This window comes from Chelatococcus sp. KU-N122 (assembly GCF_055391085.1).
Genome location: NZ_AP043981.1, coordinates 3,419,780 through 3,534,650, shown reverse-complemented (window position 1 = coordinate 3,534,650; position 114,871 = coordinate 3,419,780). Strand labels below are relative to the sequence as shown.

93 protein-coding genes and 2 pseudogenes (2 of these 95 cut by a window edge) are annotated in these 114,871 nt (G+C 68.8%); 49 read left to right on the top strand and 46 right to left on the bottom strand.

Going from position 1 to position 114,871, the window contains the following annotated elements; all coding sequences use genetic code 11:
• The 4 genes from ACZ5PO_RS15770 to ACZ5PO_RS15755 form a co-directional block, all read right to left on the bottom strand.
• Nucleotides 1-148, bottom strand: partial view of a glutathione S-transferase family protein gene (locus ACZ5PO_RS15770; protein ID WP_464195064.1) — the 5' portion only. It extends 833 nt beyond the left edge of the window; 148 of the gene's 981 nt are visible here — the first part of the coding sequence; its start codon is at nucleotides 146-148; its stop codon lies off the left edge, out of view.
• Between the two features lie 71 nt (nucleotides 149-219).
• Nucleotides 220-594, bottom strand: a complete 375-nt coding sequence (locus ACZ5PO_RS15765; protein WP_464195062.1) for a DUF1850 domain-containing protein — start codon at nucleotides 592-594, stop codon at nucleotides 220-222.
• 21 nt (nucleotides 595-615) lie between these two features.
• Entirely contained in the window at nucleotides 616-2,769 is a 2,154-nt protein-coding gene (locus tag ACZ5PO_RS15760; RefSeq protein ID WP_464195060.1) for a TRAP transporter permease, read from the bottom strand.
• 11 nt (nucleotides 2,770-2,780) lie between these two features.
• Nucleotides 2,781-3,734, bottom strand: coding sequence for a TAXI family TRAP transporter solute-binding subunit (locus ACZ5PO_RS15755; RefSeq protein WP_464195058.1), 954 nt, complete (start codon nucleotides 3,732-3,734; stop codon nucleotides 2,781-2,783).
• A gap of 216 nt (nucleotides 3,735-3,950) precedes the next feature.
• On the opposite strand from ACZ5PO_RS15755, the gene ACZ5PO_RS15750 reads away from it, so the two are divergent.
• Together ACZ5PO_RS15750 and ACZ5PO_RS15745 are read left to right on the top strand one after the other, a co-directional pair.
• The gene (locus ACZ5PO_RS15750) at nucleotides 3,951-5,267 is read left to right on the top strand and encodes an FAD/NAD(P)-binding protein (RefSeq protein ID WP_464195056.1); all 1,317 of its coding nucleotides are present in this window, start codon (nucleotides 3,951-3,953) and stop codon (nucleotides 5,265-5,267) included.
• Between the two features lie 241 nt (nucleotides 5,268-5,508).
• A complete protein-coding gene (locus ACZ5PO_RS15745; protein WP_464195054.1) occupies nucleotides 5,509-6,609 on the top strand; it encodes an LLM class flavin-dependent oxidoreductase in 1,101 nt (366 codons plus the stop codon).
• 101 nt (nucleotides 6,610-6,710) lie between these two features.
• Here ACZ5PO_RS15745 and ACZ5PO_RS15740 read toward each other — a convergent pair whose 3' ends face one another.
• Nucleotides 6,711-8,180: a hypothetical protein gene (locus tag ACZ5PO_RS15740; protein WP_464195052.1), complete on the bottom strand. Its 1,470-nt coding sequence runs from the start codon at nucleotides 8,178-8,180 to the stop codon at nucleotides 6,711-6,713.
• Nucleotides 8,181-8,361: 181 nt separating this feature from the next.
• Between ACZ5PO_RS15740 and ACZ5PO_RS15735 the strand changes: the two genes are divergently transcribed.
• The 3 genes and pseudogenes from ACZ5PO_RS15735 (at nucleotide 8,362) to ACZ5PO_RS15725 (ending at nucleotide 14,874) form a co-directional block, all read left to right on the top strand.
• The gene (locus ACZ5PO_RS15735) at nucleotides 8,362-9,114 is read left to right on the top strand and encodes a LuxR family transcriptional regulator (protein ID WP_464195050.1); all 753 of its coding nucleotides are present in this window, start codon (nucleotides 8,362-8,364) and stop codon (nucleotides 9,112-9,114) included.
• An 874-nt stretch (nucleotides 9,115-9,988) separates the two neighbouring features.
• Nucleotides 9,989-13,144 (top strand): annotated as a pseudogene (locus ACZ5PO_RS15730) (beta strand repeat-containing protein); the annotation flags it as partial.
• A gap of 818 nt (nucleotides 13,145-13,962) precedes the next feature.
• Nucleotides 13,963-14,874 carry an autotransporter outer membrane beta-barrel domain-containing protein gene (locus ACZ5PO_RS15725; RefSeq protein ID WP_464196860.1) on the top strand — a complete coding sequence of 304 codons (912 nt, stop codon included), beginning with the start codon at nucleotides 13,963-13,965 and terminating at the stop codon, nucleotides 14,872-14,874.
• Between the two features lie 51 nt (nucleotides 14,875-14,925).
• Here ACZ5PO_RS15725 and ACZ5PO_RS15720 read toward each other — a convergent pair whose 3' ends face one another.
• The gene (locus ACZ5PO_RS15720) at nucleotides 14,926-16,824 is read right to left on the bottom strand and encodes a sigma-54-dependent Fis family transcriptional regulator (RefSeq protein ID WP_464195048.1); all 1,899 of its coding nucleotides are present in this window, start codon (nucleotides 16,822-16,824) and stop codon (nucleotides 14,926-14,928) included.
• Between the two features lie 330 nt (nucleotides 16,825-17,154).
• On the opposite strand from ACZ5PO_RS15720, the gene ACZ5PO_RS15715 reads away from it, so the two are divergent.
• Complete coding sequence (locus tag ACZ5PO_RS15715; RefSeq protein ID WP_464195046.1) at nucleotides 17,155-18,813, top strand: FAD-binding dehydrogenase; 1,659 nt, start codon at nucleotides 17,155-17,157, stop codon at nucleotides 18,811-18,813.
• Between the two features lie 153 nt (nucleotides 18,814-18,966).
• On the opposite strand, the gene ACZ5PO_RS15710 is transcribed toward ACZ5PO_RS15715, so the two are convergent.
• The gene (locus tag ACZ5PO_RS15710) at nucleotides 18,967-19,626 is read right to left on the bottom strand and encodes a hypothetical protein (protein ID WP_464195044.1); all 660 of its coding nucleotides are present in this window, start codon (nucleotides 19,624-19,626) and stop codon (nucleotides 18,967-18,969) included.
• A 224-nt stretch (nucleotides 19,627-19,850) separates the two neighbouring features.
• Here ACZ5PO_RS15710 and ACZ5PO_RS15705 point away from each other — a divergent pair, with 224 nt between their 5' ends.
• The 8 genes and pseudogenes from ACZ5PO_RS15705 (at nucleotide 19,851) to ACZ5PO_RS15670 (ending at nucleotide 28,471) form a co-directional block, all read left to right on the top strand.
• On the top strand, nucleotides 19,851-20,156 hold the full coding sequence (locus ACZ5PO_RS15705) for a helix-turn-helix domain-containing protein (RefSeq protein WP_464195042.1): 306 nt from the start codon (nucleotides 19,851-19,853) through the stop codon (nucleotides 20,154-20,156).
• Nucleotides 20,157-20,160: 4 nt separating this feature from the next.
• Nucleotides 20,161-22,179 carry a hydrogenase 4 subunit B gene (gene hyfB, locus ACZ5PO_RS15700; protein WP_464195040.1) on the top strand — a complete coding sequence of 673 codons (2,019 nt, stop codon included), beginning with the start codon at nucleotides 20,161-20,163 and terminating at the stop codon, nucleotides 22,177-22,179.
• Nucleotides 22,170-23,125: pseudogene (locus ACZ5PO_RS15695) on the top strand (respiratory chain complex I subunit 1 family protein). The gene hyfB and the pseudogene ACZ5PO_RS15695 overlap by 10 nt, the downstream one beginning before the upstream one ends.
• Nucleotides 23,126-23,788, top strand: coding sequence for a hydrogenase-4 component E (locus ACZ5PO_RS15690; protein WP_464195038.1), 663 nt, complete (start codon nucleotides 23,126-23,128; stop codon nucleotides 23,786-23,788). It abuts the pseudogene before it with no gap.
• Complete coding sequence (locus ACZ5PO_RS15685; RefSeq protein ID WP_464195036.1) at nucleotides 23,785-25,233, top strand: hydrogenase 4 subunit F; 1,449 nt, start codon at nucleotides 23,785-23,787, stop codon at nucleotides 25,231-25,233. The genes ACZ5PO_RS15690 and ACZ5PO_RS15685 overlap by 4 nt, the downstream gene beginning before the upstream one ends.
• A gap of 12 nt (nucleotides 25,234-25,245) precedes the next feature.
• Nucleotides 25,246-26,760, top strand: a complete 1,515-nt coding sequence (locus tag ACZ5PO_RS15680; RefSeq protein WP_464195034.1) for a hydrogenase large subunit — start codon at nucleotides 25,246-25,248, stop codon at nucleotides 26,758-26,760.
• A 9-nt stretch (nucleotides 26,761-26,769) separates the two neighbouring features.
• Nucleotides 26,770-27,285, top strand: coding sequence for an NADH-quinone oxidoreductase subunit B family protein (locus ACZ5PO_RS15675; protein ID WP_464195032.1), 516 nt, complete (start codon nucleotides 26,770-26,772; stop codon nucleotides 27,283-27,285).
• A 148-nt stretch (nucleotides 27,286-27,433) separates the two neighbouring features.
• Entirely contained in the window at nucleotides 27,434-28,471 is a 1,038-nt protein-coding gene (locus ACZ5PO_RS15670) for an LLM class flavin-dependent oxidoreductase (RefSeq protein WP_464195030.1), read from the top strand.
• A 91-nt stretch (nucleotides 28,472-28,562) separates the two neighbouring features.
• Here the strand turns inward: ACZ5PO_RS15670 and ACZ5PO_RS15665 are convergent, their stop codons facing one another.
• From ACZ5PO_RS15665 to ACZ5PO_RS15645, 5 genes are all read right to left on the bottom strand, one after another.
• Complete coding sequence (locus ACZ5PO_RS15665) at nucleotides 28,563-30,155, bottom strand: porin (RefSeq protein ID WP_464195028.1); 1,593 nt, start codon at nucleotides 30,153-30,155, stop codon at nucleotides 28,563-28,565.
• Between the two features lie 414 nt (nucleotides 30,156-30,569).
• Entirely contained in the window at nucleotides 30,570-31,649 is a 1,080-nt protein-coding gene (locus ACZ5PO_RS15660) for a threonine aldolase family protein (RefSeq protein ID WP_464195026.1), read from the bottom strand.
• An 84-nt stretch (nucleotides 31,650-31,733) separates the two neighbouring features.
• On the bottom strand, nucleotides 31,734-32,399 hold the full coding sequence (locus ACZ5PO_RS15655) for a sulfite exporter TauE/SafE family protein (RefSeq protein WP_464195024.1): 666 nt from the start codon (nucleotides 32,397-32,399) through the stop codon (nucleotides 31,734-31,736).
• 179 nt (nucleotides 32,400-32,578) lie between these two features.
• Nucleotides 32,579-34,534, bottom strand: a complete 1,956-nt coding sequence (locus ACZ5PO_RS15650) for a primary-amine oxidase (RefSeq protein ID WP_464195022.1) — start codon at nucleotides 34,532-34,534, stop codon at nucleotides 32,579-32,581.
• Nucleotides 34,535-34,630: 96 nt separating this feature from the next.
• On the bottom strand, nucleotides 34,631-36,097 hold the full coding sequence (locus ACZ5PO_RS15645; RefSeq protein ID WP_464195020.1) for an APC family permease: 1,467 nt from the start codon (nucleotides 36,095-36,097) through the stop codon (nucleotides 34,631-34,633).
• A gap of 217 nt (nucleotides 36,098-36,314) precedes the next feature.
• On the opposite strand from ACZ5PO_RS15645, the gene qhpR reads away from it, so the two are divergent.
• The gene (gene qhpR / locus ACZ5PO_RS15640; RefSeq protein WP_464195018.1) at nucleotides 36,315-37,373 is read left to right on the top strand and encodes an AraC-like transcriptional regulator QhpR; all 1,059 of its coding nucleotides are present in this window, start codon (nucleotides 36,315-36,317) and stop codon (nucleotides 37,371-37,373) included.
• A 280-nt stretch (nucleotides 37,374-37,653) separates the two neighbouring features.
• On the top strand, nucleotides 37,654-38,610 hold the full coding sequence (locus ACZ5PO_RS15635; RefSeq protein ID WP_464195016.1) for a LuxR C-terminal-related transcriptional regulator: 957 nt from the start codon (nucleotides 37,654-37,656) through the stop codon (nucleotides 38,608-38,610).
• Between the two features lie 58 nt (nucleotides 38,611-38,668).
• Here the strand turns inward: ACZ5PO_RS15635 and ACZ5PO_RS15630 are convergent, their stop codons facing one another.
• Nucleotides 38,669-39,700, bottom strand: coding sequence for an aldo/keto reductase (locus tag ACZ5PO_RS15630; protein WP_464195014.1), 1,032 nt, complete (start codon nucleotides 39,698-39,700; stop codon nucleotides 38,669-38,671).
• Nucleotides 39,701-39,921: 221 nt separating this feature from the next.
• On the opposite strand from ACZ5PO_RS15630, the gene ACZ5PO_RS15625 reads away from it, so the two are divergent.
• From ACZ5PO_RS15625 to ACZ5PO_RS15580, 10 genes are all read left to right on the top strand, one after another.
• Complete coding sequence (locus tag ACZ5PO_RS15625; RefSeq protein ID WP_464195012.1) at nucleotides 39,922-41,634, top strand: adenylate/guanylate cyclase domain-containing protein; 1,713 nt, start codon at nucleotides 39,922-39,924, stop codon at nucleotides 41,632-41,634.
• A gap of 71 nt (nucleotides 41,635-41,705) precedes the next feature.
• Complete coding sequence (locus ACZ5PO_RS15620; protein WP_464195010.1) at nucleotides 41,706-42,968, top strand: ABC transporter substrate-binding protein; 1,263 nt, start codon at nucleotides 41,706-41,708, stop codon at nucleotides 42,966-42,968.
• A gap of 19 nt (nucleotides 42,969-42,987) precedes the next feature.
• The gene (locus ACZ5PO_RS15615) at nucleotides 42,988-43,713 is read left to right on the top strand and encodes an ABC transporter ATP-binding protein (RefSeq protein ID WP_464195008.1); all 726 of its coding nucleotides are present in this window, start codon (nucleotides 42,988-42,990) and stop codon (nucleotides 43,711-43,713) included.
• Entirely contained in the window at nucleotides 43,710-44,411 is a 702-nt protein-coding gene (locus ACZ5PO_RS15610; RefSeq protein ID WP_464195006.1) for an ABC transporter ATP-binding protein, read from the top strand. Before ACZ5PO_RS15615 ends, ACZ5PO_RS15610 begins: the two co-directional genes overlap by 4 nt.
• Complete coding sequence (locus ACZ5PO_RS15605) at nucleotides 44,411-45,337, top strand: branched-chain amino acid ABC transporter permease (protein ID WP_464195004.1); 927 nt, start codon at nucleotides 44,411-44,413, stop codon at nucleotides 45,335-45,337. The genes ACZ5PO_RS15610 and ACZ5PO_RS15605 overlap by 1 nt, the downstream gene beginning before the upstream one ends.
• A 2-nt stretch (nucleotides 45,338-45,339) precedes the next feature.
• Complete coding sequence (locus tag ACZ5PO_RS15600) at nucleotides 45,340-46,875, top strand: branched-chain amino acid ABC transporter permease (protein WP_464195002.1); 1,536 nt, start codon at nucleotides 45,340-45,342, stop codon at nucleotides 46,873-46,875.
• A gap of 17 nt (nucleotides 46,876-46,892) precedes the next feature.
• Nucleotides 46,893-49,208 carry a N,N-dimethylformamidase beta subunit family domain-containing protein gene (locus ACZ5PO_RS15595; protein ID WP_464195000.1) on the top strand — a complete coding sequence of 772 codons (2,316 nt, stop codon included), beginning with the start codon at nucleotides 46,893-46,895 and terminating at the stop codon, nucleotides 49,206-49,208.
• A 61-nt stretch (nucleotides 49,209-49,269) separates the two neighbouring features.
• Nucleotides 49,270-49,743 carry a Cys-tRNA(Pro) deacylase gene (gene ybaK, locus ACZ5PO_RS15590; RefSeq protein WP_464194998.1) on the top strand — a complete coding sequence of 158 codons (474 nt, stop codon included), beginning with the start codon at nucleotides 49,270-49,272 and terminating at the stop codon, nucleotides 49,741-49,743.
• A 93-nt stretch (nucleotides 49,744-49,836) separates the two neighbouring features.
• Nucleotides 49,837-50,136, top strand: a complete 300-nt coding sequence (locus ACZ5PO_RS15585; RefSeq protein WP_464194996.1) for a type II toxin-antitoxin system TacA family antitoxin — start codon at nucleotides 49,837-49,839, stop codon at nucleotides 50,134-50,136.
• Between the two features lie 3 nt (nucleotides 50,137-50,139).
• Complete coding sequence (locus tag ACZ5PO_RS15580) at nucleotides 50,140-50,649, top strand: GNAT family N-acetyltransferase (RefSeq protein ID WP_464194994.1); 510 nt, start codon at nucleotides 50,140-50,142, stop codon at nucleotides 50,647-50,649.
• Between the two features lie 80 nt (nucleotides 50,650-50,729).
• On the opposite strand, the gene ACZ5PO_RS15575 is transcribed toward ACZ5PO_RS15580, so the two are convergent.
• Together ACZ5PO_RS15575 and ACZ5PO_RS15570 are read right to left on the bottom strand one after the other, a co-directional pair.
• Nucleotides 50,730-51,977 (bottom strand): ABC transporter substrate-binding protein, encoded by a 1,248-nt coding sequence (locus ACZ5PO_RS15575; RefSeq protein ID WP_464194992.1) that lies wholly within the window; start codon nucleotides 51,975-51,977, stop codon nucleotides 50,730-50,732.
• Between the two features lie 129 nt (nucleotides 51,978-52,106).
• Entirely contained in the window at nucleotides 52,107-53,354 is a 1,248-nt protein-coding gene (locus ACZ5PO_RS15570; protein WP_464194990.1) for an ABC transporter substrate-binding protein, read from the bottom strand.
• Between the two features lie 370 nt (nucleotides 53,355-53,724).
• On the opposite strand from ACZ5PO_RS15570, the gene ACZ5PO_RS15565 reads away from it, so the two are divergent.
• The 4 genes from ACZ5PO_RS15565 (at nucleotide 53,725) to ACZ5PO_RS15550 (ending at nucleotide 56,552) form a co-directional block, all read left to right on the top strand.
• The gene (locus tag ACZ5PO_RS15565) at nucleotides 53,725-54,858 is read left to right on the top strand and encodes a nitronate monooxygenase (RefSeq protein ID WP_464194988.1); all 1,134 of its coding nucleotides are present in this window, start codon (nucleotides 53,725-53,727) and stop codon (nucleotides 54,856-54,858) included.
• A 119-nt stretch (nucleotides 54,859-54,977) separates the two neighbouring features.
• The gene (locus ACZ5PO_RS15560; protein WP_464194986.1) at nucleotides 54,978-55,769 is read left to right on the top strand and encodes an enoyl-CoA hydratase-related protein; all 792 of its coding nucleotides are present in this window, start codon (nucleotides 54,978-54,980) and stop codon (nucleotides 55,767-55,769) included.
• 1 nt (nucleotide 55,770) lies between these two features.
• Nucleotides 55,771-56,154 (top strand): hypothetical protein, encoded by a 384-nt coding sequence (locus ACZ5PO_RS15555; protein ID WP_464194984.1) that lies wholly within the window; start codon nucleotides 55,771-55,773, stop codon nucleotides 56,152-56,154.
• Nucleotides 56,154-56,552 (top strand): MaoC family dehydratase, encoded by a 399-nt coding sequence (locus tag ACZ5PO_RS15550; RefSeq protein WP_464194982.1) that lies wholly within the window; start codon nucleotides 56,154-56,156, stop codon nucleotides 56,550-56,552. Before ACZ5PO_RS15555 ends, ACZ5PO_RS15550 begins: the two co-directional genes overlap by 1 nt.
• Before the next feature lie 290 nt (nucleotides 56,553-56,842).
• On the opposite strand, the gene ACZ5PO_RS15545 is transcribed toward ACZ5PO_RS15550, so the two are convergent.
• Entirely contained in the window at nucleotides 56,843-57,532 is a 690-nt protein-coding gene (locus tag ACZ5PO_RS15545) for a TetR/AcrR family transcriptional regulator (RefSeq protein WP_464194980.1), read from the bottom strand.
• A gap of 262 nt (nucleotides 57,533-57,794) precedes the next feature.
• Nucleotides 57,795-58,601, bottom strand: coding sequence for an SDR family NAD(P)-dependent oxidoreductase (locus ACZ5PO_RS15540; protein ID WP_464194978.1), 807 nt, complete (start codon nucleotides 58,599-58,601; stop codon nucleotides 57,795-57,797).
• Nucleotides 58,602-58,715: 114 nt separating this feature from the next.
• Between ACZ5PO_RS15540 and ACZ5PO_RS15535 the strand changes: the two genes are divergently transcribed.
• Nucleotides 58,716-59,651, top strand: a complete 936-nt coding sequence (locus ACZ5PO_RS15535; RefSeq protein WP_464196858.1) for a GlxA family transcriptional regulator — start codon at nucleotides 58,716-58,718, stop codon at nucleotides 59,649-59,651.
• 1 nt (nucleotide 59,652) lies between these two features.
• Here ACZ5PO_RS15535 and ACZ5PO_RS15530 read toward each other — a convergent pair whose 3' ends face one another.
• From ACZ5PO_RS15530 to ACZ5PO_RS15520, 3 genes are all read right to left on the bottom strand, one after another.
• Nucleotides 59,653-60,474 carry an enoyl-CoA hydratase/isomerase family protein gene (locus ACZ5PO_RS15530; protein ID WP_464194976.1) on the bottom strand — a complete coding sequence of 274 codons (822 nt, stop codon included), beginning with the start codon at nucleotides 60,472-60,474 and terminating at the stop codon, nucleotides 59,653-59,655.
• A 133-nt stretch (nucleotides 60,475-60,607) separates the two neighbouring features.
• Nucleotides 60,608-61,117 (bottom strand): aromatic-ring-hydroxylating dioxygenase subunit beta, encoded by a 510-nt coding sequence (locus tag ACZ5PO_RS15525; RefSeq protein ID WP_464194974.1) that lies wholly within the window; start codon nucleotides 61,115-61,117, stop codon nucleotides 60,608-60,610.
• A gap of 10 nt (nucleotides 61,118-61,127) precedes the next feature.
• Nucleotides 61,128-62,384, bottom strand: coding sequence for an aromatic ring-hydroxylating oxygenase subunit alpha (locus ACZ5PO_RS15520; RefSeq protein ID WP_464194972.1), 1,257 nt, complete (start codon nucleotides 62,382-62,384; stop codon nucleotides 61,128-61,130).
• 315 nt (nucleotides 62,385-62,699) lie between these two features.
• Here ACZ5PO_RS15520 and ACZ5PO_RS15515 point away from each other — a divergent pair, with 315 nt between their 5' ends.
• The gene (locus tag ACZ5PO_RS15515) at nucleotides 62,700-64,022 is read left to right on the top strand and encodes a phenylacetate--CoA ligase family protein (RefSeq protein WP_464194970.1); all 1,323 of its coding nucleotides are present in this window, start codon (nucleotides 62,700-62,702) and stop codon (nucleotides 64,020-64,022) included.
• A gap of 262 nt (nucleotides 64,023-64,284) precedes the next feature.
• The gene (locus ACZ5PO_RS15510; protein WP_464194968.1) at nucleotides 64,285-64,920 is read left to right on the top strand and encodes a TetR/AcrR family transcriptional regulator; all 636 of its coding nucleotides are present in this window, start codon (nucleotides 64,285-64,287) and stop codon (nucleotides 64,918-64,920) included.
• Between the two features lie 9 nt (nucleotides 64,921-64,929).
• Here the strand turns inward: ACZ5PO_RS15510 and ACZ5PO_RS15505 are convergent, their stop codons facing one another.
• Nucleotides 64,930-65,313 carry a helix-turn-helix domain-containing protein gene (locus ACZ5PO_RS15505; protein ID WP_464194966.1) on the bottom strand — a complete coding sequence of 128 codons (384 nt, stop codon included), beginning with the start codon at nucleotides 65,311-65,313 and terminating at the stop codon, nucleotides 64,930-64,932.
• Nucleotides 65,314-65,325: 12 nt separating this feature from the next.
• Nucleotides 65,326-65,724, bottom strand: coding sequence for a type II toxin-antitoxin system HigB family toxin (locus ACZ5PO_RS15500; RefSeq protein WP_464194964.1), 399 nt, complete (start codon nucleotides 65,722-65,724; stop codon nucleotides 65,326-65,328).
• 67 nt (nucleotides 65,725-65,791) lie between these two features.
• On the opposite strand from ACZ5PO_RS15500, the gene ACZ5PO_RS15495 reads away from it, so the two are divergent.
• From ACZ5PO_RS15495 to ACZ5PO_RS15455, 9 genes are all read left to right on the top strand, one after another.
• On the top strand, nucleotides 65,792-69,229 hold the full coding sequence (locus ACZ5PO_RS15495; protein WP_464194962.1) for an indolepyruvate ferredoxin oxidoreductase family protein: 3,438 nt from the start codon (nucleotides 65,792-65,794) through the stop codon (nucleotides 69,227-69,229).
• A 206-nt stretch (nucleotides 69,230-69,435) separates the two neighbouring features.
• Nucleotides 69,436-69,759 (top strand): 2Fe-2S iron-sulfur cluster-binding protein, encoded by a 324-nt coding sequence (locus ACZ5PO_RS15490; RefSeq protein WP_464194960.1) that lies wholly within the window; start codon nucleotides 69,436-69,438, stop codon nucleotides 69,757-69,759.
• Nucleotides 69,760-70,060: 301 nt separating this feature from the next.
• The gene (locus ACZ5PO_RS15485) at nucleotides 70,061-71,203 is read left to right on the top strand and encodes an ABC transporter substrate-binding protein (protein ID WP_464194958.1); all 1,143 of its coding nucleotides are present in this window, start codon (nucleotides 70,061-70,063) and stop codon (nucleotides 71,201-71,203) included.
• A gap of 64 nt (nucleotides 71,204-71,267) precedes the next feature.
• On the top strand, nucleotides 71,268-72,308 hold the full coding sequence (locus tag ACZ5PO_RS15480) for a branched-chain amino acid ABC transporter permease (protein ID WP_464194956.1): 1,041 nt from the start codon (nucleotides 71,268-71,270) through the stop codon (nucleotides 72,306-72,308).
• On the top strand, nucleotides 72,308-74,077 hold the full coding sequence (locus ACZ5PO_RS15475; protein ID WP_464194954.1) for a branched-chain amino acid ABC transporter ATP-binding protein/permease: 1,770 nt from the start codon (nucleotides 72,308-72,310) through the stop codon (nucleotides 74,075-74,077). The genes ACZ5PO_RS15480 and ACZ5PO_RS15475 overlap by 1 nt, the downstream gene beginning before the upstream one ends.
• Nucleotides 74,074-74,937, top strand: a complete 864-nt coding sequence (locus ACZ5PO_RS15470) for an ABC transporter ATP-binding protein (RefSeq protein WP_464194952.1) — start codon at nucleotides 74,074-74,076, stop codon at nucleotides 74,935-74,937. Before ACZ5PO_RS15475 ends, ACZ5PO_RS15470 begins: the two co-directional genes overlap by 4 nt.
• A complete protein-coding gene (locus ACZ5PO_RS15465; protein WP_464194950.1) occupies nucleotides 74,934-76,331 on the top strand; it encodes an FAD-binding oxidoreductase in 1,398 nt (465 codons plus the stop codon). The genes ACZ5PO_RS15470 and ACZ5PO_RS15465 overlap by 4 nt, the downstream gene beginning before the upstream one ends.
• Nucleotides 76,332-76,338: 7 nt before the next feature.
• Nucleotides 76,339-77,487, top strand: a complete 1,149-nt coding sequence (locus ACZ5PO_RS15460; RefSeq protein ID WP_464194948.1) for an alpha-hydroxy acid oxidase — start codon at nucleotides 76,339-76,341, stop codon at nucleotides 77,485-77,487.
• Nucleotides 77,488-77,497: 10 nt separating this feature from the next.
• On the top strand, nucleotides 77,498-77,875 hold the full coding sequence (locus ACZ5PO_RS15455; protein ID WP_464194947.1) for a YciI family protein: 378 nt from the start codon (nucleotides 77,498-77,500) through the stop codon (nucleotides 77,873-77,875).
• Here ACZ5PO_RS15455 and ACZ5PO_RS15450 read toward each other — a convergent pair.
• Nucleotides 77,832-79,118, bottom strand: a complete 1,287-nt coding sequence (locus ACZ5PO_RS15450) for an NAD(P)/FAD-dependent oxidoreductase (protein ID WP_464196856.1) — start codon at nucleotides 79,116-79,118, stop codon at nucleotides 77,832-77,834. The genes ACZ5PO_RS15455 and ACZ5PO_RS15450 overlap by 44 nt on opposite strands.
• Nucleotides 79,119-79,369: 251 nt before the next feature.
• Between ACZ5PO_RS15450 and ACZ5PO_RS15445 the strand changes: the two genes are divergently transcribed.
• Entirely contained in the window at nucleotides 79,370-80,551 is a 1,182-nt protein-coding gene (locus ACZ5PO_RS15445; RefSeq protein WP_464194945.1) for an acyl-CoA dehydrogenase family protein, read from the top strand.
• A 57-nt stretch (nucleotides 80,552-80,608) separates the two neighbouring features.
• Here the strand turns inward: ACZ5PO_RS15445 and ACZ5PO_RS15440 are convergent, their stop codons facing one another.
• From ACZ5PO_RS15440 to ACZ5PO_RS15425, 4 genes are all read right to left on the bottom strand, one after another.
• On the bottom strand, nucleotides 80,609-81,034 hold the full coding sequence (locus ACZ5PO_RS15440) for a PIN domain-containing protein (protein WP_464194943.1): 426 nt from the start codon (nucleotides 81,032-81,034) through the stop codon (nucleotides 80,609-80,611).
• On the bottom strand, nucleotides 81,006-81,236 hold the full coding sequence (locus tag ACZ5PO_RS15435) for an AbrB/MazE/SpoVT family DNA-binding domain-containing protein (RefSeq protein WP_464194941.1): 231 nt from the start codon (nucleotides 81,234-81,236) through the stop codon (nucleotides 81,006-81,008). Before ACZ5PO_RS15435 ends, ACZ5PO_RS15440 begins: the two co-directional genes overlap by 29 nt.
• Before the next feature lie 248 nt (nucleotides 81,237-81,484).
• Nucleotides 81,485-82,693 (bottom strand): ABC transporter substrate-binding protein, encoded by a 1,209-nt coding sequence (locus tag ACZ5PO_RS15430; protein WP_464194939.1) that lies wholly within the window; start codon nucleotides 82,691-82,693, stop codon nucleotides 81,485-81,487.
• A gap of 75 nt (nucleotides 82,694-82,768) precedes the next feature.
• Nucleotides 82,769-84,295 (bottom strand): acyl-CoA synthetase, encoded by a 1,527-nt coding sequence (locus ACZ5PO_RS15425; RefSeq protein ID WP_464194937.1) that lies wholly within the window; start codon nucleotides 84,293-84,295, stop codon nucleotides 82,769-82,771.
• Nucleotides 84,296-84,699: 404 nt separating this feature from the next.
• Here ACZ5PO_RS15425 and ACZ5PO_RS15420 point away from each other — a divergent pair, with 404 nt between their 5' ends.
• From ACZ5PO_RS15420 to ACZ5PO_RS15405, 4 genes are all read left to right on the top strand, one after another.
• A complete protein-coding gene (locus ACZ5PO_RS15420) occupies nucleotides 84,700-84,882 on the top strand; it encodes a CsbD family protein (RefSeq protein ID WP_464194935.1) in 183 nt (60 codons plus the stop codon).
• Nucleotides 84,883-84,952: 70 nt separating this feature from the next.
• Nucleotides 84,953-85,351 (top strand): PRC-barrel domain-containing protein, encoded by a 399-nt coding sequence (locus tag ACZ5PO_RS15415; protein WP_464194933.1) that lies wholly within the window; start codon nucleotides 84,953-84,955, stop codon nucleotides 85,349-85,351.
• A gap of 129 nt (nucleotides 85,352-85,480) precedes the next feature.
• Nucleotides 85,481-87,022, top strand: a complete 1,542-nt coding sequence (locus ACZ5PO_RS15410; RefSeq protein ID WP_464194931.1) for a helix-turn-helix transcriptional regulator — start codon at nucleotides 85,481-85,483, stop codon at nucleotides 87,020-87,022.
• Between the two features lie 351 nt (nucleotides 87,023-87,373).
• Nucleotides 87,374-88,111 (top strand): sensor histidine kinase, encoded by a 738-nt coding sequence (locus ACZ5PO_RS15405; protein WP_464194929.1) that lies wholly within the window; start codon nucleotides 87,374-87,376, stop codon nucleotides 88,109-88,111.
• A 54-nt stretch (nucleotides 88,112-88,165) separates the two neighbouring features.
• Here the strand turns inward: ACZ5PO_RS15405 and ACZ5PO_RS15400 are convergent, their stop codons facing one another.
• The 14 genes from ACZ5PO_RS15400 to ACZ5PO_RS15335 form a co-directional block, all read right to left on the bottom strand.
• A complete protein-coding gene (locus ACZ5PO_RS15400; RefSeq protein WP_464194927.1) occupies nucleotides 88,166-89,206 on the bottom strand; it encodes a heme-dependent oxidative N-demethylase family protein in 1,041 nt (346 codons plus the stop codon).
• Nucleotides 89,207-89,221: 15 nt separating this feature from the next.
• Nucleotides 89,222-90,178: a PDR/VanB family oxidoreductase gene (locus tag ACZ5PO_RS15395; protein ID WP_464196854.1), complete on the bottom strand. Its 957-nt coding sequence runs from the start codon at nucleotides 90,176-90,178 to the stop codon at nucleotides 89,222-89,224.
• Nucleotides 90,178-90,780 carry a dimethylamine monooxygenase subunit DmmA family protein gene (locus ACZ5PO_RS15390; RefSeq protein WP_464194925.1) on the bottom strand — a complete coding sequence of 201 codons (603 nt, stop codon included), beginning with the start codon at nucleotides 90,778-90,780 and terminating at the stop codon, nucleotides 90,178-90,180. Before ACZ5PO_RS15390 ends, ACZ5PO_RS15395 begins: the two co-directional genes overlap by 1 nt.
• Before the next feature lie 13 nt (nucleotides 90,781-90,793).
• Nucleotides 90,794-91,936, bottom strand: a complete 1,143-nt coding sequence (locus tag ACZ5PO_RS15385; protein ID WP_464194923.1) for an aminomethyltransferase family protein — start codon at nucleotides 91,934-91,936, stop codon at nucleotides 90,794-90,796.
• A gap of 33 nt (nucleotides 91,937-91,969) precedes the next feature.
• The gene (locus tag ACZ5PO_RS15380) at nucleotides 91,970-92,647 is read right to left on the bottom strand and encodes an ABC transporter ATP-binding protein (protein WP_464194921.1); all 678 of its coding nucleotides are present in this window, start codon (nucleotides 92,645-92,647) and stop codon (nucleotides 91,970-91,972) included.
• Nucleotides 92,644-93,366 (bottom strand): ATP-binding cassette domain-containing protein, encoded by a 723-nt coding sequence (locus ACZ5PO_RS15375; protein ID WP_464194919.1) that lies wholly within the window; start codon nucleotides 93,364-93,366, stop codon nucleotides 92,644-92,646. The genes ACZ5PO_RS15380 and ACZ5PO_RS15375 overlap by 4 nt, the downstream gene beginning before the upstream one ends.
• 3 nt (nucleotides 93,367-93,369) lie before the next feature.
• Nucleotides 93,370-94,431 (bottom strand): branched-chain amino acid ABC transporter permease, encoded by a 1,062-nt coding sequence (locus ACZ5PO_RS15370; protein WP_464194917.1) that lies wholly within the window; start codon nucleotides 94,429-94,431, stop codon nucleotides 93,370-93,372.
• Nucleotides 94,431-95,297 carry a branched-chain amino acid ABC transporter permease gene (locus ACZ5PO_RS15365; protein WP_464194915.1) on the bottom strand — a complete coding sequence of 289 codons (867 nt, stop codon included), beginning with the start codon at nucleotides 95,295-95,297 and terminating at the stop codon, nucleotides 94,431-94,433. Before ACZ5PO_RS15365 ends, ACZ5PO_RS15370 begins: the two co-directional genes overlap by 1 nt.
• A gap of 186 nt (nucleotides 95,298-95,483) precedes the next feature.
• On the bottom strand, nucleotides 95,484-96,653 hold the full coding sequence (locus tag ACZ5PO_RS15360) for an urea ABC transporter substrate-binding protein (RefSeq protein ID WP_464194913.1): 1,170 nt from the start codon (nucleotides 96,651-96,653) through the stop codon (nucleotides 95,484-95,486).
• A gap of 190 nt (nucleotides 96,654-96,843) precedes the next feature.
• A complete protein-coding gene (locus ACZ5PO_RS15355; RefSeq protein WP_464194911.1) occupies nucleotides 96,844-98,856 on the bottom strand; it encodes a hydantoinase B/oxoprolinase family protein in 2,013 nt (670 codons plus the stop codon).
• A gap of 32 nt (nucleotides 98,857-98,888) precedes the next feature.
• The gene (locus ACZ5PO_RS15350) at nucleotides 98,889-100,943 is read right to left on the bottom strand and encodes a hydantoinase/oxoprolinase family protein (RefSeq protein WP_464194909.1); all 2,055 of its coding nucleotides are present in this window, start codon (nucleotides 100,941-100,943) and stop codon (nucleotides 98,889-98,891) included.
• A 370-nt stretch (nucleotides 100,944-101,313) separates the two neighbouring features.
• On the bottom strand, nucleotides 101,314-101,904 hold the full coding sequence (locus ACZ5PO_RS15345; RefSeq protein WP_464194907.1) for an ANTAR domain-containing response regulator: 591 nt from the start codon (nucleotides 101,902-101,904) through the stop codon (nucleotides 101,314-101,316).
• 5 nt (nucleotides 101,905-101,909) lie between these two features.
• Nucleotides 101,910-103,076, bottom strand: coding sequence for a transporter substrate-binding domain-containing protein (locus ACZ5PO_RS15340; RefSeq protein WP_464194905.1), 1,167 nt, complete (start codon nucleotides 103,074-103,076; stop codon nucleotides 101,910-101,912).
• Between the two features lie 418 nt (nucleotides 103,077-103,494).
• Nucleotides 103,495-104,586, bottom strand: a complete 1,092-nt coding sequence (locus ACZ5PO_RS15335) for an AraC family transcriptional regulator (protein ID WP_464194903.1) — start codon at nucleotides 104,584-104,586, stop codon at nucleotides 103,495-103,497.
• A gap of 81 nt (nucleotides 104,587-104,667) precedes the next feature.
• On the opposite strand from ACZ5PO_RS15335, the gene ACZ5PO_RS15330 reads away from it, so the two are divergent.
• Nucleotides 104,668-105,693 (top strand): NADPH:quinone oxidoreductase family protein, encoded by a 1,026-nt coding sequence (locus ACZ5PO_RS15330; RefSeq protein ID WP_464194901.1) that lies wholly within the window; start codon nucleotides 104,668-104,670, stop codon nucleotides 105,691-105,693.
• Here the strand turns inward: ACZ5PO_RS15330 and cofH are convergent.
• Nucleotides 105,673-108,102 (bottom strand): 5-amino-6-(D-ribitylamino)uracil--L-tyrosine 4-hydroxyphenyl transferase CofH, encoded by a 2,430-nt coding sequence (gene cofH / locus ACZ5PO_RS15325; RefSeq protein ID WP_464194899.1) that lies wholly within the window; start codon nucleotides 108,100-108,102, stop codon nucleotides 105,673-105,675. The genes ACZ5PO_RS15330 and cofH overlap by 21 nt on opposite strands.
• 23 nt (nucleotides 108,103-108,125) lie before the next feature.
• A complete protein-coding gene (gene cofC / locus ACZ5PO_RS15320; protein ID WP_464194897.1) occupies nucleotides 108,126-108,767 on the bottom strand; it encodes a 2-phospho-L-lactate guanylyltransferase in 642 nt (213 codons plus the stop codon).
• 522 nt (nucleotides 108,768-109,289) lie between these two features.
• Between cofC and cofE the strand changes: the two genes are divergently transcribed.
• Entirely contained in the window at nucleotides 109,290-110,087 is a 798-nt protein-coding gene (gene cofE / locus ACZ5PO_RS15315; RefSeq protein WP_464194895.1) for a coenzyme F420-0:L-glutamate ligase, read from the top strand.
• Between the two features lie 59 nt (nucleotides 110,088-110,146).
• Here cofE and ACZ5PO_RS15310 read toward each other — a convergent pair whose 3' ends face one another.
• The 3 genes from ACZ5PO_RS15310 to ACZ5PO_RS15300 all read right to left on the bottom strand — a co-directional run.
• Entirely contained in the window at nucleotides 110,147-112,888 is a 2,742-nt protein-coding gene (locus ACZ5PO_RS15310) for a cation-transporting P-type ATPase (protein ID WP_464194893.1), read from the bottom strand.
• 60 nt (nucleotides 112,889-112,948) lie between these two features.
• A complete protein-coding gene (locus ACZ5PO_RS15305) occupies nucleotides 112,949-113,830 on the bottom strand; it encodes a universal stress protein (protein WP_464194891.1) in 882 nt (293 codons plus the stop codon).
• Between the two features lie 240 nt (nucleotides 113,831-114,070).
• A protein-coding gene (locus ACZ5PO_RS15300; protein ID WP_464194889.1) for an NtaA/DmoA family FMN-dependent monooxygenase crosses the window boundary here: on the bottom strand, nucleotides 114,071-114,871 show its 3' portion. The gene runs 534 nt beyond the window's last position; 801 of the gene's 1,335 nt are visible here — the last part of the coding sequence; the start codon falls outside the window, past its right edge — the gene reads right to left on this strand; its stop codon occupies nucleotides 114,071-114,073.

Here is a 114,871-nt window from a genome sequence, read left to right as displayed (position 1 = left end):
CCCGGAAGCCGCCGGCGCCGCTCGGGCCCGGCGCGCCGTCCGCCGTGACCCAGTTGCGGAACTGGGATTCCTTGCGGACGAAGCGCCCGCCGGTTGCACCGGTGTCATACCAGACGTCCTGCCATTGGCCATCGATCAGCAATCCCACGATCGTCTCCCTGCTCCCGACGCCGCGCTTCGGGTGAACGCGCTCGAGCGGCGGCCGCTCCGGCGCGGATACTACTCCTTGCAGGGCTCGAGCAGCACCGGGTCGGCGTCGCCCGGCAGCAGATCGCCCACGGCGCGGCAGGTGCCCTGGGCGCAGATGCGCCAGTCGGCGGTGGCGCCCGAGCGACGCAGGACGACCTGCGGCAGCGGCGCGAGCGCCGGGCGCCACGACCAGACCCCATCGTGCAGATGGGCCTCGGGCGGCGGCTCCATGCCGGCGCCGGTGCCGCGCACCCGCGCCTGATCGAGCACGAGGCCGGCGGGCGTGGCGCGCCAATCCTCTTCCCACAGGGTTTTTTGCACCGAATGGGTCCACGCCAGGGTCGCCGCCCCGACGCCGAGCCTGACGACGGTGGCGCCGGCCAGGAGGCACAGGCTCGCGGCCATGGGCTCAGCCCCGGCCGGCGGTCATGGCGCCTGCCGGGCCGGCTCCGCCCCGGCCGTCGCGTCGGGGCCGTTCGGCCGTCGCCACCACTGCGCGGCGACGATGGCGAGGGCCAGGGCGAGGCCGATCCAGTCGCTTCCCGCAAAGGGTGAGATGAACAGCAGGGCGGCGGCCGCCGCGGCGATCCGCTCCACCAGTGTCGTCCTGACGAAGAGGTAGCCGATGGCGGCGACGCCGGTGACGCCGACGGTGGCGGTCGCCTTGGCGAAGGCGAGCGCCACCTCGACCGGATAGCCGTAAGCGGCGGCAATGGCGCCGCCGTCCTGCAGCATCAGGGCGGGCTCGTAGACGCCCATGAACGGGATCAGGAACCCGGCGATGGCGATGCGCGTCGCCTGCCAGCCGATGGCGTCGGGCGAGGCCTTGGCGATCGGCGCCGCCGCCAGCGCCGCCAGCGCCACCGGCGGCGTCAGGTCGGCGATGATGCCGTAGTAGAACACGAACATGTGGCTGATGATCAGCGGCACGCCGAGCTTGAGCAGCGCCGGCGCCGCGACCGAGGCGGTGATGATGTAGGTCGGGATCGTCGGCAGCCCCGTGCCCAGGATGATCGACGTCACCATCACCAGCACCAGGCACAGGAACAGATTGTCCTGGCCCAGGGTGACGACGAAATTGCCGAAGATGGCGCCCGCGCCGGTGAGCGTCATGGCGCCGATCACCGTGCCGACGATGGCGCAGGCGAGGCCGACGGGCAGCGCCTGGCGCGCGCCGTCGGCGAGCGCGTCGCGGCACATGGCGAGCGTGGCGCGGCCGCCGCGGGTGAGCGCGTTGAGCAGGACCAGCCCGGCAACGACCGCCACCAGCGCCAGCGGGCCGAACCTGACGAAGGTGCCGGCGGCGAGGCCGATGGCGATCCAGAACACGACGCGCCCGGCCGACGAGGGAATGAGCGGCGAGCCGCCGGCGCCGAGGATCATCACCGCGGTCAGCGCGAGCCCCACCGCACCGGCGAACAGCGGCGTATAGCCGGCCGTCAGCAGGTAGACGAGGACGCAGAGCGGGATCAGCAGGTGCCATTTGCTCTTGAGCGCGGCGATGGGGCTCGGCAGCTCGCTCGCCGTGAGCCCGCGCAGGCCGCGCAGCCCCGCCTCCAGGTGAACCATCCAGAAGGCCGACGCAAAGTAGAGGATGGCCGGCAGCACCGCGGCCTTGACGATGTCCGTGTAGGGCACGCCGATGTTCTCGGCCATGATGAAGGCGACCGCCCCCATCACCGGCGGCATGATCTGGCCGCCCATGGACGCCGTCGCCTCCAGCCCCCCGGCGAAGGACGAGGAATAGCCGCTGCGCTTCATCAGCGGGATGGTGAACTGGCCGACGGTGACGACGTTGGCGACGCCGGAGCCGGAGATCATGCCCATCAGTGCCGACGAGAAGACGGACACCTTGGCCGCACCGCCCTTGGCGCTGCCGAACAGCCCCATGGCGATGTCGTTGAAGAGCTGGATCATGCCGGCCTTCTCGAGGAAGACGCCGAACAGCACGAAGAGGTAGATGTAGGTGGCCGACACGAAGGTCGGCGTGCCGTAGATGCCCTCGGTGCCGAAGCTCATCTGCTCCAGCACCTGCTGCCAGTCGAACGGGCGGTGGTCGAACGGCGCCGGCAGATACTGCCCCCACAGGGCATAGGCCACGAAGGCCAGGCAGATGACGGGGAGCGCCGCCCCCATCAGCCGCCAGGCGATGGCGAACAGCGTGATCAGTGCGGCGAGGCCGACGACGATGTCGGCCGTCGTCATGTCGCCGGCTCGGTTCACCAGATCGGCGTAGAACACCCAGTGGTAGAGGCCGGCCGCGAAGGCCGCCTGGCCGACCGCCCAGCAGGCGGCGCGCACCAGGCCGCGGCCGCTGTGGTTGCCGACGAGGGCCCAGCCGACCAGCACGAGGAAACCGACGTGCACGGTGCGCAGCACCTGGCTCGGCAGGAAAGCGTAGAGCGCGGTGACGATCTGGAAGACGGAGAAGGCGATGGCGATCAGGAACAGCAGGCGGCCCGGCAAGCCCGGCCCGAACCCGGGCGGCAGCCCGTGCTCCAGATCATCGATCGGCTGGAGAGGCGCGGGGTTCGGCTCAACCGCGCCGGCCACCGCCGGCCCGTCCCCCGACCGGCCCATCCCCGCCAGGCTCACTGGCTGATGCCCTTCCCGGCGAAGTACTTCGCCGCGCCCGGGTGCACCGGGATCGGCATGCCCTTGAGCGCGCCCTCCAGCGTAATCTCCTTAGCGGCGCTGTGGGCGGCCTGCAGCTCCGGCAGATTGTCGAAGATCGCCTTGGTCATGGCGAAGACGGCATCGTCGGAGAGATCGGCGCGGGTGACCAGGAAGTTGACCACCGCCGCGGTTTCGACCGGCTTGTCCTGCCCCGTGTAGGTGGCGGCGGGGATCACCGCCTTGACGTAGGGCTGGCCTGCCTTGTCGACGATCGCCGCCGGGATCTCGACGACGACGATATCGACGGCGGTGGCGAGATCGCGCAGCGACGAGACACCGAGGCCGGCCGATTGCAGCGTCGCGTCGAGCTGGCGGTTCTTCATCAGCTCGACCGACTCGGCGAAGGGCAGGTATTCCACCTTGCCGAGGTCCGCGTAGCTCAGCCCCGCCCCATGCAGGATGGCGCGCGCATTGAGCTCGGTGCCGGACTTCGGCGCCCCCACCGACAGCCGCTTGCCCTTGAGATCGGCCAGCGTGCGGATGCCGGAGTCCTTGGAGGCCACGATCTGGATGTAGTTCGGATAGATCGCTGCCAGCCCGCGCAGCTTGCCGAGCTTGCTCTTGAAGCCCGCCTCCTCGTTGCCCTGCCAAGCGAAGACGACGCTGTCGCCGAGCGAAAAGGCGATCTCGCCCTTGCCCTGCTGCAAGAGCACGAGGTTCTCCACCGAGGCCTTGGTCGCCTGCACCGACGGGCGCGTGCCCGGCACCTTCTCGCCGATGATCTTCGAGATGGCGACGCCCATGGGATAGTACACGCCGGAGGTGCCGCCGGTCAGGATATTGACGAACTCGTCGGCCCGGGCGGGCAACGCTCCGAGCACCACGAAGGCGAGCACGCCGATCAACCGCCGAACACCCTTGCCGTCCATCGTCGAGACCTCCCCAAGTTGGCCGGAGTGCGCCCGACCTTGCTGCATTGTTCCACGCCGGACGCACCGACCTCAACCTCGCATTTCGGACCGACGCCGCCGCGCGGGCGGCTGGCTATCGCCGTTCCGCCGCCCCGCCCTATGTCTGTTGCGAGCGCGGCTCCTGCGAAGACCAGCGGTGGTCTCGTGCAGCGCCGGTTCCGGCCAGAGGACCCTATGACCGGCACGACGGCGCCCGGGGCGCTCCTGATCATCGGCGGCGGCGCCAGCGGCGTGATCCTCGCCTGCCACTTGCTGCGGCGGCCCGAGGCCGACGTCCGCATCACGCTGATCGAGCGCCGCGAGCAGATCGGCCGCGGCCTCGCCTATTCGACCGATCATCCCGGCCACCTGCTCAACGTGCGGGCGCACAGCATGAGCATGTTCGCCGACGACTCGGAGCATTTCAGCCGCTGGCTGCGGCAGGACTGCTCGCCCGATAGCGACATCGACGGCTTCCATTTCGCCCAGCGCAGCCGCTACGCCCATTATCTGCGCCGGACGTTGGAGCAGCTCGCCGGGGCCGGCGACCGCTTCCGCCGGGTCGAGGCCGAGTGCCTGGCACTGGTCGAGAGCGAAGGGGGCGTGGAAGCCCGCCTGGCCGACGGCGCCCGCCACCTCGGCGAGACGGCGTTCCTTGCGGTGGGCTATGACGCGCCGATCTCCGCCGTCTCGGTCGACGAGGTGGCGCCGGACGATACGGTGCTGATCAAGGGCAGCGGCCTCAGCATGGTCGATCTCTTCATCGCGCTCGCGGCGCGCGGCCACCGCGGGCCGATCATCGCACTGTCGCGCCGGGGGCAGCTGCCGCAGGTGCACCGGCAGAGCGCGCCGCTCCCCATCGCTGCGGCGGACGTGCCGTTCGGCGGGGACATGTCACAGGTTCTGCGCTGGTTCCGCCGCCACCTCCGCCAGGCCGGCGCGCAGGGGCGGGGCTGGCGCGACGTGGTCGACGGGCTCAGGCCGCACAGCCAGCGGCTGTGGCAGAGCTGGTCGGTCGCGCAGCGCCGGCGCTTCCTCACCCACCTGCGGCCATGGTGGGACAGCCACCGCCATCGCATGGCGCCGCAGATCGCGGCGGTGGTGGAGCAGGCGCTCGCCAGCGGCAAGCTCAGCGTCATCGCCGGCCGCATCGCCGGCGAGGAGACGGTGGCCGGCCGCATGCGGCTCGCCGTGCGGCAGCGCGGTTCCGGCACGGTCCGCACCATCGACGTCGACCGTTGCTTCGATTGCACCGGCGTGAGCTGCCATCCGCTCGGCTCCAACCCGGTGCTGCGGGATCTCGTGTCCCGCGGCGCAGCCCGGCCGGATCCGCTCGGGCTGGGGCTCGACGTGACCGACGACGGCGCGGTCGTCGGCCGCGACGGCCGGCCCTCGCGCCGCGTCTTCGGCGTGGGCCCGGTGACGCGCGCGGCGCTGTGGGAGATCACGGCCGTCCCCGACATCCGCGTGCAATGCGCCGCCCTCGTCGAACGGCATCTGGGGCCGACCTAGGACGGAACTCCACGGACCGTGTCTCGCGTCTCAGAACTGAGACGCTTGCTTCGCAGCTTTGAGACTCGCGCACGGTCGTCACGCTCCGTCACCGCTCCGAAGAGCCGGCGAAACCCCGCAGAATAACTTGGGAATGCTGCGATCGGACCGGCCGTCGGGCGCTGGCACGGTGCTTGCGCACGCCCTTCGGAACGCGCCCGAGACGCGTTGCTGAAAATCAACCAATCGAGAGGAAACGATTATGGAGATCGGCTACTTCACCATGCCGTCGCATCCGCCGGAGTGCGGGCTGAAGGAGGGACACGACTGGGACCTTCAGGTGCTGCGCTGGGCCGATGAGCTCGGCTACCAGGAAGGCTGGATCGGCGAGCACCACACCGCGCCGTGGGAGCCGCATCCGGCGCCGGACCTGCTGTTGGCCCAGGCCTTCCTCCAGACCAAGAACATCCGCCTCGGTCCCGGCGGCTTCCTGCTGCCCTACCATCACCCGGCCGAGCTCGCCAACCGCGTGGCGATGCTCGATCATCTCTCGGGCGGTCGGCTCAACTTCGGGGTCGCCGCATCGGGCCTGCCGAGCGACTGGGCGATGTTCCACGTCGACGGCATGTCCGGCCAGAACCGCGACATGACCCGCGAGGCCCTGGAGATCATCCTCAAGCTGTGGAGCGACGAGGCGCCGTGGACCTACACGGGCAAGTACTGGACGGTCTCGAAGCCCGACCTGATGTTCGATTTCCTCAAGCCCCACATCAAGCCGGTCCAGGCGCCCCATCCGCCGATCGCAGTGGCCGGCCTGAGCAAGGGCTCCGATACGCTGAAGCTGGCCGGCGAGCGCGGCTACATTCCGATGAGCCTGAACCTGAATCCGGCCTACGTGGCGAGCCACTGGGACTCCGTGGAGATCGGCGCCGCCAAGACCGGGCGCAAGCCGAACCGGCAGGACTGGCGGATGGTGCGCGAGGTGTTCGTCGCCGACACCGATGAGGAAGCCTGGCGCCTGTCGGTCGGCGACATGATGGGCCGCATGATGGGCGAATACTTCCTAAAGCTGCTCGGCCATTTCGGCTTCAAGGACTATCTCAAGCATCAGCCCGACGTGCCGGACAGCGACGTCACCGTCGAATACTGCGCCAGGCACAACTGGATCGTCGGCTCGCCAGCCACGGTCGCCGAGAAGATCGAGAAGATCTACGACGAGGTCGGCGGCTTCGGCACGTTGCTGGTGTTCGGCTTCGACTACAAGCACAAGCCGGAGGCCTGGCACAACTCGCTGCGGCTCTTGAAGCAGGAGGTGCTGCCGCGTCTCGCCCACCTCAAGCCGGGCATCGACAAGGCCGCCTAGCTAGAGCGAGATGAGACTTGGAGCATGTCCCGATCAGATGAGTCGATCTGGTCGGGACATGCACACGATCGACCGTCGCGGCGCCATGTTCGGCCGTCGGCTCACCCCAAATCGGCGAAGCCGACGCGCTCGGCGAGACGACGAAAATCTCGCCGGTCGTGGAGGGCCTTGAAGGCAGGCTCGATGAGCATGCCCAGCATGTCCTGCTCCCGGCGGTCGATCGATTCTTCCAGATAGCGGATCGCGGCGGCGGCATCGCCGAGCAGCGCTGCCGTGGCGGCGACCTTGTAGGCCGGCTCGCGGCCCTGGGCATACTGGCGCTTCTGCTCCTCCAGCATGCGGGCGAGCATCCCCTGCGCGCCGCCGGAGGCCATGCCCGCGTCCGCCGCTGCGGAGATCGCAAGGCGTGCCGCATTGCCAGTCAGCGCCGCGGCGGCATGGTATTCCCGCAGGAAGTCCTGATAGCGTCCTTCGGACAGATAGATGGTGGCGAGATATTCACGCGGCGCCCGCAGCTTGGGCTCCGCGTCGGCGAGCTGGCGGAGGATCGTTTCCGCCTCCGCCGCGAGGCCGGCGTGAAACATGATCAGCGCCTTGTTGGACAGGATCACCCGTGACTCGGGATTGAGCTCCTGCGCCCGCGCGATCTCCCGCAGCGGCACCTCGAAGCGCCCGGCGTGCATCAGGGTGAGCGCATACCAATGGTGGGTCTGGGCGGACGACGGACCGAGCGCGATCGCCTGCTCGAACAGCTCCTGCGAGCGCGCGAAGTTGCGCTGCCAGTAGAACTCGGTGAAGGCCAGGGCCGCATGGGCGTCCGCCGACGCGGGATCGAGCGCGATCGCCCGCTCCGCCGCCGCTTTGGCACGGGGGTAGGCCTCGTCCGCCGGCACCAGCGTGAACTGGCTGATGGTGTTGTAGGCGTCGGCGAGCTTGACGTAGGCGTCCACGTAGAGCGGATCGCGCACCGTGGCCTCGGTGAAGTACTGGATGGCGCGGGTGAAGCCATCCGCCTGGCGCGTGCCCAGATGGTAGACGCCCGTCAGGTAGAGGTCGCGGGCCGCCTGCGGCGGCACGTGCGCCGTGGAAAGAGCGCCCGACGGGGCCGTCGGCGTGTGCCGCGCGCCCGTGGCCCCGGATAGCATCGCGGCACCTGCTCCCAGGAGGGCGAGGCCCGCGAGCGCAGCCGACGGCCACCGGGCACGACGGGGTGCCGGGCCTGCCGTCGCCTCCGTGATCATCGGCGCGGCGATCGCCGGCGGAGGTTCCGCGGGAAGCGACACGGCCGCTGTCCCGATCGGCTCCGCCGCCGCGCCGGGCATGGCTGCGTCGCCGGCCGGGTCCATCGGCGCAGCTGCGTCCGGCGCTTCAGCAGGCGGAGGAGCGGGCGCTGCTCTCAGCCACAGGTCAAGCTCGTCGTGATACGCATACACGAGATTGCGTTCGCCCCCCGGGATGCGGTGCACCGGCAGCCCGCGCTGACGCTCCCACCGCCGCACGGTGCGCTCGTCGCGTTTGAAGAACGCCGCGATCTCCTTCCAGCTTTCCAGGCGCCTGCGCCGATGCTCCACGACCGCCTCGCTCTCGCCGATGTCCGGTTTTGCCCGCTTCCGCCCGCTCGCGCCCGGATGCAGAGGCGCACGAAAAATCATATTTTTCAAAGACGTAGCTCAGGGGCCGTCCCTAGGGTGCCTTGAGCTGGTCCTTGGGTCAACGGGCCCCGTCCGCCGCCGGCCACCGGAGCCGCACGCATTGGCCGAACGCGCCGGCATATCCCCAGACGTCACATACGCTGCGGACAGCTGGGCCTTCGCCGAGGCGGTGGCGGCCTGCGACGACGTCGACGCTTTGGGGGCCCTGCTGGCCCGGGAAGCGCAGATGCTCGGCTATTCGGCCTGCGCGTTCGTCATCGCGCCTCCCGCGGGCCACGCGCCGGAGCCGATCTTCGTGCTGCGCCAGTGGCCGGCCCGCTGGACCGCCGTGTACCAGCAGCGCCGGCTCGCGCTTGCAGACGTCGCCCTCGCGGATGCGAAGCGGCGCCTCCACCCCTTCACCTGGTCGCAGATACGCTCCGATCGGAGGCTGTCGCCCGAGGAGGACGCCTTCCTCGATGTCGCGGGCCGGTTCGGTTGGCGGGAGGGCTTCTGCATGCCCTTCCACGGCCCCCGTGGATACCTCGCCGTCCTCTCGCTGATGGGCGGGACCGCAGCGCCGCAGCCCGCCGTTCACGCCAGGATCGCGGCCCTGGGCGTCGCGATCCACGCGCGGCTCCACGCCCTGCATGCGGTCACGCCGCCGCTGGCGCTGCACGAGCGCCTCACCGCGCGCGAGCGCGAATGCCTCAAGGGCGTCGGCGAAGGCAACTCGGACCGGCAGATCGCCGAGACGCTCGGCATCTCGCGCACCACGGTGAAATACCACCTCGGTCGCGTCCGCATGAAGCTCGGCGTGCGCACGCGCGCGCAGGCACTCGCACACCTGTCGCTCTGGGGTGACGCCTGGTGACGGCGTGCGCGCTCCTCTCCATCTGGAGAGGACACGGCCGTGACCGCGACGGGTACGACATAGGGCGGTGCAACCTCACAGGGTTGCGCATCTTGGGGCTGGAGTCGGGGCTGTGGGCATCTCTATTCGGCGCGCCGGTGAGCGGCGCTCGTTTCCGTTCGTCATCTCGGCACGCCTGGCGGCGCCGTCCGCATCGGGCCTGGCATTGCTGCTGTCCCTCTCAGGCACGGCCGATGCCGCCTGTTCGAGCGTCGCGCCGGCGAGCGGCCAGAGCGTGACCTGCAGCGGGGCGAGCACCACGGGCGTGGTCGCCGACGGCAGCACCGGCGTGTCCCTGACGCTGCTTCCCGGCGGCAGCATCGTGCCGGCGAGCGGCTATTCCATCGCGCTCGGCAACGGCGCGGCGATCTCCCTCGGTGCAGGCAGCACCGTGGGCGCGCTCGGCCAACCCTCCCCCAACACCCACGCCCTGTACATCGGCGACGGCTCGACCGTCACCCTGGAGGGGGTCTTGCGTGGAGCCGGCGGCATCACCGGGGCTGTGGGCACGACCGGCCTTGCCGGCTTCGCCAACTCTCTCATCACACTGAAGCCCGGCGCCCGCATCGAGGCGGACTCCCCCTTCTCGAACTACTTCGGGCTCAATGGCCGCAACGGCGGCAACACCTACGTCATCGACGGCTCCATCCTCAGCAAGAGCGACGGCATCGGCGTCGGCGCCGGCGACACCGTGACCATCGGCGGCACGGGCAGCATCGAGACGCAGAGCGGCGCCACGTCGAGCGCCATCAGCGGCTTCAGCAGGGATCACGTGACGGTGAAGGTGCTGCCGGGCGCCACCCTCACCACCCACGGCACGGGCGCCGTCATCGACATGCTCAGCGCCGCCCATGCCGACGTGACCGTCGCCGGCACGCTCAAGGCGGTCGGCGACATGGCCTCCCCCAACTCCAGCACCGGCGGCGGCATTGCCGTGGGCGCCAATTCCCAGGTCTGGCTGCAGAGCACGGGCTCGATCCACGGGAATGGAAGCGCGACCTCCGGGACCGGAATCTCGACCGGCGCCGACTCGCGGATCATCGTCGACGGCATCGTCGAAGCGCCGGCCAACGGCCTGACGGCGGCGGTCGGCTCCGACATCAAGGTGAACGCCGGCGGCCGGGTGACCGGGAATCGCTTCGGCATCCTCGTCAACGCGGCCACCTCGCCGACGGACAACCGGCTGGACATTGCGATCGCCGGCACGGTGGAGACGCTCGGATCAGCCTCCAACGCCTACGGCCTGTTCATCAACGCCAGCAACGCCGCCGGCAGCACGGACGTGCCGGTCGTCGCCAACACGACGATCGCCGAGGGCGGCACGCTGCGGGCCGCCAACCGGGAGGCCTACAGCCAGTACGACGGCGCAGGGAGCTATCCGGAGGTGATCGACAACCTCGTCATCGCCGGCACCGTCGCCCGCGACAACGGCGGCCGCGTCATCGACCTCAATGACGGCGCCGATACGCTGACCCTGCTTCCCACGGCCGTCATCAAGGGCTCCATCGACGGCGGCAGGGACGCGGCGGGAGCGCCGGAAATCGACACCTTCGTCTTCGCCGGCGCAGCCGGAACCGCCGGCACCTTTAATTTCGACGTCAACCCGGTCAGCAATTTCGAGGCCGGCCGCAAGACCGGGACCGGCGACTGGACCCTCCTCGGCAACGCTGGCAACGCCATCGCCGGCGCCTTCCAGGTGGAGGAAGGCCGCCTCTTCGTCGACGCGACCATGACCGCCACGGCCTTCAACGTGGGCGCCGGCGCCACGCTCGGCGGCAAGGGCAGCGTGGGCGGCACCACGGTCGCCGCCGGCGGCATCCTCGCCGGGCGTGCGGGCCAGACCTTGACGCTCGCTTCCCTGGCCCTCGACGACGCCGCGCGGGTCTCCGCCACGCTCGGGGCGCCGAGCAGCGCGCCGCTGTTCGGCGTGACGGGAAACCTGACGCTCGGCGGCCGCCTTGCCGTGACGGACGGCGGCGGCTTCGCCAGCGGCGCCTACCGCCTGTTCGACTACGGCGGCGGCCTGACCAACGGCGGCCTCGTGGTGACCAGCGCGCCCACAGGTTTCAATCCGGGCGACTGGAACCTCGACACGTCCGCCGCCGGGCAGGTCAACCTCATCATCGCGACCGGCACCGGCGCGCAGTACTGGGATGGCGCCAGCCAGACCCCCGGCGCGCAGACGGGCGGACGGGGAGGCTCCGGCACCTGGAACGGCACGAGCACCAACTGGACCAACCAGGCAGGCACCATCAACGCCCCGTGGGCCGGGCAGACAGCGGTGTTCGGCGGTGCGGGCGGCACGGTGACGGTCGAGGGCCTCCAGAGCTTCGACGGCATGCGCTTCACCGCGCCCGACGTCTACGCCTTCCAGGCCGGCACCGGCGGCTCGCTGGTCACCAGCACGACCGACACGGTGATCGCGTTCTCTCCGGCCACCGGCCATGCCTTCGCGACCTTCGGCGTCGCCATCGGCGGCACCGGCGGGATTCACCTGAAGGGACAGGGCTCCGCGGCCTTCGGCGCCGCAAATACCTACGGCGGTGGAACGCGGATCGAGAGCGGCACCCTGAGCCTCGTCCAGGACGGAACGCTCGGTTCGGGGCCGGCCACCGTGGACAAGGACGGTACGCTCCAGATCTCCCGCACGGGCGACGCCGGAATCGCCTCCATCGCCAACAGCGGCGTCGTTCGTCTCACCGGCCAGGCAACCCTCGACAGCACGGCGGTCGTCAACGCCGCGACCGGGCAGATCGATGTGAGGGACACCTCGTCCGCAGGCTCCGCGCATATCACCAGCAGCGGACGCGTCGCCTTCAGCGGCGCGGCCCAGGCCGGCGCCGCGACGATCGTCAACCAGGACGGCGGCTCGGTCGATATGACCGGCCTGGGCGGCGGCGGGAGCGAGTTCAACATCGGCTCGCTCTCGGGCGCCGGCCGGGTGATCCTCGGCCAGCAGACGGTCGTTCTCGGCGCCATCGGCCAGACCGATGAGATCGCCGGCGTCATCGAGGACGGCACCGGCGCCGCGGCCAGCGGCAACCGGCTGGTGAAGGCCGGGGGCGGCACACTGACACTGTCGGGGCAGAACACCTACAGCGGCTCCACCACGGTGCGCGAGGGACGCCTGCTGGTGAACGGCGCCGTCGCCGGCGACGTGGGCGTCACCGGCGGGGCGCTCGGCGGAGCGGGCACCATCGGCGGCACCACGACCGTCGCCGGCGGAGCGCGTCTCGAAGGGCGAGCCGGCCAGGTGCTGACCATGGGCGGCCTCACGCTCGACCAAGGGGCGACGGTGAACGTGGCGCTCGGCGCGCCGACCATGACGCGCCTGTTCAATGTCCGCGGCGACCTCACCCTCGACGGCACGATCAACGTGACCAACCTCGGCGGTTTCGGGGTCGGCGTGTACCGCGTCATCGACTACGGCGGCGCCTTGACCGACAAGGGTCTTGATGTCGGCCTCCTGCCGAACGGCACCAGCGCCACGGTGCAAACGGCGGTGGCCCGGCAGGTCAACCTGGTGGTGGACACGGCAACCCCGGTCGCCCCGCCGACCATCCAATTCTGGAACGGGACGACGACGCTGCCCAACGGCAGCGTCAACGGCGGCCGCGGCACCTGGAGCGCCGGGGCCTCGACCAACTGGACCGACGCCAACGGCGCGGAAGCAACGCCGTGGGCCGGCAACTTCGCGGTCTTCCAAGGCGCAGCCGGCACCGTGACGGTGGACAGGCCAGGTGTCGCGACCACCGGCATGCAGTTTGCCGTGGACGGCTACCGCCTGCAGGGAGGGGCGATCACCCTTGCGGGCGCCGGCGGCGCGACCCCGATCCGCGTGGGCGACGGCTCCGCCGACGGGGCCGGCTACACCGCCACCATCGCATCGTCGCTGACCGGTGCCGGCGGCCTCGTGAAGGACGATCGCGGCACCCTCGTGCTCACCGGCCAGAGCGACTATGCCGGCGCAACCACCGTCAAGGCCGGCAGGCTGGTGGTCAACGGGGCGGTCGGGTCGGCCGTCACGGTGAGCGACGGCAGCACGATCGGCGGCAGCGGCACCGTCGGCGGCCTCGTTGTCGCGAACGGCGGCATCGTGGCGCCCGGCAACTCCATCGGCACCCTGACGGTCGCCGGCAACGTCAGCTTCGCACAGAACGCGCTCTATGCGGTGGAGGTGAACAGCGCCGGCCAGACCGACCGGATCATCGCCAAGGGCAGCGCCACGCTCGACGGCGGCAAGGTCTCGGTGCTCGCCGGAGCAGGGACCTACAATCCGTCGACGACATACACGATCCTCAGCGCCGCCGGCGGCGTCACGGGCCGGTTCGGCGCCGTCTTCACCAATCTCGCCTTCCTCACGCCCTCCCTCGGCTACGACGGCACCAACGTCTACCTGACGCTGGCCGTCGGCTCGAGCGGAGGCGAGGACGGCGGCGGCCCCGGCACGGGCGGCGGCCCGACCCCGGGCGGTGGCCCGACCACGGGCGGCGGGCCGGTCGGCGGATCGGACGGCGGCAGCCCCACGAACGGAGGCAGCAGCCCCCCGAGCCGTCCATCGCCCAACTTTCCCTCGGTGGCGGCGACGCGGAACCAGTATGTCACCGCGCGCGCGGTCGAGGCGCTCGGCCCCGGCAACATCCTCTACGACACCGTCCTCTCGGGCACCGCGGCGGACGCGCGAGCCAGCTTCACCTCCCTCTCGGGGAGCTGTACGCGGCGCTGCCGGCCACGCTGCTCGGCGAGAGCGGCCTTGCCCGGACCGCCGTCCTCGAACGGCTGCGCGGCGCCATCGCCGATACGGCATTGGTGCGGGGCCCGGGCGCCACGCTCGATCCCGCCACCTTCGGCCTGTGGGGACAGGGCTTCGGCTCGTTCGGCCACAGCGGGGCCGATGCCGCCGTCACCGGAGTCGACCGCCGCTCCGGCGGCTTCATTCTCGGCGGAGACGTCCTCGCGCCCATCGGGCCGGGCGTGCGCATCGGCGCAGCGGGCGGCTACGCCACGACGGCCGTCGATCTCAACGGAAACCTGTCGCGCGCGACGACGAGCAGCGTGTTCGGTGCCCTCTATGCCGGCACGAGCTTCGACCGCCTGAGGCTGTCGGCCGGAGCCCTCTATCTCGGCACGCGCTTCGACGCGGGCCGCAGCGTTCAAGCGCGCGGCTTCGCGGACTACGACAGCGCCAAGCAGGATGCCTCGACCGGGCAATTGTTCGGCGAGGCGGCCTATCGGCTGGACGCCGGCACGGGGCGGATCGGAGGCTTGGCCTTCGCCACCTTCATCGAGCCCTTCGTCAACGCCGCAGCGGTGCGGATCGACACCGAGCGCTTCGTCGAGCGGGGCGGCGCGGCCGCGCTCGCGGGCTTCGGCCGCAGCGCCAACCTGGGCGTCGCCACGATCGGCGCCCGCGTCGCGGCGGCCTTCGGAAACGAGGGGCAAACGCCGTTCACCGTGCGCGCCTCGCTCGGCTGGCGGAGCGCCTTCGGCGACACCAACCCGACGGCGCTCCTCGCCTTCCGCTCGGCCCTCACGGCGCCGGGCACGATCGAGCCCTTCGCCGTCGGTTCGGTGCCGATCGACCGCAACGCCCTGGCCGCGGACGTCGGGCTCGACTGGTCGATCAACGATGCTCTCACCCTCGGCGTCGCCTATGCCGCTCAGGCCGGCTCCGACACGATCGACCAGACCCTGCGCGGAAAGCTCGATGTGAAGTTCTGACCCCGCCGTCGCGGTCGGGCCGGATGGCGGACGGATGGAGCCGATCGACGTCTACCGCCCGGCCGTCGAGATCTTCAGCGCCTTGATCTTGCGGTAGAGCGTCGCGCGGCTGATGTTCAGCGCCCGCGCCGCATCCGCGATGCGGCCGCCATGCACGCGCAACGCCTCGACGATGACGTTGCGCTCGGCCGTCTCGAAATCGGGTAGCGTCGCACAACGCGCGCCGGGTGGCAGGTCGAGATCGGCCTCGACGATGACGCCGTTCTCCGCGGTGCATCCGGCCAGCCGCAGCACGTGCCGCAATTGCCGCATGTTGCCGGGGAACGGGTGGGCCAACAGCATTTCCCAGGCGCCGGACGACAGGTGAGCGCGCGGCGCCTCCTCGGCCGCGACAAGGGCGATCACGTCGGCCTTGTCGGTCCGCGCCCGCAACGCGGGCAGCTCGACCTGCAAGCCGCGCAGCCGATAGTAGAGGTCGGCGCGGAAGCCGCCGTCAGCGACCATGGCCTCGAGGTCGCGATGGGTGGCGCTGATCAGGCGAATGTCGACCTGGATCGGCTTCAACGCGCCGAGCGGCCAGACCTCCCGGTTCTCCAGCACGCGCAACAGCCGTGTCTGCAGCGCCAGCGGCATATCGCCGATCTCGTCGAGAAACAGCGTGCCGCCATCGGCCTGCGCGATCAGGCCCTTGGAGCCGTCGCGCCGGGCGCCGGTGAAGGCTCCGCCCTCGTATCCGAACAATTCGGCGTCGATCAGGCTCTCCGGCAGCGCCGCGCAGTTCAACGCCACATAGCGGCCGCCGGCGCGGCCACTGGCGGCGTGGATCGCACGCGCGAAGACGTCCTTGCCGCTGCCGGTCTCGCCTTGCAGCAGGACAGGGATATCCCCGTCGGCAACCATCATCAGCCGCTTGACGCCGCGCCCGAGCACCGGGTCGCCGCCGGCCAGCCGGGCGAGCCCGGCGAAGCGCTGCTCCAGGGCTTCGGCGGCGCCTGCCGATGATCGCGAGGCGGCTTGTGACTTCGTGCCCGATGATCTGGCGCGCAGCGGGCTCGAGATATGGCCGCGCCCGAGGCGTCGTCCGTCGCGGTCGCGCAGCAGCTGCGGCTCGTCGGACCGCCACATGGGCGTGGGGTCGAGCTGGATGAGGTGCGACAGCGGCATTCCCGCATCGATCATCGCATCCGACAGATCGAAGGCGTGGCGCGCGGCCCGGCTTGCGCCGAGCACTCGCTGGTCGTCGTCGAAGGCGATCAAGGCCGGTCCGCACACGCCTTCGGCGGGCAATCTTGCGATCCAGCCGTCGCGGAAGTGCGATCGAAACATCGTCTCCTCGATGCGCCGCACGGACTGGGCCATGACGGCAAAGGCCAGCTGGTGCGCAGTGCGATCGAGGTCGCCGCGGCACGACGTGATGTTCACGGCACCGGCGAGTTGTCCGGCATGGTCGAACAGCGGGGCCACCGCACAGGTGAACTGAGACCATTGCTCGCGGAAATGCTCGTCGCGATGCACGAGGACCGGACGTTGCTCGGCGAGCCCGGTGCCCAGCCCGTTGGTTCCCTCGATGGTCTCGGAGAAGATCGAGCCGGTATGGACCTTCCATCGCCGCAGGATGGTCGCGGCCTCGCCGTCGGGCAGGCGGCTGACCAGGATGGCCGCATTGGTGTCGGCGAGATTGACGCAGTAGCCGGCGCTGCGCAGGACCCGGTAAAGCTCCTCGAGTTCGGGCACGGCGAGGTGTATCAGCCTGTCGACTGGCGCGACGAGCTGCTTCAACTCGGATTGGGTCAACGTGCGCGGCGGTCCGCGACGGGCTGGGTCCAGCTTGTGGTCCACAAGGCAGCGCCGCCAGGAATTGGCGATACCGGACTCGTCGACGACGGCCGCGTCGTTTTGGGCGACCGAGAACACGCGCTCGGCGTGATTGCGAGCCACAGGGTTCGCCATCGCGATTGTCTCCACCCTAGAGCCTAGCGCCATTGGATGGAGCCATCCAATGGCGCTAGGCTCATAACTTTCTTGAATCTGGAGCGCCTCTCCACGATCCGGTGGAACCACCCGATCGCGGAGCGCTCTAGACTTTGGCGAAGTGTGTCATCCCGTTTTGTCCGAAGTCAATTGTGCCGCCCCGGGCCGGAAACACCCTCTCGCAATCATGCTTTCGGCCGTGGACGCCGTTTTTGGACGGGATCATGCTCGAGGCGACGACTTGGAGCGAGATGGTGATTCGAAGAGACATCGTCCGCCTCTGACGGCCTCCCGAACGAGGAGCGTGGCATGCGTGAATCCACCGATGTGCTGGTCGTCGGCGCGGGATTGTCCGGACTGGTGGCGGCAACCGAGGCGGCCGACGCCGGCCGCTCGGTCATCATCGTGGACCAGGAGCCGGAGCAGAACCTCGGCGCGCAGGCGTTCTGGTCGCTCGGCGGCCTGTTCCTGGTCAATTCGCCCGAGCAGCGGCGCATGCGCATCCGCGACTCCGCCGAGCTCGCCTGGCAGGACTGGCTGGGGGCCGCGGGCTTCGATCGCGACGAGGACCTGTGGCCACGGCGCTGGGCCGAGGCCTACGTCGCCTTCGCCGCCGGCGAGAAGCGCGCCTGGCTGCACCGGATGGGCCACCGGCTGTTCCCCGTCGTGGGCTGGGCGGAGCGGGGCGGCGGCGACGCCACAGGACACGGCAACTCGGTGCCGCGCTTCCATGTGACGTGGGGCACCGGCCCCGGCGTGGTCGAGCCGTTCGAGCGTCGAGCGCGCGAAGCCGAGGCGGCAGGCCGGCTGCGCTTCCTGTGGCGGCATCAGGTCGACCGCCTCGTCCGGGCCGACGGCGCCGTCACCGGCGTCGAAGGTACCATCCTGGAGCCCAGCCGCGCCGAGCGCGGCGCCGAGAGCTCGCGCGTCGCCGTCGGCGAATTCGCCATCACCGCGCAGGCGGTAATCGTCGCCTCCGGCGGCATCGGCGGCAATCAGGACATGGTCCGGGCGGCCTGGCCCGCGCGCCTGGGCCCGCCGCCGGCCCACATGATCTCCGGCGTGCCCAGGCACGTGGACGGGCGCATGCTCGCCATCACCGAAGCGGCCGGCGGGCGCCTCATCAACCGCGACCGCATGTGGCACTACGTGGAAGGTATCCGCAACTGGAACCCGGTGTGGGAGCGGCACGGCATCCGCATCCTGCCCGGCCCGTCCTCCCTATGGTTCGACGCGACGGGCCGGCGGCTGCCGGCACCGAACTTCCCCGGCTACGACACCCTCGGCACGCTCACGCACCTGAGGAGCACCGGCTACGACTACAGCTGGTTCATCCTCAACCAGAGCATCATCCGCAAGGAGTTCGCCCTCTCCGGCTCCGAACAGAATCCGGACCTCACCGGCCGTAGCTGGCGGCTGACGGCGCGCCGCGCCGTCGGCCGGCGCGCCACCGGGCCGGTGGAGGCCTTCAAGGACAACGGCGAGGACTTCGTCGTCGCCGACAGCCTGACTGAGCTCGTCGCCGGCATGAACCGGCTGAGCGGCGCCGACCTGCTCGACCTCGCCGCCATCGAGCGCCAGATCGCGGCGCGCGACCGCGAGCTGGCCAACCCGTTCTGCAAGGACGCGCAGGTGATGGGCATCCACAATGCCCGCCGCTCGCTCGGCGACCGGCTGATCCGCACCGCGCCGCCGCATCGCATCCTCGACCCGGCCCACGGCCCGCTCATCGGCGTGCGGCTGCACATCCTGACACGCAAGACCTTGGGCGGCCTGGAGACGGACCTGGAGAGCCGCGTCTTCGGCCAAAACCGCGAGGTCATTCCGGGCCTGTACGCGGCCGGCGAGGCCGCGGGCTTCGGCGGCGGCGGCCTGCACGGCTACCGCGCGCTGGAGGGCACCTTCCTCGGCGGCTGCCTGTTCTCCGGCCGTGCCGCAGGACGGGCTGCGGCGGCTGCCATCGCCTGAAGCGGCGACCGCGTCGAGCCGGTCGGACGCGCGACCCAGAACGGGATGATTTATCTTCTGCTCATCATCCCGCTCCAAGTCTTTATTTTGAGCGTGATCTTGCCCAGGAGCCGGTGTCCACTTCTTGGGATCGTGCTCTGAAGCATGTCCCGATCAAATGTAATCGCCTGATCGGGACATGCCCCCGCCTCTTGAATCCGCTGCGCTCGAGCGGCCGGCACAAAGCTTGAAGACTGCCGCATGGCATGCGAACGCAAATGCCAGTGTCGTCAGCAGCGGGGCGCGCAGGAACGTCCACGGTTCCGTGAAGAGAAACGCCGCCATTGGTCCCAGGCAACGTTCCCCGAAAAACAGAATCACGGTCGTCGCGACAAACCCCTGCACCATGTAGCAATGGCCGATGACAGCCATGCGCCTGGGCGACCGACCGATGCGCGCAAGGCCGCGGCTCGCTTCGGCTGCCCAGCGCGCCCTATGCGCCCGTGTCAGCCAAAATACGACGCACGCGATCAGTAATGAAACCGCCAGCAGATGTCTGTAGACGGCGACTTCCAGGCCGTAGCCAGGTCCGGCAAGATCAGGCGGGCCTGGCACGAAGATGAGCATCCATCGTGTGACGTCGGACGTCGCGCCGATCCACCAGCGCAGCAAGGCGCCCCCGAGCCATTCGGGAGTTGCAGCCAAGCCGACGACAAGCAGCGCATAAGTGAGACTGGTCGCAGCTTCGAGATGCACGGCATCACCGATGCTCCAGCGACCGCCGGCCTGCGGTCGCGGACCGTCCGAGAAGCGCTCTGGTGGCTCCCACTGCATGCGGCGATGTCTCCGCATCGTAGCGGCAGAGTATTCCACCCTCCACGCGAAGTCTCCACCGTTGCAGACTTGACGGCTGCGAAGACCGCGGGCGAGCGGGCCGTCCTCGGCATGGCTCAGACGTAGATGATGTCTGACACATCACAAATCATGATTGAAAATAGAGAAGATTGCATGTAGCTTGCACAAAGGACGTTTTGGGCATCTCCGCGGCGGGTCAATCCATGATCACAGCTGCACAGCTCCGTGCCGCCCGCGCACTCCTTGGCATCGATCAGCGCCGCCTTGCCGCGCTGTCGGGTCTGTCCGTCCCGACCATCCAGCGCATGGAGACGAGCGACGGCGTCATCCGTGGCAACGTCGATTCGCTGATGAAGCTGGTGCACGCCTTGCAGGCCGCCGGCATCGAGCTGATCGGCGAGGGAGCCGTCAGCGACAGCGGAGGTCGGGGCGTCCGCCTCAGAGGGCCGGCAGCGGGCGGCGGTCCCCTGCCCGCGCACCCCTCCCAAACGCCAGCGGTCGGGGAGTAAGGGGATGCCGGTCGTCGCCGCGCTGGTGTGTGTGGGCGGTCTGCTCTTGATTGCGGTGCTGGGCGCCTTGGCAGGCGGCCGGCCGACGGCGAGCCGCCTGGTGTATGCCGCCACCCTTGCCGTGACGGTGATGGCGTGCGGCGGCGCGGCGGCGGGCTTGCTGGGCGGGGTGCCCCCAGGCGGGGCCAGCGCCGTCACGCTGCCGCTCGGTCTGCCGTGGCTCGGCTCCCACTTCCGCATCGATGCGCTGGCGGCATTCTTCCTCGTCATCGTCAATCTGGGGGGCTCGGCCGCAAGCCTTTACGGCATCGGCTACGGTGAGCACGAGCATGAGCCGCAGCGGGTGCTGCCGTTCTTTCCAGCCTTCCTCGCCGCCATGAACCTGGTGGTGCTGGCTGCCGACGCCTTCACCTTCCTGCTGTCGTGGGAAGCCATGTCCCTCGCCTCCTGGGCGCTCGTCATGGCGCACCACCGCGAGGGCGACAACGCCCGTGCGGGCTATGTCTACATCCTCATGGCGAGCTTCGGCACGCTCGCCCTTCTGCTCGCCTTCGGCCTGCTGGCCGGCGCGGACGGCGACTATGCCTTCGAGGCCGTACGCACCCACGGCTTGTCGCCGCTGCACGCCGGCATCGTCCTCGGTCTCGTCCTGCTCGGCGCGGGGTCGAAGGCCGGTCTGGTGCCGCTGCACGTGTGGCTGCCGCTGGCCCACCCGGCCGCCCCCAGCCACGTCTCCGCCCTGATGAGCGGCGTCATGACCAAGGTCGCGATCTACGGGTTCATCCGCATCGTCTTCGATCTGCTCGGCCCCCCGCTCTGGTGGTGGGGCCTTCCGGTGCTTGCGATCGGCGGCGGCACAGCCGCCCTCGGCGTCCTCTATGCCTTGATGCAGGACGACCTCAAGCGCGTGCTCGCCTATAGTACCATCGAGAACATCGGCCTCATCTTCGTCGGGCTCGGGCTAGCGCTGGCGTTCAGCGCCAATCACCTGCCGGCCACCGCAGCGCTGGCGATGACCGCCGCGCTGTTCCACGTCTTCAACCATGCGCTGTTCAAGAGCGTCCTCTTCTTCGGTGCCGGCGCCGTGCTGTCCGCGACCGGGGAGCGGCAGCTGGAACGCCTCGGCGGCCTGATCCACCGCATGCCGGTGACCAGCGTCGTCGTCCTCATCGCCTGCGTCGCCATCGCGGCACTGCCGCCACTCAACGGCTTCGCCTCCGAATGGCTCGCCTTCCAGGCGATCCTGCTCAGCCCGGAACTCCCGCCGTGGAGCCTGAAGCTCATGGTGCCGGCGGTCGGCGCTCTGCTGGCGTTGTCGGCCGCGCTGGCGGCTGCCTGTTTCGTGCGCGTCTACGGCATCGCCTTCCTTGGCCGGCCGCGGACGCCACAGGCGGCGGAGGCGCACGAGGTCGACGGATGGTCGCTCGCTGCCATGATCGCGCTCTGCGCCCTATGCGTGATCGCGGGCATCCTGCCAGGCCTGGTCATCGACGGGCTCGCCCCGGTCGTCGACGGCGTCGTCGGCGCGCAGATGCCGCCTCAGCTCGGCGTGCCCTGGCTCTCGATCATCCCGATCGGCGAGAGCCGCAGTTCCTACAACGGGCTCTTGGTGTTCCTCTTCATCACGACGTCGGCCTCGCTCGCGGCCTATGCCATCCATCGGCTGGCGTCCCATGGCCTGCGCCGCGGGCCGGCCTGGGACTGCGGCTTTCCCGATGCCGGCATCCTGACCCAGTACACGGCGGGAAGCTTCGCCCAGCCGATCCGTCGCGTCTTCGGCACCTCGATCTTCCATGCGCGCGAGCGCGTGGACATGCCACGGCCGGGAGACCTGCGCCCGGCACGCATGGAGGTGGAGCTCCGTGATCCCGCCTGGGAGACGATCTACACGCCGATCACCGGCGCCGTCTCGTCCCTGGCGGATCGTCTCAACATCCTCCAGTTCCTCACCATTCGCCGCTACCTCAGTCTCGTCTTCTTCGCGCTCGTGCTGCTGCTGGCGGTGCTCGCGGTATGGCGCTGATCTCCGACCTCCTCATCCAGGGCGCGCAGATGCTGCTGGTGCTGCTGCTGGCGCCCCTGCTCACCGGCTTCGTGCGCAAGGTGAAGGCACGCCTGCTGCGCCGCCGGGGGCCGCCGCTGCTGCAGCCCTATCGCGACCTGCTTCGTCTCCTGCGAAAGGAGGTGGTGCTCGCGCACAACGCCTCGTGGCTGTTCCGCGTCATCCCCTATCTGATCTTCGCGACCACCTGGGTGGCCGCCGCGCTCGTGCCCACCTTCGCCACAGGCCTGGTGTTCAGCTGGTCGGCCGACCTGATCGCCATCATCGCGCTGCTCGGCAGCGCACGCTTCTTCCTGGCGCTCGCGGGCATGGACGTGGGCACCAGCTTCGGCGGCATCGGCTCGAGCCGCGAGATGATGATCGCCTCCCTGGCCGAGCCGGCGATGATCATGATCGTGTTCACCCTGGCGCTCACCGTCGGCTCCACGCAGCTGTCCACGGTGGCCGGCGCCATGCTGGAGTCGTCCGTCGGGCTGCGCGTCTCGCTGGCCCTCGCCCTGATCTCGCTCATCATGGTGGCGATCGCCGAGAACGCTCGCATCCCCATCGACAACCCGGCAACGCATCTCGAGCTGACCATGGTGCACGAGGCCATGGTGCTGGAGTACTCCGGCCGCCATCTGGCGGTGATCGAGCTTGCCGCGTCGCTGAAGCTGCTGCTCTACCTCTCGCTCATCGGCTGCGTGTTCGCCCCTTGGGGTCTCGCCCCCCCGGCGCTGGCCTGGCGAGCCTGCTCACCGGCGGCCTGGTCTACGTGGGGAAGCTCGCGGTCGGCGGGCTTCTGCTCGCCCTGTTCGAAACCGTCATCGCCAAAATGCGCGTGTTCCGCGTCCCCGACTTCCTTGGCGCGGCGCTGATGCTCGGCCTGCTGGCCACGCTGCTGCTGTTCGTTTCACGGAGCCTGTAGATGGGCAGCCTGACTTTCGACGTCGCCCACCTGCTCGCCGGCGGCCTGGTCCTGGTGAGCTTCATGATGCTGTACCAGGACCGTCTCTACGCGCTCCTCAACGTCTTTGCCCTACAGGCGGTCGTGCTGGCCCTGTCGGTGTCCTGGCAAGCCTACGCCCAGGGTGCTCCGCACCTCTATGTCACCGCCGCCATCGCCTTGGCGTTCAAGGCCATCGTCATCCCGGTCGCGCTCCATCGCATCGTCGTCCGCCTCGGCATCCACCGCGAAGTCGAGACCGTCGTCAGCGTCGGCCCCACGATGCTCGCCGGCATCGGCCTCGTGGCGCTGTCCATGGTGGTGATGCTGCGCGTCACCGAAGCCGCCGATCCCCTGGCCCGGGAAGACCTCGCCTTCGCCCTCTCCGTCGTGCTGCTCGGCCTGCTCATGATGGTGACGCGGCGCAATGCGGTGAGTCAGGTCGTCGGCTTCATGTCGCTGGAAAACGGTCTGATCCTCGCGGCCACCGGCGCCAAGGGCATGCCGCTGGTGGTGGAGATCAGCGTCGCCTTCTCGGTCCTCGTCGCCTTCATCGTCATCGGCGTCTTTCTGTTCCGTATCCGCGAGCGCTTCGACACCGTCGACGTCGAGGCGCTCGATCGTTTCCGCGAGGGCCAGCGATGAACATGGCCGCCTTCGACGGCGTCACCGCGATCCTGGCGCTGCCGGCCGCCACGGCCGCGCTTCTGGCTCTGCTGGCCAGCTACCGCCTGTCGGCGTGGCTCAACGTGGCCTCGGCGCTCCTGACCTTTCTGGCGGCGCTGTCGCTGTTCGCGGCGAAGCCGGAGCCCGGGCCGTTCATCCTGGTCGACGATCTCAACATCGTCTTCATCGTGCTCAACACGTTCGTCGGCTTCACCACCAGCGTGTTCAGCGCCAGCTACATCGGCCATGAGCTGGAGACCGGCCGGCTGACCCCGGCACATCTGCGCTTTTACCACGCCATGTACCAGCTGCTGCTGTTCGCCATGAATTTGGCGCTGGTCGCGAACAACATCGGCTTGATGTGGGTGGCCATCGAGCTTGCCACGCTCACCACAGTGCTCATGGTCGGGATGTATCGCACCCCCGAGGCCATCGAGGCCGCGTGGAAGTATTTCATCCTCGGCAGCGTCGGCATTGCGCTGGCGCTGTTCGGCACCATCCTGGTCTACATGGCCGCGCGCCCGGTCGTCGGTGAGGGCCAGGACGGCATGGTCTGGACCGTGCTGATCCAGCACGTGGCGGCTTTCGACCCCGCCATGCTCAACGTCGCCTTCGTCTTCCTGCTGCTCGGTTACGGCACCAAGGTAGGCCTGGCGCCGCTGCATGCGTGGCTGCCGGATGCCCATGCCGAAGGCCCCACCCCCATCTCGGCCGTGCTCTCCGGCCTGCTGCTCAACGTCGCGCTCTATGCCGTGCTGCGCTTCAAGCTGCTGCTGGCCGCCAACGCCGCGGCGCTCACCCCCGGACCGCTGATGGTGACCATGGGTCTGGCGTCCCTCCTCTTTGCCGGCTTCATGTTGTACCGCCGCCGCGACATCAAGCGCATGTTTGCCTATTCCTCGATCGAGCACATGGGCATCATCGCCTTCGCCTTCGGCATGGGCGGACCGCTGGCGAACTTCGCCGGGCTCCTGCACATGACCATGCACAGCCTCACCAAGTCGGCGATCTTCTTCGCCGTCGGCCACATCGCGCAAGCGAAGGGAACCCAGCGGATCGCCGACATCCGCGGCCTCACCGTGACCCATCCCCTGCTCGGCTGGGGGCTGATCGCCGGTGTGATCGCCATTGCCGGCATGCCGCCCTTCGGCGTCTTCATGAGCGAATTCCTCCTGGTCAGCTCGACCTTCGCCCGCATCCCGCTGCTGGCGCTGCCGCTGGTGGCTGGCCTGCTGATCGCCGGCGGCGCGCTGCTTCTGCGTCTCCACGGCCTGGCGTTCGGCGAGCCGACCGGCAGCACGGCTCCGGTCAAGGCGTCCTATCTGCCGATGATGACGCATCTCGGCCTGGTCCTGGCGGCGGGCATCTATCTCCCCCCGCCGCTGGTCGCCTGGTTCCAGCACGTCGCCCGGCTGCTCGGATAAGGGAGGCGCTGCATGTCGGCCTTGATCGATACGCTCGCCGGCAGCCCGATCCGGCCGGATTGCCGGCCCTGGCCGCGAGCGGTGGTAGGGCATGATCTCTGGCGCCGGCTGGCGGCTCAGGCCGCCGAGGGGCGCTGGACGCTGCTCGCTTTGTGGGGTGACCGGGACGCGGTGCACATGGCCCTGCTCGACGCGGCGCAAGGCGCGGTCGCCATCGCCACCTGTCCATGCCCGGACGGCGCCTTTCCGTCCGTCGGGCAGCTTCATCCCCCCGCCAGCCGCCTGGAACGGGCGATCCGCGACCTGTTCGGCCTGACGCCGTCGAGCCTCGCCGACGGGCGGCCCTGGCTCGACCACGGCCGCTGGGGCGTGCGCCATCCGCTGGGCACACCGGTCGAGGCTGCAACGACGGGCGTCGCCTATCCGTTTCTGCCCGCGGAGGGCGAAGGCCTGCATCAGATTCCGGTCGGACCGGTGCATGCCGGCATCATCGAGCCGGGCCATTTCCGTTTCACCGCCAACGGCGAAACGGTGGTGCGGCTGGAGGAGCGCCTGGGCTATGTCCACAAGGGCATCGAAGCGCTGATGCAGGGCGCATCCCTCGATCGGGCCGCGCGCCTTGCCGGCCGGGTCTCCGGCGACAGCACGGTGGCCTATGCTTTGGCCTTCGCCCGGGCGGTGGAGGCTGCGCTGGCCGTCGAGGTGCCGGCGCGCGTCCACTGGCTGCGGGCGCTGATGGCCGAGCTGGAGCGGCTCGCCAACCATTTTGGCGACATCGGCGCCATCTGCAACGACGCCGCCTTTTCCCTCATGCTCGCCCATTGCGGCGTCCTGCGCGAGCGGACCCTGCGCGCGGCTGCGTCTTGCTTCGGACATCGGCTGATGATGGATCGCATCGTGCCCGGCGGCGTCGCGGCCGATCTCTCCCCGGCGGGCGCGGCACAGCTCCGGGAGCTGATCGAGACCGTCCGACACAGCTTTCCCGGCTTGGTGGAACTCTACGACAACACGACCTCGCTTCAGGACCGCACGGTCGGCACCGGGATCGTCTCCCCGGCGCTGGCGCGGCAGTACGGCTGCGGCGGCCCCGTCGGGCGCGCCTCCGGACGGCGCTTCGATGCCCGTCGGCACCTTCCTTATCCGCCCTACGACGCGCTGCACTTCGATGTGCCGCTGCGCGAGGACGGCGATGTCAACGCGCGGGTCTGGATCCGCATCCACGAGGTGGAGCAGAGCCTCGCGCTCATCGACCAGCTCCTCGCCGGCCTGCCCGCTGGTCCAATGTCTGCCCCGATCACGGAGACCGGCACCGCCGCAGAGGGCATGGCCGTCGTCGAGGGCTTCCGCGGCGACATCGTCGTCGTCGTGCGCCTCGATACCGCAGGCCGCGTCGCGCGCTGCCACCTGCGCGACCCGTCCTGGTTCCAGTGGCCTTTGCTCGAGGCGGCGATCGAAGGCAACATCGTCGCCGACTTCCCGCTCTGCAACAAATCGTTCAACTGCTCCTATTCGGGGCATGACCTCTAGGCCGGCGCGATGCGGAAGATCCTCCTCGAGAGCCTCCTGAAGGCGCCGTTGACCGAGCCGGCGCCTGTGGCCGACCCAGAGCTCGCAGCGCTCGCCGCCCAGGTCGGCGTGGCGGCACGCGTCCAGCTCGGGCGCAGCCTCGCCATCCGGCAGGTCGACGCAGGCTCGTGCAACGCCTGTGAGCTCGAGATCAACGCGCTCGGCAACGCCTTCTACGATCTCGAGCGGTTTGGCCTGCGCTTCGTCGCCTCGCCGCGCCATGCGGACGTGTTGCTGGTGACGGGACCTGTCACCAAGAACATGCGCGAGGCGCTGCTGCGCACCTACGACGCGACGCCCGCACCCAAGTGGGTGGTCGCGGCCGGCGCCTGCGCTCTGGACGGCGGCCTGTTCGCCGGCAGCTACGCCTGCGTCGGGGGCGTGTCTGCCGTGGTTCCGGTGGACCTGCACATCCCCGGCTGTCCCCCGACGCCAACGGTGCTGCTGAAAGGCCTGCTCGCGCTGATGAGCAAAGGTGAAGCTTAGAGCCGTCCCTTGAATCCGCGCCGCCTCTCTCCAGTTGAGCGAGACAGCCCGGCAGCGCTTGCAATCGGCTGGTCTCACCCATGCGCAAAGCGCTCCAGGGCGCGCTCGCGTCTGCCCGCAGCCGGGCAGCCGACGAATCAGGATCCCCATGACGCACCACCTTGAGCTCGGGCTCGACACCTTCGGCGATGTCACCACCGGCGCCGACGGCCGGCTGCTGCCGCATGCGCAGGTCATCCGCAATGTCATCGATGAAGCCGTGCTGGCCGATGAGCTTGCCATCGACTTCTTCGGCGTCGGTGAACACCACCGCGCCGATTTCGCCGTCTCGGCACCGGAGGTGGTCCTCGCCGCCATTGCCGGGCGGACACGGCGGATCCGCCTGGGCTCGGCCGTGACGGTGCTGAGCTCGGACGATCCGATCCGCGTGTTCCAGCGCTTCGCCACGCTGGACGCCACCTCGAACGGGCGGGCCGAAGTGATTCTCGGCCGGGGCTCGTTCACCGAATCGTTCCCGCTGTTCGGCTTCGAGCTCAGCCAATACGAAACCCTGTTCAACGAGAAGCTCGATCTGTTCGCGGAGCTGGCGAGCAGCCAAAGCGTAACGTGGAGCGGCACGACGCGGCCACCGCTCGTCGACCAGCGCGTCTTCCCGCCGGTCGCGGCGGGCACGCTCAAGGCCTGGATCGGCGTCGGCGGCAGCCCCGAATCGGTCGTGCGGGCCGCGCACTACGGCCTGCCGCTGATGCTCGCCATCATCGGCGGCGATCCCAAGCGGTTCCGGCCCTATGTGGACCTCTACCACCGCGCCCTCGGCCAATACGGCAAGCCGGCGCAGCCGATCGGTGTCCACTCCCCCGGCTACGTGGCCGACACGGACGAGCAGGCGCGCGAAGAGCTCTGGCCCGACTACAAGCAGATGCGCGACCGCATCGGCGCCGAGCGCGGCTGGCCGCCCATGGGGCGGGAGGAATTCGAGCACGAGGCCACGCGCGGCTCGCTCTACGTGGGCGGGCCGGAGACCGTGGCCCGCAAGATCGCCGCGACCGTCGCGGCCCTCGGCGTTTCTCGCTTCGATCTCAAATATAGCGCGGGACCTTTGCCGCACGAGAAGCTCATGCGCTGCATCGAGCTCTATGGCCGCAAGGTGATCCCGCTGGTGCGCGACATGCTCGCGGCGGGATGACGCGTCGCAGACGCCCGATGAGAAAAGCTCATAGAGAAAGCCCCGGCACTGGCCGGGGCTTCCTGCTCGCTGCCGTGAAGCGGCGAAGATCCTAGAAGGTGCGGTCGATACGGAACCGGGTCAGCCAGTTGTCGTCGAAGCTGACGGTCTTGCCCGTGAGCGTGCCGTACTTGTTGTTGTCGATCACACGGCCCTTCGGGTCGATGCGCTCGTAGAGGACTTCGACACCGATATCGAGATCCTTGACCGGCGACCACACCAGGTTGGCCATGGTGACGATCTCGTTGAAGCTCTTGAAGGCGATGTTGGTCGACCCTGCGGCGGCCGAAGCTGCCGTCACGATGCCCGCCGAGTTGGCGTAAAGGTTGCCCAGCGGGCCGGCGGTGCGCGCCGAACCGGGATATTGCAGCTCACCGTAGGTGAACACGAAGCCCGACCGCCATTCGGGCGACCAGTAGTGCAGGAAGGCAGCCGCAGCGGACCACGACTTGGTCAGCTTGATGTCGCCGCTGTTCGGATCGACGTAGCCATCCAGAGTGTAGGCATTGAGACGCGTGCCGCCGCCGATGCCGCCACTGGTCGAGAAGTCATAGCCGAGCGGCTGGTTGACGCCGGTGTAGGACATGGCGCCGCGGGCGTAGGCCGCCTGCAGCCACAGCGCGTCACCCGGTGCCAGGAACGGCAGGTTGAACTTCACGCCGCCCTGGACCGCATAGCCGTAGGCCGCCTCGGGCCGCTGCGGATAGACGCCCGCCGCGGCGACCGACGCCGGCGTAACCAGGACACCGGAGTTGTTGTAGACGCCGAGGTTGTTGTAGCCACCGATGGAGACCTGGTGGACCGCGGCCGAGATCTGCGCCGAGCCCCAGTCCTGATCGACGCGGATGTTGGCGACGAAGTCGGGCAGCTGCTGGCGCTGGGCGATGTCGACGTTGGCGAAGCCGATGCGCTGGCCGGCCGCGTTGAACAGGTAGACCGGCGAGCCGTAGGTGCAGCCGTTGACGCCGCCGTCGCTGCACAGCGACGCCAGGGAGGTTCCGATGTTGCCGACGTTGGGCTGGGCGAAGGTGAGGTTGGCGCCGGGGATCGCGCTCTGCGGGTTGACCGAGAACAGCGGCATGCGGCGGTACGACGGGTCTTCCGCCGACACCGTGGCGCTCCAGCCGTTGCCGAACTGGTAGGTGTAGCCCAACAGGTTGGTCGACCAGACGTCCGAGGTGATCGAGAAGCCGGTCAGCTCGATGTCGTTGGCGTAGAAGTCGTAGAACGACGAAGCGCGACCGGCGGTGAGGCCGGCGAACTGGATGAACGCCTTGTCGACGTCCACAAACTTGTTCGCACGGTTGTAGGTGTCGATGCCGGTGGCGTTGAACGAGTTCGGACCCCACTGCCGGAACACGCCCGTCGAGCCGTGCTGCTGGCCGGTGCGGCTGGCGATATCGAAGCGGATGAAGGTGCGCAGCGTGCCCCAGGCAGTGGCGGTACGCGCATCCACCTGGATACGGCCGGCGCCGATGAAGTTCGACCGATCGACGCCGTTCAGCGAACGATACTGCGCAAACTCGTACTGGAACTGAGCGCGGCCGCCGATCTTGATGCAGGTATCGGTACCCGGGATGTAGAAGAAGCCGACACCGTGGACGGCACAGACCTTCACGTACTCGACAGGCGCTGCCTTCGTCATGGGAAGATCGGCCGCATGCGCTCCAGCAACCGCAAACAGACCTGCCGCCGACCCAAGCAGAAGACTCTTAACGAGCTTCATTATGACCTCCAGATTCTTAGAGATCCTTGCAGCGTCTTCCCTGTGGTAATGTCGCCTCGCCGCGATTTGGGCGTGCAAGGAGGCATCGGCTGGCACGTGTTTGACCGCCGTTGTTCCACCATATTCCGCGCGACACTCCAATCAACGGAGATCTGACCGCTGCGCCTTGGCTTGTCTGCTTTTGACAGGTGCTGTTGCACAAACGTCACGAGACTTCAGCGACTGCTTCTTATGTGAACTGTCCATTGCCTCGTGAAACGGCATGTCGCCTTTTTTATAACCTTGACATGAACTGTCCCGGATACCGGCGTTTACTGTTCGCATCACGCTCCGCTAAGCGGTCGCGCCGCCGGCAAGCGACGGCGGGCGGTGCTGCAGCGCGACCAGCGTCCGATCGATCGCCGTCAGCGCCTCGTCCACATCCTTGGGCGTGATGTCGAGATAGAACACGGCGCGAACGCCGTCGCTGCCGGACGGCAGCAGGTGCACGCCCCGCCGATGCGCCTCGTCGACGAACGCGCCGGCGCCGACGTGGGTCAGCTGGAAGCGGACGATGTTCGTCTCCACCGTGGCCAGGTCGAGGGCGATGCCGGGCATGGTCGCCAGCCCCTCGGCGAAGCGGCGCGCGTTGGCGTGGGTCTCGTGCAGCCGCTCGCGATGATGGCGCAGGGCATGCAGCGCGCCGGCGGCGATGATGCCCGCCTGCCGGAAGCCGCCGCCGAACTGCTGCTTGAAGCGGCGCGCCCGCGCGACGACCGCGTGCGATCCCGCCAGGCACGAGCCGACCGGGGCGCCGAGCGCCTTCGAGAAACAGACGCTGACCGAATCGAACGGCTCCGCGTAGGCCGCCTCCGGCACGCCCGCTGCTGCCGTCGCGTGCCAGAGGCGGGCGCCGTCGAGGTGGAGCGCGAGGCCGCGGGCGCGGCCGGCGCGGGCAACGGCTACCAGGGTGTCGAGCGGCCAGACCGAGCCGCCGCCGGCGTTGTGCGTATTCTCCAGGCACAATAGTCGGAGTGGTGGCGCGACCGCGGACGGGAAGAAGGGGTGATCCCGGCCGAAGGCAGCCTCCACATCCGCTGCCGAAAAGATGCCGCGCACGCCCGGCAGCAGCCGCGGCAGCACGCCGGAGAGCGCCGCGGACGCGCCTCCCTCGAGCTGATAGACGTGGGCGTTCTGATCGTAGAGGGCGGCGTCGCCGGGCTGCGTATGGGCGCGGATGCCGACCTGGTTGGTCATCGTGCCGCTCGGCATGTAGACCGCGTCGTCCTTGCCCAGCAGCTCGGCGGTGGCCGCTTCGAGCGCCTTGACGGTCGGATCGTCGCCATAGACGTCGTCGCCGACCTCGGCGTTGGCCATGGCGGCCCGCATCTCCGCGGTCGGGCGGCTGCAGGTATCACTGCGGAGATCGATCATGGCTCCTCCCGATGGGCTTGATATGAGCGCGACGATCGTCGCGCCCGCTATCGGGCAGGGACTGGCGACGACGACGCTAGGTCTTCATATCCCGCGGCACAGGGCTGGGATAGCCGCGACCGGAGCCCACAGACCGGCGAGGGCGAAGGCGACGAGCATCAGCCCGCACAGCAGCCTGAGTGCGCGCTTGTTGTGCAGGCTGAGGCCCATACCGGTCAGCAGCGATACGCCGTAGGCGCTGGCGGCGACGGCGGGGATGGTGCCGGCGCCGAAGCCGGCCATGAATGTCGCCCCCGCCGCCGGCGAGCCGGACAGCGCGGCGTTGAGCAGAGCCCCATAGACCATGCCGCACGGGGCGGCGCCCCAGACCATGCCCATGAGCACGGGCAGGCTGGCCCGGCCGGGCAGCGCCTGCCGCAGCCGGCGGAGTGGTGTCGCCATGAGGCGGTCGAGCGCCGGAAAGCCCGGGCCGACGCCGGCGATGGAGAGCCCGGTCCACAGCAGGGCGGCGCCGGCAACAAGGCGCAGGACGAGTTGCCCGCCGGCCAAGTCCAGCAACACGCCGAGGGCCGCGCCTACACCGCCGACCGTCGCACCGCCCAGCACGTAGGTCAGCACCCGGCCAACCTGCATATGGAGCAGCACGCCGGCGCGCCCGCTCGTCGCCGTAGGCCCGGCGCCGGCCATCAGCAGCGACGAGGCGATGCCGCCGCACAGGCCGGCGCAGTGCAGGCTGCTGGCGAGCCCCATGAGCAGGCCCGCCGCCAGAGCACTTCGCCATTGGATAAAACCATCCAATGGCACGGACATGCTCATGACATTTAGAATCTGGAGCGCTTCACTTGCGATTGGGTGGTTCCACCCAACCGCGAAGCGCTCCAGGCCGAGATCGCCCGCGCCCATGCCTCAGGCCCTTCGCGCCGCTCTTCTCAGGCGTCGGCGCAACAGCTCGCGGCGTTCACCTCCGGCGCCATGTCGATGCACGGGTTGCCGTTGAAGAAGCCGGCCGGCATCAGCTTGAAGCCGGTGGTGACGCAGGGCTGCACGGGAAAATCCTCGACGCGCACCGGATGGTGCAGCCCGAAGACGTGCCAGAGCACGATGTCGGCGTTCTCGATCGGCTTGTCGCCGGCGATGAAGGCGGCGAGGCCCCCCGTGCCGTCGGAATGGTTCATGAAGTCGCCGGCCGGATAGCGCTGCTCGGGATCGAAGGCGGTCACCCACACGTGGTTCTGCACGAAGCCGGCGCGCTTGCCCGACGGCGAGCCGGCCGCCACGAACGGCGTGACGCAGTTGCCGGCGTCGAGCTTGTAGGCCACGGGCGTGCCGGCATAGTTCGTCTTGTTGGGATTGATGACCTTCCAGTAGCGCTGGCTCGCCGGGTTGGCGCGCCGCGCCGCCGCCTGCTCGCTCGCCAGCACGGTCTCTTCCTCATAGAAGGCGTTGCCGTAGGGATTCTGCGGCCCCTCGGGCTCCGCGTAGGTGTTGCACTCGACGAAGCTGTTGGCATCGCCGTCGACGGCCATGTCCAGGCGCGCGCAGAAGATGTGCTGGTGGATCTGCCCCACCACGCCCGGCAGCACCTCGCGGCCGTACTTGCCGGGCTGACCGGGAATGCAGGCGGCGGTGTTGATGATGCCGGTCGCCTTCATCTCGAACTCGATGGAGCCGTCGATGTGGAGGTACCAGTACAGCGCGTATTCGTAGTTGCCGACCGTGCAGATGGTGGAGACCACGAGCTTGCGGGCCCGGCGCACCTCGGCCCGGTCGGTGCGGAAGTCCCAGTGCTTCCACAGCAGGCCCGAATCCTCCTCGTGGATGCAGATCGCCTTCTCGATCGTCATCACGTCGCCGTCCATGGTGTTGAGATGGACGTCGAGGTATTCGATGGCGCCCAGGCAGTCGCAGCCGAGCTTCAGGGAGTTGGCCAGCTTGCCGATGCCGTATTCGCCGATGTCGAAGACGTTCTTGCGGTAGTGCCCGTGCTCGGGGCTGCCGTAGGGCACGACCATCTCGACGATCGAGGCCCGGTGCAGGATCGGGCGCCCGTCGTAGCTGATGTCATGCAGCGTCAGCGATTCGCGGGCGTTGAAGCCCACCAGCAACGACCACTTGCCCCAGGTGAGCCGCCGCCCCTCGAGGCGGAAGTTCACCCCCTGCGGCTGCACGACGTCGATCGGCCGCATCGGCGCCTCGGGCGTGAGGAACTGCCGCTCGTAGTTCGCCTCCGTCTGCGGCACCGGGGTGACGCCGTAGTCGTCGACACGGATCACCTCCCAGGTCTTCAGGTCGATGACAGCGTTCAGCCCCTCGATCGGATGGGCGTAGAAGTTCTCGTTCTCGCGCAGGCGCTGCCAGGCGAAGGTGTGACAGAGGTGGCGGCCCTCCTCGCCGGGAATGTCGAAGCTGCCGGCCGACCACGGATCCACGCACACCGTGGACATGTCGGTGATGCCGCGCTTGGCGCAGGCGGCGATGAATGTGGGATCCTGGCGTACGATGCCCTCGATGGCCATGAACTGCTCGAGCTGGATCATCGGCCGGGCGCTCGGGAACTCGTGGCGCGAGACGACCGCGCCCTCGTCTAGATCGACGACGAGACGGGTGACGCCGATGGTGTCGGTGCTGAACACGTTGGCGCGCGCCTTGCGCGCGATGGGCGCCCCCGGCACGAAGGCGCGGACCACCTCCTTGGTCGGCTCGTCGAGCTCGATCCCCTCGAAGCGGGTCGCGTCGCCATAGGGGGGATCGCGGCGCACGATGGCCGCCACCTCACGGATTTCGGCGGGCGTCAGCGCCTGGAGCGGATGCAGCACGGTCAGCCCGTCCTTGTGGGGGGATGGGACGGCTGCGTGGCAGCAGTCGACCTTGGCAGCGATGTTCATGGACATTCTCCTCTCTGGAGCGCGGGCCTTGGTCATCGACCGGGCCTCGGCGCTTCACCTCGAATCCAACGATCCCCTGCGGCCGGCCGCTCCACCTCAGCCGAAGGCGCGGCCGAGGTTGGCGTAGACCTCGGGCCGGCGAGCCCTGACCCAGACGGCCAGCCCCGCTCCGGCGACCCCGACGGCGAGCAGCAGGACCGGAAAGGCGCGGACGATGGGCGAGTCCGAGCCGCTCACCAGCGACAGGTTGAGGGTCATCAGGACGAAGCAGGCCAACAGCCCGGCCGCGCTCAGGCCCGGCGCCACCAGCCGGTGCCACGGACCGACCCCGCGCGCATCGCGGGCGAAGAAGACGATGACCGCGACCGACACGAGCACCTGGACGGTCAGGATGCCGAGGCTGGCGAGCGTTCCCATCCAAGCGAGCACGACGGTGTAGGGGTCCGCCCCGCCCAGCGCGAAGGCGGCGACCAGCCCCAGCGCGATCGCCGTCTGCACGGCCCCGGCCACCGCCGGCGATTGATGCGCGTGGTGGGTCCGCGCCAGGCCGCTCCACACCAGCCCTTCGCGGCCGATGGCGTAGAAGTAGCGGTTGATGGTGTTGTGGAACGACAGCGCGCAGGCGAACAGGCTGGTGATGAGCAGCACGCTCATCACCAGCCCGGCAGGCTTGCCCAGCAGCGCATTGACCGCGTCCAGGTAGAGCGTCGCCGTGTTCTTGCCCGCCTGCGCCTGGATATTGCCGGCGCCGTAGTAGAGTGAGATCGCCCAGGTCACGAAGGCGTAGAACACGGCGATGAGGACGACGGCGATGTAAGTCGCCTGCGGGATAGTGCGCCTGGGCTCGCGCGCCTCCTCGCCGAAGATGGCCGTCGCCTCGAAGCCGATGAAGGCGGCGACGACGAAGACGAGGGCGACACCGAAGCCGGGGCCGAAGATGGCGTGGGCGCCGAACGGCGCCAGCGAGATGGGTCGCGCCGCACCGGAGGTGGCCAGGACCGCGAGCCCGAGCAGCAGCAGGATGGCGATCTCGGCGATCATGCAGAAGCCGAGCAGATTGCCGCTGAACTCGATCCGGCGGATGCCGCAGAGATAGACGGCGATGCCGAGGCCGACGGCATAGATCCACCAGGCGATGGCGGGGCCGCCGTGCGCCTGGACCATGTCGTTGGCGAAGAAGCCGAAGAGCCCGTACACGGAGATGTCGATGGCGTTGTAGGTGACGAGCGCGATCAGCGCGCCGGCAACTCCCAACGGCCGACCGAGACCGGCGGTGATGTAGGGATAGAAGCCGCCGGCGCTGCCGATGAAGCTGGTCATCGTGGTGAAGCCGACGCTGAACAGCAGATACAGAATGCCGACGAGCAGGAAGGTGCCCGGCACGCCCGGCCCGCTGCCGAAAGCGAAGGCGGCCGGGGTGGCGCCGACGACGGCGGTCAGGGGAGCGGCGGCGGCGACGACGAAGAAGACGATATGGGCGACCCCCAACGCATTGCGGCGCAGGCCCTCGCCGGCCGGCTCATCGTCGATTGGGCCATCGTTGACTTGAATGTCGAGCGACATAGCGGTCCTGAACCGGCCAGTGATGGACCAGCAACGTAAAGAGCGGCGCCCGGCGAGAATTGACAGTAGACGCCAAAGTGGATGACGCTCACGTCACCCTTCCCGTTCGTTGTCGGCCAACGGGAGGCGACGCCGCGCCCCCGGGTGGCGCCCGTGCCGCTCCTGGTCGCGGGAGGTGGCCGGATTCTTATGGCCCGGTTTTTGCTGGTGATCCGCCATGGCCATCTCGCTGGACATATCGAGCCTGCGCTCATCGGCGACGATCACCGCCGGCTCGGCGCGCGAATTCCTGTCCGGCGTCGCCAAGCGGCGCCCGGTCAGCGCAGAGATCAGCAGCCAGGCCGGGATCCGCCGCGCCAGCCTGCGCGATCCGTCCGATACGCTGCCGCTCGCCGCCTTCACCTCCATGCTGGAAACGGCTGCCTACGAGCTCGGCAACAGCGCGCTCGGCCTCGAGCTCGGCAGGGAATTCCGCATCGCCACGCTGGGCCCCGTCGTCGAGGTGATGCAGACGGCGCCGACGCTGGGCTGCGCCATCGAAAGCTTCAACCGCTACTTCCCGACGATCCAGACCAACACGCGCAGCGCGCTCACTGTGAGCGATGGCACCGCACGCCTCGCCTATTCCATCCTCGATCCGACCGTGCGCTTCCGGGCGCAGGATGCGAGCTTCACGCTGGCGATCCAGCACGCCATGCTGGCCGACCTGATCGGCTCGCACTGGCAGCCGAGCGGCGTCGAATTCCAGCACGCCGCCGGTGGCGACGTCGTGCTCTATCGGGAGCATTTCGCCTGCCCCGTCGCCTTCGACCGGACCGAGAATGTGCTGCTCTTTCCGGCGCGCCTCCTCGACCTGCCGCTCGCGTCGGCGGACGGGCGGCTGCACGCGCATCTTGAAGAGGCGCTCGCCCGCGCCATGGACGCGCAGACCTCGCGGCTCGATTTCGTCGGCAGCGTCGAGGCATGGCTCGCGGCGTCGCTCTGCCGGTCGACCACCACCGACATCGACGACGTGGCCAGCGATTTCGGCATGAGCACCCGCTCGTTCCAGCGCAAGCTGGCGGAGCACGGGTTCGCTTACGCCGAGGTGCGCAACGACGTCCGCTCGCAGATCGCCAAATGCATGCTCGAGGAAACCGACCTGCCGGTGACGGCGATCGCGCTGCGGCTCGGCTACAGCGAAACGAGCGCGTTTTCGCGCGGCTTCAAGATCCAGGTGGGCGAGACCCCGGCGGCCTACCGCAAGCGCGAACGACCGGCGGGGGCACTCGCCTAAAGCATGATCTTCAAAATGGAGAAGATCATGCGCAAGATCACGAGCCGGGACGGCATGAACTGCCCAACAGCAGTTGTGCCGAAGAGGAGAGCTTTTCTTGCGGGAGGGTAGGCTCCCCCGATCGCAAGAGCGATGCTTCACATGCGAAGCGCCGGGGCATGTCCGCGCCAGTGGATGATCCGGTGGCGGGATGCCCCTGCAATGATCGGGAGTCTCCATGGTCCGGCAGGGCGTACCGGCCGTGATGGCAACGGAGCGATCGCCCTGCCGCGGAGACGCCATGCGACCGTGCACCGACATCAACGTCTTCAGCGGCTTCGTGCTCGATCTGCACGAACGCAGCCGCACGCTGAAGCCGGTCGAGCTGTTCCGCTGGAGCCTCGAGGCGCTGGCGCGGTCGGTCGGCGCCGATTGCAGCTGGGGCGGCTGGGCCGACCTGCGGCACGGCGACATCGACCTGCGCGCCAGCCTCTCCTACAACCTGCCCGACGACTACGACGCCTTCTGGAGCCAGATCCGCCACGAGGACCTGCTGGCGCAAGACGTCATCACCAGCCGCGGCCACACCGCCTCCTACGATCGCGGCGGCAATCGCCATACCGCCGGCATGGTGGCGCTGGCGGATCGCTATTGCATCGCCAAGATGGCAGTCGTCGTCGCCGACCAGCAGGACCAGTGGGCCTCGCTGTTCATGTCGGCCTACCGCGAGGGCCTCGGCGCCCGCGCCATTCAGGATGACGAGGTCGATTTCCTCTATAACGCGCTCGGCCACGTCCGCTACCTCGTGCTCCGGGGCCTCGCCGGCGGCGAGCTCGGCGGCGGCATCCTGGTCAACGGCAGCGGCCGCATTCTGACCGCCCCGCCGGGCGCCATGGACGCGATCCGCCGCTCCTGGCGCGGTTGGGCCGGCGACGTCCTGCCCGACGAGTTGCGCGGCGCCGTGCAGGATGGACGGCCGCGCTTCATCGCCGACCGCGGCCTCGTCGTCGACGTCCAGGAGCTGGCTCCCCACTCCCGACAGAAGTTCTTCACCGTGAACCTGCGCGCCGCCGAGCTCACCGATCGGCTGACCGCGCGCGAGCGACAGATCGCCGAGGAGATCGCCAAGGGCTGCACGCACAAGGAGATCGCCCGCACACTGTCGCTGTCGCCGACCACCGTCCGCAACCACACCCAGGCGATCCTGCGCAAGCTCGGCGTGCACAACAAGGGCGCGCTGGCGCGGCTGATCGGCTGAGGCCTGGCGCGGCAGCCTTCTTGTGGACCTCCTGGGGAAGCGTCGGCGGAACCGCCGCCTATAGCGTTTGCGCCGGCACCGGCGCCTGCTCTGCGAGCAGCTTTTCGCGCTTCAGGTCGGACCAGAAGGCCGCGGGCGTCGGGTGGCGAAAGGTCTCGACGTTGCGGCGGACCTGGTCCGGATCGATCGCACCGGGAATGACCGATGCCACGCACGGGTGCCCCAGTGGAAACTGCAGCGCCGCTGCCGCCAGCGGCACGCCGTGCGCCCGGCAGACCGCCTCTATCCTGCGCACCCGTTCCATGATCTCGGGCGTGGCGTCCTGGTAATTGTACTTGGCACCTGGGACCGCACCGGTCGCAGTGATGCCGGAATTATAGACGCCACCGATGATGATGCCGACGTCGCGGCGCTCGCAATAGGGCAGCTCCGTCGCGAGCGTATCCTGCTCCAGCAGCGTGTAGCGCAGCGCCAGCAAGACAAAATCGATGTCGAGCATGTCGAGGAAGCGCGGAATCATGCCGAGCTCGTTGATGCCTGCGCCGACCGCCCTCACCAGCCCTTGGGCGCGGAGCTGTTCGAGCGCGCGCCAGCCCGACGTGAACAGCTGCGCGAGGTAGGCGGACACCTTGGCTTCGGTCTGGTGGTACGAGAAGTCGAGGTCGTGAATCACCAGGAGGTCGATGCGGTTCATGCCGAGCCGCATTTGCGACTGGTCATAGGCCCGCATGATGCCGTCATAGCTGTAGTCGTGGACGTGATCGAATTTGAGCCCGCCGGCCCACGCGGTCGTAAAGGAGTCCGGCCTGGCCGGAGGGAAGAACCATCGCCCGACCTTGGTGGACAGGATGAACTCCGGACGCGGCTGGTTGTCCAGATACCGGCCCGTCCGGATCTCGCTCAAGCCGGCCCCATAGAAGGGGGCGGTGTCGTAGTAGCGGATGCCGGCGTCCCACGCCGCCCGCAGCGTTGCGGCGGCCGTCGCCTCGTCGACGCGGACGAACAGCTCGCCCAGGCCGGCGCCGCCGAAACCGAGCTGGGTGAGCGCCACGCCGGACTTGCCGAGGCTGCGCGTTTCGGTCGGATCCATCGTCGGCTGTCTCCGCGCTCCTGCCTCGAGAGCCGGTCCGAACTCTACGATTGGGATACGATCAGGTCCATCGGCCACTGCCCTGCACCAATCGGCATTGCGGCTATTCAGGCCTCCGGGCGCGGAGCCGGAGGCCGCTCGATGACAGCACGGAACCGACGTTGGAGCGGTTGTGGCCGTCGCGGCGACGGCAGTAGAAGGAACAAGGTCCGAGGAGAAGCATGCCCGAGACGCCGAAAGGGAGGTCGGCCGCCGTGCTCGCGGCGGATGCGGTCGGGTACAGCCACGCCGTGGGAATGGACGAGGCGCGGGCGCTGCGGGCCCTCGCCAACAGCCGCCGCCTCATCGACGGGCTCGTCGAGGGTCATGGCGGACGGATCTTCAGCACGGCCGGAGACAGCGTCCTGGCCGAGTTCCCGGCACCGGCGGACGCGGTCCGCTGCGCCCTCGCCCTGCAGCAGGCTCTGCACGGCGCGGCAAGCGAGATGCCGCTCCTCGCCTTCCGGATCGGCATCTCGCTGGGTGAGGTCATTGCCGACGGCGCCGATCTCCTCGGCGACACCGTGAACATCGCGGCAAGGCTCGAAGCCATCGCGCCCGCCGGCGGCGTCTGCATCTCGGGCGCCGTGCACGAGGCGCTGGCCGAGGCGAACGGCCATGACTGGCAGGATCTCGGAGCTCGCCATCTCAAGAACTTGGTCAAGCCCGTCCGCGTCTTCCGCTTCGCTGCTGCCGGCACCGGCCCGCTTCCGGCCGTTGCGACGGCCCACCCTCCCCTGGTCATCGTGCTGCCATTCGCCAACCCGGGCGGCGTGCCCGAGGAGGCCTACCTCAGCGACGGCATCACGGAAGACGTCATCGCCGGCCTGTCCCGCTTCAGCCGCCTCGCCGTGCTGAGCATGGCCTCGTCCAACGCCTATCGGGATCGGCCGGTGGACCTGCCGCAACTCGTCGCCGAGCTCGGGGTGGACTATGTCGTGCAGGGCAGCGTCCGCCGCGCCGGCGACGTCATCCGGCTATCGGCGCAGCTCGCCGATGCCCGGTCCGGCCTGGCCCTCTGGGCGGACCGCTACGACCGCGTCATCGACAATCTCTTCGCGACGCAGGACGAGATCTCGGCAACGATCGTCTCGACCCTCGCCGGCCAGCTCGAGGATGAAGCCGCGGCGGCCGCGAGCCGCAAGCGCACCGAGAATATGGAGGCCTACGACTTCCTGCTGCGCGGCGTTCACCTGGCACGGGCGCTGGATCCGCCGTCGGCCGCCGCGGCGCTGGCCATGTTCGAGAAGGCGCTGGCGCTCGATCCCGACTATGCACTCGCCCTCGCCTGGCTCGCCTTGATGAAGCTGCGCCTCTGGTCGTGGGAGCCGCATGGGCGCAGCCTCGACGACGCGCTGGCGCCGGCGCAACGGGCCCTGGCCCTCGATCCTTCGGAAAGCTGGTGCCATCTCGTCTTCGGCCAGATCATGATGTACCGGGGACGGCTCACCGAGGCCGAGCAGCACCATCGGCGCGCCCACGAGCTGAACCCGTTCGACGCCCATGTGATGGCGCTGCGCGCGCCGCTGGCCGTGTACCTCGGCAAGCCGGAGGACGGCGCGCGCTGGGCGCGGCAGGCCATGCGGCTCAATCCCCGCCATCCGGACTGGTACGTGACGAACCTGGGCCTCGCGCTCTACGGCCTGGGTCGCTACGAGGACGCCATTGCCGCCTATGCGAAGGTGGCGCAGCCGCAGGTCGGCATCCTCGCCGCGCTCGCGGCCAGCTACGCCCAGGCGGGCGACGCCGTGGCGGCGGAGATGACGCGGGCCCGCGTGCTCGCGCTGGCGCCCAGCTTCTCGGCGCAACGCTTCGTCGCGTTCAGGCCATTCCATCACGAGCGCGACCGGGCGCATCTGCTGGGCGGCCTGGAGAAGGCCGGGCTGCCGCTCTAATTCATCTGCATCATTCAAGCTCTGCCGCGCCGCCGATAAGCTTCGAGCAATTCCAGATCGGGGGCTTCGGCATGACCTTCCGTATGAACAGGCGAGACTTCGTCAGCGGCGCAGCGAGCACGTTGCTGCTCGCGACCGGCGCAACCAGCGCCAGCGCGGCCGACGAGATCCTTATCGGCGTACCCACCGCCCTCTCGTCGCCCGTCGGCGCCGGCGACCAGAAGGACTGGCTCAACGGCGTCTCGGTCGCGATCGACGAGATCAACGGGGCCGGCGGCGTGAAGGGTCGCAAGCTCAAGGCCGAGGTGGTCGACATCGACATCCTGACGCCGGAAGGCACCGTCACCGCCATGCAGTCGCTCAACGGCAAGAAGGTGCATGCCATCGCGTCAGCCTTCGTGCTCATCCCGCAGCCGGCGATGGACGCGGCGGCCGCAACCAAGGTGCCCTACCTGCACGGCAACACCTCCCAGGCCTCGCTCGACATCGTCAAGTCGAACCCGGCCAAGTACAAGAACATCTTCCAGATCGACGGCGCCGAGACCTGGTACGGCTACGGCTTCGTCCGCTACCTCGACCAGCTCGCGGCGGTCGGCACCTGGAAGCCGAAGAACAACAAGATCCATATCGTGCAGGAGCAGATCGCCTATACGCAGGTGATCTCGAAATCCGTGCAGAAGGCCATCGCGGAGTCGAACGGCAAGTGGGTGCTGGGCGCCGTCACCGACATCCAGTTCCCGGTGCAGGACTGGTCGCCGGTGCTGCGGGCGCTGCACGACACCGACGCCGGCATCCTGTTCATCGACCACTGGGTCGCCGCCGAGCTCGCCGCCTTCGCCCAGCAGTTCGCCAGCGATCCGGTCAAGGGCTCGCTCGTCTATCTGCAATACGGCCCGAGCCAGCCGGAGTTCCTGAGCCTCGCCGGAGGCTCCGCCGAAGGCATGGTCTGGGGCACGGTGCTCGGCACCTATGCCGATACTGCGGGACAAGCCTTCCGCAAGACCTATACGCAGCGCTTCGGCGAGAACATGGGCATCGTCTACACGGGCAGCGGCTACGACTCGGTGAAGATGCTGGCCGGCATCTGGGGCACGGTCGATCCGGCCAACTTCGACGCCGTGGGCGACGCCATTCGCAAGCTCAGCTACCCAGGCGTCTGCGGCACCTACACCTTCGACAGGCCGGAGCAGTGCCCGCTCGTCTATCCCTGGCAGACCGAGGACGTGAAGGCAGGTGTCGCCCACCTGCTGCTGCAGGTGCAGGACGGCAAGCACACGATCATCGCGCCCGACGTGCTTGGCCAAGCCAAGCTCAAGCCAGCCCCATGGTTCTGAACAAGCGCGCCCGCAGGACATGACCATCGAGGGGCCGTGCTTCGGCTGCGACGACATCTCGTTGTCGCTCGGCGGCCGGACGATACTGAAGAACGTGTCGCTGTCGGTCGGTCGCGGCGAGCTGCTGGGGCTGATCGGGCCGAACGGCGCCGGCAAGACCTCCCTCTTCGAGGTGCTGTCGGGGCGCTACCATCCGCAGGCCGGGACCGTCCATCTGGACGGGCGCTCGCTCGACCGTCTCGACATCTATCGCAGAGCGCGGCTCGGCGTGGCGCGCACCTACCAGAGCCCGGTCGTGCCCAATGCCCTGACCGTCAGCCAGGTGTTCCGGGCGGCGCGCAAGGCCTACGCCCCGGCGATGTCCGTCCACGACGCCGAATGGGCGGCGCGGCTGGTGCGGCTGGAGGTCCCCTGGGACCGGCTCGCCGGGTCGCTCGACACCTTCGACCGCCGCAAGCTGCTGCTCGCCTGCCTGATGATGCGCCGGCCGCGCGTGCTGCTCATGGACGAGCCGGCCTCCGGGCTCATCAACACGGAGATCTCCGAGCTCGACCTGCTGCTGCGCAAGCTCGTCGACGAATACCACATCGCCGTGATCCTGATCGAGCACCGGCTCGAGCTGCTCGGCGCCATCGCCGACCGGGTCTGCGTGCTCGACCTCGGTTCCGTCATCGCCGAGGGCGACCCGGCCCGTGTCTTCGCCGATCCCGTCGTGCGGGCGGCGTATTTCGAGGGGGCAGCGTGAGAGACAAGCTCCTGGACATCCAAGGCCTGTCGGCCGGCTATGGACCCCTGCGCGTGCTGCACGAGATCGACTTCTCGGTCGCCGCCGGCGAGCGGCTGGCCATCGTCGGCCTCAACGGCCACGGCAAGACCACGCTGTTCCGCGCCGTCATGCACCTGGTCGGCTGGCAGCGCGGCTCGATCCGCTTCGCCGGCCAGGAGATCGGCGGCACCCGCTCCCTGGGCGAGGGCCGGCGCACACCCGGCATCGTGCGCCTGGGCGTGGCCATGACGCCCCAGGGCGACGCCATCTTCCCGGGCCTGACCGTGCGCCAGCATCTCGATTGCGGGGCCTATACGACCCTGGCCTGGCGCGAGCGGGCGCAGCGGCGGGACCGGATCTACGCGCTGTTTCCCCAGCTCGCCCAGCTCGAGAACGCGTCAGTCGGCAAGCTCTCCGGCGGCGAACGGCGCATGGTCTCGGTCGGCCGTGCGCTGATGGCTGACGCCAGGCTCTATCTCATCGACGAGCCGTCGCTCGGGCTTGCGCCGAAGATCTCGCAGCGCGTCGTCGACGCGCTGGTCGACATCGGCCTCGACGGCAAGGCGATGATCATCGCCGAGCAGAACGTGGCGCTGCTCTCCGGCAAGGTCGACCGCATGATCGGCATGCACGCCGGCCAGCTGCGCGGCGAAGTCGGCCACGTGGATCTGCGCTGATGGACGCCGGGCTCATCGTCTACGCCCTCTACCTCGCCGCGATCTACGGCCTGATGGCGATCGGCATCTCGCTGCTGTGGTCGAGCGTCGGCATGGTCAACATGGCCCACGGCGCAAGCTTCGCGGTCGCTGGCTATGCCGCCTTCTTCGCCGGCACCTGGGCGCAGCCGCTCGTGCGGGCGTGGCTCGACGGCGGGGCGGCGGCGACGCCGGTGCTGGCCGTGTTCATCGGCGCCGTCGGCCTGCTGGCCGGCGGCCTGTGCGGTATCGTCATCTACCTGGTCGCGTTCCTGCCGATCCACGACAAGCAGAACTTCCCGGTGCGCAGCCTGATCGTCACCCTGGCGCTCAATCTGGCCACGGTGCAGGCGCTGCTGTGGTTCTTCGGCCCGCAGCAGAAGAGCCTGCCGCGCGTGTTCGGCGTCGGCCGCGTCTCGGTCCTCGGCGCCTCGGTGCGGATCGACCAGCTGGTCATCATCGCGGCGACCGTGGTGCTGCTGGGGGCGGTGCTGCTGTGGCTGCGCCACAGTCGCAAAGGCCTGGAGATCCGGGCGGTCATGCAGAATTCGGAAGGGGCCGCCCTCGTCGGCATCTCCAGCCGCAAGACGGCCCTGCCGATCATGATCCTGACCGGCGCGCTGGCGGGCCTCGCCGCCGTGCTGCTGTCGCAGACCGTGTTCGTGAGCCCCGCCGCCGGTGCCATCCCCCTGGTCAAGGGCCTGACCATCGCCCTGCTCGGCGGCCTCGGCTCGGTGCCTGGGGCGGTCGCCGGGGCCGTGCTGATCGGCCTGGTCGAGGCCGTCACCGGCGTCATCCCGTGGCTCGGGCAGCGCTACGTGCTGTTCGTGCAGTTCGCGGTGATCATCGCCGTCCTGCTGGTGCGGCCCCGGGGCCTCGGCGGCCTGCTCGACGAGACGCGGGAATAGCCATGGCGATCCAGGACGAACCCGCCAAGCGTTACTACCTGATCGGGCAGCGGCCGCAGGAGATCACCCTCAAGCCCGACGGCGGCCAGCCTTGGCAGCGCGATCGCGTGCCCTTCACCAAGCGCCACTGGCTGGCCTGGCGCGGCGTCAGCAACCCCAAGTCGCTACGCCGCGAGCGACGGCTGGCCGACAAGCGGCCGCTGTGGTGGACGATCGGGCTCGGCGCGCTGGTGGCGGTCACGCCGTTCCTGTCCGACCAGGCGATCAGCATCGCCTCGGTGTTCTGCATCTTCGCCGCGATCAACGTCATCTGGACGCTGATCATCGGCACCGCGGGTATCTTCTCGCTGGCGACCATGGCGGTGGTGGGCATGTCCGGCTACGCGGCCGCCGCCGCCAACGTCTACCTCGGCGTGCCCTGGCCGCTGCTGATGCCGGTGGGGGCGCTGGTCGGCCTCGTGCTCGGCGGCTTCCTGGCGCTGCCGTCGACACGGCTCGACGGCCTCTACTACGCCCTGCTGACGCTCGGCATCGCCGAGATCTGCCGGGTGTTCGTCTCCCAGATCAAGACGCTTGCGCCCAGCAACGGCAGCATCAACCAGGTCGACTCGTTCATCCCGGCCGACTGGATGCTGCAGCGCCCGGGCCTGCTGCTCGGCTTCTTCGCCGCCTTCATGCTGCTGCTCGCCGCACTCCTGGTGTTCCGGCTGATCAACAGCGAAAAGCTCGGCCTGCTGCTCCAGGCGGCGCGCGAGGACGAGGCCTTTTCCGAGGCCGTCGGCATCGACTACCGCCGCGCGCGCCTCTGGGTGTTCGTGCTGTCCTCGGCCGCGCTCGGGGCCATCGGCGCCTTCTACGCCATGTACTACCGCTCGATCTCGCTCGCCGTGTTCTCGCTCGACCAGCTCCTGGTGCTGTTCGCCATGATCGTCATCGGCGGGCTGGGGCGGGCGGAGGGCGCCGTCGTCGGCACGGCGGTCGTCGTGCTCATCGACAAGGGCCTCATCGACCTGGGGCCGCTGCGCATCATCATCGTCACCGCCGTGATGATCGCGGTCGCGCTCACAGCGCACCACGGGCTGACCGGCATCCGCGACCAGTTCCGCGGCTTCCGCAACCGCAAGAAGAGCGAGCGCCGCGCGCTCAGGACCGAGAAAGGAGGCGAGGTCATGCCCGAGGAGGCCATCGAAATCGCCGACAAGCAGCGGGTCTACTACCGCCGCTTCGACAAACGGCTGCGCGACCACCTGAAGACCTTGATCACGCCCGAGCTGCTCGCCGAGCACAAGGCCAAGCCGCTGGGGCAGCATTCCGACGCCCTGGAGCGCGTGCTCAACTACTTCCGCCGCGGCGAGATGCCGGACAAGTACGCCATCCTGCGCGTCGGCCCGCTGACCGACTGCGCCTACAAGGTGCTGGCCTTCTCCGGCCGCCCGGGGCAGCCGCCGCGCGTGGTCGACGACAAGCTCTACGCGACGACCGACGAGGCCCTGCACGCCGTCTTCCTGCTGCGCGTCAACGACCTCCTCGCCAGCTGACATTTGCAAGGACAGCCATGGCTACCAAGCGGATACACGGCTATGCCGACCCCTGGTCGGCGAAGGCCGGCGACACGCTCTCCTTCATGATCTCGGGCGAAGGCACCGACAGCGTCGATGCACAGCTGGTGCGGCTCATCCACGGGGACGAGAACCCGGAGGGGCCGGGCTTCGTCGAGGAAGAGGTGGCGAGCGTCATTCCCGGCGAGGTCGCCGTGCGCCGCCAGTTCACCCAGGTCGGCTCCCACGCCGTGGTGGCCGACCCGGAGGCGAAGCTCGCCGCGCCCGGCAGCTTCACCATCTACGCCTTTATCTACCCCACCAAGCCCGGCATCGCTCGCCAGGCCATCCTGTCGAAGTGGGACATCATGTCGGGCAAGGGCTACGCGCTCGGCATCAGCCCGGAAGGCCGGCTGGAGTTCTGGATCGGCGACGGCACACTGCTCGACCACGTGGCGGCCGAGGTCAGCCTCGTCACCCGGGCCTGGTATTTCGTGGCGGCGAGCTTCGATGCGGCGACCAAGGAAGCCCGGCTCTACCAGATCGGCTGCGTCAATCGCTACAACTCGCTCACCGGCCCGGTGGTGCCGGCCGACTACGGCTCGCGCGTGGCCGAGACGCTGCGCGTGGCGCCGGCCGATCCGGGGCCGGAAACGCCCTTCCTGTGGGCCGGCGCGAGCGAGGAGAACGATCGCCGCGGCCGCTTCGTCGGCATGCTCTACAACGGCAAGATCGACCGGGCCGGCGTGGCCGCCGCGGTGCTGACGCCCGCGGCGATCGAGGCCATCGCCCGCAGCGGCCAGCCGCCCGCCGACGGGCCGGTGCTGGCGCACTGGGACACCACCGCCGGCTACACCGACACCGGCATCGGCCACACCATCGTGGACGTCGGACCGCACCACCTCGACGCGCAGGGCATGAACCACCCGGTGCGCGGCATGACCGGCTGGAACTGGGCCGGACGCTCCGACAGCTTCCGGCTCGATCCGTCGCAATACGGGGGTGTCTGGTTCCACGACGACGCCATCACCGACTGCCGCTGGCAACCGACGGTGACCTTCACGGTGCCGCCCGCCACCCGCAGCGGCGTCTACGCGCTACGGCTGCGATCGGGCGGCGTGGAGGAGCACATCCCCTTCTTCGTGCGGGCCGCCAGCCCCAAGGCGCCGCTCGCGGTGCTGATGTCGACCTTCACCTATCTCGCCTACGCCAACGAGCACCTCGCCTACGAGGCCCCCATCGGCCAGGCGATCACCGCGCACACGCCGATCCTCACCGAGGCCGACATCGAGTTCAACAAACTGCAGGAGTTCGGCCTCTCCACCTACGACCACCATTCCGACGGCGCGGGCTGCTGCTTCTCGTCGTGGCGGCGGCCGATCATCAACATGCGCCCGCGGCACCGGCTGAGCTCGATGGGATTTCCCTGGGCGTTGCCGGCCGACCTGTCGCTGATCTGGTGGCTGGACACGCAGGGCTACGACTACGAGATCCTGACCGATCACGAGCTGCACGCCGAGGGCGCGGCCGCACTGGCGCCCTACCGCACGGTGATCAACTGCACCCACCCCGAATACTATTCGGAGCGGATGCTCGACGCCACCGAGGACTACCTCACCAGCGGCGGCCGGCTGATCTACTCGGGCGGCAACGGCTACTATTGGGTCTCCGGCCTGCGCGAGGACGAGCCGTTCTGCATGGAGGTGCGCAAGCTCGACACCGGCTCGCGCGCCTGGCAGGCGGATCCGGGCGAGGGCTACCTGATCTCCACCGGCGAGCGCTCGGGCCTGTGGCGCTCGCGCGGGCGGGCGCCACAGAAGATCGTCGGCGTCGGCTTCACCTCCGAGGGCATGGACGAGAGCATGCCGTTCGAGCGCATGCCGGACTCCTTTCACAAGCGCGTCGCCTGGATGTTCGAGGGCATCGGCCCCGAGGAGCAGATCGGCGACTTCGGCCTGGGGCTGGGCGGTGCCGCCGGCATCGAGATCGACCGCTACGACCTGGCGTTGGGCACGCCGCCGCACGCCCTGCTGCTCGCCGCCTCGCACGGCCATTCCGACAACTACCCGCTGGTGTCGGAGGAGATCGCCTACGCCTTCCCCGGCCGTGGCGGCACCCAGGATCCGCAGGTGCGCGCCGACATGGCCTTCTTCACCACCGCCAACGACGGCGCCTGTCTGGCCATCGGCTCGATCGCCTGGAGCCAGGCCCTGCCCTGGCGCAACGGCGACAACAACGTCAGCCGCTTCATGCGCAACGTGCTGGCCGCATTCCTGAAGCCCGGCCCGCTGCCGGGTGCCGAATACGTGGGCGAGGAAAAGCTCTGGCGCTGACAGGGCCGGCAGGCCGCCGGGCGGCTTGACCCGCGCCGCCGTTCGGCCAAAAGCTCCGCCCATGGCCAGGACGACGCGAGGAACACAGGCGCTGGAGCGGGCGGGCGTCGCCTTCTCGGTGCACGCCTACGATTACGACCCCAGCGCCGAGCGCGTCGGCCTGCAAGCGGCCGAGGCCTTGGGCGAGGCGCCGGACCGCGTGCTGAAGACACTGATGGCGCTCGTCGACGGCAAGCCGGTCTGCGCGATCGTGCCGTCGGACCGCGAGGTCTCCATGAAGAAGCTCGCGGCCGCCTTCGGCGGCAAGTCGGCGCAGATGATGAAGCCGGCCGACGCCGAGCGCCTCACCGGCTACAAGGTCGGCGGCATCAGCCCGTTCGGCCAGATGCGGCCGCCGCGCGTCGCCATGGAGGAGGCCGCCGTGGCCCATGACCTCGTCTTCATCAACGCCGGCCAGCGCGGCCTCCAGGTACGCCTCGATCCGAAGGACGCGCTGCGGCTGCTGGAGGGAGTCTCGGCGCCGCTGGTGGCGTAGCGTCTTGTCCACACGGCTCGGCCGGCGCCGCCACCCGCCCGCATGTATTGCAATTTGCACTACGCGCAATTATGCTCATGGCAGGAGGGCACGATGGCCGCCAACGCCGAACGCAAGGAACACCCGATTTCGATGCGCCTTCCGGAGGCGGATATCGCCATCATCGATCGCGCGGCCGGGCTGCGCGGCCGTTCGCGTACGGACTTCGTGCGCGATGCAGCGGTTCGGGCCGCCGAGGAGGTGCTCATGGAGAATCGGCTGATCCGCATGAGCCCGGAAGGGTTTTCAGAGTTCGTCGCCGCCTTGGCGGCACCCGCCGGCTCCGTGCCAGAGATAGTCGAGTTGGCGAAGCGCCCGGCGCCGTGGGAGCCGGGATATGTTGCAAAGCGCTGAGCCTTGGCCCTCTCGGCCCCCGAGCCGCTGACCGCGGCCCACGATGTTGCCGAATTCACCTGCGGACAACCGACGCTCGATCGTTGGCTGAAGACCAGAGCGCTCTCCAATCACGAAAAGGGCTTCACGGCTGTCATGGTCGTTCACGACGCCGGCCGGGTCATCGGCTTCTACGGCCTGGCCCCGACCGCCGTCGTGCCGGACGTATTGCCGCGCGCCATCCGCACCGGCCAGCCCCCCGACCCGGTTCCGTGCCTGCTGCTCGGTCAGCTTGCGACGGATGTCGCCTGGGCCGGCCGAGGCATAGGCACCGGTTTGGTCAAGCATGCACTTGAGCGGTGCGTGACGGCGGCCGCGCTCGTCGGCGGTCGAGCTCTCATGGTCAATGCCATTGATCTCGACGCCACCGCGTTCTGGCAACGACGGGGTTTCACGCCATCGCGGGATGATCCAGCGGTGCTGTTCCGGTCCATTGCGGCGATCGCTGCCTCGATCGCCGCGGCACGGATGTAGCGCTCCGGCACGAGACCCGAGCGCAAAGCCGACCCGAATCTTGTTCGCCTTTGGTCAGCCGACAGCCCGCCAGACGCCCGTCACCCGACGCCGCCGGTCGCCTCCTGGCGGAACACGCCCATGGCGCGCGGGTCCTTGCCGGACAGCGCGGTGCCAAGGCTGATCTGGTCGATCGAGATGCCCGAGTGGTTCTGCGGCGTGAAGCTGATCTTGCCGAGCATGCCGTCGAAGCCCTGGACGTTGTCGAGCGCCCGCTTGATCTTGTCGGTGTCGAACGTCTTCTCGGCCTCCACCACCTGCTTCAGCAGATACAGGAAATCGTAGAACGGGGCCGACGCGGTCGCGGCGCCCGAGCCTTTGGTCTCGGGATAGGCGGTGAGCTTCTTGGCATAGGCCTGCTGGCGCGCGCCGATCGGCCGGTCGTTCGTCCACAGCAAGGTCTTGTAGTTGGTGCCGGTGACGTTGCGCAGCGCCTCGTCCGGCACCAGGTCGAACAGCACCTCGTAGAAGACGCCGTTGTGGCCGGTGATCGGCGGGTACCATTTCTGCGCGTGCAGGCCGTTGTAGCACATGGCGAGCGACGGGGCGCTGGCCATCCAGCCGAGCAGCCCCTCCGAGCCGGCCTTGCGCAGGTTGGTGATGTAGGCCGAGAGGTCCGGCGCGGTCTGCGAGTAGATCTCGGTCGCCACGGGCTTGAGGCCATATTTCTGCAGCGCCAGAAGCGACGCCGCCGTGGCCTGCTCGCCGAAGGCGGTATTCTCCTGGAGGATGCCGATCTTCTTGAGCTTGAGCGTCTCCACCAGGTAGCGGACGCAGACCTCCGCTTGTTGGTTGGAGTTGAACAGCAGCTGGTAGTGATAGGGATACTTGGTGGCGTCGCCGAGGTCCACCGCATTGGCGAAGGCGGCCTGGATCACCTTGGCAGACGTCGTGCCGGCGAGGGACGCGAGCGATTGCGAGCTGCCGGTAGGGCCGCAGATATATGTGATGCCGCTCTCCTTGAGCTTGCGCACGATCGCCGGCTCCTTGGCCGGGGAGGCCTCGTCGTCCTCCTCCTGCTTGACGATCTGGCGGCCGAGGATGCCGCCGGCGGCATTGATCTCGTCGATGGCGATGAGGCCGCCCACGTAGAGCATGGTGAACGACGACACCAGCCGCCCCGTGGTGGGGCGGACCCAGCCGATGCGGAACGGCTCGCTCTGAGCCAACGCCTGGCCGGCGAGGCTGGAGGCGCCCATGGCGCCCGCCCACAGCCCTGCGGCACGGATGAGAAAATCGCGGCGGTCAAGACCGTCCCGGCCGTCGACCCAAAGCGGGCGATCCGTCATGGTGCTTCCTCCCAGGCATGGCTCTTGTCCCGGGCGTCTGCGCGCCCGGCCGAGCCTCTATTGCCTGGGCAGCTTGGGCGCCCGCCAATACATCGTCAAGCAAACGCGGGGCGTGCATGCGCCGGTGCCTCAACCGGCGGCGGCGGTCGCCTCTTCGCGGAACACGCCCATGGAGCGGGGATCTTTGCCCGAGAGCACGGTGCCGAGGCTGATCTGGTCGGTCGAGATACCGGTGTGGCCCTGCGGCGTGAAGCTGATCTTGCCGATCATGCCGTCATAGCCCTGCACATTGTCGAGCGCCCGCTTGATCTTGTCGGTGTCGAAGGTCTTCTCGGTCTCGATCACCGCCTTCAGCAGATGCAGGAAGTCGTAGAACGGCGCCGATGCGGTGGCGGCCCCGGTGCCCTTGGTCTCGGGATAGGCCGCGAGCTTCCTGGCATAGGCCTGCTGACGCGCGCCGATCGGGCGATCGGGCGTCCACAGCAGGGTCTTGTAGGCGGTGCCGGTGACGTTGCGCAGCGCCTCGTCAGGCACCAGGTCGAACAGCACCTCGTAGAACACGCCGATGTGGCCGGTGATCAGCGGATACCATTTCTGCGCGTGCAAGGCGTTGTAGCACATGGCCAGCGACGGCGTGCTGGCCATCCAGGCGAGCACCCCTTCGGCGCCGGATTTGCGCAGGTTGGTGACGTAGGCCGACAGGTCCGGCGCCGTCTGCGCATAGACCTCCCGCGCCACAGGCGTCAGACCGAAGGTCTTGAGCGCGGCGAGCGATGCCGCGGCGGCCTGCTCGCCGAAGGCCGTGTTCTCCTGCAGGATGGCGATTTTCTTGAGCTTGAGCGTATCCGCCAGATGGCGGACGCAGACCTGCGCCTGCTGGGTGGCGTTATACGACACCTGGTAGTGATAGGGATACTTGCTGCCGTCGCCCAATTCCTCCGCATTGGCGAAGGCCGCCTGAATCATCTTGTTCGGCGTGGTGGCGGAGAGCGATGCCAGCGACTGCGAACTGGCGGCCGGCCCGAGGACATAGTTGACGCCGGCCTCGCGCAGCTTGCGCACCACCGCCGGCTCCTTGGCCGGGGAGGCCTCGTCGTCCTCCTCCTGCCGGATGATCTGGCGGCCGAGGATGCCGCCGGCGGCGTTAATCTCGTCGACGGCGATGAGGCCGCCGACGTAGAGCATAGAGAAGGACGATGCCAGCCGCCCCGTGGTCGTCCGCACCCAGCCGACGCGGAACGGCTCGCTCTGGGCGATGGCGCGCCCCCCCAGGCCGGGAAGGCCCATGGCGCCCGCCCACAGCCCGGCGGCGCGCAGCAGAAAATCACGGCGGTCGAAGCCGCCCCTGCGGTCGACCCAAAGGGGGCGCTCCGTCATCGTCCCTTCCTCCCCGGCCCTTGGATCTTGTCGCGGGCGCTGCCGCGTGGTCAGGCCGTCTTGCGGCATCATGGTTGGCTAGCTAGCTACCCATCGTCAAGCAAATCGTGCGGCTTCGCCGGGGGCGGTCGGGGCCCGCGCTCCGCGGGACGGCCCTGCGTCCGCGGCGTTGACACCGCGAACGCCGCCGCCCTATCTCGTACGCAAGCAATAGCAAGGCGGCCGCACACAACAGGTTCGCCTCAGCAGAAATTGGCGAACCGGAACACGGCTCCGGTTCGCCAATTTCTGCTAAGATTATTTAAATGAGGCAGAATTTCCGAGCCCGCCTGTTGGACGGGATCGGAAATTCTGCTTAGGAGGAAACGCGATGAACAACGCCCTCAGCACCAAGCTCGAGGTCCCCTTCCCGCTGTTCGCCTTCAGCCACTGCCGCGACGTGGTGGTGGCCGTCAGCAAGGCCGGCGGCTTCGGCGTGCTCGGCGCCGCCGGTTTCTCGCCCGAAGAGCTGGAGACCGAGCTCACCTGGATCGATCGGCACATCGACGGCCATCCCTACGGGGTCGACCTGCTGTTCCCCGAGAACATGGCCCTTGCCGGCGAGGATCCCTCCCGCGTCACCGATCTGGCGCGCGGCATTCCCCAGCGGCACCGGCAGTTCGTCGCCGACCTGCTCAAGGCGCACGGGGTCGACCCGGGCGGCGAGGCGGACGCGGTGCGCGTGTCGCGGCCGCCGTCTCTGCTGCGGGCCCAGGGCGTCGCCCTGCTCGAGATCGCCTTCCGCCACCCGATCAAGCTCATCGTCAACGCGCTGGGCCTGCCACCCAGGGAGATGTTCGAGGGCGCCCGCGCCAAGGGCGTGCTCGTCGGCGCGCTCGCCGGAGCGAAGGAGCATGCGCTCCGCCACGTGGAGGCGGGCGTCGACGTGATCGTGGCCCAGGGCGGTGAGGCGGGCGGCCATTGCGGAGAGGTGTCGACCATGGTGCTCATCCCGGAGGTGGTGCGGGCGGTGCGCGCCGTGAGCGACGTGCCGGTGCTGGCCGCCGGCGGCATCATGACCGGGCGGCAGATGGCGGCGGCCATGGTGCTCGGCGCCTCCGGCGCCTGGACCGGCTCGGTCTGGTTGGCCACCACGGAATCGGAGACCAGCGAAATCTTCCGCGACAAGATGGTCAAGGCGCGCTCGCGCGATACCGTGCGCAGCAAAGGCCGCACCGGCAAGTATTCGCGCCAGCTCAAGTCGGCGTGGACGGACGCCTGGGAAGGTCCGGACAGCCCAGGGGCCCTGCCCATGCCGCTGCAATCGATGATCTCGGAGCCAGCCCTCCAGAAGGCCACCGCAGCCGCCGAACGGGGCGAGGCCGGCGCCCGCGAGCTCGTCACCTACTTCGTCGGGCAGGGCGTCGGCCTGGTCGAGAATGTCCGCTCGGCCCGCGCCGTCGTGCAGGAATTCCGCGAAGAGTTCGCCGAGGCCCTGGGCGACCTCGAGAGCCTCGCCAGCTGATCCGTCGGGCAGGACGATTTTTTTCGAATCATCGTCCTGTTCCAAGTCTTTATGCTGAGCATGATCTTCGCCAAATGCGGCATCCACTTCTTGGGATCATGCTTTAGACTGGAGTTGTCATGGCCCGCTACGTCTCGGAAGACCTCGACCAGGGTCTAGCCATCATCACCCTGAACCGGCCGGACCGCCGCAACGCCATCAGCATGGAGCTGGCCGAGGACCTGGTGGCGGCGGTGGCGCGGGCCGCCACCGACCCCAAGGCGCGGGCCGTGCTGCTGCGCGGCGCCGGCGGCACCTTCTGCGTCGGCGGCGACGTCAAGGGCATGGCGGAGCACGGCCATGGGCAGGGGCCGATCGACCACCAGGTGAGCGAGCTACGCCGCGTCATGGAGGTGTCGCGCCTGCTGCACGACATGCGCAAGCCGACGATCGCCGCCCTCGATGGTGCGGCCGCCGGCGGCGGCCTGTCACTAGCGCTCGCCTGCGACCTGCGCATCGCGGCGAAGTCGACCAAGATCACGACCGCCTTCGCCAAGGTGGCGCTCCCCGGCGACTTCGGCGGCACCTACCTGCTCACTCGCCTGTTGGGCTCTGCCAAGGCGCGGGAGCTATTCCTGCTGTGCCCGCTGCTGACCGCGGACCAAGCCCTGGCGCACGGCCTGGTGACCAAGGTCGTCGCCGACGAGGACTTGCAGCGGGTCGCCCACGAGATTGCGCTGGGGCTGGCCCAGGGGCCGAGCCTCACGCTGAGCTACATGAAGCAGAACCTCAACCTGGCCGAGACCGCGCCGTTCGACGTCTGCCTCGACGCCGAGGCCTTGCAGCAGGCGCGCGCCACGGTGACGGACGACCACAAGGAAGCCGCGCGCGCCTTCGTCGAGAAGCGCGCCCCCCACTTCAAAGGCGCCTGACATGTTCGACTATGCCGCCTTCCAGCCGGGCCAGATCATCGGCTCCCATCGCCTGACGCTCGAGCAGGCGCTGATCGACCAATGGTGCGAGCTCTACCCCGCCGATGCGGACGGTGCCGTCATGCCGCCGGGCATGATGCCGGTCATCACCAGCCGCGCCGTCTCCCACACGCTCAAGCCGTCGCCGCCGGGCGGCGTGCACGGCGGCCAGGTGTTCCGCGTGTCGCGGCTGCCGCGGGCCGGCGAAGTCATCGTCACCACGGTCGGCTGCGAGAGCAAGGAGGAGAAGCGCGGCCGCAAGTGGGTGCTGCTGGCGATCGACAGCACGACGCCCGAGGGCGAGCCCCTGTTCTCGAGCCGCATGAACAACGTGTGGGCGGCCTGATGAGTGAAGCCCTGCCCACCCGCCTCGTCACCGCCGAGAAGACGATCACACGTGAGGCTATCCGGCTCTACGCCGAGCTGACGACCGACTTCAATCCGATCCACCTCGATCCGGAATTCGCCGCAAAGACGCCGATGAAGGGCATCATCGCGCACGGCATGCTGTCGCTGAACCTGGTCTGGCAGGCCCTGCGCGCCACCTTCGGCCGGCAGGTGGCGGAGGGCGCCGTGATGGACGTGCGCTTCATCAAGCCGGTACGCGAGGACGATACGGTCCACGCCGAGGGCGAGGCCGTCGCGGATGCAGCCGGCCGCTACGCCGTCCGCGTCGTCAACCAGCACGGCGAGCCGGTCATTGTCGGCACCGTCGACCTCGCTCCCGCGACCGCGCGGGCCTGACGCCCTAGAGCATTTCGCCATTGGATGGACCCATCCAATGGCAGAGAAATGCTCATCGTCTTTTGAATCCGGAGCGCTTTTTCGCGATTGGGTGAGCCCACCCAATCGCAAAGCGCTCTAGTGTGGTGGATCTGAAGTTCCTGCTCCCCACATGGCATCAATGTCCAGGAACTTCAGATCCATTAAACCACACTAGAATCATAGAGTTGCTAGTGTGGCTTAGGAATCCGAAATTCGCTCCGAACGATGCCCCGAGGTGGTGCGAATTTCGGATTCGCCACACTAGGTGCTCAGGTCGGATCGGCCCCGGCCCGGGCCGCTCGGGGCAGGCCGCCGCGCGCTGCGACCGGCGTGGTCAGCAGCGCCTCGACCGTGTCGAAGAAGTTCTCGATGATGCGGGCCTGGACCCAGGTGCTGGTCTGCGGCGCGCGGGCGATCTCGGCCTCGCGCGTGGCGAGCACGCCCCGCGAATAGACGTCGAAGAAGATGAAGCGCTCGTTCAGCGTGGCTTTCGGCAGCGCGATCAGGCCGCGCAGCAGCTCCAGGCAGCGCTGATAGCCGACGTTCCAGCGGCCGCCGAGCGCATCGTGATAGGCGGCGCGATCGACGTTCTGGATGTTGCTGATGAAGCGAATGTGGGTGTCGGTGGCGACGAGGAGCGGATCCGTGCTCAGGACGGGCCAGCACAGCACCCGCACCACGTCGCGGACGGTGATCCGCTCCTGCTGTTCGACCTCGGCGAGACGCGCCAGGCGCCAGCTATCGGCGCTGCGCGCGCCGTCGACGATCAGCTCCCTGACCAGCTCGTCCTTGCCGCCGAAGTAGTGATTGAGCGAGGCGATGTTGCGCAGGCCGGCGGCATCGAGGATCTCGCGCACGCCCACGCCGTCGACGCCACGTTCCGCGAACAGGGCTTCCGCCGTGCGCTTGAGCCGGTCTCGGGTGCATTCGCCGCGCGCGCTGAACGTCGCCCGCGGCACCTCACCACCCAGACCCTCACGCTCCGATCGGCCCATTCCGCTCAAGCCCCGCTGACAGCGACAGTTTCACGTCGCGATGTGAGCGAAGGCTTTAGCATGCTGACGACACGAGGCCATTATCGTGCGTCCGCGCCGATCCGGCGAAGCGCGCTGCCGACGTCGATCGAGAGCATGACCCGGCCGAGCAACGAGCATCGGTCGGTGCCGCGCACCGAGGCGCGGCGCTTCTACGGCCGCGGTCCGTGCCGCCTCTCGTCGACGGTCAAGCGGCCGCGCGCTTGTAACGATCGGCGGGAGTCTGCCGCGACAGGTTGGGCATGAGCGCCTGGCGCGCCGCCTCGTACGCCTGCCAGTCGGCCGCGTCCGGCAGCGACGGGATGGTGGCGAACTCGCCGAGATCGAGCCCGGCCAGCGCCGCATCGACCATCGCGTCGGCGCGCATGACGATCTGTCCAGGCAGGTGCTGCACCGGGGTGCCCGCGAGGTCCCAGAAGTCGGTCGCGGTGGCGCCGGGCAACACGGCCTGGATACGGATGTTCTTGTCGGCGAGCTCGTGCTTCAGCGACTGGCTGAAGGCGAGCACGAAGGCCTTGGTGCCCCCGTAGACGCCGTTCAGGATTTCCGGGGCGACGCCTGCGATGGAAGAGATGTTGATGATCGTGCCGACGCCGCGTGCGACCATGCCGGGAACGGCCGCATAGGTCAGGCGGGTCAGCGCGACGACGTTCAACTCGATCATCGCCTCCATTCTGTCGACGTCCGACGCCAGCAGCGGGGCGGTCGCGCCGATGCCGGCGTTGTTCACCAGCGTCGTGATGTCTGACCGGCTGCGCAGGATGTCCTCGATGCGGCGAAGGTCGTCCTTGCCGCCGAGGTCGGCCGCAACGACCTCGACCGCGCGGCCGGTCTCGTCGCGCAGGCGCCGGGCCAGGGCCTCGAGGCGCTCGCGGTTGCGCGCCACCAGAATGAGATCGTGACCGCGGCGGGCCAGACGGTCGGCATAGATCGCGCCGATGCCCGAGGACGCACCGGTGATCAGCGCGGTGCCTTTAGCAGAGTTCGTAGCCATGGTTCGTGTCCGTTCATGCGGCGCGACGGCGCCCGTCGGACGAAACCATAGCCCCGCTGGTCGATGGCCCGAATGTCATATATACAGCTTTTCAGGACATCGCTGGAGGCGGCCGTGCAGCGCATCGGCTTCGTGGTCTTCCCGGACTTTCAGGTCATGGGATTCGCCGTGGTCACGGCGTTCGAGGTCGCCAACCTCACCGTTGGCGAGGCCCTCTACCAGGTCCACCTGCTGTCCGAGCACGGCGAGCTGGTGCGCGCCTCGGCAGGCTTTTCCGTGGACACCGAGCCGCTCGACAGCGGCGACTTCGACACCGTGATCATCGGTGCCGGCACGGTGATCGAGCCGTCCACGCCGGGGCTGCTCGCCTTCGTGCGGCGGGCTGCCGGAACCTCGCGGCGGGTCGCGGCGCCGTGCACTGGAGCGTTCGTGCTCGCCGAAGCCGGCGTCCTCGACGGCCGGCGTGCCACCACCCACTGGGCCTTCGCCCACGATCTGCGGGCGCGCTTCCCGGCGCTCAAGGTGGAGGAGGACCGCATCTTCATCAACGACGGGCCGTTCTGGACGTCGGCCGGCATGACTGCCGGCATCGATCTCGCCCTCGCCCTGATCGAACGGGATACCGACCCCGCAACCGCCCGCGCCGTCGCCCGCAAGCTGGTCATGTACCATCGCCGCGCGGGCGGGCAGTCGCAGTTCTCGGCGCTGCTGGAGCTCGAGCCGAAGTCCGATCGCATCCGCCGGGCGCTCGACTACGCCAAGCTCAATCTCCAGAGCGAGCTGTCGGTCGAGGAGCTGGCGGATGCCGCCAGCCTCAGCCCGCGCCAGTTCAGCCGGGCCTTCCGGGCCGAGACCGGGCAATCGCCGGCCAAGGCGGTGGAGAGCCTGCGGCTCGAGGCGGCGCGGCTGATGATGGAGCAGGGCCGCCACTCGATGGACACCATCGCCGCCGAAGCGGGCTTCGCCGACCGGGAGCGCATGCGCCGCGCCTTCCTGCGCGCCTACGGCCAGCCACCGCAGACGGTGCGGCGGAATGCGAGGGCGGCTTAGCTCATCGCCCGACGAATTTGGGGCGGCGCTTCTCGATCACTGCGGCCAGGCCTTCGCGGCTGTCGGCCGTGGCCGACAGCTCGGCCACGGTGCGCGCCTCCTCCGGCAGGCAGGCCTCGACACCGAGGCCGTTCCAGAGCAGGCGCTTGGTGGCGGCCAGCGCCTTGGGGGCGCCCTCGGCCACGTCCGCGGCCAGCCGACGGGCCTCGGCCGCGAGGTCGTCGGCGGGCACGACACGGTTGATCAGGCCAAGCGCCAGCGCCTCGTCGGCGGCGACGACCCGGTTGGTGACGAAGAGCTCGGTGGCGCGGCGAAAGCCGATGAGCCGCGCCAGCACGACGGAGGAGCCCGCGTCGGGCGCCATGCCGACCCGCGTGGCGCCGGCCATGAAGCGGGCACTGTCAGCCGCGATGACCAGATCGGAGGCGCACACCAGCCCCAGTCCGCCGCCACCGGCCGCATAGCCGTGGACCTCCGCGACGACGATGGCGTTGAGCCGGATCAGCGCGCCGACGGCGACCTGCAGATAAGCCGTGACCTCGCGCAGGAAGTCGCCCACCGCCGCCCCCTTCGACGCGAACTCGCGCACGTCGCCGCCGGCGCAGAAATTGGGGCCGGCGCCCCGGAGATGGACGACCCGGACCCGCGCGTCGCCATGGCAGCGCATCACCGCAGCGCACAGCGCCTGCATCATCTCGATGTTCATGCCGTTCGAGGCCGCCGGGCGGTTCAGGGTCATGGTCGCGACGCCGTCGGCGAAGTCGAGGAGCACGGGGCCATGGGCGATCCACGGCTCGGCGGTGGCGGATGAACTGTGCGGCATTGGAGCAACCCGGGGTTTTTGTTTGTTTGATGGATGGCCGGGTCAAGCCCGGCCATGACGTTGGAACGTGAGTTGATGCAAGTGCAGGTCGTCATGGCCAGGCTTGACCCGACCTTCCATCGGCTCAAAAACGTCAGATCAGGAACGACAGCGTGAAGATCGGCTTGTGGTTGTTGACCAGGCCGACCTTCTTACGCGCCATCCTGAGCTCGCCGTCGACCAGCCGCAGCCGGTATTCGTTGCGCGTCGCCCAAACGGTTTCGCCGCGCAGATTGTCCTCGAACACCACGGCATTGGCCCGCACCTCGACCTCGTCGCCGGCCTGCGACACGATCTCGATGTTGGACAGCACCCGTGCCAGTTCCGACCGCGGCGTCTGGGTGTGGCGTCGCCCGGTCTTCAACTGATCGATGCGGATGCCGATGCGCGAGCGGTTGTCGTAGATGAACGACATCGCCCGCTCGGGGTCGGTGTCGTGACCGTTGGCCGGCACCCAGTAGATGCCGTCGTCGGTCCACAGCGCCTCCCACTCGTCGTAGGCGTGAGTATCCTGGAGGCGGGCTTCCTTGAACAGGAACTGCTCGACCAACCGGTGCAGCCCCTCGCGGGCCGGGACCGGAGCAGCGTCGATCTGCGCGTTCATCATCGTCACCCTACGCCGTCATGAGATCCAGGTAGTGGCGCCAGATGCCGCGCTGCGGCACCTCGTCGGTCGAGTGACCGATGCGGAAGCCGCGCTCGTCGCGGCCCTCGCGATGCAGGCCGCGGCTGAGCGTGATCCACTCCGGATCGCGGATGAGCGCGCCGCGGTGGTTGCGCTCGTACATCTCGGTGTCGTCGGCCAGGAGGAAGCCGGCGGGGCCGACCGAGCCCATGGTCTGCTGGCGCAGGCGCCGGTTCAGGTCCGGCGCGCCCTTGAACTGCAGCGCCGTGACATGCTGGATGGTCTCGTCGACGGCGACCGGCTGCAGCACGAAGAGCTGGATCTCGGCGATGAACAGGTTGGGGAAGATCATGGTGTGCGGCGAGCCGTCGATCATGATCTGCCGCGCCCGCTCGGCCCCGTAGGCCGCGTTCATGGCCGCCACGTAGTCGGGCAGGCGCTCGGCATCGGTGCCGAACCATTCGAGCGGCTTGGCCGATCGGCGCCACTCGGGCCGCAGATCGAACTCGGTGTGGCCGTTGCCGAAATCGCGGGTGAGCGCGGTGGAGGCCGGGCTGTAGAGATTGCCGATGCCGCTCTCCGCCACCTGGAAGATCGATCCGTGCACGAAGGCCGGGTGGTAGCCGTCGGTCTCGTTCTCCAGCATGAACTTCCAGTTGGCCTTGGTGCGATGCTGGAGGAAGCCGGCGGTGAGCTCGAGCTCCCCCTCCGGCGAGTTGTCGAGCAGCTGATCAATCGACGCCTTGGCGCCCCCCAGGTAATCGTCGAGCGAGGGGCCGTCCTCGGCGAACGAGCCGAAGACGAAGCCGCGATAGATGCCGATGCGCGGCACCCGGCCCAGGGAGAACTGCGATTTGTCCGTGCCCTCGTAGCCGTCGGCGTAGGCATAGCCGACGAGCTCGCCGGAATTGGCGAAGGTCCAGGAGTGGTAGGGACACGTGAAGCTGATGCGGTTGCCCTGGCTGTAGGCGCAGAGCTGGTTGCCGCGGTGCGGGCACTTGTTGAGGAGCAGGCTGATGCGGCCGTGGCGGTCGTGCACCATCAGCACCGGCGTCGGCCCGATCGACTTGGTAACGTAGTCGTTGCGGTTGGGCACCTCGCTCACGTGCCCGACATAGACCCACGTGCGGTACCAGATCCGCTCCAGCTCATCCTGAAATACCTTGGGATCGTAGTAGAGCGCGCTGTGCACGCGCGTCGGCTCGATGAGGCGGCGATAGTCGCGCACCGCTGACACGTAGTTCATGGGACCTCCCCATCCCGGTCGCCTCGTCGACTGACGTTAATTCAACGATCGACCATTCGGGTTATTAATTGCCGTCATGCTCGACCACTTGTCAAGCTGAATTGGTGGCGGACGCCGGGCGATGCATCGCGACGATGGCGTCCAGCTCGGGACGACGGCTTGTCCAGCACCGAGGCGGCGCGCAGTCTCGAACGAATCTGAATTGCATAGCCCGAACGGTCGGTCTATGTTTCGTTGTCCACCATAAACCAAACCATTGCCGGCGCGCCGATCCCCGCGGCCGCGCCAAAATCCCCGGGAGGAAGGTCTGAGCCCATGATGCACCCCGAGATCGAAACGCTCGATCACGACGCGTTGCTGGCTTTGCAGCGCGAGCGCCTGGTCGCCCTAGGCCAACGGCTGGCGCAAAGCGGCGAATGGGTCGACCATTTCCGGTCGGCCGGCATGCATCCGGAGGACCTGGCGGCTGCCGACGGCCTCGCGCACGCCCCTTTCCTCGACAAGTCGAGCCTGCACGCCCGCTATCCGTTTCCGTTCCTCACCGCCCCGATGGAGCAGATCGAGCGCTTCATGGCGACGTCCGGGACCACCGGCCTGCCCGTCATGTTCGGGATGACGCAGAACGACTTCCGGCAGCTGCTGCCCTACCAGATGGCCCGCATCCTGACGGCGGCCGGCGTGCAACCGGGCCAGCGCGCCTATCAGGGCTACGGTTACGGGCTGTGGATCGGCGGGCCGGCGCTGGACGCGGGTTTCGCCGCGCTGGACTGCGCCACGGTGCCCATCGGGCCGGGCCGCGGCGAGCTGGTGGTGAAGTGGATGCGGGACCATCGCTACGAGGTCGCGTCCATGTCGCCGCTGTGGCTGATGACGCTGGTCAGCACGGCTCGGGAGCTCGGCATCGATCCCAGGCGCGAATGGGCGCTGAAGCTCGGCATCCTGGGCGGCCAGTCGGTCTCGGCCGAGTTCCGCACCCAGCTCGAGGCGGCGATGCCGGACGGCTTCGTCAGCCACAACATCTACGGCACCACCGAGGCGGGCGGCCCCGTCCTGGCCATTTCGACGCCCTACACCCACGCCGACGACGAGCTTCAGCTGGTCAACGAGGATACGGTCATCACCGAGGTCCTCGACCCCAAGACCCTGGCGCCCGTGGGGCCGGGCGAGGTTGGCGAGGTAGTGATCACCACCCTCTGCCGCGAGGCTTCGCCGGTGGTGCGTTGGCGAACGCGCGACCTAGTGCGCCTCTCCACCGCGCCGTTCGACTGCCCTTCAGGCCGCCGCGGCATGCGCAAGATCAGCCGCATCATTGGCCGCACCGACGACATGATCAAAGTGAAGGGCGTCATCGTCTTCCCCTCCCAGATCGAGGACATCGTCGCCAAGACGGCCGGGACGGTGAAGGAGGCCTGGCAGATCTACGTCGACAAGGAGCGGACGACGATCGGCACCATGCGCGTCGCCGTCGAGGCGGAGCAGCGGACCGGCCGCCCTGCCGATGCCATCGTCGCCGACGTGCGCCGCGAGATCCGGGCGCGGCTCGGCATCAGCGCCGAGGTCGAATGCGCCGCCGAGGGCACCCTGCCACGCTACGAATCCAAGGCGACCCGCGTCCTCCACCGAGCCGAGGCGGGGTAGCCCGCACGCGCCGCATCGTCATGGCCGGGCTTGACCCGGCCATCCATCGAAAGAGCAAACATCAGCCCGACAGGGCTGGCTATTTGCTTTTGTTTCCAGTTGGATGGATGGCCGGGTCAAGCCCGGCCATGACGCGTTGGGATGGTCCTTCGCGCCCAGTTCGAGCGTGCGCTCCTGCCCCGCGGCCGAAAGGCAAATTGCCTTGGCCTGCCCGGCCTCATATAGTCCGACCGGTCAAACATTTTTTCTCGGGATTCGGATAGTGGCAAGGACGCGGTCGCCGGACTACGACACGATCCAAATGTTCATCATCGAGCGGACCGCAGCTCTATTTGCGACCCGCGGCTACGCGGCGACTTCCATCGGCGACATCGCCGAGGCATGCGAATGCTCCAAGTCCCGGCTCTATCATTATTTTGATTCCAAGGAAGCAATTCTTGAGCAGATGATGACGGCGCACGTGGACAAGCTGCTCGTCGAGTGCAAGCAGATCGTCCGCCGCAAGAAGGAGCCGGCGGTGCGCTTCCGCGAGCTGATCCGCCACTTCCTCGAAATCTATGCGGTCTCGCGCGACAAGCACGTGGTGCTGCTGACGTGCATGGAGTTCCTGCCGCCCGAGGCGCGCCAGACCGTGCTCGACAAGGAGCGCAAGCTCGTCGCCTACGTGCACGACGAGCTCGCCCGCCTCCGGCCCGACCTCGCCAGCGCACCGGGACTGACCCAGGTCGACACCATGCTGTTCTTCGGCATGATCAACTGGACCTACACCTGGTTCGTGGCCAACGGCGCGATCTCGCCCAAGGAGATCGCCGACCGCAGCGTCGACATCTTTCTCGAGGGCTACCGCCATTTCGACGGCGCCCTCGCCGCGCCGCCGCGCGCCCTGGCCAAGGCTTGAGCGCACGTCTCAGGCCGCGCGCTCGAGCTTGTAAGGGCGGACAAGCAAATCAGCCGGGATTTTCCACCCCTCACTGATCCTGTGGATCATGTCGACCGTCAGCGCGCGCCGACGCGATAGCACTTCTGATGCGCGCGAACGCGAGCCGAGAAGCTCAGCAAGCTCCGCTTGCGTATGCCCTAGCTCCTCGATCGCGTAGCTGAGAACATCCACCGGATCGAAGCTCTCCGCGAGGTCGGACGGCCACCGCTTCGCTTCGTAGATCTCGACAAGCGCAAGGAGCACGTCGAGCTGGTCTCCTTCTTCGGTACCCTCAGGCGCGCCCCAGTATCTGTCGATCTCGGCGAGCGCAGCCCTATGATCGTTGTCTGTACGAATCGGCCGGATCTTCATCGGGTCCCTCCTTCAGAATTGCGCTATCGTCAAAGCATCGATGCGGTCGTACTCGGCGTGGGTGCCTACGAACTTCACGAACGCGACCTGGCGATGGAAGTCGAAAGCCACAACCAGGCGGTAGTTGCCTCCCGCGACCTCGAACCTGACGCGCTCGCGATTCAGCACCTTGGCTTTTGGAGACGCCCTCTGCACATCGTCTGTCGAAGCCCAATGTGCGGCCTTGACCAGCTTGTGCCAACGCTCAAGAGCAGCTTTCGCTTCCGGATGCTCGCTCCAGAAATTGACAAGCGTGCTTCGAGCAATGACGCGCATGTAGCGTGGATACCACGTTCCCGTTTTGGGAACAATCGCATTCTGGAAGATGCCATTCGGGCCGCCGGCTGAGCCACCGCGTTCGATATTAATCATTGATCGATCGTTCGGACTATGCATAACCTGCGGCAACAACAGCTCCCGGGCAGGAAAGCGGCTCCGCATGCAGCTCAGATCCGTCGCGCTCGACGACAGGTACACCGCGCAGGACGGGGCCGTGGTCCTCAACGGCACGCAGGGCCTGCTTGTCGCCATGCTGCGCCAGCGCCGCTTCGACCGCCGGCGCGGCTATCGCACGGCGGGCTTCCTCAGCGGCTACCGCGGCTCGCCGCTCTCCAGCCTCGACAGCGAGGCGTGGCAGGCGGCCCGGCATCTCGCCGGCGAGGACATCCGCTTCGTGCCCGGCATCAACGAGGACCTGGCGCTCACCGCCGTCTGGGGCACCCAGCAGGTGGCGCTGGATCCCAACGCCACGGTCGAGGGGGTGTTCGGCCTCTGGTACGGCAAGGGCGCCGGCCTGGACCGCTGCGGCGACGTGCTGCGCCATGCCCACGGCGCCGGCGCCTCGCGGCGTGGCGGCGTGCTGGTGGTTGCCGGCGACGACCATGCGCTGAAGTCGTCGAGCCAAGCCTATCACTCGGAGCCCACCTTCATCGACATGCAGATGCCGGTGCTCTACCCGGCCGGCATCCAGGAGATGCTCGACTACGCCAGCCACGGCTGGGAGATGTCGCGTTACTCGGGCTGCTACGTCGGGCTGAAGGTGCTGGCCGAGCACGTGAACTCCACCGCCGTCGTCGACGTGGGGCTCGACCGGCTGACGGCCGCGGAGCCCGCGCCGCTGGGCCCGGTCAACGACCGCTGGATCCGCTGGCCGGACCCGTGGCCCGACGTCGAGCGGCGGCTGCTGGAGGTGAAGCTGCCCGCCGCCCTCGCCTACGCCCGGGCCAACGGCCTCAACCGCACCGTCGTCCGCGCCCCGTCGCCCCGCCTGGCGATCGTCACCGCCGGTAAATCGTATCTGGACCTGGTGCAGGCCCTGGCTCTGCTGCATCTGGATCTCGCGGGCGCCGCGGCGCTCGGCTTATCGATCTACAAGATCGGCATGCCCTGGCCGGTCGACGAGCCGGCGCTGCGCGCGTTCTGCCGCGGCCATGCCACGGTCCTCGTCATCGAGGAGAAGCGCGACCTGCTCGAGGCCCAGATGCGCGCCGCGCTTTACGGCCACACCGAAGGCGCGGCCCCCCTTGTGATCGGCCGCGCGGGCCGCAGCGGCCAGCCGCAGTTCCCCATGGTGGGGGAGCTCACGCCCACGCTCATCCTGCGAGCCTTGGCGCCGGAGCTGTCGGCCCATCTCGATCCGGAGCGCCGGCGCCTCCTCGACACGCTGCTGCAGCGGTCGGCCGAGCCGCGCCCGGCCGCCATCATGGCCCGCACACCCTATTTCTGCTCCGGCTGCCCGCACAGCACCTCGACCAAGGTCCCGAACGGCAGCCGCGCGCTCGCCGGCGTCGGCTGCCACTTCATGGCGACCGGGATGGAGCGCCATACCGAGACCTTCACCCAGATGGGCGGCGAAGGCGTGCCCTGGATCGGCACGGCGCCGTTCACGCGCACGGGCCATGTCTTCGTCAACCTGGGCGAGGGCACCTATTTCCACTCCGGCAGTCTGGCCATCCGCGCCGCCCTCGCCGCCAGCGTGAACGTCACCTACAAGATCCTGTTCAACGACGCGATTGCGATGACGGGCGGGCAGCCGGTCGAAGGCGAATTCTCCGTTCCCGTGCTGGTGCGCCAGCTCGCGGCGGAAGGCGTCAAGCGGATCGCGGTGGTGGCCGACGACCCCGCACGCTACGGCGGCGGCGCCCTGCCGCACGGCCTGGCGGCGAGGCCGCGCGACGAGCTCGACCAGGTGCAGCGGGAGCTGCGCGAGGCGCCGGGCGTCTCCGTGCTGATCTACGACCAGGTCTGCGCCACCGAGAAGCGGCGGCGGCGCAAGCGCGGGACCATGGCTCAGGCGCCCCGGCGCGTCGTCATCAACGAGCGGGTCTGTGAAGGCTGCGGCGATTGCTCGGCCCAATCCAACTGCCTGTCGGTGGTGCCCGTCGACACCGAGTTCGGCCGCAAGCGGGCGATCGACCAGGCCAACTGCAACCAGGACCTGTCGTGCGTCGACGGCTTCTGCCCGAGCTTCGTCACCGTCGAAGGCGCCCTGCGCAAGCCGCGCACCGCCCCCCTGCCGAGCGGCGACCTGCCGGCGCCGACGCCGCTCGCCATCCGCCCCGGCACGACCTACGACATCGTCATCGCCGGCGTCGGCGGCACCGGCATCGTCACGGTCGGCGCCATCCTCGGCGTGGCGGCACACCTGGAAGGCAAGCCCTTCACCATCCACGACAAGCTCGGCATGGCGCAGAAATACGGCGCCGTGAACAGCCACGTGCGCATCGCCAGCAGCGCCGATGCGCTCGACGGCGTGCGCATCGCCGAGCGCCAGGCCATGCTGATGATCGGCGGCGACCTCGGCGTTGCCGCCGACCCTGCCCTGCTCGCCCTTCTGGACCAGGACGCTGCGCACGCCGTCGTCTCATCCGAGCAGGCCGTCGACGGGCGCTTCACGCGCAATCCGGACCTCGATTTCGCCACCGCACGGCTCAAGGCGGCTATCGCCAAGGTCCTCGACGACCGGGCCGAGCTGCTCGCCGCCAAGGCCATCGCGCGCGAGCAGCTCGGTGACGAAATCGGCGCCGGCCTGCTGATGGTCGGCTATGCCTGGCAGAAAGGCCTGCTGCCGCTCACCGAGGCCGCCATCCTCGGGGCGATCGAGCTGAACGGCGCCGCCGTCGAGCTCAACCGGCGGGCGTTCGCACTGGGCCGCCACTATGCCGCCCGGCCGGTAGCCCTGGCGCCCGGCCCCGCGCAGGGGCCGGCCGCTCTGCGGTGGGACGAGGTCATGGCCCGCAGGGCCGCTTTTCTCGCGGCCTACCAGGACGAGGCCTACGCCGACCGTTACCGGCGGCTGGTGGAGACCGTGGCGGCGGCCGAGCGCGCAGCACGCGGCGAGGCCGTGGAGCTCGCCCACGCCGTGGCCGTCAACCTGGCGAAGCTGATGGCCTACAAGGACGAGTACGAGGTGGCCCGGCTCTACACCGACGGCGCCTTCAAGGCGCAGGTGGAGGAGCTGTTCGGGCCCGGCGCCAGGCTCGCCTTCCATCTCGCGCCGCCGATCCTCGCTCGCCGTGACGCCACGACCGGCCTGCCGCTCAAGCGGCGCATCGGGCCGTGGATCCTCCCCGCCTTCCGCCTGCTGGCGCGTCTGCGCCGGCTGCGCGGCACGCCCCTCGACGTCTTCGGTTACCACCCCGACCGGCGCGAGGAGCGCGCGCTGATCGTGCAATACGAGACGGACATGGTGGCCGCTGCGGCGCGGCTCACCGTGGACAATCACGCCGATGTGGTCGAGCTGGCCAGGCTGCCCGAGACCATCCGTGGCTATGGCCATGTCAAGACGCGCAGCATCGACGCGGCGGCGGCGAAGAGGCTGGATGCTCTGAAGCGCATCGAAGGTGAGCGCACGGTTGCGGCGGTCGCTGCCGAGTAACACGCACAAATAAATAATATTTCACCGCCGTTCCAGCGTCATGGCCGGGCTTGACCCGGCCATCCATCCACTCAGAACGAAGCAATATCGCCAGCCCTTGCGGGCCGCAAGTTGTTGAGCCGATGGATGGTCGGGTCAAGCCCGACCATGACGTCCCCAAAGCGCTCAACCGTCTTTGTACGATCAGCGCAATAATGGACGATAATATGGTCAGGATTACTTACCGGAACAGCCATGGCGAAGAGATCACGGTCGACGTCTCCCCTGGGCTCACCTTGATGGAGGGAGCTCGCAACAATGGCGTTACCGGCATTCTGGCCGATTGCGGCGGTGCCTGCTCGTGCTCGACCTGCCATGTCTACGTGGACGACGCATGGATCTGCCGCCTGTCCGAAAAGAGCGAGCTTGAGACGAGCATGCTCGAATTCGCCTTGGATGTGGACGAGCAGCGGTCACGACTGTCGTGTCGGATCGAGATTACCTCTGAATTGGATGGGCTGCTGGTCGATATACCCGAGCGGCAGGTCTGACGCTCCATCCATCCACGAGATCGACAGCGCATGCGGTCATGCTCGTCGGCCGATCGTCCGGCTCTTTACTCGACCGAACGTTTGGACTATGAATAACAGGCTGACGCGGCATCGGCCACGCTGAGCTCAACGGTCGGACGGCCACATCTTGCGATGTGGCTGCGCTCGGGCTGCAACAGCAGATCTGCCGATGTATTCAACTGAACCGCGGGCGCCATTCAGGCGCGTCGTCTCCATGCGGCGCGGCGCGCCGCAGCAATCATAAGCTCAATTCCGAAGGGCAGCATAGAGGGAGGACACGTTGAGGAAGCTTATCTGGGGGCTCATTACAGCAGCCGCTTTCGTCATGCCGGCTTCGGCGCAAGTCAAAGTCGGGATCATCGTTTCCGCCACCGGCCCGGCCGCCTCGGTCGGCATCACGCAGCAACGCACCGTGGGAATACTTCCGGGCACGCTCGGCGGCCTCAAAGCGGACTATGTTCTGCTCGATGACGGCTCGGACACGTCCACCGCCGTGAAGCACGCCCAGAAGCTCATCAGCGACGACAAGGTGGACGTCATCGTCGGGCCGAGCCTCACGCCCAATTCGCTGGCATTGCTGGATCTGGTCACGGACAACGGCACGCCGATGATCAGCCTGGCCGGATCGGCGCTCATCGTCAGCCCCGTCGACGCCAAGCGCCACTGGACCTTCAAGACGCCGCAGAGCGACGCCCAGATGGCGCGCCTCGTCATCGATCACATGCAGCGGCAAGGCCTCAAGACCGTCGCCTTCATCGGCTTCAGCGACGCCTACGGCGAAGGCTGGATCAAGGAGATGACCAGGCTCGCCCAGGCAGCCGGCATCGAGGTGGTTGCGTCGGAGCGTTATCAGCGTACCGACACCAGCGTCATCGGCCAGATCCTGAAGATCATGTCCAGGCAGCCACAGGCGATTTTCATCGCCGCCTCCGGGACGCCGGCCGCCCTGCCGGAAACGACGCTGGCGGAGCGCGGCTACAAGGGCGTCATCTATCAGACGCACGGAGTCGCCAACAACGACTTCCTGCGGGTGGGCGGAAAGGCGCTGGAGGGCACCTTCGTGCCGGCCGGCCCCGTCCTGGTGGCCGAGCAACTCCCCGACAGCCATCCCGCCAAGGCGCCGGCGCTCGACTTCATCGGCCGCTACGAGGCCCTGCCCGGCGCCGGCGCGCGCTCCACCTTCGCCGCTTACCTGTGGGACGCGCAGCTCATCCTCGACAAGGCCATCGCCGCGGCCAAGGACAAGGCGGCGCCCGGAACACCGGCGTTCCGCGCCGCGCTGCGCGACGCCATCGAGAGCACGAAGGACGTCGCCGGCCCCAACGGCGTCTACACCATGTCGCCGACCGACCATCTCGGCCTCGACGAGCGCTCCGCCGTGATGACGCAGATCGTCAATGGCGGCTGGAAGCTCGTGCAGTAGAGGCGGCGATGCAACTCTCGTCTCTGCTTCCCGCCCGTCATCCCTCTTCGCACGGTGACGCCGAATGACCTTCGATATCGCCGCCATCCTCTTCCAGGATGGCGTCGCCAACGGCGCGGTCTACGTGCTGCTGGCCACCGTCCTCGTGCTGGTCTTCACCGTCACGCGCATCGTCTTCGTGCCGCAGGGCGACCTCATCGCCTTCAGCGCGCTGACGCTCGCGGCCTTCGAGACCGGGCACACCCCGGGCACGGTCTGGATCCTCGCCTTAGGCGCCGCCCTGGCGCTGACGCTGGCCGGCTGCAAGGCCGCGAGCGAGCGCAACCCGGCGGGCCTTGCCTCCGCCGCGCTGTGGTTCGGCGCCGTCCCCGCCGCCATCGTGCTGGTGGCGCTGTTCCTGGTCCCAAAGGAGGCGCCCCTGCTGTGGAAGATGGCGGTCACCTGCGCCCTGATCACCTGCCTCGGACCGATCCTCTACCGCGTCGTCTTCGAGCCGATCGCATCCGCCTCGCCGCTGGTGCTGCTGATCGCGGCGGTGGCCGCGCACTTCGGCCTCAGCAGCATCGGCCTGCACGTCTTCGGCGCCGAGGGAGTCCGCACCAGCGGCTTCGCCGGCCCACCCTTCGTCATCGGCGACCTCGTGGTCACACGCCAGACCGTGGGCGTGGTCGCCAGCAGCCTCGTCCTCGTCGGCCTGCTCAGCCTGTTCTTCCGTCGCTCGCTCAGCGGCAAGGCCCTGCTCGCGGCCGCGCACAACCGGCGGGGCGCCGAGCTGATCGGCGTCAGCACCACGGCCGCGGGCCGCACGGCCTTCGTCGTCGCGGGCCTGGTCGGCGCGATCTCCGGCATCCTCATCGGCCCGATGACGACGCTCTACTACGACTCGGGCTTCATCCTCGGGCTCAAGGGCTTCGTCGGCGCCATCGTCGGCGCGCTCGCCGTCTATCCGCTGGCAGCCCTCGGCGCCCTGTTCGTCGGCCTGGTCGAGGCGTTCGCCTCGTTCTGGGCCAGCGCCTACCGGGACGTCATCGTGTTCACCTTGATCATCCCGGTGCTGTTCTGGCGGTCGCTGGCCAGCCCGCAGGTCGAGGAGGAGGCAGAGTGATGCGCCGGATCCTGGCTTGGGCGCCGCTCGGCGCGCTGGCGGTCGCCGCGATGGCGCCGCTCGTCTTCACGCCCTATCAGCTGACGGTAGCGACCTACGTCATGCTGGCGGCCATCGTCTGCGCCGGCCTCGTGCTCATGACCGGCGTCGCCGGCATGGTCTCCTTCGGCCAGGCCGCTTTCGTCGGCGTCGGCGCCTACGTGGCCGCGGCGGCGTCGACCACGTTCGCGCTGTCGCCGTGGTTCGGCCTCGCCGCGGCGATCGCTACGGCCGCCCTCATCGCCACCCTCATCGGCCTGATCACCGTGCGCATGAGCGGCCACTACCTGGCGCTCGCCACGCTGTGCTTCTGCATCAGCTTCTATTTCCTGGTCGGCAACACCGAGATGCTCGGCCGCTTCAACGGCATCACCGGCATCCCGCCGGTCACCGTCGGCGGCTTCGCCCTGCGCAGCGAGGCCGCGGGCTTCGCGCTGGTGCTCGGCGCCCTCGCCGGGGTGATCTGGTGGACGCGGCGGCTCCTCGCCTCCCGCACCGGCCGCGTGCTGCGCTCGCTGCGCACCGGCACCGCCATCGCCGAGAGCTTCGGCGCCGACGGGCTGCGCCACCGGCTCATCGCCTTCGTGGCGGCGGCCGTCACCGCAGCGCTCTCCGGCTGGCTCTATGCGCACGTGCAGCGCTTCGTCAATCCGACGCCGTTCGGCGTGCAGGCGAGCATCGACTACCTGTTCATGACCGTCATCGGCGGCAGCGGCCAGGTCTGGGGCGCGCTGCTCGGCGCCGCCCTGGTGACCACCGCCAAGCAGGAGCTGCAAGGGCTGCTGCAGCCGCTCTTCGGCCCCACCACGCGGCTCGACGTGCTGGTCTTCGCCGGGCTGATGATCGTCATGCTGCACCGGGCGCGGCGGGGGCTGTGGCCCCTGCTCCAGGATCTTGTCGCCCCTCGCCTGCCGTCGCCGCCAGCGGTCGCCCCGCTCGAGCTGCCCAGCGGCCGGTCGCGGCCCACGGCCGGGCTGCCGGTGCTCGCCGCCAGCCACATGCGGCGCAGCTTCGGCGGGCTGGTGGCGGTGGACGACGTGAGCTTCGACGTGCGCGGCGGCGAGATCCTGGGCGTGCTCGGCCCCAACGGCGCCGGCAAGAGCACGCTGTTCAACCTGATCAGCGGCACCCTGCCGCGCAGCGGGGGCGAGCTCAGCTTTCTCGGCCAGCCGCTGGCGCGCGTGACGGCGCGCGACATGTGCCGGCGCGGGCTCGCGCGCACCTTCCAGCACGTGAAGCTGGTGCCCGACATGAGCGCCCTGGAGAACGTCGCCATCGGCGCGACCCAGCGCGGACGCTGCGGCCCCGCCGCCGCCTCGCTCGGCCTCGACCGCGCTGAGGAGCGGCAGTTGCTCGGCTGGTCGCGGCACCTGCTGGGCCGCGTCGGGCTGGCGGACAAGGCCTGGGAGCCGGCCGGATCGCTGCCGCTCGGCCACCAGCGGCTGGTGGAGATCGCACGTGCCCTCGCCGCCGATCCGGTGCTGCTGCTGCTCGACGAGCCGGCTGCCGGCCTGCGGGCCAACGAGAAGACCGAGCTCGCCCGTCTGCTGCTGGAGCTGCGCGCCGACGGCCTCGCCATCCTGCTCGTCGAGCACGACATGGAGTTCGTCTCCGAGCTCGCCGACCGGCTGATGGTGATGAACTTCGGCCGCCTCATCGCGTGCGGGCAGCCGGGCGAGGTGCGCGCCGACGCCCAAGTGCAGGAAGCCTATCTCGGAGTGGCGGCGTGAGCGTTCTCCTCGATCTCGAGCGGCTGTCCGTCCGCTACAATCGCCTCACCGCGCTCAGCGACGTCAGTCTCCAGGCGCGGGCGGGCGAGGTCACCGCCGTGATCGGCCCCAACGGCGCCGGCAAGACCTCGCTGGTCAACGCCGTCATGGGCCTCATCCCGTCGCGCGGCCGCATCGCCTTCCCCCTGTGGCCGAAGGCTGCGCTGTCGACCGGCGCGCGCGTGCGCGCCCGCATCTGCCTGGTGCCGGAGACGCGCGACCTCTTCGGGCCCATGACGGTGCTGGACAATCTGCGGCTCGGCGCCTTCGCCGCCCGCTCGGAGCCCGGCTTCGACATGGAGGCGCGCCTCAAGGAGGTGGTCGGCCTGTTCCCGCGGCTCGACGAGCGCCGCCACCAGCAGGCCCATACGCTGAGCGGCGGCGAGCGGCAGATGCTGGCGCTCGGCCGGGCGCTGATGCTGCGCCCGCGCTTCCTCATGCTCGACGAGCCGAGCCTGGGGCTGGCGCCGCTCGTCGTCGCCGAGATCTTTCGCGTCATCGAGCAGCTCAAGCGCGACGGCGTCTCGATCCTGCTGATCGAGCAGAACGCCCGCGCCGCCCTGCGCATCGCCGACCACGCCTATGTGCTGGAGGGCGGCAGCGTCCAGCTCGAAGGCCTCGCCGCGGCCGTCGCGGCGGATGCGCGCGTCGTCGACGCCTATCTCGGCATGGGACGCACCGGGCGAACCCCGCCAGCGACCGCCGCGTCGCCCGGCCGCGATGGCGAGGCTGCCGCCGGTCTCACCGAGGAGCCGCGCGCGCCGCGCGACTCCTCCCCGCGTCACAGCCGGGCCCGGCCGGCGATCGGAGCAGCCTCATGACCAGCGCGTCGCCTGCCGCCCTGGCCCAGCTCGCCGGGCGCTTCGGCGGCTCGCTGTCGACCGCCATGGCGGTGCGCCAGCACCACGCCGAGGGGGTGACCTGGCACGCCACCCGGCCACCCGACGCAGTGCTGTTCGCCACCTCGACGGGCGACGTCGCCGACGCGCTGGCCATCTGCCACGCCCACCGCTGCCCGGTGATTCCCTTCGGCACCGGCACGTCGACGGAAGGCCAGATCAGCGCCGAGCGCGGCGGACTGACCATCGACCTCTCGCGCATGACCCGGGTGCTGCGCGTCTCGCCCGACGACCTCGACTGCACGGTCGAGGCCGGCGTCACGCGCAAGGCCCTGAACGCGGCGCTGCGCGACACCGGCCTGTTCTTCCCCATCGATCCCGGCGCCGACGCCTCCGTCGGCGGCATGGCCTCGACCCGCGCGTCCGGCACCAACGCCGTGCGCTACGGGACGATGCGCGACGTGGTGATGTCGCTGCGCGTGGTACTGGCCAACGGGGAGGTGATCGAGACCGGTACCCGCGCCCGCAAGTCGTCGGCCGGCTACGATCTGACCCGCCTGTTCGTCGGCGCCGAGGGCACGCTCGGCGTCATCACCGAAGTGACCTTGCGGCTGGCGCCGATTCCAGAGCACATCGGCGCCGCCGTTTGCACCTTCCCCAGCGTGGATGCGGCGGTTTCGACAGTGGTTGCCGCCATCCAGAGTGCCATCCCCGTGGCTCGCGCCGAGCTGCTCGACGCGCTGCAGATCAGCGCCTGCAACCGCTACTCCAAGCTTGCTCTGGCCAAGCAGCCGACCCTGTTCCTGGAGTTCCACGGCACGCCGGCCGGCGTCGAGGAGCAGGTGAGCCGCATGGCCGCCATCGCCGCGGACCACGGCGGCAGCGCCTTCCAGTGGGCGACCGCGGCGGAGGAGCGCAGCCGCCTCTGGCAGGCGCGCCACGACGTCTGGTGGGCGGCGCTGGCCCTGCGGCCCGGCGCGCGGGGCCTGCCCACCGACATCTGCGTGCCGATCTCGCAGCTGCCGCGCGTCATCGTCGAGACCGAGCGCGATGTGGCCGAGCTCGGCCTGATCGCGCCGCTCTGCGGCCACGTCGGCGACGGCAACTTCCACCTGTGCGTCCTGGCCGACCCGGCTGATGACGACGAGCGAGGCCGCATCGCCGAGCTCGGGCGGCGCATGGTGGCGCGAGCCCACGCGGTGGGCGGCACCTGCACCGGCGAGCACGGCATCGGGATCGGCAAGATGAAGGACCTCGCGGCCGAGCGCGGGCCGGCCATGGCAGCGCTCGCCGCGCTCAAGCGCGCGCTCGATCCGCGCGGCATCATGAACCCCGGCAAGGTGCTGAGTGCCGATGCCTATCGGCCGTACGACTGAGCCGCCGATGCGCATCGCCGACCACGCTTCGATCGCCGATTTTCGCGACAGCGCCCGGCGCGCGCTGCCGCGGATGGTGTTCGATTTCATCGACGGCGGCTCCGGATCGGAGACGACCCTGCGCCACAACCGCGCTGCGCTGGACGCCTGGCGCCTGCTGGCCCGCGCCCCGGTCGACGTCGCCGCGCGCACGACCGAGATCGAGCTGTTCGGCGCCCCCTGCGCCGCGCCCCTGATCATCGGCCCCACCGGCCTCGCCGGCGTGGCCCGCCCGGGTGCGGAGGTCGACCTGGCCCGCGCCGCCGCCCGCTTCGGCGTGCCCTTCGTGATGAGCACCGCGGCCGCCGTCGCGCTGGAGGAAGTGACGCGCGCCAGCGCCGGCCGCCGCTGGTTCCAGCTCTACCTGCTGCGCGACCGGGAGCTCACGCGCCGGCTGCTCGACCAGGTGGCCGATCTCGGCTTCGAGCTTATCGAGATTACGGTCGATTGCGCCGTGCCAGGCACCCGCCTGCGCGACAGCCGCAACGGCTTTTCGCTGCCCTTCACCTGGACGCCGCGCAAGCTCGCCTCGGTGGCCGCGCATCCGCGCTGGGCGCTCGCCATGGCTCGTCACGGCGTGCCGCAGCTCGCCATCGTCGCCTCGCTGCTCGCCGGGCAGGCCCGCGCCGCGACCATCGCCGAGACCATGGGCACCCTGCTCAATGCCGCAGTCACCTGGGACGACATCGCCTGGGTGCGCGACCACTGGCGCGGCAAGCTGGTGGTGAAGGGCCTGATCGATCCGGCCGACGCGCGCGAGGCCGCCCGGCGCGGGCTCGACGGCATCGTCGTCTCCAACCACGGCGGGCGGCAGCTCGACGGCGCCGTGGCCGCCATCGACCTGCTGCCGGAGATATCCGACGCCGTCGGCGGCGACCTCACGGTGCTCGTCGACAGCGGCTTCCGCACCGGCGACGACGTGGCCAAGGCCCTGGCGCTGGGCGCCAAAGCGGTCCAGCTCGGCCGCAGCACCCTCTACGCGGCTGCCGCCGGCGGCGAGGCCGGCGTCGAACGGGCGCTCACGATCCTGCGCGCCGAGCTCGACACCGCCATGGCCCTGCTCGGCGCCACGCAGCCCGCCGCCATCGGCCGCGACCGCGTGCGCCGCGTCCCATGAGGAGGGCGACATGACGTTGATCATCCGCTGCCTCTACCGCCCCGGCGGCGCCGAGGCGCGGCTTGCCATCCGCGACGTGCACCTGGAGTACATGATCCGCCACCGCGACCGGCTGGAGCAGGGCGGCGCGCTGCTGGCGCGCGACGGCATCACCGTGGTCGGCATGTTCGTCATGCTGGAAGGCCGTGACCATGCCGAGGCCGAAGCCTTCCTGGCCGCCGAGCCCTATACGCGGGCCGGTCTGTTCGCGGCGACGACGATCGAGACCTTCGACCGCTTCGTGCCGCACGAGGATCCGCTGTTCCTGGAGAAGCTGCTCGTCGAGGCGCGCCGGCTGAAGGCGCTCACCGCCGCACCGGATCGCGATCCTCGTCGCCGCCCTGGGTGATGAGCCGCGCCGCGCGCTGGTTGCGCGTGTGGATCCACAGCCAGCTGATGGCGACGGCTAGGCGGGTGCGCACGCTGATCAGGAAGTAGATGTGGGCGATGCCCCAGATCCACCAGGCGAGGGCGCCGCGCAGCTTGATCCAGCCGAAGTCGATGATGGCGCGGTGCTTGCCGATCTGCGCCAGGCTTCCCGCATGCTTGTAGCGAAACGGCGGCGGCGCCTCCGCGCCGCGCAGGCGCGCCTTGATCACGTCGGCGACATAGCGGCCGCCCTGCTTGGCCGCGGGCGCGATGCCGGGCACGGGCTTGCCGTCCGGGCCGCTGACCATGGCCGTATCACCGACGGCGAAGATGTCGGGGTGGCCGGGAACGGTGAGGTCCGGCGCGACCAGCAGTCGGCCGGCGCGGTCGGCCGGCGCGCCGAGCCATTCGGCGGCGGGCGATGCCATCACGCCGGCGGCCCAGATGATGGTCTTGGCGGGCAAGGTCCGATCGCCGTAGACGACGCCCGCCTCGGAGCAGGCCGAGACCGCCCGGCCGAGCTCCACCTCGACGCCGAGCGCCTCGAGCGATCGCCGGGCGTAGTCCGAGAGATCGTCCGGATATCCGGCCAGGACGCGGGGGCCCGCCTCGATCAGGACCACGCGCGCCTGCTGGGTGTCGATGTTGCGGAAGTCCCGCGGCAGCGTATCCCGCGCGAGCTCGGCGATGGTACCGGCGAGCTCCACTCCGGTCGGGCCGGCGCCGACCACGACGAAGGTCAGCAGGGCCGCCCGCAGCTCGGGGTCAGTCTCGCGCTCGGCGCGCTCGAAGGCGAGCAGGATCCGTCGCCGGATCGTGGTGGCGTCCTCGATCGTCTTCAGCCCGGGCGCCACCGGCTCCCATTCGTCATGGCCGAAATAGGCGTGGCGCACGCCGGTGGCCAGGACGAGGGTGTCGTACGGCACCGTCTGGCCGTCGTCGAGCTCGACCCGGTGGCCCTGCGTGTCGATGCCGACGACCGTCGCAAGCAGGGTGGTGATCTCGGGCCGGTCGCGCAGGATGGCGCGGATCGGCCAGGCGATCTCCGACGTCGCCAGCGACGCGGTCGCCACCTGGTAGAGCAGCGGCTGGAAGATATGGTGATTGCGCTGGTCGATGAGGCAGATGGAGACGGGCGCGCCGGCCAGGCACCTGGCGGCCTCCAGGCCGCCGAAGCCGCCGCCGACGATGACGACCCGGTGCAGGCCGCCCGCCTCCGGCAGCGGCGGCTGGGCCGCCCCGGGAGCCTCGAGACCAACGGTATCTGCGGTCACGGCAGACCCACCTCCGCCAACAGCGCCGGATCAAGACGCGCCCGGTGCTCGGCCGATCCTATCCAAACCGATTGCACCCATCCACTTCGGTCCGCCCCGACGGGAACGGCCAACGACATTGGGCATCCCCGCCATAACGGCCGGCGGCGCCCGCGCGTAGGCAATGGGGATCCACGGGACCAGATCGGGAGGATCCACGCATGGACTTCGCATTGTCGCGCGAACAGCAGGAGATCAAGGACCGCGCCGCCCGCTTCGTCGAAGACGTCTGCCGGCCGCTGGAGGACAGCTGGGGTGTCGACGACTACCAGGTGCCGGTCGACGTCTTCATGGGCGTCGTCGCCAAGTTCCGCGAATACGGCTTTCGCGGCCTCGCCGTGCCGAAGGAGGCCGGCGGCCAGGGCCTCGGCACGGTCGCCAAGTGCCTCGTCTACGAGGAGATCGTGAAATCGCCTGTCATGCACGGGCTGCTGGCCACGTGGTCGGGCTTCCTCGATCCGCACCCGGCCCTCTACACCGCGCCCGAGTGGCAGCGCGAGGCCTACCTCTATCCCATCCTCAAGGAGGACAAGTTCTACCACATCAACATCTCCGAGCCCGGCGCCGGCTCGGACGCGGCCGGTATCCAGACGAGGGCGGTGCGCGACGGCGACACCTACGTGATCAACGGCATCAAGCGCTGGGCGCCGCCGCCCAACCACCCCGGCATCACGCCCAAGTATCTGCTCTGTTACGCGGTGACCGACCCGACCAAGGGCTACGAAGGCATCAGCCTGTTCCTGGTGGACTATCCCAACCCCGGCGTCTCGGTGATCCGCGAATACGAGACGATGGCACCCGGCACCTATCTCGGCCGCAGCTGCGACTACGAATACAAGAACTGCGTCGTCCCGGCGCGCAACCTGCTCGGCGAGGAGGGCATGGGCTTCCGCTACATGATGGACCAGCTCAATCGCAACCGCACGGTGATCGGCGCACGGCTGACCGGCACGGCGCGCTGGGCCCAGGCCCAGGCGGTGGCCCGGGCGCACGAGCGCGAGACCTTCGGCAAGCCCCTGGCCGACCGGCAGGCCATCCAATGGATGCTGGCGGACTCGGAAATGGACATCGAGCAGGCGCACCTCATGGTCTACAAGACCGCCTGGATGCTGGACCAGGGGCTCGACGCTCGCAAGGAGGCTGCCATGGTCAAGTGCTTCGCCCCGCTGGCGGCCTGCCGCGTCATCGACCGCGCCATCCAGGTCCACGGCGGCCTGGGCGTCCTCCGCGACAGCCGCTTCGGCCAGCTCTACTTCCAGAGCCGCATCGCCCAAGTGGCCGAGGGCACGACCGAGATCATGAAGCTGACGATCGCGCGCGAAGTGCTGAAGTCTTATCGGTAAAATAGTCGATCCGACCGCCGAGGTTTTGGCCCAGCCGGCGACCAAGATCTCGGTGCGTCAGCTCGCTTCAGTAAACGGGTTAACGATCCGGAGCTGCCCATCGACGAGCAAGCCGTCCTGCATATCTTCCGACCACAATGTTTCGCAGCGGGCGTGAAGGGCCGCAGCAACGATCATCGCATCGTAGATCGAGAAGCCATAGCGCTCGGCAAGGGCGAGGCCGCGCTCGTGCAGCTCGACCGTCAGAGGTTGCACGGGCAAGAGCGCCCGGAGCGTCGACAGGAAGGCGCGCGTCTCGTCCCAGGACATCGCCATCTTTCGACGCGCGACATTCGCGATCTCATTGAGCACCTGGACGCTGATCACCCCGCCATCGCCGATCAGCCTTTCGGCCCGGGCCGCCTTCACCGGATCTGCGGACGCGGCGTAAAGCAGGACATTCGTGTCGAAGAAGCTATCGGGCATTTGCATCGTCGCGGTCAAACTTGAAATCCGCTGGCAGCTTGCCGCGAAACGCCCGAAGGCGCGCGAGCCATTCGTCGCGACGCGGCTTGCGCGACACGCCAAAGGCGCGCTCGTCGCTGACGTAAATCTCGATCTCGTCCCCCTCCTTCAAATCCAGCGCGTCCACCACCGTGGCCGGCAGACGGACCGCAAGGCTGTTGCCCCATTTCGCGACCTGCATGAGAGCCTCCTAGATATACAATCCTCATATGTATATCAACGGAAAGATCGCTGCAATTGAGGCGCCGCTGGAACGCATCCAACTGGATGAGATCGTCCAGTTGCGGAGAAATGCTCCAACTCTTTGAATCTGGAGCGCTTCTTATGCAATTTGGTGAGCCCACCCAATCGCAAGAGAAGCGCTCTGGGGCCATACGACGGGGCGACAGCTCGGAACTGCCCGCGCAGCAGCTCTCCCGTGATTTCAGCCTACTTGTCGGCGCCGATCACCTCGCCCACTGGCACCCAGCGCTTGCCGTCGAACTGCACGATCTGTTCCTGGTTGAGCGGCGTGGGCTGCGTCGCGCCGGTGTTGATGACGATGCCGGGGAGCAGCATCGGCAGCGCCAGGTTCCTGATGCTGCGCGCCTGCGCCATCAGGTTCTCGCGCGTGAGGTTGTCGCCGCACTGCTCGAGCACGTGCACGAAGGTCTGCGCCGTGGCGTAGCCAAATACGTTGTAGGTCTCGTGCACGTTGGCGTCGGGCATGTGCTGCTTCATGAACGCCAAGTAGTCTTTCATGCCGGCGTCGTCGGCCCAGGCCGGATCGTTGGGGTCCTTGCGGAACGCGACCGAGATCACGCCCTTGGCATTGTCGAGGCCGGCGGGCTCGAGCACGCTGGCGATCGATCCCGATGCGTCGCTCAGCAGGTGCAGCGTCGTCCACTTCGTCTCCGCCACGCGCCGGATCGCCTGCGCCGAAAACTTGGGCGTCGAGAGGTCCAGGAACACGTCGGCGCCGGTGGCGCGCAGGATCTGCAGCTGGGAATCGACCGTCGGCTCGGTCAGCTCGTAGCTCAGCTCCTTGACGATCATCGACCCCTTGTCGCCGAGCCCGTCGCGAAAGCCCCTGGCGTAGTCGCGGCCGAAGTCGTCGTTCTGGTAGAGGACGGCGATCTTCGCGTTGGGCCGCTCCCTGAGGATATACTTGGCATAGATCACGCCCTTGGCGTGGTTGTTCGGCTGCCAGCCCATGGACCACGGATAGGTCTGCGGCTCCGAGATGCGGTCGGCGCCGGTGCCGAGGAACAGCGACGGCACCTTCTTGGCGTTCAGGTACTTCTGGATGGCGAAATTGGTGGGCGTGCCGAAGGTGCCGACGATGGCGAAGACCTCGTCGCTCTCGACGAGCCGCCGCGTCTGCTCCACCGCCCGCGGCGGGCTGTAGCCGTCATCGAGCGAGATCAAATTGATCTTGCGGCCGTTGACCCCGCCCGCCGCGTTGACCTTGGCGAAATAGGCGCTCATCGCCTTGCCGATGGCCGAGAAACTGGACGCCGGGCCGCTGTAGGGCATGGTCTGGCCGATCTTGACCTCGGTATCGGTCACGCCGGGGCCATAGGGCTTCTGCGCCCAGGCGTGAGTTGCCGTCGCCAGCGTGAGCGCAAGCGCCAATCCGGCCCTGCCGAACGTCTTCATCTTCCCCTCCCCTCTTCGATGGTGAACTACGCCACTGCCGCGCGGCGAATGCCGCTGCGGCCTCCCGGCAGCGGGTCAGCCGCGGTCCAGGTAGCGCTGCTTCAGCACGTGCTTGAACAGCTTGCCGTTCTCGTGCCGCGGCAGCTCGGGCTCGAAGTCGATGCTGCGCGGGCACTTCACGTGCGACAGCGTCTCGCGGCAGAAGGCGATCAGGGCCGCCGCCAGCTCGGGCGACGCCTTTGCCGGATCCTTGAGCGCGACGACGGCCTTGACCTCCTCGCCGAACTCCGGGTTTGGCACGCCGAAGACGGCGACGTCCTGAACGTCGGCATGCAGCGCCAGGCGGTTTTCGATCTCGGCCGGGTAGATGTTGACGCCGCCGGAGATGATCATGTGCGAGCGGCGATCGGTGAGGTAGAGGAAGCCCTCCCCGTCGAGGTAGCCGACGTCGCCGATGGTGCTCCAGCCCCTGGCGTTGCGCGACCGGGCGGTCTTGTCCGGATCGTTGTGATAGACGAACTCCGGGCCGTCGAAGTAGACGTCGCCGACCTCGTTCGGCCCGAGCTCGCGCTGGTCGTCGTCGAGGATATGCAGTTGGCCGACCACGGCGCGGCCGACCGATCCCCGGTGGGCCAGCCACTCCGGAGTCGAGATGCAGGCCACGCCGTTGCGCTCGGAGCCCGCGTAATATTCCCAGACGATCGGCCCCCACCAGGCGATCATCTGCTCCTTGATCTCGGGCGGGCATGGTGCCGCGGCGTGGATGGCGCAGCGGTGGGATGCGAGATCGTAGCGGCCGCGCACTTCGGCCGGCAGCGCCAGCAGCCGGAAGAACATGGTCGGCACCCACTGGCTGTGGGTGATGCGATGCCCCTCGATGGCGGCAAGGGCGGCCTGCGCATCGAACTTGCGCATCACCACCACCTCACCGCCAGATTCCAGTGTTCGCATGGTGAAGCGCAGCGGCGCGCCATGGTAGAGCGGCGCCGTGGACAGGTAAGCCATGTCCTGCACGAAGCCGAAGCTGTCCCGCACCCAGTCGCCGGAGGCCTGCGCCAGCCGGCTGCTGGCGAACAGCGGCTGCCTGATGCCCTTCGGCTGCCCGGTGGTGCCGGACGAATAGAAGAAGTCCTTGCCCACCGGGCCTTCCGGCAGCGCCACATAGCGGTCGAAGCGGGCCAGTGCCGACGCGTAATCGCGCCCGCCAGGCACCTCGCCGTGGACGACATAGACGAGGCAGCCGGCCGGGTTGTCCGCAAGCAGCGCCGCCACTGCGCCGGCGTAACGCTCGCTGGTGAACAGCACGCGCGCGCCGCTGTCGCGCACGATGAAGGCGGCCTCCTCCGCCTTCAGGTGCGTGCTGATCGGCGTGTAGTAGAGCCCGCAGCGCCGGGCGCCCCAGACCAGCTCGAAATAGGCGAGGTCGTTGTCGAGCAGGATGGCGATGCCGTCGCCCGGCGCGAGGCCGGCGCTCAGCAGCAGTTGCGCGACGGCGTTGGCGCGGCGGTCGAGCACCCCGTAGGTGATCTGCTCATCCGTGCCGGCCACGACGCAGGCAGGCTTGTCCGGGGCCTCATCGGCCCAAGTCCGCAGGGTTGGCATGGCGCTCTCGACGGCTGGAGGCGACATGCGTCGCCGGGCTCATGCCATCTGCATAGCGAGCTGCCACGAGGCGCCGGAATGACCTCGACTGACAAAATCGTTGGCAAATCCTGTGGGCCGGTGCGCGATGCTACGGACCTCCGCCGCCGAAGCTCTGACGAACGGCGAACCAACGCCTCCGCCGCAAGTCATTTTGGTCATCTTTATGATATTTTTCTCGTAACCCTTATCGCGACTTGCACATCCCTAATAACCAGCACTGCGGCTGATGCAAACGCATCAAGTGTCATGATGCATCCACATCTTTCGCAGCCGCCGCCCTCTCTTTAGCTCTATCAGGCTCCGGCGACCGGCGGCACGCCCATCAGCCGGAAGCACCCATAAAGGTCAAAAGGAGAAACCTCATGGATAAGGATCGCGTGGAAGGCGCCGCCAGGCAGGTGAAGGGCACGATCAAGGAGGCGGTCGGCAAGGTGACCGGCGACGCCAGGACCGAGGCCGAGGGCAAGGCCGATAAGGCCGCCGGCAAGGTCCAGAACGCCGTCGGCGGCGCCAAGGACGCTGCCCGCGACGCGCTGAAGAAGTAATCCTTCGTGGGACCGGCGCGACAGCGCGAGCCCCATGGCGTGAGACCGTGTATTCTGCAAGGAGTTCCTCATGCGTAACGCATTCATCGGCGCGCTGCTGTTCTCGGCGGCCGCCGTCCCCGCGTTGGCCCAGGGGGTTGCGCCGGCCACTGCACCCCACTTCGTCTCGGTGACCGAAGCGAGCGCACTCAGCTCGAACCTGGTCGGCTTGAGCGTCACCAACGCCGGCGGCCAGACCATCGGCGAGATCAAGGATGTCGTCCTCGCTGCCGACAGGAGCATCGCCGGCTTCGTCGTCTCGGTCGGCGGCTTCCTCGGCATGGGCGAGCACTACGTTGTGGTCGACCCGGCCGCCGTCGCCGTGAGCTATGACGCCGGCGTGCGCAAGTGGCAGGCCAGGATGAACGCGACCGCCGATCAGCTCAAGGCCGCGCCCGCATTCACCTACCAGGGCAAGTGGAAGTCCTGAGCCGCGCGCGGACAGCCCTCTGATGCGGCAAGGCGTCAGAGGGCTCGTTTCATCAGGAGACGCAGCCAGCTATTTAGGGAGGATGGGGAAGCTGGCCCGGGCGGCCCGCACGAACGATGGTGGCGTGCCATGGCGAACGAGGTTCCGCACGAGACGGTCCTGCGGCGGCAGGTCGACCGACGCCAGCTTCAGGACATCATCGCGGGCCTTGGGGAAGGTATCCTGCTCGTCGATCCGCGCGACGGCATCGTCTGGGCCAACGAGCGGGCGCTCACCCTGCACGGAGTGTCGGAGCTGGCCGGACTGGGGGCGACGCCAGCAGGCTATCGCCAGCTCTTTCAGCTCAGGTACCGCAACAACCATCGCCTGACGGAGGATCAGTACCCGATCGACCGCCTGCTGGCGGGGGACACCTTCCGGCACGTCACGGTGGAGGTCACGAAGGCGGCAGACGGTGATGGCGACAACGCCTGGCGGTGCGTTCACCAGTTGCGCGGCTTCGCCCTCGCCGACGGCGAAGGCAACGCTGAGTCGTACGTGCTCGTGATCGAGGACATGACCGAACGGTTCACCGCGGAGGAGCGCTTCGAGCGCGCGTTCGGTGCCAATCCGGCACCGGCCATCATCTGCCGCCTCTCGGACCTGCGCTATGTGAAGGTCAACCAAGGGTTCATCGAGATGACGGGCTACGCCCGCGACGACATCATCGGGCGCTCCACCTACGAGATCGACGTATTGGAGAACGCCGTCACCAAGGACGCCGCCATCGCCGCCCTGCGCGAGGGGCGCACGATCCCGCAAACCGAAGCGACGCTGCGCCTTCCCGGCGGGGGATCGAAATTCGTCATCGTCGCCGGCCAGCCGATCGAGGTGGGTGATGAGGCCTGCATGCTCTTCACCTTCATGGACCTCGAGCCAAGGAAGAAGGCCGAGGATGCGCTGCGCCAGAGCGAGGAGCGCTTCGCCCGCGCCTTCCGCCTCGCGCCCGTGCCGACGATGCTCGCGACCCGCGAGAATTTCCGGCTGCTGGAGATCAACGACGCCTTCGTCTCCGTGCTGGGGTTCTCGGAGGAGGAGATCATCGGACGCGCGGGACGCGAGCTGCCGATCTGGGTATCCGGCGCGTCGCGGCGCGAGCTCGATCGGGCCATCGAGAAGGACGGCCGCCTCCGCAACCTCGAGCTCCAGCTCCGGACGAAGCACGAGGAGATCCTCGATTGCCTCGTCTCCGCCGAGACGGTGATCATTCACGGCGAAGAGTGCGTGCTCACGGTCATGCAGGACATCACCGAGCGCAAGCGGACCGAGGTGGAACTGATCGCCGCCATCGAAACGGTGATGAAGGATACCTCCTGGTTCAGCCGCACGGTGATCGAGAAGCTCGCCAACCTGCGGCGCCCGGGGCGCGGGAACGCGCCGGCCGCCGAGCTCTCCGACCTGACGCCGCGCGAGCAGGAGGTGCTCGGCCTGATGTGTCAGGGGCTGAGCGATGCGGAGATCGTCACCGCCCTGAAGCTCACCCGCAACACGGTGCGCAACCATGTCGCGCGCATCTATGGCAAGGCCGACGTGCACAGCCGCGCCGGCGCCATCGTGTGGGCACGCGAGCGCGGCTTCACCGGCGATACCAGGAAGCTCCCGTCGCGGACGAAGGGCCGCGCCGGCCGTTAGCAAGGCGGCCGCCGGCGCGGCCCGCATCGCCGCCAGTGGACCACGCCCTGGTGCATCTGCATCAGCCTCGCTTGATCCATCCAGTTCTACAGCGCGCGGCCAGAACCGCTTAGGTTCATCTGCCGGAACGAGCCGACCTCGCAACACGCCGCGTGCGCGCGGGAACACCGAGCATGGAGCGAAACGGCAGAGCGGATCGCCGATGAGCGCATCGCAGCGCTGCGTCGATCCAGCGTCGCGCATGCAGCCTGCGATCAGCCATTCGACGAGATGGAGGCCTCTCTGCCACACAATGTGGGGCGCCCTGACGCGCCATCGGATTCATCGGACGAAGCCGGCGAACCGCTCCCCGTGGCGGCCGCGGGCTCGACGCAGGACGGCCGCGCGATGGAGCCCGACCTGAGACACGCCCTGGAGCGCGAGCACGCGGCCCGGCGTGAGGCCGAGCGCCGGCTTGCCGAGAAGGAGGAACAGCTCGCGCGCAACGACGTTCTGATGCGGGAGATCGATCACAGGGTCAAGAATTCGCTGCAGCTCGTCGCAAGCATGCTGTCCTTGCAAGCGCGCCGCCTGCCGGATGGTGGCGCACGACGCGCACTGAACGACGCGCGCCAGCGCATCGCCAGCGTCGCGGCGATGCATCAGCAGCTCTACCGCGTCTCGGATCTCGACCGCGTCGACCTTCGCGAACTGCTTGGCGGACTGTGCACGTCCCTGTCCGAGAACAGGCCCGACGGCGTCGAGGCCCTCTCTATCCACTTCGACCCCGTCGTCGTCGGCTCACGGCGCGCGATGAAGATCGGCATGCTCGTCTCCGAGCTCGTGACCAACGCCTTCAAGCATGCCTACCCCGGCGGGCAGCGAGGCGGCGTGCGCGTTCAGCTGACTGCGGCGCGCAAGGCCTATCGCCTCGTCGTCGCCGACGACGGCGTTGGGATCGGACGCAATGCGCCCTCCGGCCTCGGCATGCGCCTCGTCCGGTCGATCGTGGAGCAGATGGGCGCGACCTTGACGGTGGCCGAGCCGCCGGGCACCACGTTCATCCTCGATATTCCCGATGCGGAGCGGGCCGCCGCGATTTCGCCTTGAGCGCCCGCCGCTCCGCCTCGTCCACGTTGCCATCTTAGCGTCCGACGGCGCGGCTCAATCCGGCCAGATGCCGGGCGAGGTCGGAGCACCTTCGTCGAAGCCGGCAAGGTAGTCGACGGCGATCGGGCGCCAGCGGGTCAGGCCCTTGTAATCGGCCAGATCCGGCGGCAGGTCGCGCAGCACCCGATGCATCCGCCGCGCCCATTTGGGCACGGTGACGAGCTCCTCCAGCTTGATCAGGTAGCAGCGGATCGGAAAGACGATGGCGTTGGAGCGCGGCAGGCGCCAGAAGCTCTGCAGCTCGACACGCAGGTGCACCTTGTCGCCGACGTTGTCCGGCGTCACCGAGCGCCGGTCGGGCCCCCACTTGGGGTAGGTCTCCGGGCTGGTGTCGAGGCGCGGGTTGACCGTCATGGTCCAGTTGAAGCGGCGCATCGGCTGGCCGTGGCGCAGGTTCAGCATGAACTTCAGCGCCCGGTCGAACACGCCCATCTCGTGGGCCCGCGGCACCGGCGCATGCCACTCCATGAAGTTCATGCCGATGTCGAAATCGAGGGACCAGTCGGCCTGGGTGGTGACCATGCCGGCGTCCATCCACAGATTGCCGTCGCGCTGGTCCAGGAGGCAGAAGTCGCCCTGCGCCTGGCGGGTGATGTACTCCATCGGCCCGTAGGGCAGTGTCGAGGCGGCACCGAAGACGAAGGTGTCGTCGATACCGAGCGGCCGGTTGATCCAGCGCCAGCGCTCGCCGCTGCGCCTGAGCTCGAAATGCTCGGGATAGCCGGCCGCCTGCTGCTCCATCAGGAGCTCCAGCAGGTCCCAGCCGGCCAGCTCCATGTGCGGCAGGGACTGGCAGCGCAGCGGATCCTCGGCCAGCACCAGGGCCCGATCCTGCATCTCCGCCACATAGTGCTCGTCCACGTCGATGAGGCTCTCGTAGACGGAGCCGCGGCGCCCCTTCACGTGTGGCTCGATGTTGACCGCATACATGTAGTCGTCGCGGTCGAACGGGAATGGAAAGCGGCGAATACCTGCTGCGCTATTGCGGAAGCTGTAGTCGTCGCGGAAGGTCTCGCGGCGGAACGTGATCGTCATCGCAGCTCTCGAGCCTCAGAGGTCAAGGGTGAGGTTGCGCCCGGCGAAGCGCGAGACGCAGGGCATGACCTTGCCGCCCGCCGCCCGCTCGGTCGCGCTGAGGTAGTGATCGGCGTGGAGCAGCGTGCCGTCGCAGGCGAGCACCCGCGTTTCGCACTGGCCGCAGGCGCCGCCGCGGCAGAGCGACGGCACGTCGATGCCGGCAGCCTCGAGCGCCTCCAGCATGGACTGGTCCTCGCCCACGTCGACGCGCCGACCGGTGCGCGCCAGCTCGACCCCGTAGGGCAGCCCTCGCTCCGGCGCGGCGAAGCGCTCGCGGTGCAGGCTCTGTTCGGGCCAGCCCAGCGCCCGGGCCGAGGCCAGCGCCTCGTCCATCAGCGCCTGGGGCCCGCAGACGTAGAGATGCGTGCCGAGCGGCTGCTCGGCCAGCAGATCGGCGCAGGCGAGCCGGCGTCCGTGGGCCGAGTAGTGCGGGCGGAACCGGGCACCGAGGCGCTGCGCGAGTTCGTCGGCGAAGGCCGCATGCTCGGGCGCGCGCGCCGCGTAGTGGAGCTCGAAGTCCTGACCGTCGCGCGCGAACTGCGCGGCCATGGCCACGAGCGGGGTGATGCCGATGCCGCCGGCCAGCAGCAGGTGCTTGCGGGCGCGGACGTCGACGGGGAACAGGTTGGCGGGATGGCCGATGCGGAGCATCGTCCCGGGCGTGACGCGATCGTGCATGTAGCGCGAGCCGCCGCGGCCGTCGTCGTGCCGCCGCACGGCGATGACGTAGGCCGCCGTGTCGGACGGCGCTCCCATCAGCGAGTAGGCGTTGCGCCGGCAATGCTCGCCGTCCTGCATCTCGACGACCACGTGGGCGCCGCCGGAGAAGGGCGGCAGGCGGTCACCAGCCACCGGCTCCAGACGAAAGCGCTTGACGAGGGGCGTCACGGCGACGACCTCGCTCACGCGCACGGAGATGGACGGCGCCATCACGCGAACATCTCCTCGGGAGCCGGCGCACTGCCCGGCTCCTCCGCGTCGATGCAGACGCCCTGGAAGGCTGCCAGGCGGCGCGAATAGTGGTCACGGACGAAGAGCATCAGCCCGCAGCCGGAGCAGGCCACCGGCTGGGTGGTCACCTGCTCGATGAAGGCCTTGCAGTGCACGCACTGCACCCGCCGCGCCCGGGAGCCGCGATGCTCGGCGGCGATGGCGCCCAGTTCGAGGCCCGCGCCGAGCGCCACCCCCATCGCCTGGCCGATGGTGCCCTCGGTCCCGGCGAGGTAGAGACGGGTTCCCATGTGCGCGCCGGCGAGCATCCCGGCCAGGCATGACAGGCCGGCCGCGAGGCTCTCCGCCTCGTCGAGGACGGACGGCCGGAGGACGCGCAGCGGCGCGGCATCCGCCATCGCCCCGGCGGCCGCCGGGGCGATGATGATGTGAGCCGCCGCGACGAAGCCCCGCGGCGCGGCCGCGGCGAGATCGACGATGGCCGCCACCCCGTCGCCGTCGGCCAGGAGGATGTGCCGGGTGCCCGGCTGCGGCGCCAGCGTGCCGTACACCGGCCGGGTCTTGATGCTCGCTTCCAGCATGGAGGGCCTCGTCTCAGGCGGCGGTGCGCTTGGTCTTCTTGGGGTCGTCGAAGGTGATCGGATGGGCGATCGCGCGGCAGGCCACCTCGGCGCCGCGCACCTCCAGCGCCACCCCCTCGCGGGCCACCGCCACGTCCATGCGGGCGATGGCCATGGAGCGCCGCGTCAGCCGCGAGTACATGCCGCAGGTGACCACGCCGACCTGCTTTTCGCCCTGGAACAGCGCGTCGCCGGCCGCGAGGATGCCGTCCGTGTCGGCGAGCACGCCGAAGATCTTGAAGCGCTCGCGGCCCTTCAGCCGGTAGTGCTCCTCGGCGCCGCGAAAGCCGATCTTGCCGGGCGACACGGTGAAGTCGAGGCCGAGCTCCCACAGGGTGTCGCCGGGCGCCTCGTCGGCGAAGGGATACATCTGCGAATTGTCGTAGGGGAAGAACAGCAGGTAGCTCTCGACACGGACCCAGTCGAGCGCCGTGAACGACGCCGGGATGATGCCCATGGCCTCGCCCTCCGCCACGATGCGATCCCAGATCTCGGTCGCGTCCTCCGCCCGGCAGAAGATCTCGTAGCCGCGCTCGCCCGTGTAGCCGGTGCGCGAGATCATCACGTGCTTGCCGAACAGGGTGGTCTGCATGTGATGGAAGTATTTGAGCTCGCGGATGCCGGGGACGTGGCGGGCCAGGTACTCGACGGCGAGCGGGCCTTGCAGCGACAGATCCTGCAAATCGTCGTCGAACAGCAGCGCCGCATTCTTGCCGGCGAGATCGCAGGTGAGCGCCTCGTAGCCGGTGCCGGAGCCGATCACCACCATCCAGGCGTTGGGGCCGGTGCGGTAGATGATGCAGTCGTCGATGAACTTGCCCGCTTCGTTCAGCATCGAGGCGTAGACGGACTTGCCGGGATAGACTTTGCGCACGTCCCGCGTCGTCGCCCGTTGCAGGACATGGTGGGCGTGCGGGCCGACCAGGTGGACCTTGCGCAGCCCCGAGACGTCCATCAGCGCCGCGCGGGTGCGGATCGCCTCGTGCTCGTCGGCGACGCTGCGGCCCGCATAGGTCCAGGCCGTCTCCATGCCGTTCCAATCCTCCAGATTGGATCCGAGCGCCCGGTGCCGCTCCGCTAGCGGCGACCGCCGCCACGACATCACTCCTGTCGACATGTCTCCTCCATTGGTCCGGTTGCCCGCCCTGCGTCAGAACGCCAAGGCGTGGGCCTCTTCTCCGTGCGTGGCCGACACGCGGCCCTTCTCCATGTGCAACACACGGTCGGCCAGGCTCTGCATGAACTGGATGTTCTGCTCGACCAGCAGCAGCGTCAGCCCGAGCTCACGGCGCAGCCTGTGCAGCGTGTCGCTGATCTCGTCGCGGATGGACGGCTGCACGCCCTCGGTCGGCTCGTCGAGCAGCAGTATCCTGGGCTCGCCGCACAGGCAGCGCGCCAGCGCCAGGATCTGCTGCTCGCCGCCGGAGAGCACCCCGCCGGCGCGGTCGACGATCGATTGCAGACGCGGGAAGCGGGCGAGCACCCGCTCGGCCACGGTGGCCGGCCGGCCGGAGCCGAGCGCGGCCATCAGCATGTTCTCGTAGACGCTCAGCGCCGGGAAGATCTGGCGGCCCTGCGGCACATAGCCGATGCCGGCACGCGCCCGCGCATGCATCGGCAGCCGGCCGACATCGCGGCCGGCGAAGGTGATGCCGCCGCGGGTGAGAGGAATCTCCCCGCACAGCGCCTTGAGCAGAGTGCTCTTGCCCATGCCGTTGTGGCCGAGGATGCCGAGGAACTCGCCCTCCGCCACCTCGAAGCTCACGTCGGTCAAGACGCGCATCTGGCCGTAACCAGCGTCGATGCCGCGCGCGGTGAGGAGGCTCATGCCGCTTCCTTTCCGAGATAGACGTCCTTCACCCGCTGGTCCGACAGCACGGCGGCAGCCGGGCCCTCGGCCAGCACCCGGCCGCGGTTGAAGACGGTGACGTCGCGGGCGATGCGGCGGATGAACTGCATGTCATGCTCGACGATGATGACGGCGCTCGAGCGGGTGAGCTCGACGACGAGATCGGCGAGCCGGCCCACCTCGTCGGCGGTCATGCCGGCCGCCGGCTCGTCGAGCAGGACGAGGTCGGGCTGCGGCGCCAGTACCATGGCGAGCTCGACCAGCTGGCGCTGGCCGTGGGCCAACTCGCCCACGATGCGGGTGCGCAGCCGGCCGATGCCGATCCGTTCCAGCGTCTCGTCGGTGCGCGCACGGGCCAGCATCGGCGGCAGCGAGCGGCGTGCCGCGAGGCCCACGCCCTCCACGACGCTGAGCCCGTTGAAGACGCTGGGCACCTGCGTCTTGATGCCGATGCCGAGGCGGGCGATGCGCGACGCCGGCAGGCCGACGAGGCTCGTCCCCTTGAACAGCACGTCGCCGGCGCTCGGTCGCAGCTGGCCGGAGAGCATCTTGAAGAAGGTGCTCTTGCCGGCGCCGTTCGGCCCGATGAGGCAGCGCAGCTCGCCGGGCCGTACCTTGAGGTCGACCCCGTCGACGGCGGTGACGCCGCCGAAGCGCATGGTGAGGCCGCGAGCCTCGACGATGAAGGTCTCGGCCATGGCTCACTCCGCCTGCGGCTCGGCGCCGATCGCCGCGGCGGCGCGGTCGTCCCCGGCGCGCCGTCCGCCACGCGCTGCGATGCGGTCGAAAGCGGCGATGGCGAGGGGCAGCAGGCCCTTACGGAGCGCCACCACCACGATGGTCAGCAGCACGCCGAGCACCAGGTTGGGGTCGAACCAGTTGGTGCCGCCACCCTGGTGGACGGTGCCGAGCCAGGTCGCCAGCATCAGCAGCAGGAAGCAGCCGATGACCGGGCCGGCCAGCGTGCCGAGGCCGCCGACGATGACCCAGATGATCAGCTGACCGTTGGTCTGGAGGTTGAACATGTTGGGGCTGACGAAGACGCAATTGGCGAACAGCACCCCGCCGACGCCCGCCAGCGCGCCGGCGAAGGTGAACAGCCCGAGCTTGTAGAGGCGCGCATCGTAGCCCAGCAGCTCGGCCCGCATCTCGTTCTCGCGGATCGACACGACGACCCGGCCGAAATGGGTGGCGACCACGAGCTTGCAGGCGACATAGCTGGCGAAGAGCGCGCCCATGGCCAGCACGTAGATCTGCTCCGGCGACAGCGTGTCGTCCAGCCGGCCGGGCAGGGTCAGGATCGGCGTCGACGGGATACCGTTGAAGCCGCCGAGCGGAGCCGTGCCGATGGTCCACTCGTCACCGGCCGTCTGGTTGAGGAAGCGGTAGAGGATCAGCGACACGGTGAGCGTGATGACGCCGAGATAGACGTCGCTGATGCGCCCCCAGAACATGAAGTAGCCGAGCACTGCGGCGCTGGCGCCGGCGAGGATCACGGCAATGGCCATCGCCGCCCAGGTATTGCCGAGGTTGAGGGCGGCGATGGCGTAGGCGTAGCCGCCCAGGCCGAAGAAGGCCGCCTGGCCGAAGCTGAGGATGCCGCCGTAGCCCCAGATCAGCGCCAGGGAAAGGGCCAGGATGCCGTAGCTCGCGTAGACCGAGCCGTTGATCATTGTGGTCATCTGCCCTTCGGCGGGGACGACGACGAGGGCGTAGACGGCGGCGAGCGCGACGGCGGCGGCGCCGATGGCTGTCTTCAGCATCACAGCGACTTTCGGAAGAAGCGGCCGGTGATCCCCTGCGGCAGGAGGCGCAGCAGGACGACGGCGGCAGCCAGGAGGGCGACCTCGCCCAGCACCGGGCTGAAGGCGAAGGAGAAGCCGGTGTTGATCGAGCCGAGCAGAACCGAAGAGCTCAGCGTGCCGGCAATGATGGCGGCGCCGCCCGAGATCACGGTGATGAAGGCCTTGGCGATGTAGGCGGCGCCGATGGTCGGCACGACGCCGGTGATCGGCGCGATCAGGGCGCCGGCGAGGCCGGTGACCGCGGCCCCGGCGGCGAAGGTGACGGCATAGACCCGGCCCGGATCGACCCCGAGCGCCGCCGCCATGGTGCGGTTCTGCATGGTGCCGCGGGCGATCAGCCCGAAGGCCGTGCGCCGCAGCAGCAACCAGCCGCCGCCGTAGAGAGCGGCGCAGACCACGGCCAGCAGCAGCTCGTAGATGCCGATGGCATAGCGGCCGACCTCCAGGCTGCCGAGCGGCGGCGAGATGCCCGACACGGTGTTGCCGAAGATGACGGTAACGAGGCCGATCAGCGCCAGGCTGATCCCCCACGTCGCCAGCATGGTGTCGACCATGCGGCCGTAGAGGCGGCGGATCACCAGCCGCTCGAGCAGAGCGCCGACGGCGCCGACGACGAGGGGCGCCACGACGAACATGGCGATCCAGAGGTTCACCCCGGCGCGGTGCGAGACGATGGCAGCATAGCCGCCCAGCATCAGGAATTCGCCATGGGCGAAGTTGATGACCCGCATCATGCCGAAGACGATGGCCAGTCCCGCTGCGATCAACGCCAGGTTGGCGACGGTCACGGCGAGCTGCAAGACGATGATGACGATGTAATCCATCTATGCCTTCCACCTCGTCATGGGCGCGTTAGAGCCGGCTACTGCCCCGCTCTGTCATGACCGGGCTGGACCCGGCCGTCCATTCACTTGCGAACTCAGATCGGCGGGCTGCCGAGCGTCGTTTACTTAGCCGATGGATGGCCGGGTCAAGCCCGGCCATGACGCGGCGGACGCGGGGTCAGCCCGTCACACCTTCACGTCGATGACGAACTGCTTGTTCTCGTTGGGATGGGCCTTGAGGTTGCAGACCGCGGCGGTATCGGCCGGCGGTTGCTGCAAGTAGCTCTCCAGCACGTTGAACTTACGGTCCCGCACCTCGGCGATATAGACGTCGAGCGTGTCGTGGTGGGTGGCGGGATCGATGGTGGTCTTGCCGGCCGGCCCGGTGAAGCTCAGGCCGGTCTCCAGCGCCTCGATCACCTTGTCGCGGTCGACGCTGCCGGCCATCGTCGCCGCCTTCGCCCACAGGTTGACGGCGTGGTAGGTCATCGCCGCTCCCTCGGTGACCGGGTCGGCCTTGTCGCCGAAGCGCTTGGTGTACTTCTCCAGGAACGCCTTGTTCTCCGGTGTCTGGATGCCGTCCAGATAGGCGTAGGAGACGATGATGCCGTTGTGCTCCTCGGGCGAGGTGGTGAGCTGCTCGTTGCCGATGCCGAAGGTCGTGGAGGCCATCGGGATCTTGTCCTTCATGCCGGCAGCGACCCACTGCCGGTAGAAGGCGTTGTGGTTGGCGCCGACCAGCACCGACATGATGATGTCGGGCTGCGCCGCCTGGATCTTGCGGATCGTCGGCCCGAAGTCGTTGACATCGAGAGGGAAGAAGTCGGTGGCGACGACGTCGCCACCGTTCTCGGTGGCGAACTTCTTGATCCATTTGGCGGTGATCTGGCCGTAGTTGTAATCGGCCGCCAGCGTATAGATCTTCTTGCCGTTGAAGCGCTTCATGACGAACGGCGTAAACTTCTGCAAGGTCTGGGCCGGCGTCGAGCCCATGCAGAAGATGTTGCGGTCGCAGACGCCCCCCTCGTACAGCAGGCTGTAGAAATAGGGCGTCTTGAAGCGCCGCAGCGTCGGCCGCATGGCCTCGCGCGAGGCCGACAGGATGCCGCCGAACACCACCGCGGCCTTCTGCTTGGTCGCCGCCTCGGTGGCGTACTGGGTGTAGAGCTGCATGTTCGACTGCGGGTCGTAGTTGACCAGGTTCAGCGGCTTGCCGAGCACGCCGCCGGCAGCGTTGAGCTCCTCCACGGCCAGTTGCAGGCAGTTGATCATCGGCCGGCCGTAGATGTCGATGCCGCCCGACGCATCGTGGATACCTGCGATGGGAATGCCGTCGGCCGCCTGGGCTCGCCTCATATAGAAGGGGCCGACGCTGGCGGCGGCGCCCCCGCGGCCAGGGTGAGGAGCGTTCTACGGGTGATGTCGACCATGATCGTGTCCACCTTCCAGTTGGGTTGATGCACGGGCGGAGACGCTCCGGCGCCCGGCGCGGCCGGATGTGCGCAATGGCGCCGGCCCGCGGCGATGCCGCGGGCCGGCTATAGATTCAGGCGACCTTGAGGGTGACGGAGGTGTCCTTGCCGGCCGCGACGCTCTTGCCCCAGTAGGGCGCGGTGCGGCGCATCAGCATGGCGCGGAACTGCTCGGTGGTCTTGGGCAGCAGCTCGCCCGAGCCCCAGTTGACGATGACGCCGTAGGCCCGGATGAGGTCGTGCATGCCGAGGTCGCCGGCGCGGTAGCGGGCGGCGATCGCCTCGGCATCCTCCTGCAGCCACTTGGCGCGGTTGCTACGGATGTAGGCGCGGCGGGCCAGCGTCGCCTCGTGATCGACCTCGTAGGCGGCCAGATCCGCATCGACCTCCTTGACGATGACGCCGTAGTCCTTGGCAGCCCGCTCGATCGAGACGTAGCCATCGGCCACGTCCTCGCAGACGAGGTCCTCGTCCCGCTCCAGCGGATCACCGAGGCCGCCGCCGCCGGCGGACGGACGCGAGACCATGTCGCCCGCCTCGAGCGGCACGTTGGAGAACAGCGAGCCCAGGTAGCGCTCACCCTGGGTGTCGCGGTTGACCCAGACGCCGTGGGGGATGGACGGCAGGCCGCCCCACAGGCCCCAGGTGATGGAGCGCTCGCGGTCACAGCAGTAGGAGACGACGGTGCGGTCCACCTTGGTCAGGATGACGCCCTTCTCGACGCCCATGCCGCCGCGGAACTCGCCAGGACCGCCGGAATCCACCTGCAGCTCGTGGCAGGTGGTGAGCACCGGCGCCAGCCGCTCCTGGCCTTCGAACGGCTGGGTGCCGAGCTGCACGCCGAACACCGGGCCGGTGGCCGCCCAGCCGTCGCGGCCGTTGCGCGCGCCCCAGCCGCCGACCATCCAATCGTACCACATGAAGTACTGGTGGCCCGGCTGGCGCCCGTCACGGCCGCCGATCAGCAGGTAGTCCAGGTTGAAGGTGCAGGCCATCGCCCGCTCGGGCAGGATCTCCGCCCAGAGCTCGAAGATCGAGTTCATGATCTTCTCGAACGGTCCCGAGCAGAAGCCGGCGACCGGCGTCGGCCAGGCGGCGTTGACCACCGAACCCTCGGGCCCGAGATCAACGGTGACGACCCGGTAGAAGCCCGAGTTCAGCGGGATCTCCGGGAACTGCATCTTGGTGCCGGCGACGATCGCTGCGAAGGCGCCGCCGAAGCAGGCGTTGAGGAAGCTCGAGATCGACTTGGGATGGGACTTCGACAGGTCGTAGTGCACCCTGTCGCCCTTGATCGTCATGGTGATGCGGATCGGGATCAGGCCCTCGCCGAGACCGGGATCGACGTCGATGTAGTCCTCGGTCTGCCACACGCCGTCGGGCAGCTCCGCGACGCGCTGGCGGGTCAGCACCTCGACATAGTCCTGCACGGCGCCGAAGGAGCGCTTGATCACGTCGAGGCCGTACTTCTCGACCAGGCGGCAGATCTCCTGCTCCGCCACCTTGGTGGCTTCGGCCTGGGCCTGCATATCGCCGATGATGTCGGCGGGCGCCCGCGTGTTGGAGGCGATCAGCCGGCAGACGTCATCGAGGCACTGGCCCTTGCTCCACACCCGCGTCGGCGTGATGCGCAGGCCCTCGGCCATATGGTCGAGGGCATTGACGTTGAAGGAACCGGGCACGGCGCCGCCGACGTCGGCCCAGTGGCCGTTGGCCTGGGCGAAGCCGAGCAGCTCGTCCTTGTAGAACATCGGGCGGACGATGCGGGTGTCGTTGAAGTGCGTGCCACCCTGGTAGACGTCGTTGACGACGAAGACGTCACCCGGATGGATGTCACCCTTGAAGTTGTTGATCACCGCCTTGGCGGTGTAGTGCAGGGTGCCCACGTGGGCAGCGATGTCGCCGCTGCCCTGCATGATGGTGTCGCCGTTGGCGTCGCAAAGGGCGGACGAGAAGTCGCGTGAGTAGATGACGAAGGAGTAGCAGGTGCGGAAGATCTGCTCCGCCATCTGATCGACAATATTGACGTAAGCGTTCTTGAGAACTTCGAAGGTGACGGGATCCAATCCCTTGTCGGTCGTGCTCATGGCATCAATCTTTCTTCGGCTGCGGCTGCATCTCAGGCGAGCGGGATGCGCATCACGATGGTGAGCGAGCGGTCGACCTCGGCCGTCACGCCCGGCGGGACGAGGATGGTGGAGTCGAGCTGATCGATGACGGCGGGGCCTGCCACCTTCATGCCCGCCTGCAGGGCCGCCCGGTCGTAGACGGGCGTCTCCACCGCCTCCGGCAGCTCGTCGAAGCGGACCGAGCGGCTGCCCACGGCGACGGCGGGGGCATCGGTGAGGTCGAACTCGGCGAAGCTCGCCTGCGGCGTGAGGCCGGTGGCGATGACGCTGACGCGGTAGATCTCCACCGGCGCGCCGGGGCGCGAGTAGTTGTGCTCGCGGCCGTGCTCGTGGTGGAAGCTGGCGATCGCTTCATCGAGCGAGGTGACCGGCGCCGACAGCGGGATCGACAGCGCCCGCCACTGGCCGAGGTAGCGCATGTCGATCTTGCGCTGGAACACCATGCGGTCGTCGCTGACGCCCTCGTTCTTGAGGCGCTCGCGCCCCTCGATCTCCAGCGCCTGGTAGGTCTTCTCGAGATCGTCGATGGCAACGTCCTCGACCTTCGACAGGTACATCTGCGTAACGTCGTGCTGGATATCGACCAGCAGGCAGCCGAGCGCCGAGGTCACGCCCGGATTGGGCGGCACCAGCACCACCGGGATCGACAGGTCCTTGGCGAGCGCGGCCCCGTGCAGCGGCCCGGCGCCGCCGAAGGCCACCAGGGCGAAGTCGCGGGGATCGTAGCCACGGCGGATCGACAACAGACGCACCGCGTCGGCCATGTTGGCGTTGGCCACCTTGAGGACGGCCAGCGCCGCCTCCTCGACGCTCATGCCCAGCGGCTCGGCTACGCCGCTGCTGATCGCCGCGGTTGCCAACCCCTTGTCGAGGGAGACCTTGCCGCCCGCCAGATTGTCGCTTAGCCGGCCAAGCACCACGTTGGCATCGCAATTGGTCGGGTTTGCGCCGCCACGGCCGTAGCAGGCCGGTCCGGGCGTCGAGCCGGCTGACTGCGGCCCGTTGCGCAGCGATTTCGCCGCATCGATCCAGGCGAGCGAGCCGCCGCCGGCGCCGATGGTCAGCACCTCGATGGAGGGGAAGCAGATCGGATAGCCGTACTCGACATACCATTCCTTGGTGACGCGCAGATTGCCGTTGTCGCACAGCGACACGTCGGTGGACGTGCCACCCATGTCGAGGCCGATCGAGTTCTTGAAGCCGGCGTGCTCGGCGACGAAGCGGCTGGCGATGGCGCCGGCGGCGATGCCGGAGGCCGACAGGCGCGCCGCGAACTGCTCGGCCGTCTTGGCCGTCATCACGCCGCCGCCGGAGTGCAGCAGCAGCACGTCCTCGTCGTAGCCGCCCTCCTTCATGCGTCCTTCCAGCCGGCGCGCGTAGGAGCCGACGACCGGCGCCAGAACGGCATTGGCCACCGTGGTCGAGAAGCGCTCGTGCTCGAAGATCTCCGGCATGATGTCGCTGGACAGCGAAATGGTGGCGTCCGGGATCTCGCGTGCCAGGATGTCCCGCATCCGCCGCTCGTTGTCGGGGTTGATGAAAGCATTGGCGAAGCAGATCGCCACGGTCTTCACGCCGCGCTTCTTGACGATGCGGGCCAGATCGGCCGCCTCGGCCTCGTCGAGCGGCGTCACGATGCGGCCGGAGTAGTCGGTGCGCTCGCTGACCACGAGGCGGTCGCGGCGGCGGATATAGGGCTTCGCCATCTCCTTGTAGGTGTCCCAGAGATCGTCGCGGTTGCCGCGGCGGATCTCGATGGTGTCGCGGAAGCCCTTGGTGGTGATCATGACGGCCGGCGGAAAGCGACGGGTGATCAGCGCGTTGGTGGCGAGCGTCGTGCCGTGCGAGAACAGCACGATGTCCTTGAGGGCGACGCCGCCGGCGTCGATACCGGCGAGCACGCCCTCGATCGGATCGGGCGTGGTCGGCACCTTGGCCACGTGCATGCGGCCGGTCAGCTCGTTGAGCACGCAGATGTCGGTAAACGTGCCGCCCACGTCGCAGGCGACCCTCACCGCATCCTTGGATACTTCGGTTGTCGACATGATGACTTGCTCCTTGGGCGCGCTTTGCTCGCGCCGCTGCCGTTGCGCCGAACCCTTAAGGTCACGGCGTCGCGAAAACGAAAAAGCCACCGCCAGCAATCAAGCTGGTGGTGGCTCCCTTAGCCTCCGGGACACGGGTGGCGGCAGCTTTGGCGCGCCCGCATCGAATGTACAACTTGGAAGAACTGCATTCGGCCTACGCAAACTCAAGCGAGGACCGAATGGAACCGCATGCAACTGGCGGCCGTCTGACCCAACGTCGCGCGCTGTCATGGCCAGGCTTGACCTGGCCATCCATCAGCTCACAAAGGTGCCCCTCGCCGAGCCCACCGGACAGCACGTCCCAAGTGGATGGACGGCTGCGATGCGACTACGCACCGAAGAACTCGTTCGCTTCGATAATGGCGGACGAGATCGACTCGATCGTCGTCCGCTTCGCCATCGCACGCTCCCTTAGCGTGTCGTAGGCGTCCTGCTCGGACAGGCCCTTCCTCGACATCAGAATCGACTTGGCCTGCTCGATTCGCTTCAAGCCGTTTATCCTGGCTTGCATCTTCGCTAATCTATCCGAAGATGATTTAATTCTCTCTGAGAGAGTATTGGCGATTATCATACTTGTCAACAGCCCAAACGGCCGGATCGGCTTGGTGATGACCGCCTTGGCGCCGGCGCGCACCACCGCCTCGATCACCGCCGGGCTCTCGAATTCGACGATGCCGATCAGGGTCAGCTGCGGCAGGCGGTCGGCGAGCACCTTCAGCAACGTGTCGGTCAGCGCATCCTGCCGGAACAGCAGGAAGGCGATGTTGGTCTCCGGCGGGATGTCATCCTGCGGCGGCCACACCGCTTCGACGCGGCAGCCGATGCGGCGCACCTGGGCCACGAGCTCGTCGCACTCCCGATCCTTGGGATGCAGGATGAGGACGCGGAGGCTGCGGATATCGCGAAGGGCTTTGAGCACGGGGCCTACCTCCGCGCCATCCGCAGGTTGAACGCGAGCATCGGCTCGCAGTCGGCGAGCGTATGGTTGATCAGATAGGGGTCCGGCTTCACCGCGACCGGGCTCTCCTCGACGATGGCGAACTGACCGTCGGCCTGCGCCCGTCCGATGCGCGGCCACAGGTAGAAGTGATTGTTGTCGGGGTCGAGGTGCACGGTGCCCTGTGGGGCCTCGAAGGGCCGGGCGACGAGGGCGGCCCGCAGCGCCGCCGGCGCGAAGGACCCTGCTTGGCCGCCCGCGGCCAGCACCATGTGCGTGAGGCCGTAGGCGGTCTCCGCCATGGCGTTCAGCGGCTCGTGCGCCCCGAACCGCGCCTTGTAGCTCCTGACGAACTGGCGGTTCGCGGCGCTGCCGATGGTCTGGAAATAGGTCGCCGCGGTGAGATGGCCCTCGGCCAGGCCGGGCGGCATCAGCGCGATCTCCGCCTCGGTGATGGTGAGGCTGGCGATGACGGTGTCCGACATGACGCCGGCGTCCCGGCACAGCTGGTAGAACAGGTTGGCCGCCTCCCCCACCACGGTGCAGAACACCACGTCCGGCTGCTTGGCCTTGATGTCGTCGACGATCGCCGCCAGCTCGCTGCGCTCGGCATCCAGCTTGACGTAGCGCTCGGCGACCGTCTGCCCGTCCTGCTCGGCCACCAGGGTCATCATCACCCGATTGGATTCGATCGGGAACGTATAGCGCGTGCCCACCAGGTAGAAGCGCTTGCCCACGTTGGCCATGAGGTGGCGCGCCAGCATCAGGATATGCTGGTTGGGCACGGCGCCGCCATAGATCACGTTGGGCGAATACTCGAAGCCTTCGTAGCAGGCGGCATAGGCGAGCGCCGCCCCGCGTCGCTCGACGACGGGCACCACCGCCTGGCGCGTGTTGGTCATGTAGCAGCCGATCAGCATCGCGACACCGGCCTCGTCGAGGAGGTGCTCGGCAATACGGCTGAAGCGCTGCGGATCGGACTGCGCGTCGAAGGTGACGGGGACGACCTCGCGGCCGTCGATGCCGCCGGCGGCGTTGATCTCCTCGATGGCGAGCAGGGTCGCATTGAGCTGCGTCCGCTCCACGAAAGCTGTCCGGCCCGTCTGGGAATACAGCGCGCCGATACGCAGCGGCTCCTTGGAATCTGACGCCAACGCCATCTCCCCAACAAAAAAGGGAGCTCTCGCCCGTTGAACGGCGAGAGCCCCCTTGGCTCTTCATCATGGATGCTATGGAGACGGCTTCAGACCGTCAAGATGGATCGTGACTAATCTTCGGGCGCGCCTGCCTGATTCCTGAGCTATGGGCGCGGGCGCACCGGATGCGCTCAGTCTCCCTCATACAGGTCCTGACGATCTGGCGTGGACGGAGCCGCCGCGCACCCTCGCCCCGCCTGCGGGGAGAGGGAGGGGTGAGGGGGCTTGCCGTGTGTCGTGACCGGCTGGAGCCCTCTCCGGGAGCCCCCTCACCCGGAACACGCAAGCTGCGCTCGCGTGTTCCGACCTCTCCCCGCAGGCGGGGCGAGGTACGCGGTTGCACCGCTGCAGCCCTTTTGGGCTGCCAAGCGATTCATCAGGCCCCCTCCCCCTGGCCACCCTGGCGGTACTCGCCCGGTGTCTGCCCGGTCCAGCGCCGGAACGCCCGGTGGAAGGTGCTGACCTCCGAGAAGCCGAGCGCCGCCGCCACGTCGTCGAGCGACAGGCGCGACTTGCGCAGGAGGTGCACGGCCACGTCGCGGCGCACGCGGTCCTTGAGATCCTGGAAGCCCTGCTGGTCCTCCTGCAACCTTCGACGCAGGGTCTGGGGGGTGACGTGGAGCTTCGCGGCGATGTCCTCCAGCGTCAGGTTGCGGCCCAGGTTGCGGCGGAGGATGGCGCGGACCCGCTCGGGGATGCTGGTGTCGTCGCGGTAGCGCACCAGCAGCGTGCTCGGCACCAGCGCCAGGAAGCGGCGTAGCCGCTCCTCGTCCGGCACGATCGGCAAGTCGAGCAGCTCGGCCTCGAAGCGCAATTCGGTCCGGGGCTGGTGGAACAGGATCGGCGCCTCGTAGACCGGCTCGAGCTCGGCGCTGTGGGGCAATTGCGAGAACACGTAGTGGACGCTGATGAGCGGCAGCTTGCGCCCGACCAGCCAGCACATCAGGCCATAGACGAAGAACGTCACGGCGCCGTTGAGCATGCGGCGGCGCTCCTCGTCATCGATCGTATCGACCACCCAGATGCGTGCCTCGTGCCCATCGGCCTGGAAGCGCACGGTGAAGTCGTCGATCAGCAGGTGGTAGAACTGGCAGCCGGTGCGGATCGCCTCGCGCAGGCTGGTGCAACGCACGAGCAGACGGCACATCAGGCGGAACGTGCCGGGCTTGATCGGGCGGCTGCACAGCAGCCAGACCTCGTCCCGGGTCAGGCGCGTGAGCAGCGAGATCAGCGTGGCGAACTGCCGTTGCGACAGCCGGCCATGGGGCGCGGCGAGGATCGCCGGATCGATAGCGGCGCGGCGGAGAATGGCGTCGCCATCATAGCCCGCCTGGCGGACGCCGCTCATCACCAGATTGACATAGTCCGCATCGATCACCGGCCGGTCGCCGGCGCGCGGCCCGGATGGCGCGACGATGCGCGTAGGGGCCCCGGGATGCGGGCCAATGGTTTTGAGCGTTCCTGCCATTCCGATCCGCGCCGGCTCGTTCCATGTCCTGCGAGGAGCTGAAACGTCCGTTGCGCCGTTTGTGGAGCGGGAGCCTCCCCCATGCAAGTTCTGTTGAGCCGGGCCGCCGGCGGCCCCGAGACCCTGAGGCTCGAGGAGATGCCCGATCCGGTTCCCGGGCCCGGCCAGGTGCTGATCGAGGTCGCGGCCTGCGGCGTGAACTTCCCCGACCTGCTGCTGATCCAGGACCTCTATCAGGCCAAGCCGCCACGCCCGTTTGCGCCGGGCGCGGAGGTCGCCGGCGTGGTCGCCGCCATTGGCCCCGGTGTCGAGGGCTTTGCACCGGGAGACCGCGTCATCGGCCGCTGCGGCTGGGGCGGCATGGCCGAGAAGATCGTGCTCGACAGCGGCCGCTGCACCCGGATACCGGCCACCATGCCGCTCGATCAGGCGGCCGTGTTCCTGTTCACCTACGCCACGGCCTACTACGCCCTCGCCACGCGGGGGCGGCTGGCGCCCGGCGAGACGGTGCTGGTGCTGGGTGCCGCGGGCGGCGTCGGCATCGCCGCCGTCCAGCTGGCGAAGGCGCTCGGCGGCCGCGTGGTGGCAGCCGCCTCGTCGGCGGACAAGCTCGCCTTCGCGCGCGAGCAGGGGGCGGACGACGGCGTCATCTATCCCGCGCCCGCGGGGTCCGACGAAGCGCGGGCGTTCGGCCGCGCCGTCAAGGCGGCCGTCGGACCGGCCGGCGCCGACGTGATCGTCGACCCCGTGGGCGGCGCGCTGGCCGAGCCCGCGCTGCGCGCCATTGCCGAAGGCGGCCGCTACCTGGTGCTAGGCTTTACCGCCGGCATCCCGGCTCTGCCTCTCAACCTGCCCCTGCTGAAGTCATGCGATATCCTCGGCGTGAACTGGCGGACCTTCGTCACGGCCGATGCCGACGGCAACGAGGCGAACCAGCGCGAGCTCTTCCGCCTTTACGAGACCGGCCGCATCGCCCCGGTCATCACCGCACGTTACCCCCTGGCCCGCGGTGGCGAGGCGATCGCCCGCCTCGAGGACCGCAGCGCGCTCGGCAAGATCGTGGTCACCATGCCCGGACCGCTCCCCTCACATGCTGGCGGCGGCTGACCGCCGTGCCCGCACGAAAGGATCGTTGACCAGCGGTGCCAATGGCGCGGCACCCCGCGCATGGGCCTGGCGCTCAGCCGACGCCACCTCATACAGCGTCGTGCGCTGGCGGGGCGTGCGGCCGGCCGCCCGGATCCACGCCTCGATGGTCTCCGGCGGCGCTTCCTGGCCGTGCTGGGCGCCGGCGGCGCGGGTGATCGATTCGTTCATCAGCGTGCCGCCGAGATCGTTGACGCCGGCGGCGAGGCAGACCTGGATGCCGACCGGGCCGAGCTTCACCCACGAGGCCTGGATGTTGGCGATAGTGCCGTGGAACGCGATGCGTGCCACGGCGTGCATGAGCACGGCCTCGCGAAAAGTCGGGCCGGGGCGGGCCTGGCCCTTGAGGAACATGGGCGCCTCGGCCGCCACGAACGGCAGCGGCACGAACTCGGTGAAGCCGCCGGTACGGTCCTGCAGCGCGCGGATGCGGGCGAGGTGGCGGGCCCAGTGCACCGGCCGCTCCACGTGGCCGTACATGATGGTCGCCGTCGTCCTGAGGCCAACGCGATGGGCAGCCTCGATCGCCGCCAGCCACTCGTCCGTGGTGAGCTTGTCCGGGCACAGCACCTGCCGCACCTCGTCGTCGAGGATCTCGGCGGCGGTTCCCGGCAGCGTGCCGAGCCCCTCCGCCTTCAGCTTCGTCAGGAAGGCGTCGAGCGGCAGCCCGAGGGTGCGCGCGCCCTGCGTCACCTCGAGCGGCGAGAAGGCGTGCACGTGCATGGACGGGCTCGCCGCCTTGGCGGCGCGGCACACCGCGAGGTAGGTGTCGCCGGTATAGTCGGGATGGATGCCGCCCTGCATGCAGACTTCCGTGGCGCCGCGGTCCCAGGCCTCGGCGGTGCGGCGGCCGACCTCGTCCAGGCTCACGGTGTAGGGCGTGCCGCGCAGGTCCGCGTGGGTCTTGCCCTTGGAGAAGGCGCAGAAGCGGCAGCCATAGGTGCAGACGTTGGTGTAGTTGATGTTGCGGGTGACGACGTAGGTCACCACGTCGCCCACTGCCTCGCGGCGCAGGGCGTCGGCGGCCTGACAGACGAAGGCGAGGTCGGCCCCCCGTACGTGGAACAGCCGCTCGATGGCCTCCACCGTCAGGGCCTTGCCCTTGGCGGCTGTCTCGACCGACCGCGCCACCTCCGGCGACACCGCGGAGACGTCGCCCCGCGTGATCTCGTCGACGATGGCGGGTGCCGGCGGCGCCGTGCCGCCGGCCCGCCACGCGCAGCCGCGGGCAAGGTCGGCGGCATCGCTGCGCCGGAGCACCGCCGGCGCCATCGCCGGGTCGAGCCACAGCGCCGGCGTACGGGCATAGGCGGGATAGATGGTCAGGCGCTGGACGAGCGCCTTGCCCTTCGCCGCCAGCTGGCCGGTCAGCTCGTCCACGTGCGGCCAGGGCGCTTCCGGATTGACGAAGTCCATCGTCACCGGGGAGATGCCGCCCCAGTCGTCGATGCCGGCGTCGACGATGGCCTCGATGCCGTCAGGGTTGAGGTTGGGCGGCACCTGGATGCTGACCTCGCTCCCGAACATGACACGGGCCTGCGCCACGGTCCGCACCAGCTCGTCCAGGGACGGCTCCGCATGCCCATGCATGCGCGTGCCGGGCTTGGCGCGAAAATTCTGGACGATGATTTCCTGAATATGGCCGTAGCGCCGCTGGATGTCATGCAGGGCGGCGAGCGACTCGAGGCGTTCCGCCTCGGTCTCACCGATGCCGATCAGGATGCCGGTCGTGGTCGGCACCCGGTGCTCGCCGAGCCGTCGCAGGGTGGCCAGGCGCTCGCCCGGCCGCTTGTCGGGCGAGCCGTGGTGCGGCATGCCCGGCAGCGTCAGCCGCTCCGCGGCGCTCTCCAGCATCAGCCCCATGGACGCCGACACCGGGCGCAGCATCTCGATCTCGGCGTCGCTCAGGGTGCCGGCGTTGATGTGCGGCAGCAGCCCCGTCTCCGCCAGCACGGCGCGCGCCGCCTCGGCGACATAGGCGATGGTCGAGGCGAAGCCGTGCGCCGCCAGCCAGTCCGCCGCCGCCCGGTAGCGCGCCTCGGGCCGCTCGCCCAGCGTGAACAGCGCCTCGTCGCAGCCGGCCGCCTGCCCGGCGCGGGCCACGGCCAGCACCTCGTCGAGGCCCATGTAGGGCGCCTTCAGATGCCGCGGTGCCTTGGCAAAGGTGCAGTAATGACAAACATCGCGGCAGAGCTGCGTCAGCGGCAAAAAGACCTTGCGCGAATAGGTGAGCCGGTTGTCGAAGGCGCCGTCGCGGATCGCGCGCGCCTGCGCCGCCAGCTCGGCGGTGGGCCGATCGAGGCCGAGCGTCGCTCCGCCGATCGGCGGCGCCGCCTGCCCACCTGCGGGAGCCTGAGATCGCAACGTCACGTTCGGCTCCATCGTTGAACGGCTCATGCGGCCGAAGGGGTGCGATCGACGCCGAACGGCGCGCCGCCGGGAAGACGGTTGCCGTACGCCATGCGCAGATCGTCCGGAGTATCGCAGTCGAACGAGAGCGGCCGCAGCGTGACGGTCTCGACCTCGAGGCCCGCCTCGAGCGCCGCCGCACGATGGCGCGCCGCGCTGCCTTCGCCATACTGGGCGGCCACGGCGGCGGCCGGACGGCAGAAGCGCACGTTGGTGCCGCTGCCGCGCAGGTCCGTGACGATGGTCATCCGGCGCGGCGCGCCGCGCCGGTGCAGGGTGGCGGCATGGTCGAACGCCGCCGCATGGAACAGCGGCAGATCGGCGTGGACGATCACGGTCTCGTCGACGCCCCGCCCGGCGAGCCGGGCGCCGGCCGCATCGAGCGCTGCGTTGAGCCCCGCGCCGGCGTCGTCGAATCGCTCGAAGCCAAGCCTCCGCACAAGATCGGACAGGCCGTCGTCGGCCGACACCACGAGGACGCCGTCGAGCCAGGGCAAGAGGCTGAGCTCCGTGAGGACACGCTCGGCCATGTGCCGCGCCAGCGCCGCGCGCTGCGCCGGCAACAGCACCGGCGCCAGGCGCTGCTTGGCTTCGGCAAACCGCTTGATCGGAACGATCGCCCACATGCGGGTCTACCCGTCGAGGCCCGTGCAGCCGATGCGAACAGGCCCTTGCGGCAGCCGATCCGCAGCCGGCGCACGGCCCGTCCTCTTATCATCGCCGCTCACCGGCGCGTGGCCACGGCCTGATATGCACGCGCCCACCGGTTCCGCCAAGACGATCCCCAGCGAGACGATCCCCAGCAAGACAATCCGTAACGCCACGATCCGCAACGTCGACACCGCCACCCGAACACAATCGCCGACCCGAGGAGGCACCGTCAATGCCGGCGATCCTGCCGCATCGGGCACCACCCCGGGAGCCGGCGTGATCTCGCGTCGCTGTCAGCAATTTCCGTGCCTTCATGGCATCGGCGCGGGCCCATGGCGGGCGACGCCGATCACGCCGCGCGGCAAGCCGCCCTCCCTCTGCCCGCTCCGTCGACGGCCGCCCTTGCCATCGGCCTCTGCTGCTCCGTAGTGGAGACGGGACGGATCGCCGCTGGCCGGACAGCGACGCGCCGCCGACCAGCGATGGAGTGCACCGCGATGACTGACAGCCAGCCTGCACGCGGCCGCGGCGCGCGACTGGAGCTACTCGCCCCGGCCGGTTTTCCGCTGGTGGAGGCGGGCCAGCCGATCGCGCCGCTGATCCTGTCGACACTGGCCGCGAACGCCCTGGAGCTGCGGGACGGCGACGTCGTCGTGCTGGCCCAGAAAATCGTCTCCAAGGCCGAGAACCGGTATGTCGAGCTGGCGTCCGTCGCAGCCTCCGAGCGGGCACGCGAGCTCGCCGCGATCTGCGGCAAGGACCCGCGGCTGGTCGAGGTCATCCTGGCCGAGTCGAGCACCGTCGTGCGCTGCCGGCCGGGGGTGATCATCGTCCGTCACCGGCTCGGCCTCGTTCTCGCCAATGCCGGCATCGACCACTCCAACATCCCCGACTCCGCCGACGGCGGCCGGGTGCTGCTGCTGCCGGAGAATCCGGACGCCAGCGCCGCGGGGCTGCGCCGGGAGCTCGCCGCTGCCACCGGCGCCGAGATCGGCGTCATGATCATCGACAGCCTCGGCCGTGCCTGGCGGCTGGGCACCTGCGGCATCTGCATCGGCTCGTCCGGCATCACCACCGTGGCCGACCTGCGCGGACGGCCCGACCTCTTCGGCCAGACCCTGGTCTCAACGATCGTCGGCACCGGCGACGAGATCGCCGCTGCCGCCTCGCTGGTCATGGGCCAGGCGGCGGAAGGCTTGCCACTGGTGGTCGTCCGTGGCCTGCCCGTCGCCCAGGCGGCCGGCGGGAGCGCCGCGGAGCTAGTGCGGCCGCTCGCGCACGACCTGTTCCCGTGAGCGGATGCGGCCGCTCAATCCGCCGCACAACCATCGAATAGGCTGAGCAAAATCTCCGGTCAGGCCGCTTCCGCCACCGCCGGCGAAAAGCGCCGCATGACGATCTTCTCCATCTCGAGCGCGACCATCGTGACGACGCCGATGCCGACGATCAGCAGGCCGTCCGCGAAGGCGACCGGCGCGCTGTCGAACATGTCGTGCATGAAGGGCGCGTAGGTGAAGACGAGCTGCGCGACGACCACCGCCGCGACCGCCGCCAGCACGGCCGGCGTCCCCATCGCTCCGACGAGGCTGAACGAGGTCATGTGCAGGTAGCGGATGTTGAAGAGATAGAACGTCTCCATCACCACGATGGTGTTGACGACCATGGTGCGCGCCGTCTCCACGTCATGCCCTTGACCCAGGGCGTACTGGAAGATGCCGAAGACGCCGAGCATGAAGAGAAACGAGACGAACACGATCCTCCAGACGAGGAGCCGTGACAGGATCGGCGCACGGCGCTGGCGCGGCGGACGGCGCATGACGTTCGGCTCCGCCGGCTCGAAGGCGAGCACCAGTCCCAGCGTGACCGTCAGGATCATGTTGATCCAGAGGATCTGGACCGGCGTCATCGGCAGCGTCAGGCCAAGTATGATCGCGAGGACGACGCAGAGAGCCTCGCCGCCGTTGGTGGGCAGCGTCCAGCCGATGACCTTGCGGATGTTGTCGTAAACCGTTCGCCCCTCGTGCACCGAAGCCACGATCGAGGCGAAATTGTCGTCGAGCAGCACCATCTGGGCGGCCTCTTTGGCAGCCTCCGTCCCCTTGCGGCCCATGGCGATGCCGACGTCGGCCTGCTTCAGCGCCGGCGCGTCGTTAACGCCGTCACCGGTCATCGCAACGATGTGGCCATTGGCCTGGAGGGCGCGCACGATCCTGAGCTTGTGCTCCGGGGTGGTGCGCGAGAAGACGCTCACGTCTTCGACGACGCGTCGCAGCTGATCGTCGGATATCGCATCGAGCTTGGCGCCTTCCAGCGCCTTGGGCTCGTCGGCAATGGCGAGCTGACGGGCGATGGCGACGGCGGTGCCGCTATGGTCGCCGGTGATCATCTTGACCGCGATGCCGGCGGCACGGCATTCCGCCACCGCGGAAATCGCCTCCTCGCGCGGCGGATCGATGAAGCCGACGATGCCGAGAAAGGTCAGCCCGGCTTCGGCCGTCTCGAAGGTCAGCCGCTGCGTCTCGGCCCCGACGACCTTGACGGCGAAGCCGAGCACGCGTTCGCCCTGCGCGGCTGCAAGATCGATCCGCCGTTGCCAGTAGGCGAGGTCGACGGCGCCCGTCGCACCTGCGCCCGCCTGGTTTGCGCACATCGCCAGCACGCGTTCGGGCGCGCCCTTGACGAAGACACGACGGCCGCCGCTCGGATCGTCGTGCAGGGTGGCCATGAAGCGATGCTGTGCGTCGAAGGGTATCTCGTCCAGGCGGGTCCAGGTCTCGCGCTCCGCCTCGGGATGAAGGCCGAACTTCGCCGCAAGCGTCACCAGCGCGCCTTCCATGGGATCGCCGAGCACCGACCAACGGCCGTCGCGCTCGACGAGCCGGGCGTCGTTGCACAGAAGGGCGCAGCGGATCAGCTCGTCACGCACGCCATCCGCGAGGGCCGCGCCGCCCTCGCCAGAGGTCGGCTTGCCGTCCGGCGCATATCCCGACCCGGACACCAGCGTCATGTCCAGCGCCGTGACCGCCCGGCGCGCGGTCATCTCGTTCCTGGTCAACGTGCCCGTCTTGTCGGAGCATATCACCGAGGTCGCGCCGAGCGTCTCGACGGCCGGGAGGCGACGGACGACGGCGTTGCGCGCCGCCATCCGGCGGACGCCGATGGCCAGCGTGATGGTGATGACCGCCGGAAGCCCTTCAGGCACCACGCCCACGGCCAGCGCGACCACGACCATCAGGGCCTCGACCCAGTCGAAGCTTCGCACCAGGATAGCGTACGCGAACAAGACCGCCGCGGCACCGATCACGTACCATGTGAACAGCCTGCCGAATTCGTTGATCTGTCGCAGTAGCGGCGTGGTCAGCGTCTGCACATTGCGGATCAGGCTGGAGATCCTGCCGATCTCGGTCTTGCCGCCCGTCGCCACGACGACGCCGTATCCCTGGCCGGTGGTGACGAGCGTCCCCGAGTGGAGCATGGAGAACCGGTCGCCGAGCGGCGCATCGTCCGGAACGGCGTCTTCTCGCTTGTCTGCCGGGACCGACTCGCCGGTCAGGATCGCTTCGTCCGCGGTCATGCCGCGGGCCCGCAGCAACCGGATGTCGGCCGGAACCTTGTCGCCGGCCTCGAGCGCGACGACGTCCCCGGGGACGATGTCGCGGGCGTTGATCGTGTGGCGCTCGCCGTCGCGCACGACGACGGCGCGCGGAGCGATCATGTCGCGGATCGAATCCAGGGCCTGCTCGGCCTTCCCCTCCTGGATGAAGCCGACGATCGCGTTGATCAGCACGACGATCACGATGACGGCGCCGTCGACGACGTGCCCGAGGGCGGAGGCAGCGACCGCGGCGCTGAGCAGGAAGTAGATCAGCGCGTTGTTGAACTGCGCCAGGAAGCGAAGCACCGGGTGGGTACGAGCCGCCGCCGGCAATTGATTGGCGCCCCAGGCGTCGAGACGGCGCGCGGCCTCCTCGTGATCGAGACCGTCGATGTGTGTCTCGAGCGCAGCGCAAGTGTCCGCCGGCGTTCTCGCATGCCAGGGACGAGGATCGAGCATCGCGTCGATGGCGACCTTCGTGTTCATCGTCGTCGTCGCCATCACGCCTCCTCGTCGCGTCTCTGAAGATCTGTGCTGCACGGCCGAGCGGGCGGCGGTCGATTACGCCGCAGGACGGGCATCTTGGCTCCGGACGATCAGCACATCGCAGGGCGCTTCGTCGAGAATAGCCGTGGCGATGCTGCCGAGCAGGACCCCCAGAATGCCCGTTCGACCACGCGTTCCGGTGACGACGAGGTCGATATCCTGCTTCGCGGCATAGTCGGCAAGGAGCGTCGCCGGATCGCCATAGGCGACATGGAGGCCGACGTCGGCTGCCGCATCCCCGAGGCAACCTGCGAGAAACGTCTTGGCCTCGTCGAGAACCGCGCCGATCGAAGCCTGCTCATAGGCGCGCTTGTCCTCGGCGAACCCTCGAAACGGCATGTCGAACGCGTGGAAAAGCGTGAGCCGTGACGGCTGGAACAGCTTGGCGGCCATCTCCAATGCGCCGGCGGACGCTTCCGACAGGTCGCTGGCCACGACGACGCTGCGATAGGCGGTGCGGCATCGCTTCTTGACCACGAGCACGGGCTGCTCCGCCTGCTGGATGACGCCCGTGGTCGTGCTGCCGAGGAGGAAGCGGCCCAGCGGATCATTGCCGGCGATGCCGGTGACGATCAGTTCGCAAGACCTCTCCCGCGCGACGCCGAGGATGACGTCCGTCGGATGCCCCTCGCGGATGTCGATCTCGTAGGCGACGTCCCGCGCATCCTTGAGCTCGCGGTAGATCTGGCTGAAGGCCCGCGTCCTGGCACCGGCGACATCGGGCCTGGCCACCTCGTCGTTCGGCGGGCTGACGAGGTCCAGCGCATGCGCCACAGTGAGCTTCGCCGTCCACGCCCTGGCAAGATCGAGGGCTCGATCCTGGGCCCGGTCACACCGGGCGCTCAGGTCGGTCGCCAGCAGAATATGCCGCGGGAGGAATGCGTCTGCTTCAGTCATATGCCAGCTTCCATCACCGTGGGTCGTGCGGCAGCGCCACAGTCCGAAAGCTAGCATCTACGCATCAAAGATCAATGATCGTTGACATGGATCAAACTCGTTCGAAAATATTCAATATTTCCGAAATATCTCCAAATTATGCCAATCAAATTTCAGATCACACGACAAGTCTAATTGAATATCGGCGAAATTTAGCTGCGAGCGCACCGGCCCGATCTCGGCAGGGCGCGACTGCCTCCCTCAATCCGCCAGGTTCTCCTTGAGCAGCCGGCTCTTGTACGCCGTGCGGAAGCGGCCGCGCCGTTGCAGCTCCGGCACCAGATAGTCGACGACGCTGGCAAGGTCCCGCGGCGTGACCGGCGGATGGGCGATCATGAAGCCGCCGCGCTCGCCGGTGGCTTCGAACACCTCTTCCAGGTAGTCGGCGATCTGGGAGGGCGATCCGGCGATCGTTTCCTCGTAGGAGGCGGTGCGCCGCAGCAGATAATCGTAGAACTCGTCACGTGTCATCGTCGTCGTCGGATCGAGATGGCGGGTCATGTTGAGAAAGCCCACCGGCGAGGCCTGGCTCGCCGTGATCTCCTCGTTGATCTCCACGATGGTGAACTGCGCCGGCAGCTTGGAGAGGTCGTAGCCGATCTGGTGGGACAGGAAGGCGCCCACCGCCTCGGGCGGCACTACGGTGAGCAGTTGCCCTCGACGGCGCTTCGCCTCCGCCTCGGTTTCGGCGACGACGAGCACCACGTCCCACAGGACGCCGACCCCTTGCGGATCACGGCCCTGATCCACCAGCGCCCGGTCCAACTCGGCCCGGTGCCGGGCCTGGCGCTCCAGGCCCGGGCTCATGGCGAAGACGTGATCGGCGATCTGCGCCGAGGCGCGAATGCCGCGCGGCGAGGCCCCGGCCTGGATCAGCACCGGCCGCCCCTGCGGCGACGGCACCGAGGCGAGCGGGCCCTTGACCTTGAAGAAGCGGCCGACATGGTCGATCGGATGGACCTTCGCCGTGTCGGCGACGACGCCGCTCGCCCGGTCCCAGAT

Bases quoted from the DNA above. Each gene is read 5' to 3' on its own strand.
- ACZ5PO_RS15765 (WP_464195062.1), bottom strand. From the start codon at position 594: ATGGCCGCGAGCCTGTGCCTCCTGGCCGGCGCCACCGTCGTCAGGCTC.
- ACZ5PO_RS15760 (WP_464195060.1), bottom strand. From the start codon at position 2,769: ATGGGCCGGTCGGGGGACGGGCCGGCGGTGGCCGGCGCGGTTGAGCCG.
- ACZ5PO_RS15755 (WP_464195058.1), bottom strand. From the start codon at position 3,734: ATGGACGGCAAGGGTGTTCGGCGGTTGATCGGCGTGCTCGCCTTCGTG.
- ACZ5PO_RS15750 (WP_464195056.1), top strand. From the start codon at position 3,951: ATGACCGGCACGACGGCGCCCGGGGCGCTCCTGATCATCGGCGGCGGC.
- ACZ5PO_RS15745 (WP_464195054.1), top strand. From the start codon at position 5,509: ATGGAGATCGGCTACTTCACCATGCCGTCGCATCCGCCGGAGTGCGGG.
- ACZ5PO_RS15720 (WP_464195048.1), bottom strand. From the start codon at position 16,824: ATGGCGAACCCTGTGGCTCGCAATCACGCCGAGCGCGTGTTCTCGGTC.
- ACZ5PO_RS15715 (WP_464195046.1), top strand. From the start codon at position 17,155: ATGCGTGAATCCACCGATGTGCTGGTCGTCGGCGCGGGATTGTCCGGA.
- ACZ5PO_RS15710 (WP_464195044.1), bottom strand. From the start codon at position 19,626: ATGCAGTGGGAGCCACCAGAGCGCTTCTCGGACGGTCCGCGACCGCAG.
- ACZ5PO_RS15705 (WP_464195042.1), top strand. From the start codon at position 19,851: ATGATCACAGCTGCACAGCTCCGTGCCGCCCGCGCACTCCTTGGCATC.
- hyfB (WP_464195040.1), top strand. From the start codon at position 20,161: ATGCCGGTCGTCGCCGCGCTGGTGTGTGTGGGCGGTCTGCTCTTGATT.
- ACZ5PO_RS15690 (WP_464195038.1), top strand. From the start codon at position 23,126: ATGGGCAGCCTGACTTTCGACGTCGCCCACCTGCTCGCCGGCGGCCTG.
- ACZ5PO_RS15685 (WP_464195036.1), top strand. From the start codon at position 23,785: ATGAACATGGCCGCCTTCGACGGCGTCACCGCGATCCTGGCGCTGCCG.
- ACZ5PO_RS15680 (WP_464195034.1), top strand. From the start codon at position 25,246: ATGTCGGCCTTGATCGATACGCTCGCCGGCAGCCCGATCCGGCCGGAT.
- ACZ5PO_RS15675 (WP_464195032.1), top strand. From the start codon at position 26,770: ATGCGGAAGATCCTCCTCGAGAGCCTCCTGAAGGCGCCGTTGACCGAG.
- ACZ5PO_RS15670 (WP_464195030.1), top strand. From the start codon at position 27,434: ATGACGCACCACCTTGAGCTCGGGCTCGACACCTTCGGCGATGTCACC.
- ACZ5PO_RS15665 (WP_464195028.1), bottom strand. From the start codon at position 30,155: ATGACGAAGGCAGCGCCTGTCGAGTACGTGAAGGTCTGTGCCGTCCAC.
- ACZ5PO_RS15660 (WP_464195026.1), bottom strand. From the start codon at position 31,649: ATGATCGATCTCCGCAGTGATACCTGCAGCCGCCCGACCGCGGAGATG.
- ACZ5PO_RS15655 (WP_464195024.1), bottom strand. From the start codon at position 32,399: ATGGGGCTCGCCAGCAGCCTGCACTGCGCCGGCCTGTGCGGCGGCATC.
- ACZ5PO_RS15650 (WP_464195022.1), bottom strand. From the start codon at position 34,534: ATGAACATCGCTGCCAAGGTCGACTGCTGCCACGCAGCCGTCCCATCC.
- ACZ5PO_RS15645 (WP_464195020.1), bottom strand. From the start codon at position 36,097: ATGTCGCTCGACATTCAAGTCAACGATGGCCCAATCGACGATGAGCCG.
- qhpR (WP_464195018.1), top strand. From the start codon at position 36,315: ATGGCCATCTCGCTGGACATATCGAGCCTGCGCTCATCGGCGACGATC.
- ACZ5PO_RS15635 (WP_464195016.1), top strand. From the start codon at position 37,654: ATGCGACCGTGCACCGACATCAACGTCTTCAGCGGCTTCGTGCTCGAT.
- ACZ5PO_RS15630 (WP_464195014.1), bottom strand. From the start codon at position 39,700: ATGGATCCGACCGAAACGCGCAGCCTCGGCAAGTCCGGCGTGGCGCTC.
- ACZ5PO_RS15625 (WP_464195012.1), top strand. From the start codon at position 39,922: ATGCCCGAGACGCCGAAAGGGAGGTCGGCCGCCGTGCTCGCGGCGGAT.
- ACZ5PO_RS15620 (WP_464195010.1), top strand. From the start codon at position 41,706: ATGACCTTCCGTATGAACAGGCGAGACTTCGTCAGCGGCGCAGCGAGC.
- ACZ5PO_RS15615 (WP_464195008.1), top strand. From the start codon at position 42,988: ATGACCATCGAGGGGCCGTGCTTCGGCTGCGACGACATCTCGTTGTCG.
- ACZ5PO_RS15605 (WP_464195004.1), top strand. From the start codon at position 44,411: ATGGACGCCGGGCTCATCGTCTACGCCCTCTACCTCGCCGCGATCTAC.
- ACZ5PO_RS15600 (WP_464195002.1), top strand. From the start codon at position 45,340: ATGGCGATCCAGGACGAACCCGCCAAGCGTTACTACCTGATCGGGCAG.
- ACZ5PO_RS15595 (WP_464195000.1), top strand. From the start codon at position 46,893: ATGGCTACCAAGCGGATACACGGCTATGCCGACCCCTGGTCGGCGAAG.
- ybaK (WP_464194998.1), top strand. From the start codon at position 49,270: ATGGCCAGGACGACGCGAGGAACACAGGCGCTGGAGCGGGCGGGCGTC.
- ACZ5PO_RS15585 (WP_464194996.1), top strand. From the start codon at position 49,837: ATGGCCGCCAACGCCGAACGCAAGGAACACCCGATTTCGATGCGCCTT.
- ACZ5PO_RS15575 (WP_464194992.1), bottom strand. From the start codon at position 51,977: ATGACGGATCGCCCGCTTTGGGTCGACGGCCGGGACGGTCTTGACCGC.
- ACZ5PO_RS15570 (WP_464194990.1), bottom strand. From the start codon at position 53,354: ATGACGGAGCGCCCCCTTTGGGTCGACCGCAGGGGCGGCTTCGACCGC.
- ACZ5PO_RS15565 (WP_464194988.1), top strand. From the start codon at position 53,725: ATGAACAACGCCCTCAGCACCAAGCTCGAGGTCCCCTTCCCGCTGTTC.
- ACZ5PO_RS15560 (WP_464194986.1), top strand. From the start codon at position 54,978: ATGGCCCGCTACGTCTCGGAAGACCTCGACCAGGGTCTAGCCATCATC.
- ACZ5PO_RS15555 (WP_464194984.1), top strand. From the start codon at position 55,771: ATGTTCGACTATGCCGCCTTCCAGCCGGGCCAGATCATCGGCTCCCAT.
- ACZ5PO_RS15550 (WP_464194982.1), top strand. From the start codon at position 56,154: ATGAGTGAAGCCCTGCCCACCCGCCTCGTCACCGCCGAGAAGACGATC.
- ACZ5PO_RS15540 (WP_464194978.1), bottom strand. From the start codon at position 58,601: ATGGCTACGAACTCTGCTAAAGGCACCGCGCTGATCACCGGTGCGTCC.
- ACZ5PO_RS15530 (WP_464194976.1), bottom strand. From the start codon at position 60,474: ATGCCGCACAGTTCATCCGCCACCGCCGAGCCGTGGATCGCCCATGGC.
- ACZ5PO_RS15525 (WP_464194974.1), bottom strand. From the start codon at position 61,117: ATGAACGCGCAGATCGACGCTGCTCCGGTCCCGGCCCGCGAGGGGCTG.
- ACZ5PO_RS15520 (WP_464194972.1), bottom strand. From the start codon at position 62,384: ATGAACTACGTGTCAGCGGTGCGCGACTATCGCCGCCTCATCGAGCCG.
- ACZ5PO_RS15515 (WP_464194970.1), top strand. From the start codon at position 62,700: ATGATGCACCCCGAGATCGAAACGCTCGATCACGACGCGTTGCTGGCT.
- ACZ5PO_RS15505 (WP_464194966.1), bottom strand. From the start codon at position 65,313: ATGAAGATCCGGCCGATTCGTACAGACAACGATCATAGGGCTGCGCTC.
- ACZ5PO_RS15500 (WP_464194964.1), bottom strand. From the start codon at position 65,724: ATGATTAATATCGAACGCGGTGGCTCAGCCGGCGGCCCGAATGGCATC.
- ACZ5PO_RS15495 (WP_464194962.1), top strand. From the start codon at position 65,792: ATGCAGCTCAGATCCGTCGCGCTCGACGACAGGTACACCGCGCAGGAC.
- ACZ5PO_RS15490 (WP_464194960.1), top strand. From the start codon at position 69,436: ATGGTCAGGATTACTTACCGGAACAGCCATGGCGAAGAGATCACGGTC.
- ACZ5PO_RS15480 (WP_464194956.1), top strand. From the start codon at position 71,268: ATGACCTTCGATATCGCCGCCATCCTCTTCCAGGATGGCGTCGCCAAC.
- ACZ5PO_RS15475 (WP_464194954.1), top strand. From the start codon at position 72,308: ATGCGCCGGATCCTGGCTTGGGCGCCGCTCGGCGCGCTGGCGGTCGCC.
- ACZ5PO_RS15465 (WP_464194950.1), top strand. From the start codon at position 74,934: ATGACCAGCGCGTCGCCTGCCGCCCTGGCCCAGCTCGCCGGGCGCTTC.
- ACZ5PO_RS15460 (WP_464194948.1), top strand. From the start codon at position 76,339: ATGCGCATCGCCGACCACGCTTCGATCGCCGATTTTCGCGACAGCGCC.
- ACZ5PO_RS15455 (WP_464194947.1), top strand. From the start codon at position 77,498: ATGACGTTGATCATCCGCTGCCTCTACCGCCCCGGCGGCGCCGAGGCG.
- ACZ5PO_RS15445 (WP_464194945.1), top strand. From the start codon at position 79,370: ATGGACTTCGCATTGTCGCGCGAACAGCAGGAGATCAAGGACCGCGCC.
- ACZ5PO_RS15435 (WP_464194941.1), bottom strand. From the start codon at position 81,236: ATGCAGGTCGCGAAATGGGGCAACAGCCTTGCGGTCCGTCTGCCGGCC.
- ACZ5PO_RS15430 (WP_464194939.1), bottom strand. From the start codon at position 82,693: ATGAAGACGTTCGGCAGGGCCGGATTGGCGCTTGCGCTCACGCTGGCG.
- ACZ5PO_RS15425 (WP_464194937.1), bottom strand. From the start codon at position 84,295: ATGCCAACCCTGCGGACTTGGGCCGATGAGGCCCCGGACAAGCCTGCC.
- ACZ5PO_RS15420 (WP_464194935.1), top strand. From the start codon at position 84,700: ATGGATAAGGATCGCGTGGAAGGCGCCGCCAGGCAGGTGAAGGGCACG.
- ACZ5PO_RS15415 (WP_464194933.1), top strand. From the start codon at position 84,953: ATGCGTAACGCATTCATCGGCGCGCTGCTGTTCTCGGCGGCCGCCGTC.
- ACZ5PO_RS15410 (WP_464194931.1), top strand. From the start codon at position 85,481: ATGGCGAACGAGGTTCCGCACGAGACGGTCCTGCGGCGGCAGGTCGAC.
- ACZ5PO_RS15400 (WP_464194927.1), bottom strand. From the start codon at position 89,206: ATGACGATCACGTTCCGCCGCGAGACCTTCCGCGACGACTACAGCTTC.
- ACZ5PO_RS15395 (WP_464196854.1), bottom strand. From the start codon at position 90,178: ATGGCGCCGTCCATCTCCGTGCGCGTGAGCGAGGTCGTCGCCGTGACG.
- ACZ5PO_RS15390 (WP_464194925.1), bottom strand. From the start codon at position 90,780: ATGCTGGAAGCGAGCATCAAGACCCGGCCGGTGTACGGCACGCTGGCG.
- ACZ5PO_RS15385 (WP_464194923.1), bottom strand. From the start codon at position 91,936: ATGTCGACAGGAGTGATGTCGTGGCGGCGGTCGCCGCTAGCGGAGCGG.
- ACZ5PO_RS15380 (WP_464194921.1), bottom strand. From the start codon at position 92,647: ATGAGCCTCCTCACCGCGCGCGGCATCGACGCTGGTTACGGCCAGATG.
- ACZ5PO_RS15375 (WP_464194919.1), bottom strand. From the start codon at position 93,366: ATGGCCGAGACCTTCATCGTCGAGGCTCGCGGCCTCACCATGCGCTTC.
- ACZ5PO_RS15370 (WP_464194917.1), bottom strand. From the start codon at position 94,431: ATGCTGAAGACAGCCATCGGCGCCGCCGCCGTCGCGCTCGCCGCCGTC.
- ACZ5PO_RS15365 (WP_464194915.1), bottom strand. From the start codon at position 95,297: ATGGATTACATCGTCATCATCGTCTTGCAGCTCGCCGTGACCGTCGCC.
- ACZ5PO_RS15360 (WP_464194913.1), bottom strand. From the start codon at position 96,653: ATGAGGCGAGCCCAGGCGGCCGACGGCATTCCCATCGCAGGTATCCAC.
- ACZ5PO_RS15355 (WP_464194911.1), bottom strand. From the start codon at position 98,856: ATGAGCACGACCGACAAGGGATTGGATCCCGTCACCTTCGAAGTTCTC.
- ACZ5PO_RS15350 (WP_464194909.1), bottom strand. From the start codon at position 100,943: ATGTCGACAACCGAAGTATCCAAGGATGCGGTGAGGGTCGCCTGCGAC.
- ACZ5PO_RS15335 (WP_464194903.1), bottom strand. From the start codon at position 104,586: ATGGCAGGAACGCTCAAAACCATTGGCCCGCATCCCGGGGCCCCTACG.
- ACZ5PO_RS15330 (WP_464194901.1), top strand. From the start codon at position 104,668: ATGCAAGTTCTGTTGAGCCGGGCCGCCGGCGGCCCCGAGACCCTGAGG.
- cofC (WP_464194897.1), bottom strand. From the start codon at position 108,767: ATGTGGGCGATCGTTCCGATCAAGCGGTTTGCCGAAGCCAAGCAGCGC.
- cofE (WP_464194895.1), top strand. From the start codon at position 109,290: ATGACTGACAGCCAGCCTGCACGCGGCCGCGGCGCGCGACTGGAGCTA.
- ACZ5PO_RS15310 (WP_464194893.1), bottom strand. From the start codon at position 112,888: ATGGCGACGACGACGATGAACACGAAGGTCGCCATCGACGCGATGCTC.
- ACZ5PO_RS15305 (WP_464194891.1), bottom strand. From the start codon at position 113,830: ATGACTGAAGCAGACGCATTCCTCCCGCGGCATATTCTGCTGGCGACC.